This window comes from Sulfitobacter sp. OXR-159, from assembly GCF_034377145.1.
GTDB lineage: Bacteria > Pseudomonadota > Alphaproteobacteria > Rhodobacterales > Rhodobacteraceae > Sulfitobacter.
The window spans coordinates 1,506,094-1,620,016 of the sequence record NZ_CP139707.1 but is presented as its reverse complement, the minus strand read 5'-3'; the positions used below and the strand labels follow the sequence as shown (position 1 = coordinate 1,620,016).

107 protein-coding genes and 1 tRNA gene (2 of these 108 running past the window's edge) are annotated in these 113,923 nt (G+C 61.5%); 49 read left to right on the top strand and 59 right to left on the bottom strand.

The window, feature by feature from the left end:
- Together alaS and recA are read right to left on the bottom strand one after the other, a co-directional pair.
- Window positions 1-1,532: the 5' portion of an alanine--tRNA ligase gene (gene alaS, locus T8A63_RS08305; protein WP_322345497.1), read on the bottom strand. It extends 1,126 nt beyond the left edge of the window; only the first 1,532 of its 2,658 coding nucleotides appear in the window; the start codon lies at window positions 1,530-1,532; its stop codon lies beyond the left edge, outside the window.
- Between the two features lie 138 nt (window positions 1,533-1,670).
- Complete coding sequence (gene recA / locus T8A63_RS08300) at window positions 1,671-2,741, bottom strand: recombinase RecA (RefSeq protein WP_067627237.1); 1,071 nt, start codon at window positions 2,739-2,741, stop codon at window positions 1,671-1,673.
- Window positions 2,742-2,944: 203 nt separating this feature from the next.
- Between recA and T8A63_RS08295 the strand changes: the two genes are divergently transcribed.
- Window positions 2,945-3,538, top strand: a complete 594-nt coding sequence (locus T8A63_RS08295; protein WP_067942263.1) for a gamma-glutamyl kinase — start codon at window positions 2,945-2,947, stop codon at window positions 3,536-3,538.
- Window positions 3,539-3,551: 13 nt separating this feature from the next.
- Here the strand turns inward: T8A63_RS08295 and T8A63_RS08290 are convergent, their stop codons facing one another.
- From T8A63_RS08290 to guaB, 3 genes are all read right to left on the bottom strand, one after another.
- Window positions 3,552-5,786, bottom strand: a complete 2,235-nt coding sequence (locus T8A63_RS08290; protein ID WP_416153248.1) for an ATP-binding protein — start codon at window positions 5,784-5,786, stop codon at window positions 3,552-3,554.
- 175 nt (window positions 5,787-5,961) lie between these two features.
- The gene (locus T8A63_RS08285; RefSeq protein WP_322345496.1) at window positions 5,962-7,122 is read right to left on the bottom strand and encodes an RsmB/NOP family class I SAM-dependent RNA methyltransferase; all 1,161 of its coding nucleotides are present in this window, start codon (window positions 7,120-7,122) and stop codon (window positions 5,962-5,964) included.
- A gap of 49 nt (window positions 7,123-7,171) precedes the next feature.
- Window positions 7,172-8,620: an IMP dehydrogenase gene (guaB, locus tag T8A63_RS08280; protein WP_322345495.1), complete on the bottom strand. Its 1,449-nt coding sequence runs from the start codon at window positions 8,618-8,620 to the stop codon at window positions 7,172-7,174.
- 191 nt (window positions 8,621-8,811) lie between these two features.
- Between guaB and T8A63_RS08275 the strand changes: the two genes are divergently transcribed.
- From T8A63_RS08275 to T8A63_RS08260, 4 genes are all read left to right on the top strand, one after another.
- Complete coding sequence (locus T8A63_RS08275) at window positions 8,812-10,872, top strand: ASKHA domain-containing protein (protein WP_322345494.1); 2,061 nt, start codon at window positions 8,812-8,814, stop codon at window positions 10,870-10,872.
- Window positions 10,872-11,717 (top strand): class I SAM-dependent methyltransferase, encoded by an 846-nt coding sequence (locus T8A63_RS08270; RefSeq protein WP_322345493.1) that lies wholly within the window; start codon window positions 10,872-10,874, stop codon window positions 11,715-11,717. The genes T8A63_RS08275 and T8A63_RS08270 overlap by 1 nt, the downstream gene beginning before the upstream one ends.
- A gap of 41 nt (window positions 11,718-11,758) precedes the next feature.
- Window positions 11,759-11,832, top strand: a tRNA-Gly gene (locus T8A63_RS08265).
- A 196-nt stretch (window positions 11,833-12,028) separates the two neighbouring features.
- Complete coding sequence (locus T8A63_RS08260) at window positions 12,029-14,080, top strand: ATP-binding protein (protein WP_322345492.1); 2,052 nt, start codon at window positions 12,029-12,031, stop codon at window positions 14,078-14,080.
- Between the two features lie 53 nt (window positions 14,081-14,133).
- Here the strand turns inward: T8A63_RS08260 and T8A63_RS08255 are convergent, their stop codons facing one another.
- The 4 genes from T8A63_RS08255 to zwf form a co-directional block, all read right to left on the bottom strand.
- Window positions 14,134-15,762 carry a long-chain fatty acid--CoA ligase gene (locus tag T8A63_RS08255; RefSeq protein ID WP_322345491.1) on the bottom strand — a complete coding sequence of 543 codons (1,629 nt, stop codon included), beginning with the start codon at window positions 15,760-15,762 and terminating at the stop codon, window positions 14,134-14,136.
- A gap of 160 nt (window positions 15,763-15,922) precedes the next feature.
- Window positions 15,923-17,515, bottom strand: a complete 1,593-nt coding sequence (pgi, locus tag T8A63_RS08250; protein WP_322345490.1) for a glucose-6-phosphate isomerase — start codon at window positions 17,513-17,515, stop codon at window positions 15,923-15,925.
- Window positions 17,512-18,183: a 6-phosphogluconolactonase gene (gene pgl / locus T8A63_RS08245; protein ID WP_067623829.1), complete on the bottom strand. Its 672-nt coding sequence runs from the start codon at window positions 18,181-18,183 to the stop codon at window positions 17,512-17,514. The genes pgi and pgl overlap by 4 nt, the downstream gene beginning before the upstream one ends.
- Window positions 18,180-19,643, bottom strand: a complete 1,464-nt coding sequence (gene zwf / locus T8A63_RS08240; protein WP_067623827.1) for a glucose-6-phosphate dehydrogenase — start codon at window positions 19,641-19,643, stop codon at window positions 18,180-18,182. The genes pgl and zwf overlap by 4 nt, the downstream gene beginning before the upstream one ends.
- 160 nt (window positions 19,644-19,803) lie before the next feature.
- Between zwf and T8A63_RS08235 the strand changes: the two genes are divergently transcribed.
- A complete protein-coding gene (locus T8A63_RS08235; RefSeq protein WP_322345489.1) occupies window positions 19,804-20,751 on the top strand; it encodes a radical SAM protein in 948 nt (315 codons plus the stop codon).
- A gap of 33 nt (window positions 20,752-20,784) precedes the next feature.
- Here T8A63_RS08235 and T8A63_RS08230 read toward each other — a convergent pair whose 3' ends face one another.
- Window positions 20,785-21,054, bottom strand: a complete 270-nt coding sequence (locus T8A63_RS08230) for an usg protein (RefSeq protein ID WP_067623819.1) — start codon at window positions 21,052-21,054, stop codon at window positions 20,785-20,787.
- Window positions 21,055-21,244: 190 nt separating this feature from the next.
- On the opposite strand from T8A63_RS08230, the gene gyrA reads away from it, so the two are divergent.
- Window positions 21,245-24,001: a DNA gyrase subunit A gene (gyrA, locus tag T8A63_RS08225; protein WP_322345488.1), complete on the top strand. Its 2,757-nt coding sequence runs from the start codon at window positions 21,245-21,247 to the stop codon at window positions 23,999-24,001.
- Between the two features lie 125 nt (window positions 24,002-24,126).
- Here the strand turns inward: gyrA and T8A63_RS08220 are convergent, their stop codons facing one another.
- The 4 genes from T8A63_RS08220 to T8A63_RS08205 all read right to left on the bottom strand — a co-directional run bounded on the left by T8A63_RS08220 (window position 24,127) and on the right by T8A63_RS08205 (window position 28,285).
- Window positions 24,127-24,459: a hypothetical protein gene (locus T8A63_RS08220; RefSeq protein ID WP_132443330.1), complete on the bottom strand. Its 333-nt coding sequence runs from the start codon at window positions 24,457-24,459 to the stop codon at window positions 24,127-24,129.
- 162 nt (window positions 24,460-24,621) lie between these two features.
- Window positions 24,622-26,103 (bottom strand): carboxypeptidase M32, encoded by a 1,482-nt coding sequence (locus T8A63_RS08215; protein WP_322345487.1) that lies wholly within the window; start codon window positions 26,101-26,103, stop codon window positions 24,622-24,624.
- A gap of 3 nt (window positions 26,104-26,106) precedes the next feature.
- Window positions 26,107-27,252 carry a heme A synthase gene (ctaA, locus tag T8A63_RS08210; protein ID WP_322345486.1) on the bottom strand — a complete coding sequence of 382 codons (1,146 nt, stop codon included), beginning with the start codon at window positions 27,250-27,252 and terminating at the stop codon, window positions 26,107-26,109.
- A gap of 268 nt (window positions 27,253-27,520) precedes the next feature.
- Window positions 27,521-28,285 carry an RNA methyltransferase gene (locus T8A63_RS08205; RefSeq protein ID WP_322345485.1) on the bottom strand — a complete coding sequence of 255 codons (765 nt, stop codon included), beginning with the start codon at window positions 28,283-28,285 and terminating at the stop codon, window positions 27,521-27,523.
- A 157-nt stretch (window positions 28,286-28,442) separates the two neighbouring features.
- On the opposite strand from T8A63_RS08205, the gene T8A63_RS08200 reads away from it, so the two are divergent.
- A complete protein-coding gene (locus T8A63_RS08200) occupies window positions 28,443-29,066 on the top strand; it encodes a thiamine phosphate synthase (RefSeq protein ID WP_067623812.1) in 624 nt (207 codons plus the stop codon).
- A 40-nt stretch (window positions 29,067-29,106) separates the two neighbouring features.
- Here the strand turns inward: T8A63_RS08200 and T8A63_RS08195 are convergent, their stop codons facing one another.
- Window positions 29,107-30,252 (bottom strand): HupE/UreJ family protein, encoded by a 1,146-nt coding sequence (locus tag T8A63_RS08195; protein WP_322345484.1) that lies wholly within the window; start codon window positions 30,250-30,252, stop codon window positions 29,107-29,109.
- On the opposite strand from T8A63_RS08195, the gene T8A63_RS08190 reads away from it, so the two are divergent.
- The 4 genes from T8A63_RS08190 (at window position 30,176) to T8A63_RS08175 (ending at window position 33,771) form a co-directional block, all read left to right on the top strand.
- Window positions 30,176-31,078 (top strand): DUF4198 domain-containing protein, encoded by a 903-nt coding sequence (locus T8A63_RS08190; protein ID WP_322345483.1) that lies wholly within the window; start codon window positions 30,176-30,178, stop codon window positions 31,076-31,078. The genes T8A63_RS08195 and T8A63_RS08190 overlap by 77 nt on opposite strands.
- Before the next feature lie 42 nt (window positions 31,079-31,120).
- On the top strand, window positions 31,121-32,005 hold the full coding sequence (locus T8A63_RS08185; RefSeq protein ID WP_067623801.1) for a PfkB family carbohydrate kinase: 885 nt from the start codon (window positions 31,121-31,123) through the stop codon (window positions 32,003-32,005).
- Window positions 32,002-32,934, top strand: coding sequence for a pseudouridine-5'-phosphate glycosidase (locus tag T8A63_RS08180; RefSeq protein WP_322345482.1), 933 nt, complete (start codon window positions 32,002-32,004; stop codon window positions 32,932-32,934). The genes T8A63_RS08185 and T8A63_RS08180 overlap by 4 nt, the downstream gene beginning before the upstream one ends.
- Before the next feature lie 84 nt (window positions 32,935-33,018).
- Window positions 33,019-33,771, top strand: coding sequence for a DUF502 domain-containing protein (locus T8A63_RS08175; RefSeq protein WP_067262054.1), 753 nt, complete (start codon window positions 33,019-33,021; stop codon window positions 33,769-33,771).
- Here T8A63_RS08175 and T8A63_RS08170 read toward each other — a convergent pair.
- Both T8A63_RS08170 and T8A63_RS08165 read right to left on the bottom strand, forming a co-directional pair.
- The gene (locus T8A63_RS08170; RefSeq protein ID WP_322345481.1) at window positions 33,751-34,785 is read right to left on the bottom strand and encodes a patatin-like phospholipase family protein; all 1,035 of its coding nucleotides are present in this window, start codon (window positions 34,783-34,785) and stop codon (window positions 33,751-33,753) included. The two genes, T8A63_RS08175 and T8A63_RS08170, sit on opposite strands and share 21 nt — an antisense overlap.
- Window positions 34,786-34,790: 5 nt before the next feature.
- Window positions 34,791-35,576, bottom strand: coding sequence for a 3-hydroxybutyrate dehydrogenase (locus tag T8A63_RS08165; RefSeq protein WP_322345480.1), 786 nt, complete (start codon window positions 35,574-35,576; stop codon window positions 34,791-34,793).
- A gap of 401 nt (window positions 35,577-35,977) precedes the next feature.
- Here T8A63_RS08165 and T8A63_RS08160 point away from each other — a divergent pair, with 401 nt between their 5' ends.
- Window positions 35,978-37,708 (top strand): extracellular solute-binding protein, encoded by a 1,731-nt coding sequence (locus T8A63_RS08160; RefSeq protein ID WP_322345479.1) that lies wholly within the window; start codon window positions 35,978-35,980, stop codon window positions 37,706-37,708.
- Here T8A63_RS08160 and T8A63_RS08155 read toward each other — a convergent pair.
- On the bottom strand, window positions 37,697-38,320 hold the full coding sequence (locus T8A63_RS08155) for a helix-turn-helix domain-containing protein (protein WP_067628140.1): 624 nt from the start codon (window positions 38,318-38,320) through the stop codon (window positions 37,697-37,699). The two genes, T8A63_RS08160 and T8A63_RS08155, sit on opposite strands and share 12 nt — an antisense overlap.
- A gap of 102 nt (window positions 38,321-38,422) precedes the next feature.
- Here T8A63_RS08155 and T8A63_RS08150 point away from each other — a divergent pair, with 102 nt between their 5' ends.
- Together T8A63_RS08150 and T8A63_RS08145 are read left to right on the top strand one after the other, a co-directional pair.
- Window positions 38,423-39,067, top strand: coding sequence for a DsbA family oxidoreductase (locus T8A63_RS08150; protein ID WP_067628143.1), 645 nt, complete (start codon window positions 38,423-38,425; stop codon window positions 39,065-39,067).
- A 148-nt stretch (window positions 39,068-39,215) separates the two neighbouring features.
- Window positions 39,216-40,421 (top strand): multidrug effflux MFS transporter, encoded by a 1,206-nt coding sequence (locus tag T8A63_RS08145; protein WP_322345685.1) that lies wholly within the window; start codon window positions 39,216-39,218, stop codon window positions 40,419-40,421.
- Window positions 40,422-40,439: 18 nt separating this feature from the next.
- On the opposite strand, the gene mfd is transcribed toward T8A63_RS08145, so the two are convergent.
- Window positions 40,440-43,910, bottom strand: coding sequence for a transcription-repair coupling factor (mfd, locus tag T8A63_RS08140; RefSeq protein ID WP_322345478.1), 3,471 nt, complete (start codon window positions 43,908-43,910; stop codon window positions 40,440-40,442).
- Window positions 43,911-43,941: 31 nt separating this feature from the next.
- Window positions 43,942-44,469 carry a component of SufBCD complex gene (locus tag T8A63_RS08135; RefSeq protein ID WP_150120204.1) on the bottom strand — a complete coding sequence of 176 codons (528 nt, stop codon included), beginning with the start codon at window positions 44,467-44,469 and terminating at the stop codon, window positions 43,942-43,944.
- Between the two features lie 119 nt (window positions 44,470-44,588).
- On the opposite strand from T8A63_RS08135, the gene hemB reads away from it, so the two are divergent.
- Complete coding sequence (gene hemB / locus T8A63_RS08130; protein WP_067628183.1) at window positions 44,589-45,593, top strand: porphobilinogen synthase; 1,005 nt, start codon at window positions 44,589-44,591, stop codon at window positions 45,591-45,593.
- A gap of 126 nt (window positions 45,594-45,719) precedes the next feature.
- Complete coding sequence (locus tag T8A63_RS08125) at window positions 45,720-46,286, top strand: YSC84-related protein (protein WP_067628155.1); 567 nt, start codon at window positions 45,720-45,722, stop codon at window positions 46,284-46,286.
- A 76-nt stretch (window positions 46,287-46,362) separates the two neighbouring features.
- Here the strand turns inward: T8A63_RS08125 and T8A63_RS08120 are convergent, their stop codons facing one another.
- Window positions 46,363-47,235: an NAD(P)-dependent oxidoreductase gene (locus tag T8A63_RS08120; protein WP_322345477.1), complete on the bottom strand. Its 873-nt coding sequence runs from the start codon at window positions 47,233-47,235 to the stop codon at window positions 46,363-46,365.
- A gap of 96 nt (window positions 47,236-47,331) precedes the next feature.
- On the opposite strand from T8A63_RS08120, the gene T8A63_RS08115 reads away from it, so the two are divergent.
- Both T8A63_RS08115 and T8A63_RS08110 read left to right on the top strand, forming a co-directional pair.
- Window positions 47,332-49,800: a penicillin acylase family protein gene (locus T8A63_RS08115; RefSeq protein WP_067942555.1), complete on the top strand. Its 2,469-nt coding sequence runs from the start codon at window positions 47,332-47,334 to the stop codon at window positions 49,798-49,800.
- Window positions 49,797-50,363, top strand: coding sequence for a pseudouridine synthase (locus T8A63_RS08110; protein WP_322345476.1), 567 nt, complete (start codon window positions 49,797-49,799; stop codon window positions 50,361-50,363). Before T8A63_RS08115 ends, T8A63_RS08110 begins: the two co-directional genes overlap by 4 nt.
- Here the strand turns inward: T8A63_RS08110 and T8A63_RS08105 are convergent.
- The 6 genes from T8A63_RS08105 to trkA all read right to left on the bottom strand — a co-directional run bounded on the left by T8A63_RS08105 (window position 50,360) and on the right by trkA (window position 56,005).
- A complete protein-coding gene (locus tag T8A63_RS08105) occupies window positions 50,360-50,761 on the bottom strand; it encodes a DUF2177 family protein (RefSeq protein ID WP_067628167.1) in 402 nt (133 codons plus the stop codon). The two genes, T8A63_RS08110 and T8A63_RS08105, sit on opposite strands and share 4 nt — an antisense overlap.
- 110 nt (window positions 50,762-50,871) lie before the next feature.
- A complete protein-coding gene (locus T8A63_RS08100) occupies window positions 50,872-51,363 on the bottom strand; it encodes a GNAT family N-acetyltransferase (protein ID WP_067628171.1) in 492 nt (163 codons plus the stop codon).
- Between the two features lie 33 nt (window positions 51,364-51,396).
- Window positions 51,397-52,695: a GTPase HflX gene (hflX, locus tag T8A63_RS08095; protein ID WP_067628174.1), complete on the bottom strand. Its 1,299-nt coding sequence runs from the start codon at window positions 52,693-52,695 to the stop codon at window positions 51,397-51,399.
- Window positions 52,692-52,931, bottom strand: coding sequence for an RNA chaperone Hfq (gene hfq, locus T8A63_RS08090; protein WP_007119530.1), 240 nt, complete (start codon window positions 52,929-52,931; stop codon window positions 52,692-52,694). Before hfq ends, hflX begins: the two co-directional genes overlap by 4 nt.
- Window positions 52,932-53,061: 130 nt before the next feature.
- The gene (locus T8A63_RS08085; RefSeq protein WP_416153237.1) at window positions 53,062-54,612 is read right to left on the bottom strand and encodes a TrkH family potassium uptake protein; all 1,551 of its coding nucleotides are present in this window, start codon (window positions 54,610-54,612) and stop codon (window positions 53,062-53,064) included.
- 16 nt (window positions 54,613-54,628) lie between these two features.
- The gene (gene trkA / locus T8A63_RS08080) at window positions 54,629-56,005 is read right to left on the bottom strand and encodes a Trk system potassium transporter TrkA (protein ID WP_067942561.1); all 1,377 of its coding nucleotides are present in this window, start codon (window positions 56,003-56,005) and stop codon (window positions 54,629-54,631) included.
- 126 nt (window positions 56,006-56,131) lie between these two features.
- On the opposite strand from trkA, the gene T8A63_RS08075 reads away from it, so the two are divergent.
- Complete coding sequence (locus T8A63_RS08075; protein WP_322345475.1) at window positions 56,132-56,626, top strand: hypothetical protein; 495 nt, start codon at window positions 56,132-56,134, stop codon at window positions 56,624-56,626.
- 45 nt (window positions 56,627-56,671) lie between these two features.
- Here T8A63_RS08075 and T8A63_RS08070 read toward each other — a convergent pair whose 3' ends face one another.
- From T8A63_RS08070 to dusB, 5 genes are all read right to left on the bottom strand, one after another.
- The gene (locus T8A63_RS08070; protein WP_067630616.1) at window positions 56,672-58,084 is read right to left on the bottom strand and encodes a sigma-54-dependent transcriptional regulator; all 1,413 of its coding nucleotides are present in this window, start codon (window positions 58,082-58,084) and stop codon (window positions 56,672-56,674) included.
- The gene (locus tag T8A63_RS08065; RefSeq protein ID WP_322345474.1) at window positions 58,077-60,332 is read right to left on the bottom strand and encodes a PAS domain-containing sensor histidine kinase; all 2,256 of its coding nucleotides are present in this window, start codon (window positions 60,330-60,332) and stop codon (window positions 58,077-58,079) included. Before T8A63_RS08065 ends, T8A63_RS08070 begins: the two co-directional genes overlap by 8 nt.
- A 95-nt stretch (window positions 60,333-60,427) precedes the next feature.
- On the bottom strand, window positions 60,428-61,807 hold the full coding sequence (locus T8A63_RS08060) for a response regulator (protein ID WP_322345473.1): 1,380 nt from the start codon (window positions 61,805-61,807) through the stop codon (window positions 60,428-60,430).
- A 1-nt stretch (window position 61,808) separates the two neighbouring features.
- Window positions 61,809-62,894, bottom strand: a complete 1,086-nt coding sequence (locus T8A63_RS08055) for a two-component system sensor histidine kinase NtrB (protein WP_067630608.1) — start codon at window positions 62,892-62,894, stop codon at window positions 61,809-61,811.
- On the bottom strand, window positions 62,891-63,835 hold the full coding sequence (gene dusB, locus T8A63_RS08050; RefSeq protein WP_416153247.1) for a tRNA dihydrouridine synthase DusB: 945 nt from the start codon (window positions 63,833-63,835) through the stop codon (window positions 62,891-62,893). Before dusB ends, T8A63_RS08055 begins: the two co-directional genes overlap by 4 nt.
- A 232-nt stretch (window positions 63,836-64,067) precedes the next feature.
- Between dusB and T8A63_RS08045 the strand changes: the two genes are divergently transcribed.
- The 3 genes from T8A63_RS08045 to T8A63_RS08035 are packed head-to-tail and all read left to right on the top strand — an operon-like array spanning window position 64,068 to window position 66,160.
- Window positions 64,068-65,198 (top strand): bifunctional 2-C-methyl-D-erythritol 4-phosphate cytidylyltransferase/2-C-methyl-D-erythritol 2,4-cyclodiphosphate synthase, encoded by a 1,131-nt coding sequence (locus tag T8A63_RS08045; RefSeq protein ID WP_322345471.1) that lies wholly within the window; start codon window positions 64,068-64,070, stop codon window positions 65,196-65,198.
- Window positions 65,195-65,686, top strand: a complete 492-nt coding sequence (locus T8A63_RS08040; protein ID WP_322345470.1) for a phosphatidylglycerophosphatase A — start codon at window positions 65,195-65,197, stop codon at window positions 65,684-65,686. Before T8A63_RS08045 ends, T8A63_RS08040 begins: the two co-directional genes overlap by 4 nt.
- Window positions 65,687-66,160: a CinA family protein gene (locus tag T8A63_RS08035; protein ID WP_322345469.1), complete on the top strand. Its 474-nt coding sequence runs from the start codon at window positions 65,687-65,689 to the stop codon at window positions 66,158-66,160.
- Here T8A63_RS08035 and T8A63_RS08030 read toward each other — a convergent pair.
- Window positions 66,157-66,609, bottom strand: coding sequence for a type II toxin-antitoxin system RatA family toxin (locus T8A63_RS08030; RefSeq protein WP_067630597.1), 453 nt, complete (start codon window positions 66,607-66,609; stop codon window positions 66,157-66,159). The two genes, T8A63_RS08035 and T8A63_RS08030, sit on opposite strands and share 4 nt — an antisense overlap.
- Before the next feature lie 68 nt (window positions 66,610-66,677).
- On the opposite strand from T8A63_RS08030, the gene hpt reads away from it, so the two are divergent.
- From hpt to T8A63_RS08010, 4 genes are all read left to right on the top strand, one after another.
- Window positions 66,678-67,214, top strand: a complete 537-nt coding sequence (gene hpt / locus T8A63_RS08025) for a hypoxanthine phosphoribosyltransferase (RefSeq protein WP_067630594.1) — start codon at window positions 66,678-66,680, stop codon at window positions 67,212-67,214.
- Window positions 67,215-67,237: 23 nt separating this feature from the next.
- Complete coding sequence (locus T8A63_RS08020) at window positions 67,238-67,387, top strand: hypothetical protein (RefSeq protein ID WP_162931770.1); 150 nt, start codon at window positions 67,238-67,240, stop codon at window positions 67,385-67,387.
- A gap of 93 nt (window positions 67,388-67,480) precedes the next feature.
- A complete protein-coding gene (locus tag T8A63_RS08015; RefSeq protein ID WP_322345468.1) occupies window positions 67,481-67,960 on the top strand; it encodes a cytochrome c in 480 nt (159 codons plus the stop codon).
- 3 nt (window positions 67,961-67,963) lie between these two features.
- Entirely contained in the window at window positions 67,964-68,851 is an 888-nt protein-coding gene (locus T8A63_RS08010) for a cytochrome c (RefSeq protein ID WP_322345467.1), read from the top strand.
- 21 nt (window positions 68,852-68,872) lie between these two features.
- On the opposite strand, the gene lipA is transcribed toward T8A63_RS08010, so the two are convergent.
- Complete coding sequence (lipA, locus tag T8A63_RS08005; protein ID WP_067630585.1) at window positions 68,873-69,826, bottom strand: lipoyl synthase; 954 nt, start codon at window positions 69,824-69,826, stop codon at window positions 68,873-68,875.
- A gap of 242 nt (window positions 69,827-70,068) precedes the next feature.
- Here lipA and T8A63_RS08000 point away from each other — a divergent pair, with 242 nt between their 5' ends.
- The gene (locus tag T8A63_RS08000; protein ID WP_322345466.1) at window positions 70,069-70,617 is read left to right on the top strand and encodes a peroxiredoxin; all 549 of its coding nucleotides are present in this window, start codon (window positions 70,069-70,071) and stop codon (window positions 70,615-70,617) included.
- Between the two features lie 66 nt (window positions 70,618-70,683).
- Here T8A63_RS08000 and T8A63_RS07995 read toward each other — a convergent pair whose 3' ends face one another.
- Window positions 70,684-71,601, bottom strand: coding sequence for a hydrogen peroxide-inducible genes activator (locus tag T8A63_RS07995; RefSeq protein WP_300053507.1), 918 nt, complete (start codon window positions 71,599-71,601; stop codon window positions 70,684-70,686).
- A gap of 95 nt (window positions 71,602-71,696) precedes the next feature.
- Between T8A63_RS07995 and T8A63_RS07990 the strand changes: the two genes are divergently transcribed.
- Window positions 71,697-73,193 (top strand): catalase, encoded by a 1,497-nt coding sequence (locus tag T8A63_RS07990; protein WP_067942670.1) that lies wholly within the window; start codon window positions 71,697-71,699, stop codon window positions 73,191-73,193.
- 41 nt (window positions 73,194-73,234) lie between these two features.
- On the opposite strand, the gene T8A63_RS07985 is transcribed toward T8A63_RS07990, so the two are convergent.
- Entirely contained in the window at window positions 73,235-74,323 is a 1,089-nt protein-coding gene (locus T8A63_RS07985) for a DUF6456 domain-containing protein (protein ID WP_322345683.1), read from the bottom strand.
- Between the two features lie 280 nt (window positions 74,324-74,603).
- Here T8A63_RS07985 and T8A63_RS07980 point away from each other — a divergent pair, with 280 nt between their 5' ends.
- Window positions 74,604-74,900 carry a DUF6477 family protein gene (locus T8A63_RS07980; protein ID WP_067628677.1) on the top strand — a complete coding sequence of 99 codons (297 nt, stop codon included), beginning with the start codon at window positions 74,604-74,606 and terminating at the stop codon, window positions 74,898-74,900.
- A gap of 36 nt (window positions 74,901-74,936) precedes the next feature.
- Here the strand turns inward: T8A63_RS07980 and T8A63_RS07975 are convergent, their stop codons facing one another.
- Window positions 74,937-76,475: a trimethylamine methyltransferase family protein gene (locus tag T8A63_RS07975; protein ID WP_322345465.1), complete on the bottom strand. Its 1,539-nt coding sequence runs from the start codon at window positions 76,473-76,475 to the stop codon at window positions 74,937-74,939.
- A gap of 199 nt (window positions 76,476-76,674) precedes the next feature.
- On the opposite strand from T8A63_RS07975, the gene guaA reads away from it, so the two are divergent.
- The 10 genes from guaA to T8A63_RS07925 all read left to right on the top strand — a co-directional run bounded on the left by guaA (window position 76,675) and on the right by T8A63_RS07925 (window position 86,041).
- Complete coding sequence (guaA, locus tag T8A63_RS07970) at window positions 76,675-78,237, top strand: glutamine-hydrolyzing GMP synthase (protein WP_322345464.1); 1,563 nt, start codon at window positions 76,675-76,677, stop codon at window positions 78,235-78,237.
- Window positions 78,238-78,239: 2 nt separating this feature from the next.
- Window positions 78,240-78,581, top strand: a complete 342-nt coding sequence (locus tag T8A63_RS07965) for a putative quinol monooxygenase (protein ID WP_322345463.1) — start codon at window positions 78,240-78,242, stop codon at window positions 78,579-78,581.
- Window positions 78,578-79,447, top strand: coding sequence for a DMT family transporter (locus T8A63_RS07960; RefSeq protein ID WP_322345462.1), 870 nt, complete (start codon window positions 78,578-78,580; stop codon window positions 79,445-79,447). Before T8A63_RS07965 ends, T8A63_RS07960 begins: the two co-directional genes overlap by 4 nt.
- A 121-nt stretch (window positions 79,448-79,568) precedes the next feature.
- Window positions 79,569-80,657 (top strand): OmpP1/FadL family transporter, encoded by a 1,089-nt coding sequence (locus T8A63_RS07955; RefSeq protein ID WP_322345461.1) that lies wholly within the window; start codon window positions 79,569-79,571, stop codon window positions 80,655-80,657.
- Between the two features lie 110 nt (window positions 80,658-80,767).
- The gene (locus T8A63_RS07950) at window positions 80,768-81,700 is read left to right on the top strand and encodes a DMT family transporter (protein ID WP_322345460.1); all 933 of its coding nucleotides are present in this window, start codon (window positions 80,768-80,770) and stop codon (window positions 81,698-81,700) included.
- 12 nt (window positions 81,701-81,712) lie between these two features.
- Window positions 81,713-82,573, top strand: a complete 861-nt coding sequence (locus tag T8A63_RS07945; protein WP_322345459.1) for an ATPase — start codon at window positions 81,713-81,715, stop codon at window positions 82,571-82,573.
- Window positions 82,574-82,630: 57 nt separating this feature from the next.
- Window positions 82,631-83,548, top strand: coding sequence for a homoserine O-acetyltransferase MetA (gene metA, locus T8A63_RS07940; RefSeq protein WP_322345458.1), 918 nt, complete (start codon window positions 82,631-82,633; stop codon window positions 83,546-83,548).
- Complete coding sequence (locus T8A63_RS07935) at window positions 83,532-84,512, top strand: alpha/beta hydrolase (protein WP_322345457.1); 981 nt, start codon at window positions 83,532-83,534, stop codon at window positions 84,510-84,512. The genes metA and T8A63_RS07935 overlap by 17 nt, the downstream gene beginning before the upstream one ends.
- A 49-nt stretch (window positions 84,513-84,561) precedes the next feature.
- Window positions 84,562-85,431, top strand: a complete 870-nt coding sequence (ppk2, locus tag T8A63_RS07930; RefSeq protein WP_322345456.1) for a polyphosphate kinase 2 — start codon at window positions 84,562-84,564, stop codon at window positions 85,429-85,431.
- On the top strand, window positions 85,424-86,041 hold the full coding sequence (locus T8A63_RS07925; RefSeq protein WP_067629863.1) for a TetR/AcrR family transcriptional regulator: 618 nt from the start codon (window positions 85,424-85,426) through the stop codon (window positions 86,039-86,041). Before ppk2 ends, T8A63_RS07925 begins: the two co-directional genes overlap by 8 nt.
- Before the next feature lie 302 nt (window positions 86,042-86,343).
- On the opposite strand, the gene T8A63_RS07920 is transcribed toward T8A63_RS07925, so the two are convergent.
- Window positions 86,344-87,339, bottom strand: coding sequence for an LLM class flavin-dependent oxidoreductase (locus T8A63_RS07920; protein ID WP_322345455.1), 996 nt, complete (start codon window positions 87,337-87,339; stop codon window positions 86,344-86,346).
- 237 nt (window positions 87,340-87,576) lie between these two features.
- Between T8A63_RS07920 and T8A63_RS07915 the strand changes: the two genes are divergently transcribed.
- Together T8A63_RS07915 and T8A63_RS07910 are read left to right on the top strand one after the other, a co-directional pair.
- Window positions 87,577-87,924, top strand: coding sequence for a hypothetical protein (locus tag T8A63_RS07915; RefSeq protein ID WP_322345454.1), 348 nt, complete (start codon window positions 87,577-87,579; stop codon window positions 87,922-87,924).
- Window positions 87,925-87,962: 38 nt separating this feature from the next.
- Window positions 87,963-88,223, top strand: coding sequence for a hypothetical protein (locus tag T8A63_RS07910; RefSeq protein ID WP_322345453.1), 261 nt, complete (start codon window positions 87,963-87,965; stop codon window positions 88,221-88,223).
- 177 nt (window positions 88,224-88,400) lie between these two features.
- Here the strand turns inward: T8A63_RS07910 and rpsI are convergent, their stop codons facing one another.
- From rpsI to T8A63_RS07895, 3 genes are all read right to left on the bottom strand, one after another.
- Window positions 88,401-88,901 carry a 30S ribosomal protein S9 gene (gene rpsI, locus T8A63_RS07905; RefSeq protein ID WP_067629875.1) on the bottom strand — a complete coding sequence of 167 codons (501 nt, stop codon included), beginning with the start codon at window positions 88,899-88,901 and terminating at the stop codon, window positions 88,401-88,403.
- A gap of 2 nt (window positions 88,902-88,903) precedes the next feature.
- On the bottom strand, window positions 88,904-89,365 hold the full coding sequence (gene rplM, locus T8A63_RS07900) for a 50S ribosomal protein L13 (RefSeq protein ID WP_067629878.1): 462 nt from the start codon (window positions 89,363-89,365) through the stop codon (window positions 88,904-88,906).
- A gap of 160 nt (window positions 89,366-89,525) precedes the next feature.
- Window positions 89,526-90,941 carry a PLP-dependent aminotransferase family protein gene (locus T8A63_RS07895; protein ID WP_322345452.1) on the bottom strand — a complete coding sequence of 472 codons (1,416 nt, stop codon included), beginning with the start codon at window positions 90,939-90,941 and terminating at the stop codon, window positions 89,526-89,528.
- A gap of 144 nt (window positions 90,942-91,085) precedes the next feature.
- Between T8A63_RS07895 and T8A63_RS07890 the strand changes: the two genes are divergently transcribed.
- Window positions 91,086-91,283, top strand: a complete 198-nt coding sequence (locus T8A63_RS07890; RefSeq protein ID WP_322345451.1) for a DUF1127 domain-containing protein — start codon at window positions 91,086-91,088, stop codon at window positions 91,281-91,283.
- A gap of 146 nt (window positions 91,284-91,429) precedes the next feature.
- Here T8A63_RS07890 and T8A63_RS07885 read toward each other — a convergent pair whose 3' ends face one another.
- Window positions 91,430-91,858, bottom strand: a complete 429-nt coding sequence (locus T8A63_RS07885) for a PaaI family thioesterase (protein ID WP_067629887.1) — start codon at window positions 91,856-91,858, stop codon at window positions 91,430-91,432.
- 58 nt (window positions 91,859-91,916) lie between these two features.
- Between T8A63_RS07885 and T8A63_RS07880 the strand changes: the two genes are divergently transcribed.
- The 4 genes from T8A63_RS07880 (at window position 91,917) to gluQRS (ending at window position 95,842) form a co-directional block, all read left to right on the top strand.
- Window positions 91,917-92,702 carry an enoyl-CoA hydratase gene (locus T8A63_RS07880; protein WP_322345450.1) on the top strand — a complete coding sequence of 262 codons (786 nt, stop codon included), beginning with the start codon at window positions 91,917-91,919 and terminating at the stop codon, window positions 92,700-92,702.
- Between the two features lie 277 nt (window positions 92,703-92,979).
- Complete coding sequence (trmFO, locus tag T8A63_RS07875; protein ID WP_322345449.1) at window positions 92,980-94,320, top strand: methylenetetrahydrofolate--tRNA-(uracil(54)-C(5))-methyltransferase (FADH(2)-oxidizing) TrmFO; 1,341 nt, start codon at window positions 92,980-92,982, stop codon at window positions 94,318-94,320.
- Between the two features lie 53 nt (window positions 94,321-94,373).
- Window positions 94,374-94,988, top strand: coding sequence for a class I SAM-dependent DNA methyltransferase (locus T8A63_RS07870; protein WP_067623898.1), 615 nt, complete (start codon window positions 94,374-94,376; stop codon window positions 94,986-94,988).
- A complete protein-coding gene (gene gluQRS, locus T8A63_RS07865; RefSeq protein WP_322345448.1) occupies window positions 94,985-95,842 on the top strand; it encodes a tRNA glutamyl-Q(34) synthetase GluQRS in 858 nt (285 codons plus the stop codon). The genes T8A63_RS07870 and gluQRS overlap by 4 nt, the downstream gene beginning before the upstream one ends.
- A 9-nt stretch (window positions 95,843-95,851) precedes the next feature.
- Here gluQRS and hisI read toward each other — a convergent pair whose 3' ends face one another.
- The gene (gene hisI / locus T8A63_RS07860) at window positions 95,852-96,211 is read right to left on the bottom strand and encodes a phosphoribosyl-AMP cyclohydrolase (RefSeq protein ID WP_322345447.1); all 360 of its coding nucleotides are present in this window, start codon (window positions 96,209-96,211) and stop codon (window positions 95,852-95,854) included.
- A gap of 75 nt (window positions 96,212-96,286) precedes the next feature.
- Between hisI and T8A63_RS07855 the strand changes: the two genes are divergently transcribed.
- Window positions 96,287-96,748 carry an iron-sulfur cluster assembly scaffold protein gene (locus T8A63_RS07855; protein ID WP_132443293.1) on the top strand — a complete coding sequence of 154 codons (462 nt, stop codon included), beginning with the start codon at window positions 96,287-96,289 and terminating at the stop codon, window positions 96,746-96,748.
- Between the two features lie 195 nt (window positions 96,749-96,943).
- On the opposite strand, the gene T8A63_RS07850 is transcribed toward T8A63_RS07855, so the two are convergent.
- The 5 genes from T8A63_RS07850 to T8A63_RS07830 form a co-directional block, all read right to left on the bottom strand.
- Entirely contained in the window at window positions 96,944-97,072 is a 129-nt protein-coding gene (locus T8A63_RS07850) for a hypothetical protein (protein WP_259944545.1), read from the bottom strand.
- A 99-nt stretch (window positions 97,073-97,171) separates the two neighbouring features.
- Window positions 97,172-99,262 carry an ATP-dependent DNA helicase RecG gene (recG, locus tag T8A63_RS07845; protein ID WP_322345446.1) on the bottom strand — a complete coding sequence of 697 codons (2,091 nt, stop codon included), beginning with the start codon at window positions 99,260-99,262 and terminating at the stop codon, window positions 97,172-97,174.
- Window positions 99,259-101,379, bottom strand: coding sequence for an NAD-dependent DNA ligase LigA (gene ligA / locus T8A63_RS07840; RefSeq protein WP_322345445.1), 2,121 nt, complete (start codon window positions 101,377-101,379; stop codon window positions 99,259-99,261). The genes recG and ligA overlap by 4 nt, the downstream gene beginning before the upstream one ends.
- An 86-nt stretch (window positions 101,380-101,465) precedes the next feature.
- Window positions 101,466-102,173 carry a response regulator transcription factor CtrA gene (gene ctrA / locus T8A63_RS07835; RefSeq protein ID WP_067626480.1) on the bottom strand — a complete coding sequence of 236 codons (708 nt, stop codon included), beginning with the start codon at window positions 102,171-102,173 and terminating at the stop codon, window positions 101,466-101,468.
- A gap of 93 nt (window positions 102,174-102,266) precedes the next feature.
- Entirely contained in the window at window positions 102,267-102,545 is a 279-nt protein-coding gene (locus tag T8A63_RS07830; protein ID WP_067939991.1) for a DUF1153 domain-containing protein, read from the bottom strand.
- Window positions 102,546-102,665: 120 nt separating this feature from the next.
- Between T8A63_RS07830 and mnmA the strand changes: the two genes are divergently transcribed.
- Window positions 102,666-103,808: a tRNA 2-thiouridine(34) synthase MnmA gene (mnmA, locus tag T8A63_RS07825; RefSeq protein WP_322345444.1), complete on the top strand. Its 1,143-nt coding sequence runs from the start codon at window positions 102,666-102,668 to the stop codon at window positions 103,806-103,808.
- A gap of 6 nt (window positions 103,809-103,814) precedes the next feature.
- Here the strand turns inward: mnmA and lpxB are convergent, their stop codons facing one another.
- The 11 genes from lpxB to uppS all read right to left on the bottom strand — a co-directional run.
- On the bottom strand, window positions 103,815-104,966 hold the full coding sequence (lpxB, locus tag T8A63_RS07820; protein WP_322345443.1) for a lipid-A-disaccharide synthase: 1,152 nt from the start codon (window positions 104,964-104,966) through the stop codon (window positions 103,815-103,817).
- The gene (locus T8A63_RS07815) at window positions 104,963-105,763 is read right to left on the bottom strand and encodes an LpxI family protein (RefSeq protein ID WP_322345442.1); all 801 of its coding nucleotides are present in this window, start codon (window positions 105,761-105,763) and stop codon (window positions 104,963-104,965) included. Before T8A63_RS07815 ends, lpxB begins: the two co-directional genes overlap by 4 nt.
- On the bottom strand, window positions 105,760-106,542 hold the full coding sequence (lpxA, locus tag T8A63_RS07810) for an acyl-ACP--UDP-N-acetylglucosamine O-acyltransferase (RefSeq protein ID WP_067939984.1): 783 nt from the start codon (window positions 106,540-106,542) through the stop codon (window positions 105,760-105,762). The genes T8A63_RS07815 and lpxA overlap by 4 nt, the downstream gene beginning before the upstream one ends.
- Entirely contained in the window at window positions 106,539-107,009 is a 471-nt protein-coding gene (fabZ, locus tag T8A63_RS07805) for a 3-hydroxyacyl-ACP dehydratase FabZ (RefSeq protein ID WP_067628883.1), read from the bottom strand. Before fabZ ends, lpxA begins: the two co-directional genes overlap by 4 nt.
- An 82-nt stretch (window positions 107,010-107,091) precedes the next feature.
- Window positions 107,092-107,676 carry an OmpH family outer membrane protein gene (locus tag T8A63_RS07800; RefSeq protein ID WP_322345441.1) on the bottom strand — a complete coding sequence of 195 codons (585 nt, stop codon included), beginning with the start codon at window positions 107,674-107,676 and terminating at the stop codon, window positions 107,092-107,094.
- 4 nt (window positions 107,677-107,680) lie between these two features.
- Window positions 107,681-110,014: an outer membrane protein assembly factor BamA gene (bamA, locus tag T8A63_RS07795; protein WP_322345440.1), complete on the bottom strand. Its 2,334-nt coding sequence runs from the start codon at window positions 110,012-110,014 to the stop codon at window positions 107,681-107,683.
- Window positions 110,015-110,220: 206 nt separating this feature from the next.
- A complete protein-coding gene (locus T8A63_RS07790; protein ID WP_260009468.1) occupies window positions 110,221-110,346 on the bottom strand; it encodes a hypothetical protein in 126 nt (41 codons plus the stop codon).
- A gap of 143 nt (window positions 110,347-110,489) precedes the next feature.
- Window positions 110,490-111,833, bottom strand: a complete 1,344-nt coding sequence (gene rseP / locus T8A63_RS07785) for an RIP metalloprotease RseP (RefSeq protein WP_416153246.1) — start codon at window positions 111,831-111,833, stop codon at window positions 110,490-110,492.
- A 13-nt stretch (window positions 111,834-111,846) separates the two neighbouring features.
- Window positions 111,847-113,028, bottom strand: a complete 1,182-nt coding sequence (dxr, locus tag T8A63_RS07780) for a 1-deoxy-D-xylulose-5-phosphate reductoisomerase (protein WP_322345438.1) — start codon at window positions 113,026-113,028, stop codon at window positions 111,847-111,849.
- A gap of 6 nt (window positions 113,029-113,034) precedes the next feature.
- A complete protein-coding gene (locus T8A63_RS07775) occupies window positions 113,035-113,826 on the bottom strand; it encodes a phosphatidate cytidylyltransferase (RefSeq protein ID WP_322345437.1) in 792 nt (263 codons plus the stop codon).
- Between the two features lie 11 nt (window positions 113,827-113,837).
- Window positions 113,838-113,923: the 3' portion of a polyprenyl diphosphate synthase gene (gene uppS, locus T8A63_RS07770; protein ID WP_300053616.1), read on the bottom strand. 652 nt of this gene lie beyond the right edge of the window; only the last 86 of its 738 coding nucleotides appear in the window; its start codon lies off the right edge, out of view — the gene reads right to left on this strand; its stop codon occupies window positions 113,838-113,840.

Here is a 113,923-nt window from a genome sequence, read left to right as displayed (position 1 = left end):
ATCACCCCGGTGTCGCCGACCTGCCCGCCGCTTTCCGCATAATACGGCGTCTGATTCAGCGCGACCTGCACATCACTGCCCACAGCGGCAGCATCCACCTGATCACTGCCTTGCACCAAGGCCACGATCTGCCCTTCGGCGCTTTCGGTGTCATAGCCCAAAAACTCGGTCACGCCGCTTTTGTCGGCCACGTCAAACCAGACGGTGGCATCCGCAGCCTCACCCGACCCAGCCCAAGCCGCGCGAGCTTTCGCTTTCTGCGCCGCCATTGCGGTGTCGAACCCGTCGGTATCCACCGCGCGCCCTTTTTCGCGCAGCGCATCCTGCGTTAGATCAAGCGGGAAACCGTAGGTATCATAAAGCTTAAACGCCGCCTCCCCCGGCAGTGTGGCCCCCTCGGGCAAACCGCTCAATTCATCATCCAGCAGCTTTAAACCGCGATCAAGCGTCTGGCGGAAACGGGTTTCCTCCAGCAACAACGTCTCACGGATGAGCGATTGTGCCTGACCCAATTCGGGGTAAGCCGCGCCCATCTGCTGCACCAATGATGGTACCAGTTGATGCATTAAAGGGTCCTTAACGCCGAGCAAATGCGCGTGGCGCATCGCCCGTCGCATAATCCGACGTAGCACATAGCCCCGGCCCTCGTTCGAAGGCATCACCCCATCCGCAATCAGGAAAGAGGTCGACCGCAAATGGTCGGCAATCACCCGGTGATGGGTCTTGCCCGGCCCGTCGGGATCGGTCGAAGACGCATGTGCGCTGGCCTCAATCAGGTTGCGCATCAAGTCCGTGGCATAGTTGTCATTCGTGCCTTGCAACAGCGCCGCCACCCGCTCGATCCCCATGCCGGTATCGATCGACTGGTTGGGCAGCGGCTGGCGCGTACCATCCTCGAACTGCTCGTATTGCATGAAAACGAGGTTCCAGATCTCAACGAAACGGTCCCCGTCTTCTTCGGGCGATCCCGGAGGGCCACCCCAGATGTGGTCACCGTGATCGTAGAAAATCTCGGTACAGGGCCCGCAGGGGCCCGTTGGACCAGCGGACCAGAAGTTATCATCCGTCGCGATGCGTATGATGCGTTCATCCGGCAGGCCAGTGTGCGCCTTCCAAATTTTAACCGCTTCTTCATCCGTGTGGTACACCGTGACCAAAAGCCGGTTCGGATCAATGCCGAACTCTTTGGTCAGCAGGTCCCAAGCAAAGGGGATCGCCTCGGCCTTAAAGTAGTCGCCAAAGCTGAAGTTGCCCAGCATCTCGAAAAACGTGTGGTGCCGCACGGTATAGCCCACGTTGTCGAGGTCATTGTGCTTGCCGCCCGCCCGCACACATTTCTGTGCCGACGTGGCGCGGCTGTAATCGCGTGTTTCCACCCCGGTAAAAAGGTTCTTGAACTGCACCATACCGGCAGCGGTGAACATCAGTGTCGGGTCGTTGCGCGGCACCAGGGGGCTAGAGGGCACGATCTGATGCCCCTGCGCATCGAAATAATTCAGAAAAGTTGAGCGAATTTCATTCAGCGTCTTCATGGGCGAGGCCTTCCGGGGCAGATTTGATCGATCCCAAATACCCCTCAGCCCCGGCGCTGTCCACCGTTCCTGCCCACGAAAAAGGGGCGCAGCCCATGGCCACGCCCCCGTTGCAGCATCTTAATACCCAAAGCGCATTTACGCTTCGAGAATATCCGCGTCATCGCCGCCGGACCCTTCGAAGTCCAATCCATGGGCTGCGCGGATCTTATCCTCAATCTCCGACGCCATGGCGGTGTTTTGCTTTAGGAAGGTTTTCGCGTTCTCGCGCCCTTGCCCGATCCGCTCATCCCCATAGCTGAACCATGATCCTGATTTATCGACCACGCCAGCTTTTACGCCAAGATCAAGCAACTCGCCCATCTTGGAGATGCCTTCGCCATACATGATGTCGAACTCGACTTGCTTGAACGGCGGCGCGACTTTGTTTTTGACGATCTTGACCTTTGTCGCGTTGCCGACAACCTCATCACGGTCTTTCAGCGCGCCGATGCGGCGGATGTCGAGCCGGACAGAGGAGTAGAATTTCAGCGCGTTACCGCCCGTTGTCGTCTCGGGTGACCCGAACATGACGCCGATCTTCATCCGAATTTGGTTAATGAAAATGACCATACAGTTCGACCGGCTGATCGAGCCCGTCAGCTTACGCATGGCTTGAGACATCAAACGGGCCTGAACCCCTACGCTGCTGTCGCCCATCTCACCTTCAAGCTCGGACTTCGGCGTCAGAGCCGCGACTGAGTCGACGATAACCATGTTGACGGCGCCAGATCGCACAAGAGTGTCAGTGATTTCCAAGGCTTGTTCGCCCGTGTCGGGCTGCGAAATAAGCAGCTCGTCAATGTCCACGCCAAGCTTTTTCGCATACTGCGGATCAAGCGCGTGTTCCGCATCGACAAAGGCGCAGACGCCGCCAGCTTTCTGCTGTTCCGCGACGCAGTGCAGGGTCAAAGTTGTCTTACCCGAGGATTCCGGGCCATAAATTTCAATGATACGCCCCATCGGCAGACCGCCAATGCCAAGCGCGATATCAAGGCCCAGCGAGCCTGTGGAACTGGCTTTGATGTCCTGGATCGCCCCTTCGGCGCCCAGCTTCATGATCGACCCTTTGCCGAACTGACGTTCGATCTGGGCCAGCGCGCTGTCGAGCGCCTTTTGCTTTTCTGCGGTTTTCTTGCTGTCCATTGTCAAAAGATCTGCCGTTGCCATTAGGTTCATCCCTTAGTGTCACAGTGGCGCACCGGCGGCAATCGCCTGCACGCTGTGTCGCTTATGTTCGTCTAATGTTCTATATGGGGGTAAATGAAGAACATTTCAATGATTTTGTTTGTCCTTTAAGTTTTCTCGGGAATGGTAAAGAAATGGTTTACCCGACATAGATGTGACCATGTGCAGATTGGGATAAGACGCGAGTGATTGTTTTTTTCAAAGAACGGCTGGCCTTTCTGTCAGTGCCCAAAACCGGAACCACCGCCTATGAAAAGGCGCTCGCGCCCCGCGCGGACATGGTGATCTCCGATCCCCCTATGCTGAAACACGCGCCCGTCTATCGGTATAATCGGTTTATTCGGCCCATGTTCCTTAAGATCTGCGACGCCGAGCTTGAACTTATGGCCGTCATGCGCGAGCCGATTTCTTGGCTTGGCAGTTGGTACCGCTATCGGCAGCGCCCTTTCATGGAGGGTAAGCCCAACAACACCTTTGGGGTTACTTTTGACGAATTTGTGCTCGCCTATATGAAAGGCGACAAGCCGGGTTTTGCCGATGTTGGAAGCCAGTTGAAGTTTATGGAGACCCAACCGAATGGCACCGGCATCACCCACCACTTCCGCTATGAAGATCAGGCCCGGCTGCGTAGTTTTTTGGAAGAGCGGCTCGACGTGACTCTGTCCTTGGGGCAAGAAAATGTATCGCCCAAGATGGAATTGGCGCTTTCCCCAAACGTCGAAAAACGCTTTCGCCGAAAATTCGCGGCGGAATTTGAGCTTTACGAGTCGATCCCTTAGTCCTCGCCTCAGCTTAGTGTAACTGGTTATGTACCGTATTGGTCAGATCGGTCAGGGAGAAGGGTTTGGGCAAGAAAACCGAATTGGGGATTTTTGACTGTTCCTGCCCGAAATTACCCTCCGCATAGCCAGAAACGAAAACGACCCGCACGTCCGGTCGTTGTTTCAAAGCTTGGCGCACCCAGCTGGGCCCGTCCATGCCGGGCATGACAACATCCGTTACAAAGACGTCGATATCCAGTTCTTGATCTTCGAGCATCTTCAGTGCGGCTTCGGCGGATTCCGCTTCAAGCACCGTGTAGCCGCGCAGGCGTAGGGCACGGGAGGCAAATGCCCGCACCGGCGCTTCATCTTCGACCAACAGGATTACCCCATCGGATCGTTGCACCGGGCCCTGATCGGACTGCGAGGCGGTCTTTCGAGAAACCGTATGCGGCTGCCCCTCAAGGACCGGAAAGTACAGAGTAAAACAGGTTCCCCGCCCCAACTCACTGTCGATAAAGATAAATCCGCCCGTCTGTTTGACGATCCCATAGGCGGTCGAGAGGCCAAGGCCGGTCCCCTCGCCGGTGCGTTTGGTAGTGAAAAACGGCTCGAACACTTTTTGCAGCTTATCTTTCGGGATGCCGGTGCCATCGTCGTGGACCTGCACTGTGACATAGCGCCCGGCGGGAACGCTGACCCGGTCCCGCTCGAGTGGTTGGTCGAGTGTTGTCACCTCCGTCAGGATGCGAATTTCACCCCCGGCGGGCATCGCATCGCGGGCATTGACAACGAGGTTCATTAACACCTGCTCCAACTGGCGTTTATCCGCACGGATCGGCGCAAGGACCGGGTCATGGTTTAAGGTTAGCGTTACCTTCTCGCCCACCAGACGGTTCAGCAAATGGGTAAGGTCGGCCAAGGTATCGCGCATGTCCAGCGTTTCGGGCCGGAGGGTTTGTTTGCGGGAGAAGGCGAGGAGCTGCCCCACCAGCGCCGCTGCGCGATTGGCGTTCTGATTAATCTGGACCAGATCGCTGAAATCCGGATCGCCTTGGTCATGGCGCAGCAAGAGGAGGTCGCAATGGCCCGAAATTGCGGTCAGAAGGTTGTTGAAATCATGCGCCACACCGCCGGCTAGCTGACCAATGGCCTGCATTTTTTGGCTCTGCACGAATTGCGCCTCTAGCGATTTCAGTTCGGTCGCGTCTTGTAGCACCGCGATCAGGGCGGCCTCTCCGCCTTCGGATATCCGGTTCAGCGAGACCTGTACGAAAATCTCCTGATCCGTGCGGGTCAGCCTGAGAAATTCGGATTTCTGCACCAATCGCCCTGCGAGACTGTCATTCAACCAGTCTGAGATAGAACGGCCCAGTCCCTCCATTAGCTGTGAAAGATGCGCGCCGCGTCGCAGGGAGACGCCGAGCAGTTTGGCCGCCATTCGGTTGAACGCCAATACGGTCCCATCCGGCCCCAGCTTGATCATCGGCACGGGGAGGTCTTGAAAAGTTTCCCATCCCAATTCACTGGCTGAGACACCCCCATCGGGCGGAGGCAAGAGGTAGAGTGCACGGCGGTTGGCACCGGCGTCGACTTCGGCCACCAATACCTGACGGTTGCCCTGTGCGGTGGATATTTCCGCCACGGTTCCCGATGTCAGTGGCATGGCGTTGAACAATCGGTCCATGGACTTCACTCGGTCCCCCACGAAGATTCGAGCCGCCTCGTTCATGAAAAGGATCGTCCCGCCCCGACCGACCATGACCATCGGCAAGGCCATGCTATCTTGGGTGGCACGGGGTCCCGCGCGGGCTGGTGCCGGTTCGATCCGCCAAAGCAAGCGGTCAGCCGACACATGGTGTACGGATATGCGCACCGGGCCGACGCGGGTGATCACTTCTTCCCGTGCGTTGCCGCTTGCCGTGGCACGGGACTGCAGTCGGTAGAGAAGACCCACGGGGTTGGAGAAATGCGTTCGCAGGGCCTGCGCGAGGGTCTCTTCGCTGCCGTCGCCAAACTGCTTCTGAGCCGCTTCATTGCAGTAAATAACTTGCCGGTCGATCGACGCGATAAAGCTGGGCGTGCCGTCTTTTGCGATGAAATCGGCGACCCCGTCGGTGCTGGCTTGGTTCAACGTCCGCGCCCGCAGGCGGAGGGCCATGTAACCGATTGAAATCAAGCCGAGCGTGACCGCCGCTGCGGTAAGGCCAAGCTTCAACGACGCCTCGGCGCTGCGCTGCGCGAGCGCACCGGTGGCCACGGCCATCGCCCCAAGCAGCCATAGCCGCGTGAGCCCGGCCTGCCCGCCAACCCCTGAATCCCCGACGCCCTGCTGCACGCAATTCCCCTAACAACCGAATCATAGGACTATTACGTGCGAGAGAAGTTAAGCAGGCTTTAACCCTAGAGCACTTGCACGCATTGGTTGATTATGGGGAAAACTACTCGCGCGTCAACTGTGCTGAGAAAAAGCCGTCGCCCTCGGCAGTCACGTCATAACGGTCCATCCGGGCGATTTTCCAGCCCGGGTGACGGGCCAAAAATGCCTCAACCCGCGCCTCATTTTCCTCTCGGAAAAGCGAGCATGTGGCATAGGCCAAAACGCCGTTAGGTTGCGTAAGTGCCACTGCGGTATCGAGAATTTGGTCTTGAATGGCAGTCAGTTCAGCCAGCCGGTCGGGGGTCAGGGTCCACTTCCCCTCTGCCGCGCGGCGCCATGCGCCAGACCCCGAACAGGGCGCGTCGCAGAGAACGAGGTCATAGGGCGCGCCAGCTTCGGCTTTTTCGGTATCGGCCAGGGAAATCTCAACACCCGCGCGCGCGGCGCGGGGGGAAAGGTCGCTCATCCGACGCGGGTCGATGTCATGGGCCGTGATCTCGCGCGTGGGGTCCATGGCCAGAGCCAAGGCCTTGCCACCGCCCCCGGCGCAGTAGTCCAGCACACGCCCCCCCAGCGGCAGGACGGTGACAACTGCTTGGCTCGCCGCGTCCTGCAATTCCACGTAGCCATCTGCAAAGGCGGAGGAATTTCGGATCCGGCGTTGCCCCTCAATTACGGTTAGCGCGGCATCGGCAAGCGGGTTGGCTCGGGTTTGAACGCCCTCCTCCGCCAGCAATTCCTGCGCGGCAGGCACCGCGATCCGCGCCGTGTTGACCCGCAGACAGATCGGCCCGCGTTCCTGAAGCGCCATGGCTGCGGCATCCGCCTTTTCCCCGAGTGCCGCGTCGAACAAGGGCAGCAGCCAATCGGGCAGGTTCAACCTTGTGGCGCGGTCTTCGGGCGCTTGTGGGAAAGCACGTTCCGCGTCGCTCAACGGCGTGGGCGCGTGCCCCTCGCCCGTGAACAGCGCCTCAAGATCAGCCCCTTGCCCGTGCAGCACACCGATCATCAGGGCACGGCCCGTATCCCCGCCGCCGTAATGGGCCGCCGTCCGTTTCTGGCGCAGCACGTCAAAGACATGATCCCGCACGGCGGCGCGGTCTTTGGAGCCTGCAAAACGGCTTTGCCGCGCCCAACGGGTCAGCGCCTGTTCGGCGGCCAGCCCCTCGGCGATCGCATCCAAAACTTCTATCGCAGCCGATACGCGCGCGCCCGGGGTCATGGCATCTTCCTTAGGTAAAGAACGGCTTTTAAGCCGTTGCTTTTATGGGTTAACCGATACGGTAGTTCGGGCTTTCCCGCGTGATCTGCACGTCATGCACATGGCTTTCCTTCAGCCCCGCGCCGGTGATCTTCACAAAGCTACAGTTGCGGCGCATCTCATCGACCGTAGCGCATCCGGTATAGCCCATCGCCGCGCGCAAACCGCCCACAAGCTGGTGGAGGACATTGCCCGCGCTGCCCTTGTAAGGCACCTGACCTTCGATGCCCTCGGGCACCAGTTTGTCAGAGGCGGCATCTTTTTGGAAATACCGGTCCGCCGAGCCGCGCGCCATGGCGCCCATGCTGCCCATCCCACGGTAGCTTTTGAAGCTACGCCCTTGATACAGAACGACTTCACCGGGGCTTTCGTCGGTGCCCGCGATCATGCTTCCGACCATGGCGCAAGAGGCACCAGCGGCAATCGCCTTGGCGAAATCGCCGGAGAATTTGATGCCACCGTCGGCGATGATCGGGACATCACCGGCGGCGGCCACGCAATCCATAATGGCGGTCAATTGCGGCACGCCCACGCCCGCGACCATCCGCGTGGTGCAGATGGAGCCGGGGCCGATGCCCACTTTCACAGCATCCGCGCCCGCGTCGATCAATGCGCGGGTGGCGGCACCGGTGGCGACGTTGCCCGCGACGACCTGCACATCGCCGAACTGCTTTTTGGCACGGGTCACCGCATGGGCCACGCCTTCGGAATGGCCGTGTGCCGTGTCGATCACGATCATATCGACGCCCGCATCGACCAGCGCCTCAGAACGCTCGAAACCCGCGTCGCCCACGGTGGTCGCCGCAGCCACGCGTAGCCGGCCCAGATCGTCTTTGCAGGCGGTCGGGTTCAGCACGGCCTGTTCGGTGTCGCGCAGGGTCAAAAGCCCGGTGAGCACGCCGCTGGCATCGGTGACCAGCAGTTTTTCGATCCGGCGGGATTTCATCAGGCTGATCGCCTCGTCCCGGTCGGCAGGTTCTTGTAGGATCGCCAGCCGCTCGGAGGTCATCATCACCGACACCGGAGTCCGGTCGTCAGAGGCGAAGCGCATGTCACGGTTGGTCACGATGCCCAGCACGCGGCCATTTTCATCCACCACCGGGAAACCCGTCACGCGGTAGCGTTCTTGCAGCGCCTTGGCATCCGCCAGCGTCTGGTCGGGGCGCAGGGTGATCGGGTTGTAGACGATGCCGGATTCAAAGCGTTTGACCCGGCGCACTTCGCGGGCCTGCTCTTCGATCGAGAGGTTGCGGTGCACCACCCCCATGCCCCCGGCCTGCGCCAGCGCAATCGCCATGCGGCTTTCGGTCACCGTATCCATGGCCGAGCTGAGCAGCGGGATATTGAGCGCGATGCTCTGCGTGACGCGGGTTCTTGTATCTGCGGTAGATGGCAACACAGAAGACGCCGCGGGAACCAGCAGTACGTCATCAAAGGTCAGGGCCTCACGAATCTCCATTTAACACCTCGGGTCTGGATGGGTTCATTTGGCGGTTTCCTATTTCACGGATGGCAGGGATTGGAAAGGCCTATTCCCCCGCGTAAGGCATGAACATGGAATGACGTAGGCGCGGCACGAATTGCCGCCCCGCATCTTTCCCCCGCCGCGCGGAACGCTATGGTGGCGCAAAGAAACAAAGGACGGCCCCGATGAGCAGTGATCCCCTCGTGATTTTCACGCCCTCTGGCAAGAGAGGGCGCTTTCCCAAAGGCACACCGGTGCTGACCGCTGCACGGCAGTTGGGCGTTGACTTGGACTCGGTCTGTGGTGGGCGCGGCATCTGTTCGAAATGTCAGGTCTCGCCCGGCTACGGGCAGTTTTCCAAACATGGCGTTACCGTCGCACCTGACGCGCTGAGCGACTGGAACGCGGTCGAGGAACGCTATGACGAAAAGCGCGGCCTGAAAGAGGGCCGCCGTCTGGGCTGTCAGGCCACGGTGCAGGGCGACGTGGTGATTGACGTGCCGCCAGAGAGCCAAGTGCACAAACAGGTCGTGCGCAAACGCGCCGAGGCGCGGGAGATCGTGCTGAACCCATCGGTAAAACTGTTCTACGTCGAGGTGACAGAGCCCGACATGCACGAACCCTCGGGCGATCTGGAGCGCCTGCGCACCGCGCTGGCCGAACAGTGGGAACTGGAGAAAGTCACCGCCGATTTGCACATACTGCAAATGATGCAGCCGGTCCTGCGCAAGGGCGCGTGGAAGGTGACCGTCGCTGTGCATCTGGGCGATCAAGAGAACGCGGCCCGGATCATGAACATCTGGCCGGGATACTACGAAGGAACGGTCTACGGGCTGGCGGTCGATCTTGGCTCCACCACCATCGCGGCGCATCTGTGTGATTTGCAAACCGGAGAGGTCATGGCCTCATCGGGGGTCATGAACCCGCAGATCCGGTTTGGCGAAGACCTGATGAGCCGCGTCAGCTATTCGATGATGAACCCCGACGGCGCGCAGGAGATGACCCGCGCGGTGCGCGAGGGGATGAGCACGCTATTTACCCAGATCGCGACCGAAGGGAATGTCGCGCCGGACCTGATCGTCGATGCGGTCTTTGTCTGCAACCCGGTGATGCACCACCTGCTGCTCGGCATTGACCCCTTTGAGTTGGGCCAAGCGCCCTTTGCGCTGGCGACGTCCGGCGCGCTGCGCCTGCGGGCCGAAGACTTGGATTTGAACATCCACCCCTCCGCCCGCGTCTATCTGCTGCCTTGTATTGCGGGCCATGTGGGCGCAGATGCCGCCGCCGTTGCCCTGTCAGAGGCGCCGGAAAAATCGGATGATTTGATGCTGGTGGTCGATGTGGGCACCAATGCGGAAATCCTGCTGGGCAACAAGGAAAAGGTGTTGGCCTGTTCCTCTCCCACCGGGCCCGCTTTCGAGGGTGCGCAGATCAGCTCGGGCCAACGCGCGGCACCGGGGGCGATTGAGCGGGTCGAGATCGACCCCGAGACAAAAGTGGCGCGGTTCAAGGTGATCGGCTGCGACCTCTGGTCCGATGAGGAAGGCTTTGAAGAGGCCGTCGCGAGCACTGGGATCACCGGCATCTGCGGCTCGGGCATCATCGAGATGGTCGCTGAGATGCGTATTCATGGCATCGTCGACGCGCCGGGGCTGATCGGCAGCGCAGAGCAGACCGGCTCGGCGTCGGTTTTCGCCGATGGGCGCACCAACAGCTATCTGGTCTACGACGGCACCGAAAAAGGCGGCCCAAAGATCACGGTGACCAACCGCGACATCCGCGAAATCCAAATGGCCAAGGCGGCGCTCTACTCCGGAGCACGTCTGTTGATGGACAAATTCGGCGTCGACAAGGTCGACCGGGTGGTGCTGGCCGGGGCCTTTGGCGCCCATATCAGCCCCAAACACGCGATGGTGCTGGGCATGATCCCCGACGCCCCGCTCGAAAAGGTCACCAGCGCGGGCAATGCCGCAGGCACCGGTGCGCGGATTGCCCTGCTCAACACAGATGCGCGGGCCGAGATTGAGGCGACTGTGCGCGCCATCCACAAGATCGAGACCGCCGTCGAACCACGCTTTCAAGAGCATTTCGTCAATGCTTCTGCCATTCCCAATGCAGTGGAACCCTTCCCCATTCTCAACAGCCTCGTTGCCCTGCCGGACGTGACCTTTAATACCGGCGGCGGCGGCACAGGCGGTGCCGCAGGCGAGCGCGGCGGACGCCGTCGCAGAAGAAAGGCCACGTGATGAGCACGCCCGACAACAACGATCAGGTCGAATTCTGGAGCGCGGCGGCGGGCCGAAAATGGGCCGCGCGGCAGGCGGAGCTGGATATCCTCATGCAGCCGGTGCTTGACGGCGTGCTGGCCCGCGCCGAGCTGACGCCGAACCTGCGCGTGCTGGATATCGGCTGTGGGGCGGGTGCTGGCTGTCTTGCGGCGGCCAATGCGGTGGGCGATGAGGGCGCGGTGCTGGGCGTCGATGTCTCTGCCCCGCTTCTGGACCTCGCGCGGCAGCGTGCCGCCGCCCTGCCCCAAGTGGCCTTTCACCATGGCGACGCGACCGAGCTTGAACTTGAGCCCGCCTACGACCGGCTGATCTCGCGCTTTGGGGTGATGTTCTTTGCGGATCCGGTGCTGAGTTTTACGCGAATGGCCGCGCAACTCATCCCCGGTGCAAGGCTTAGCTTTGCCGCTTGGGGGCAGATCCCCGAAAATCCTTTCTTTACCCTGCCCGCCCGCGCGGCCCGTGCCACCATCGGTGCCATGCCCAAAAGCGACCCCGACGCGCCCGGCCCTTTTGCGTTTCGTGACCCCGAACGTGTTGTCTCGATCCTCACGGCAGCGGGCTTTGCCGATATCGCATGCAAGGTGACCCAGCTTGACCTCACCCCCGCGGGCACGGTCGATGACCTTGCCCGGCAGATGTGTGACATTGGCCCGGCCGGCGGCGCGATCACCCATTTTGACGCCAACCCCGACCAAGTCGCCGAGTTGCGGCAGACCATTGCCGATGCCCTGCGGCCCTACGCGCAAAATGGCCCCCTGCGCCTGCCCGCCGAAATCAATTTCGTCACCGCGACGAAACCCTGACTTGACCTTCCCCGGCGCGCCGATTATCTCAACCGCAGCGCGCGGGTATGGTGAAAAGGTATCACGGCAGCTTCCCAAGCTTTAGTTACGAGTTCGATTCTCGTTACCCGCTCCACGCTAACCTCCCCTCCCAAGCCGACCATGGATGATCGCGGCCAAGGCACGCGAACTTACCTAGGGTCACCCACGAAAAGCCCATTCTGGTCCGAATTTCGCCATGATTGCCCGCAAAAGTAGCAATCAGCAGGGAAGTAACTTACGCGCAAATGGCCCAACGAAGTCAGATGCGCTGGCAGGCAAAGGAAAAAAGCGTGGCAAACGCGTTCAGGGACTACGCAACATCCAACGCGTATATCATCGTCAATTTCATCGTGCTGTGCTGCGTCGCTGGCATCAGCTATTCGATCGTCAAATTGGATTACGAACAACATATCGCCAGCATCCGTCAGGATGCGCGGCAGACGCTGCATGAAGTCAGCAATCAGGTGCAGCACCAGTTCCAAGAAACCATTCTGGTGACAAAGAACATCGAGAATATTCTGCTGTCCGGCGAAGCCTTCAAAGACAAGAAAATCGAACTTCTGGTCAAAGAGCTGCGGGATCGGAACCCCGGCATTCAGGCCTTCGCCCTCGCCCCTGATCTCAAGATCACCCATAGCTATCCCAAAACCCCGAACGCCGGGGTTATCGGGCTGGAATATAAGAACATTCCGACGCAGCTTTCAGGTGTGGCCAACGCCTACCGCCGCCAGAGCCCAACCATCGAAGGGCCGCTGAACCTCGTTCAAGGCGGCAAGGGCTATATCATGCACTACCCGGTGTTCGAGCGCCCCATCGGCCTTGGCGCGCCGCGCTTTTGGGGGGTGATGTCCATCGTGTTCCAGCCTGACCGGCTGTTTGAACTGCATCAAAACCCGCATCAAGCCGCTGACTATATCTATAGCCTGCGCGCCTTCCCGACAGGTGTCATGCCGGACGAGATTGAGCACGCGACCATCGACCCCGCAGCGCCCGTCCGCACCCGGTTCGAGCTTTTGGGCAAGACATGGGAGGCCACGGCAAGCCTTGCCAACGGCCTGCCTCCTTATGCTCCGCAAAGCCCCTACCTCGTGGCTTTCGCTCTGATCGCGACCATCGCACTGATGGCGGGGCTCTGGGCCTTCCGCCGGGTCACGCTGAAAAAGCAAGAGGCACATGCGCTTTTGGCCGAGGGCATCGGTTCGATCCAAGAGGGGTTCATCGCCTTCGATGAGAAAGAACGCCTGGTCACCGTTAACAGCAAGTTTCTTGAGTATCACCCTGAAATCGCTGACCTTCTGATCCCCGGTAAAACCATCGAAGAGCTTTTGCGCCATTGGGTCGCCCGCCATCAGCACCCCGAGAAGGTCGAAGAGCGTGAGGCATGGATCGCCAAACGTCTTGCCCGGTTCCGCAATCCGACTGGCGCCTTTATCCTTGAGGTGTCCGACAACTTCTGGCTCAAAGTCACGGAATCGCGCACGCCGCATGGCTATACCGTGGGCATCTGGACCGATGTGACGGCTGAGAAACGCGCATTGGACGCGGCCAAGGCGGCGGACCGTGAAAAGACCGAATTCCTTAACAACGTCAGCCATGAGTTGCGCACCCCGCTGACCGTGATCTCAGGCCGGGCGACCTTCTTGCAACATGCCGAGAAACTGCCTCAGGCCCGTCGCTTGCAGACCGCGCTGAACAACAGCGCGAACGCCACACCCGATATCCGCCACAGCGTAGATGAATTTCAGAACTTCGTCTCGGACCAAGCCGGCGGGATCGCGGGATCGTCCAAACATATGCTGCGTCTCGTCGAAGACCTGCTGGATTGGACCAAAGTCGCGCGCGGCAAGATGGAGCTTGATCTGCAAGAGATTGAGACCAGCGAGATCGCCCGCTCAGTCGCCGATGACCTGCGCCCGGATGCCGAAGCCAAGGGGCTGACGCTCACCTATGAGGACAACGGCACGGCCAGTGCCAACGCCGATCCGGTCCGCCTGCGGCAGATCCTCTACAACCTTATTTCCAACGCGATCAAATTCACCCGCAGCGGCAATATCCACCTTAAGATGCATCAGGACGCCGAAGAGATCACCTTTTCCGTGACCGACACGGGCTGTGGCATCTATGAGGAAAACCTTGAGCGAGTTTTCCTGCGATTTCAGCAGGTTGACGGATCGATGTCACGGGAAAATGGCGGCTTGGGTCTGGGACTGGCGATTGCCGAGCAGTTGGCGACCCTGCATGGTGGCGGGCTGTCGTTGGAAAGCCAAGTTGGCGTCGGCAGCACCTTCCGGCTGACCCTGCCCCGGCCCTTGGTCGACAGCGAGATGCGTCGCTCGGCTTGACGCCAAACGCGGGTAAAAACGCCCCAGCCCAAAGCGGACCGGGGCAGCCTACCTCAGCTTTGGCCCTGCATCAGCACATCGCCAAAGCGGTCCCGCAGATCGCGCTTCAGCACTTTGCCCGTCGCGTTGCGCGGCAGCGCTTCGGTGAAAACCACCCTGTCGGGCACCTGCCATTTGGCGATCTGATCCTCAAAAACCTTGAGGATATCCGCCTCTGACGGATCGGCCCCATCGGCCTTCACGGCAATTAAGACCGGGCGCTCGTCCCATTTGGGATGCGTCGCGCCGATCACCGCGGCGTCGGCGAGATCAGGATGGGCGATGGCGATATTCTCCAACTCGACCGAGCTGATCCATTCACCGCCAGACTTGATGATGTCCTTTGCCCGGTCTCGGATAGTGATATATCCGTCCTTGTCCATCGTCGCGATATCGCCGGTGTCGAACCAGCCATTGCGCAGGGTGCTGTCGCGGTCGGATTGATAATAGGCGTCCAAAATCCAATGCCCGCGCGTGACCAGCGCCCCTTGGGTTTCGCCGTCATGGGGCAGCGGCTTGCCTTCGTCGTCCCAAATCTCAAGCTCAACACCAAAGACCGGGCGGCCTTGGTTCTCGCGTAGCTTGTGCTGGGCGTCTTCGGGCAATTCACCATGTTTTGCCAAGGGTTTGTTGACGCTGCCCACGGGCGACATCTCGGTCATGCCCCACGCGTGGATCGTCTCGACGCCATAGTCTTCGCGGAAGGTCTTGATCATCGACGGAGGACAGGCCGAGCCGCCGACCACGGTGCGCTCAAGGCTTGTAAGTTCGCTGCCCGACTTCTTGGCCGCCGCCAAGAGCCCCTGCCAGATCGTCGGCACGCCGAGCGCCAAGGAAACGCGGTAATTGTCGATCAAGCCCACCAGCGACGCCCCATCAAGGTTCGGCCCCGGCAGTACCATCCGCGCGCCGGTCATGGCGCTGGCATAGGGGCAGCCCCAAGCGTTGACGTGGAACATCGGCACCACGGCCATCACTATGTCCCGCGCAGAGATCGCAATGCTGTCGGCCATGTTGATGCCAAAGGAATGCAGCACCGTCGAGCGGTGAGAATAGAGCACGCCCTTGGGATTGCCCGTGGTGCCGGAGGTGTAGCACAGGCTCGACGCGGTGTTCTCATCCAGATTGGGCCAGTCGAAACCGGCATTTCCTGAGGCCACCAACTCGTCGTAGAAAATCAGCCCCGGCAGCGCCTCGGCGGCCTCGGCATCAGGGCCGGACATCAACACGAGATACTTGAGATGCTCCAGCTTGTCGCGGATTGCGGCGACCAGAGGCACGAAGGTCTTGTCGATGAACAGCACCTCATCCGCCGCGTGATTGAGGATATAAATCAGTTGATCGGCAAAGAGACGGGGGTTGATCGTATGGCAGACAAAGCCCGCGCCGGAGGTGCCAAAGTAGATCTCCAAATGCCGGCGGTTGTTCCACGCGATGGTCCCGCAGCGCGCCTGCGGTGACAGCCCCAAATCGGTCAGGGCCGAGCCCAAGCGCCGCGCGTTCTCGGCCACCTTGCCCCAGTTGGTTTCCTCAACCCCGCCCGTGGTCGAAACCGAGATAATCTCCCCCTCGGGGTGGTAGCGTTCGGCATGGGCAATCAGGCTTGAGATCAGCAGCGGCTGCGACATCATTTGGCCAAGCATAATGGGGATCCTCCAATCATTTGCTTTGAGACTGTCCAAAGGTCGGGGCAGTTGCAAGCCTTCCCCTCCGGCAAGTCGAAATCGGCAACGATAGACAGCAAAATAGAGCGCGCAGGCGGGGTTTGCCTGCGCGGTTTTTCAATCAACTTGGGATGCAGCGCTAGCCGCGATGTTGGTGGATATAGCCGATCAACCCGGCGGTGGAGCCATCCTTACCCTCGGCGGAGACCTCTCCTTCGACCAGCGGCTGGAGCGACTTGGCCAATTCCTTGCCCAGTTCCACGCCCCATTGATCGAACGAGTTAATGCCGAGGATCACCCCCTCGACAAAGACGCGATGCTCATAAAGCGCGATGATCTGGCCCAGCGTGAAGGGATCGAGCGTTTCATAGGCCAGCGTGGTTGAGGGCCGGTTGCCGGGGAAAACACGGTGGCGCGCTTGCCGCTCAAGCTCATCGCCCGCAAGCCCCGCGTCGCGCATGATGGCCCGCGCTTCTTCCAATGACCGCCCGCGCATCAGCGCTTCGGATTGGGCGAGGCAATTGGCGATCAGCAGGTCGTGGTGATGCTGCAAGTCAGGCTCATGCCCTTTGGCCGCGACCAGAAACTCGCAAGGAATCACACGGGTGCCTTGGTGGATCAACTGATAGAAAGCATGCTGCCCATTGGTACCTGCCGCCCCCCAGACCACTGGGCCGGTGTGACGCGGGCTGTCAGACCCATCCATCTGCACGCCCTTGCCATTCGATTCCATCTCAAGCTGTTGCAGGTAGTCGGGCAGCATCTCAAGCCGTTGATCATAGGGCAGCACCGCGCGGGTGGCATGGCCGCAGATTTGGTTGTGCCAGATGCCCACCAGCGCCAGAAGGATCGGCATATTCTCAGCCGGTTCGGCACCGCAGAAATGGCGGTCCATATCCTGCGCGCCGCGCAGAAAGCTGTCAAAGGCCTTGGGGCCAATGGCGATCATCAGCGAAAGGCCAATGGGCCCCCAGACGGAATAACGCCCCCCGACCCAATCCTCAAAGCCGAAGACCTGCGCGGGGTCGATCCCAAACTCGGCGGTCTTGTCATCAGCGGTGCTGAGGGCTGCGAATTGCGCAGCCGGGTCACCGCCATGGTCCTGCATCCACGCCCGCGCGGTGCGCGCGTTGGTCATGGTCTCAATGGTGGTAAAGGTCTTGGAGGCGACGATCACCAAAGTCGTCTTGGCATCCAGCCCCCGCAGCGTATCGGCAATATGCGCGCCATCGACGTTGGAGACGAAATGGCAGCGCGGCCCATCGTGATAGGGCGTCAGTGCGAGGGTTGCCATGGCGGGGCCAAGGTCCGAGCCGCCGATCCCGATATTGACCACATCCGTGATGTCGCCGCCGCGCACCTGATCGGCAAAGCTGCGCATCCGCGCCAGCGTGTCGCGGACCTGCGGCATGACATCTTCGCCCGCCACCTCGACCGGCCCGCCATCAAGGTTGCGCAGAGCCGTGTGCAATACTGCGCGGCCTTCGGTTTCATTGATCGGCGCGCCCGCGAACATCGCATCGCGACGCTCAGTGACCTTGGCGTTTTCTACCAGCTGCAACAGCGCCGCGCGGGCATCGGCGTCAATATTGGTCTTTGCGTAGTCAAACAGCATGTGCTGCGTGCGGAGCGAGAAATCCTCGGCGCGGTTCGGGTCATCGAACAGCGCGGTTATCTTGCGGTCCGCCACGGCGTTTTGCCGCTCTTGAAGGTCTTGCCAAATGCTCATCATGCCGCCCAGTAAACTTCAGTTTCATCCAGCACCGCTGCGATCGGCGCCTCATCGGGGGAAAGCCCCTGCGCGCGCTCAAGGGCGGCGCGTTTCTCTTCCCCGAAAATCACGAGATGTTTGTTCAGCGCCCCATCCAAGACATGCGCAGGAAGCGTGACCCGCGCGGTGGGCTGCCCCTCGGGGTAGACCGGGCACAGCAGTGGCGCATCAGCGGCCAAGGCGTCAGGCAGACCGGGGTCGCCGGGGAAAAGCGATGCAGTATGCATGTCATCGCCCATGCCAAGCAGCAGCACAGAGATCGGCATATGGCTGGCCAGACTGGGGGCCACGGCCTCTGCCCCTTCGCCCGGCGACAGACCAGCACGGAAAAAGGGGATGAACCGTGCCGCGGCGGCGCGGTCGTTCAACAGATGCTCGCGCACCAAACGCGCGTTCGACAGCGGATCATGCTCATCGACCCAGCGTTCATCGGTCAGCATCACATCGACCCGGTCCCAATCCAGATCGGTGGCACTGAGCATTTCAAAGATCGGCCCGGGGGTAGAGCCGCCCGGCACCGCGAAAGACACGCGGTCATTGCCCGAAAGCGCCGATTTCAGCTTGCCCGCCAGTTTGTTGGCGACATTCATCACCAGCATTTCGCGGTCCGCATATTCGATGATGTTCATGGGGATACCTTTCGCCATTCACGGCCATCGCGCCGCATCATTTCTGTCGCATCCGTCGGCCCGGCAGAGCCGCTGTCGTAGGGTTTGGGCACGTCGTGACGGGCCTCCCAGCCTTGGATGATCGGATCGGTCCAGGCCCAGGCGGCCTCGACCTCGTCGTCGCGCATGAACAATGTCTGGTTGCCCCGGATCACGTCCATGATAAGCCGCTCATAGGCATCAACTTGATCGCCCCCATCGGGGCCGAGCGCCTCGGCAAAGGTCATGTCGAGCGGCACATCGACCAGACGCATGCCCCCCGGGCCCGGTTCCTTGATCGTCACGCCAAGGGTGATGCCTTCGTTCGGTTGCAGGCGGATCGACAGCACATTGCGGTGGCGGCCTGCGTCTTCGGCAAAGATCGAATGGGGCGTGTCCTTGAAAACCACAGTGATTTCGCTGGATCGCGCCACCATGCGTTTGCCGGTGCGCAGATAAAACGGCGTGCCATGCCAGCGCCAATTGCTGATATGGGCCTTGAGCGCCACAAAACTCTCGGTCCGCGAGCGCGGGTTGTCGACGGCGTCACGGTAGCTTGGCGCCTCTTCTTCATTGCCCTCTTCGGCCTCGTACTGACCGCGGACCAGATGATGCGGCAACACCGGGTCGATCGCGCGGATCACTTTCAGCTTTTCGTCGCGCACCGCATCCGGATCAAACCGCGCGGGCGGCTCCATCGCGATCAGGCACAAAAGCTGCATCAGGTGGTTCTGAACCATGTCCCGCATGGCACCGGATTTGTCGTAGTATTCCCCACGCCCGCCGACGCCAACAGTCTCGGCCACGGTGATTTGGATGTGATCGACATATTGGCGGTTCCACAAAGGCTCGAACAGCATATTGCCGAAACGCACGGCCATGAGGTTTTGCACCGTCTCTTTGCCGAGATAGTGATCGATGCGGTAGATCTGCTGCTCTTTAAAATAGGTGGCCAATGTCGCGTTCAGCGCGCGCGCACTCTCCAGATCGCGGCCAAAGGGTTTTTCGACGACGATCCGGCATTCCGCGCCCGCCATGCCCCATTGCTGCAAGCGTTCAGCCAAATCGCCAAAGAGCCCGGGCGCGACGGAGAAGTAATAGACCTCGATCCGGTCCTTGCCGGACATCAGGTCTTGCAGCTCGGCCCAGCCGGTCTCTCCGCGTGCGTCAATGGCGACATAGTCGAGCTTGGCCAGAAAGGCATCGAGGTTGTCGCAGGCGTCCTTGCCGCCGAACTCTTCGATCGCTTCGGCCACCATCTCGCGGTAGCCTGCGGCGTCCATCTCGGTCCGCGCGGCACCGATGATCCGCGCTTCTTCGGGCATTTGGCCCGCGCAATAGCGGCGGTAGAGGCCGGGCAAAATCTTGCGCCGGGCCAGATCTCCGGTGCCGCCAAAGATGACCAGATCGAAAGGGTCGACAGGGATAACACGCGAAACCATTGATCAATCCTTGTCTGTGCGAGATAGCAGAGTTAGCGCAAACATACTTATTTTTACCCAGTTCACAAGACTGTGCGCCCCGCAGCTTGGACTTTTAGGCAGGGTCGCAATAGCTTACCACAACTGGATAGGAACACACGGGATCACGCAAGGACCAATCATGAAAGATATCGCGCAAGCAAACGAGGGCAAGTTCCAGAACCCGGCGGTGACCGCCAAGGGGGAACCACGCGCCACCGTCGCTCTGCGCGGCGCGGAGACGCTGTGGTTCAACACTGGCACCCTGTGCAATATCGAATGTGTGAACTGCTACATCGCCTCCAGCCCCAAGAATGACGCGCTGGTCTATATCACCGCCGATGAAGTGCGCGACTACCTCGACCAGATTGTCGAGCGCGACTGGCCGGTGCGCGAAATCGCCTTTACCGGGGGCGAGCCCTTCATGAACCCGCAGATGATCGAGATCACCGAAGCCTCGCTGGCGCGCGGCTATGAGGTGTTGATCCTTACTAACGCCATGCGCCCGATGATGCGCAAGTCGGTGCAAAACGGCCTGTTGCGGCTGCGCGATGCCTATCCCGGCAAGATGACCTTTCGTATCTCCGTCGACCATTACCGCCGCGATCTGCATGACGCGGAGCGCGGTGGAGGCGCTTTTGACAAGACGCTGCTGGGCATGGAATGGCTGCGCGACAATGGGTTCCGCATGGCCGTGGCGGGGCGCTCGATCTTTGCCGATAGCGATGCCGATAGCCGCGCGGGCTATGCCGCCTTTTACGCAGAGCACGGCTTTGACATCGACGCCCAAGACCCCGGCATGACCGTACTTTTCCCTGAGATGGACGAAGCCGTTGAAGTTCCAGAGATTACCACCGCCTGCTGGGGCATCTTGGATATTTCGCCAAATGCGGTGATGTGCTCCTCCTCTCGTATGGTGGTAAAACGCAAAGGCGCTGAGAAGCCTGCCGTGCTGGCCTGCACCCTGCTGCCCTACGACCCGGAGTTCGAGCTTGGCACGACCTTGGCCGAGGCGGAGCGTGATGTGGCATTGAACCACCCGCACTGTGCAAAGTTCTGTGTCTTGGGCGGGGCGAGTTGTTCGGCTTGATGCCCCTGCCCTTTGGATGGCTGCCCTTTTGGCTTAATGCAACGTGAACTCGCCCACTTGGTTCTGCCACTCACCGGGACCGATCAGCTTGCGATGGGTGAAACGGACCGAATGCAGCGGCCCATCCAGTTCCGCGCGCCAGAATTCGACGAATTCGAACAAACGCGGATGGTCTGGCGCGATATCGTAGTCCTGCCAGATATAGCTGTTCAGCACATGACTATAGTCGGGCATATGATAAAAGAACTCTGCCGTGGTCAGCCCGTAACCTTTCAGCATCATTTCGGTTTCACTGCGGGGCATGTTGCGCCTCCTTTGCTGCCTCTGTATGACAAGTTTGCGCGGTGAGAATTACTTTTCAATGAAAACAGCATGTTGGCACTTGAGCCAGAGTGCTGCCAGTGCGTTTCGGCCACAGCCATTGCACCTGATATGCCCCGTCTGCTATAGAAAACCCCAAGATATAGAACCATAAAAATGGTGGGCAAGATACGTGACCGATACGCCGGATACCCCTGAAAACGCAGACGAAAAGCCCATCTTTCACGGGCCGTCGGTGACCATCGAACACGAGATGCGCACGTCCTATCTGGACTACGCGATGAGCGTGATCGTCAGCCGCGCGATTCCCGATCTCCGCGATGGCCTGAAACCGGTGCACCGCCGCATCCTTTATGCGATGCATGAGACCGGCAACACGCATGAGAAAGCCTACCGCAAATCTGCCCGTCCGGTGGGCGATGTCATGGGCCAGTACCACCCGCATGGCGATAGTGCGATTTACGACGCGCTGGTGCGGATGGCGCAGGATTTCTCCATGTCGCTGCCGCTCTTGGACGGTCAGGGCAACTTCGGCTCGATGGACGGGGATAACCCGGCAGCGATGCGCTACACCGAGGTGCGCATGGACAAGCCTGCCGCCTATCTTTTGGCGGACATCGACAAGGAAACCGTTGATTTCCAAGACAACTATGATGGCAAGCAGCAGGAACCGACTGTCCTGCCCGCGCGCTTTCCCAACATGCTGGTCAATGGCGCGGGCGGTATCGCCGTCGGCATGGCAACCAACATCCCGCCGCACAACCTTGGTGAGGTGATCGACGCTTGCCTCGCGCTGATTGACGACCCGGACCTCACCTCTGAGCAGTTGATCGACTACGTCCCCGGCCCCGATTTCCCGACAGGCGGCATTATGCTGGGGCGTTCCGGCGCGCGCAAAGCCTACCTTGAGGGGCGTGGCAGCGTGGTGATCCGCGCCAAAACGCGGGTCGAAGAAATCCGCAAAGACCGCTGGGCCATCGTCATCGACGAGATCCCCTATCAGGTTAACAAGGCCTCGATGATCGAAAAGATCGCCGAGCAGGTCCGTGACAAGAAAATCGAGGGCATTTCCCACGTTCAAGACGAAAGCGACCGCAACGGCGTGCGCGTGGTGGTCGAATTGAAACGCGACGCGACTGCCGAAGTGGTAATGAACCAGCTTTACCGTTTCACGCCGATGCAGACCTATTTCGGCTGCAACATGCTGGCCCTGAACGGGGGCCGCCCCGAGCAACTGACGCTGCGCAAGTTCCTCAGCTACTTCATTGACTTCCGCGAAGAAGTTGTCGCCCGCCGCACCGCCTATCTGCTGCGCAAGGCACGTGAACGCAGCCACATCCTTTGTGGTTTGGCCGTGGCCGTCACCAACATCGACGAGGTTGTCGCCACCATCCGCGCCTCTGCCGACGCGGCCGAGGCACGCGAAAAGCTGATGACCCGCCGCTGGCCCGCCGAAGACATCTTGCCCTATATCGCGTTGATCGACGATCCGACCCATACCGCGAATGACGATGGCACCTATAACCTTTCCGAGGCGCAGGCCCGCGCGATCCTTGAACTGCGTTTGCAGCGCCTGACCCAGATCGGCGTCAAGGAAGTCACCGACGAGCTGGAAGAGTTGGCCGGTAAGATTAAGGAATATCTCGAAATTCTCGGCTCCCGTGAGCGCATCCTCGGCATCATCTCGGACGAGCTGCGCGAGGTGCGCGAGCAATTCGCCGTGCCGCGCCGGACAGAGATCGTCGACTGGTCGGGCGACATGGACGACGAAGACCTCATTGCGCGCGAGGACATGGTCGTGACCGTGACTTCCGGCGGCTACATCAAACGCACGCCGCTGGCCGACTTCCGCGCGCAGCGCCGGGGCGGCAAGGGTGTTTCGGGCATGCAGACCAAGGAAGAGGATGTTGTCACCAACCTCTTCGTTGCCAATACCCATACGCAGCTTTTGTTCTTCACCACCGATGGCATGGTTTACAAGCTGAAGACATGGCGCCTTCCACAGGGGGCCCGCACCGCCAAGGGCAAGGCCATCGTGAACATTCTGCCCATACCCACCGGGGTCTCCATCGCCGCGATTATGCCCGTGGACCGGGATGAGAAGGATTGGGACGACCTACAGGTGATCTTTGCCACCTCCGCCGGGACCGTGCGGCGCAACAAGCTGTCGGATTTCACCAATGTGAAGTCCAACGGCAAGATCGCGATGAAGTTCGAAGGCGAACACGAGGGCACCACGCTGATCAACGCGCGCATCGCCTCGAACGACGATGACGTGATGCTGGTCACCGACGCAGGCCGGGCAATCCGCTTCCCGGCGACCGACGTGCGGGTCTTCAACTCGCGCAACTCCGTCGGTGTGCGCGGCATCCGTTTGGGTGAAGGAGATAACCTCGTCTCCATGTCCGTGATCCGGCATTTCGAGGCAAGCTCGGAAGAACGTGTCGCCTATCTTAAACAGCGCCGCTTGATGGCCGGGCTGACCGATGACGAAAGCAGCGACGACGAGGAAGAGCAGGTACAAGCCGGGCAGCTCAGCACCGAACGCTATGCGGAAATGTCGGCAGCCGAAGATCTGATCCTGACGATCACCGCAAAGGGCGCGGGCAAGGTTTCCTCGGCTCATGATTACCCGGTCCGAGGCCGCGGCGGCATGGGTGTGACCGCTTGGACCAAGGCCATGGCCCATGGCCCTATCGTCGCCTGTTTCCCGGTGGAAATGTCCGATCAGGTGATGCTTGCAACCTCCAAAGGCCAGTCGATCCGCGTCCCGGTTGAGGGGATTTCTTTCCGCTCGCGCAGTGCAGGCGGCGTGAAGGTGTTCAGCACCGGCAAGAACGAGGAAGTCGTCAGCGTCGCTTGGATCGCCGATCAGGGCAACGAAGAGGAAGAAGGCGAAGCCGATGAAGGAAGCAGCGCCGCCGAATAATCGGCAGCCGCTCCGCCCCCTGCGCGAAAACGTGGGGGGCGTTTTTTTCGACAGACTATCCAGCAATAAAAAAACCCCCGCGCTATCAGCGCGGGGGTTTTTCCAACTTAAGCTTTCGTTAAGGCTTAGTTGGTAGTCGTTGTTGTAGTCGAAGAAGACGAGCCCGACGCAATGGCAATCAGGACCAGAGCCGCACCGGCTGCAGCAGCGCCACCACCCAGGCCAGCGCCCGCTTCGAAGAGACCAGCGCCATCGGCACGAACGCAAACACGTGCGGTGTTGCCGTCAACTGTTACTGGGTTCGGCTTACAGTTGTAGATGATGCCGTTAGCGCCCTGAACCTGAAGCGAATAGACGCTATCGTCCGATGCGCCAAGAACAGCTGCCTGTGTTGTCGTTTGGGCGAATGCAGCACCCGAAAGAGCGATAGTCGCCGCCACCGTTGCAAGAATTTTCACGTCTAGGTACTCCTGTATCTCGTCAAATTTTAAACTCACTGCACCATCGCATATAAACGAGAGCAGCGCAAAGGCGAAATGTTAAGGCATAGTTAAGAACCAAAGCAGTGCCCGCTGTTTAAGCAACCCCGTCAACGCTCGATTGTTCCCGGTCTTGCATGCTTAAATATTGTACAAATCTTTGAACTTATTCTCCAGATAAGTCAGCAAAGGCGCCTCCGTCGGCGGCTTTCCGCAAGCCCGCGCGATCACCTCTCGCGGCTCGTAGAGCCCGCCGTGCTGCTGCACGTTCTCGCGAAGCCATGCGGTGGCCGTGCTTGTATCTCCTCTTGCCAAGGCGTCATCAAGATCAGGTACCGCTTTCCGCAGTGCCTCATGAAGGCATCCCGCATAGACATTGCCGAGGCTGTAGGTTGGGAAATACCCCAATAGCCCGACCGACCAATGGACATCCTGCAAGACCCCGTTTGAGGGACGGTCAACCGCGTAGCCGAAATCGGCCTCGAACCGATCGTTCCATGCGGCCTCCAACCCGTCGACCTGCAGATCGCCCGACATCAGCGCACGTTCAAGGTCGAACCGCAGCAGGACGTGAATGTTATATTGCAGCTCGTCAGCCTCGGTCCGAATGAAGCCATCCGACACGCGGTTGACGATGCTGTAAAATGTCTCGGCATCCGGCACGCCAAAGTCGCCGTAGACAGCCGTCATCTCGCCGTAGAGCCATCCGGTGAAGGCGCGGCTGCGGCCAATTTGATTCTCATAGATTCGGCTCTGGCTTTCATGCACCCCCATCGACACCCCGCGCCCCAGCGGGGTCAGCAGGTAGGCGCTGTCGATTCCCTGTTCATAGGCGGCGTGGCCAACCTCATGCACTGTCGAATAAAAGCAGTTGAACGGGTCAAGCGCATTAGTCCTTGTGGTGATCCGGACGTCCAAACCCGAGCCCGATGAGAAAGGATGCACCGCCTTGTCGATCCGCCCGGTGGCCAGATCATAGCCAAAGCGCCGCGCCAGTTTGGCGGTCAGGGTCATCTGCGCCGCTTCGTCGAAAACCCCTTCCAGCACCGGTGGCGCTTCGGCCTCCCGCACGGCGGCGCGCAGTTCGGCCAACTTTGGGCGCAGCGCGCCGAACATGGCTTCGAGGTCCGCCGCTGTGGTGCCGGGCTCATAGTCTTCTAGCATCGCGTCGTAGATACCGATATCGCGCCCCTCGGCCAGCGCAGCCCCCTCTTCCCGTTTGAGGGCGATCACTTCTTTCAAGGTAGGAGCGAAGGCCGCGAAATCGTCGGCGGCACGGGCCTCGGCCCATGTGCCTTGGGCGGCGGAGGTGACACGGGCGATCCGCGCCGCCAAATCGGCGGGAACACGGGTCGCTCGGTCAACATCGCGTTTGATGTGGCGCAGATTGGCCTGCCCCACCGCGTCCAGACCCGCCGTTTCGATACGGCCCAACCAATCGGCGATACGCGGGTCGATGCGGCGGGCGTGCAGCACGCTTTCCATCGCCGCCATCTCCTCGCCCCGCTGGGGCGCGGCGCCGCGGGGCATGACCGTTTCTTGGTCCCAGCCGAGCCGCCCCGCGACCTGCGCCAACGCTTCTGTTTCGCGCTGAAAGGCCATCAATTCGTCATATGCAGTCATGTCTCAGCCTCTCAGCGATGTGGCGACGGGATAGGCCGCATGAAAACGCGCCCGCAGGATCAACACCCAGAGCAGAACGGCCAACGCCTGATGCGCCAGCGCCAGATGCACCGGAGCGGCATAAAGCACCGTGGTGATGCCCAGAACCACCTGCAAGGCCAGCGCCGCCATCACCGCATTAAACGCAAATCGCGTCCGCGCATGGGCCGAGCGGCGACCGCGCAGCCAGACGACCACGCCGAATGCAAAGAGCAGATAGCCCGCCATTCGGTGCATGAATTGCACCAGCCCGGGGTTTTCAAAGAAGTTGCGCCATGTGGGCGTGATATCGAAAGCCTCTGGCGGGAAGAACTGCCCCTGCATCAGCGGCCAATCGACGAAATAGCGCCCTGCATCAATGCCCGCGACCAAGGCACCCAGTAGGATCTGCAACGCTGCGAAATGCAACAACCCCGTGGCCATGCCGAACTGCTTGGCCTCCTTGGCGCGGCGGGCCTGAATCAGGTCGCGTTCGCTGCGGCCCAACAAGAGCACATACCATGTGATAAATCCGAGGATGACAAAGGCGAGGCCGAGATGGGTCGCCAAACGGTAAGAGGCCACATCCGTCACCCCCTGCCCGCTGGTCACCCCCGAGGCGACCATCCACCAGCCAATCGCCCCCTGCGCGCCGCCCAATGCGCCGATAAAAAGCAGGCGCTTGTTCCAGCCCACCGGAATTTGACGCCGAAGCAGGAAGTAGAGAAAGCCCAAAACCCAGACGAGGCCAATCACCCGGCCAAGTTGCCGATGCCCCCATTCCCACCAATAGATGCTTTTAAAATCAGAGAGTTCCATCCAAGAGTTCTGGACCTGAAACTCGTCGATCTGCTTGTATTTATCGAACTCAGACTGCCAGTCGGCCTCAGTCATCGGGGGCAGAGCGCCAGTGACGGGGCGCCATTCGGTGATGCTGAGCCCAGAGTCGGTCAGCCGCGTCAGCCCGCCCACGGCGATCATGACAAAGACCAGCGCGAAGAGGATCATCAGCCAAATCCGGATCGGGCCGCGTGCGCCGCCACGGCCCTTGTCGATGCCGCCGGTTTGCACCGGGGCACGGCTGGGTTGGTCGGTGCCGACCTCTTCGAAAAGTTTGCGTTTTTCCGCCATGGCGCGCCTCATTTTCCGTTTGGATGCAGTGGTATGCCATGGGCGGGGAAAGGTCTAGCGGGGGGCGTTATGTTCGAAACGGTGCAGAGGCAGCCCAGCCCGGAGCCAAGCCGCAGGCGCCGGGCCATCGCCTGTCCGCCCCACGGGGAGGCGATTTGGTGAGGCTGGGTGCGCCTTTGCGACAAAGCGTTGACGCTGCACGATAAAGTGGCATGAACCACCCAATGCATCGCCATCCCACGGGCAGCCGCTGGCCCTCAGTCTTCCCTCAGTCCTTGTTCTTCCACCGGACCATTTGCCGCAGGATGCCATGCAACATCTGAACATCCGCTCGGGTCAGCGGCATTCGCGACCACATGTTGCGCAGGTTCAGCTTCATCGATGCGGTTTTATGTTCGGGATAGAAGAACCCCGCCTCTTCCAACCGTTCCTCGTAATGCCGCGCCAGATGGTCAACCTCGGCTCCTTTGGCCCAGTCGGTGCCTGCCATCTCGGTCACCTCATGCGTCACTTCACCCTGTGCGCGCATCCATTCATAGGACATCAAGAGCACGCATTGCGCGAGGTTGAGCGAGGCGAATTTAGGATTCACCGGGACCGAGACGATGGCGTTTGCCTGCGCGATATCCTCGTTCTCCAGCCCGGCCCGCTCTGGGCCGAAAAGCACCGCAACCCGTTGGCCCGCCGCGATCTTTTCCGCGGCCAGCCGCATCGCCGCTTCGGGGCTGTAGACCGGCTTGGTCAGGTCGCGGCCGCGCGCGGTGGTGGCAAAGGTGAAATCGCAATCGCTGAGCGCGCCCGGCAGATCGTCGCAATGCTGCGCCTCATCCAACAGCCGCCCCGCGCCCGAGGCCATGGCCACGGCAGATTGGCTGGGCCAACCGTCGCGCGGGGCCACGACGCGCATGTGATCTAGGCCAAAGTTCCACATCGCGCGCGCCGCGGCGCCGATGTTCTCGCCCATCTGTGGGCGGACAAGCACGATGGCCGGGATCGGCGCAGGCTGGACGGAGGAGGATGTTGTCTGGGTCATGCGCGCCTCATAGCCCCTGCGCCGCACCACCGCAAGAAAGCCCGCGCCACAGACGCATATCCGTTTTCTTTTGCAGCGCCTTGCGCTAGTCAGACCTCCAGACCCGAGCAGGGCCCCAGACCCGATTAAGGCCCCGGACCCGATTAAGGATAGGACCATGGACGCGCCAGAACAGCCGCAGATTTACCTTATCACCCCACCCGAAGTTGAGCTGAGCCAATTCCCCGCGCAACTGGCCGCCGTGCTGGACGCGCATCCGGTCGCCTGTGTGCGGATGGCGCTATCAACCCGCGACGAAGACCGTCTGTCGCGCGCCGGTGACGCGCTGCGCGAGGTGACCCATGCGCGCGATGTGGCCTTGGTGATCTCGGATCACCTGCTGATGGTCGAAAAGCTCGGCCTTGACGGGGTACACCTCAGCGATGCCGCGCGCACCGTGCGCCATGCCCGCAAAGAACTGGGCGAAGATGCGATCGTCGGTTCCTTCTGCGGCACATCGCGGCACGAGGGGATGGCCGCTGGCGAAGCCGGGGCCGATTACGTCAGCTTTGGCCCCACCCAAGCCAGCACGCTTGGCGACGGAAGCTTTGCCGAAGCCGAATTGTTTCAATGGTGGTCCGAAGTGATCGAAGTGCCCGTCGTCGCCGAGGGCGCGCTGGACATCAATATGATCCGCGCCCTTGCCCCCCGGACCGACTTTTTCGGCATCGGGACCGAGATTTGGGACAAGGACGATCCGGTGGCCGAACTCGCCACCCTGATCGCCGCCATGCAGGGCTAAGCGGCCCTTGGGGCAGCCCGGTTAAGGGCTGCCCGCGCGCTTACAGAAATACCCGTTCGATGAACCAATAGGCCCCGACCGCCGCGATGACGCAGGAGGCGGGCACCGCGATGGCCCGGCGATACCAATCGCGCTTCATCGCCCAGCCGACCAGCACGAAGGCGATGGCGATCACCGCAAGCTGGCCCAGTTCCACCCCGATATTAAAGCCAATAAGCGCCGGGACGAATTGCCCTGCTGGCAGGCCAAAGTCCCCCAGCACCGAGGCAAAGCCGAGCCCGTGCAGCAGGCCGAAACCAAAGATCACCAAGGGCCGCCAACGGTTCAGCGCCGAATGAAAGATATTCTCGACCGCGACATAGGTGATCGACGCGGCGATCAGCGGCTCGACGATGGCACCGGGCACGTTGACCCAGCCCAGAGCACCAAGTGCAAGCGTGACCGTGTGGGCCAGCGTGAAGGCGGTAACCTGCCAGATCAAAGGGCGCAGACGGGTCGACAGGAAGAACAGGCCCAAAACGAAAAGGATATGATCTAATCCTTTGGGCAGGATGTGGTCGAAACCGACCGGGATATAGCTGACGAAGGCTTGCCAACCACTTTGCGCATCGCCGCCCGAGAGCGCGATCTCGGGGCTTGTTTCGCCACCCGCCAGATAGCCGGTATAGGGGTCTTCCACCCCCTGCTGGCGCAGCACCAATGCGCCCGCGCCATCAGGCCAGGTCACCTGCACCTGCTCGGCTCCTGCAGGCACTGCCGCCTCCAGCCGCCAAAGACTGTCGCGCGGCAGTTCGGCGTCGATCCCCTCGGGCACCTCGATCATCACACTTTCCAAAGGCACGGCCGCGCCATTCACGCTGAGCAATGGCAGGCTGTTCCAGTTCGGCAAAAGCTCGGGCGCACGGGCCGCGATACGCGCGGCGGGCAGGCTTCGCAGCGCATCGTAATCGCCTGCATTCTCGGAATTGTCGGTGTCTTCGACAGTGTCGAGGTCGATCCCCGCCAGCAGAGCCTCGAGGTTAATCTCAAGCGCCAGCACCGCGCGCCCTTCGGCGACGGTCAGGTCCGCGATTGTCGGTTTGACCTCATGCGCCTGTACCGCAGCGCCTATGGAAATCACCAACGCGCTTGACATTAGCCCAAGCAATGCCAGCTTGGTTCTTAACAAAATGAAAGTTCGCTTCATGAAACTGTCCCAGTTGTCCGCTATTATTTTCAGTATCTTACCGGCATTACCTGCTGTTGCCCATGAATACTGGCTGTCGCCACTGAACTATCAAGTGGAAAGCGGTGAAAAGATCGCAGCGCATTTCCGCAATGGCGAAGAGTTTGTCGGATCGACCTTTCCCTATCTTCCCAACCGGCTCAATCGTTTTGAAATTGTGGTAGAGGGACAGGCCTATAATCTCTCTCCCCGTGCGGGCGACAACCCGGCGCTTCAGATCCCCGCGCCGGGCCGGGATGCGCTGGTGGTTGTACTGGCCGAAACCACCCCCTCAAAGGTGATCTATGAGGAATGGGAGAAGTTCCTCTCCTTCGCCGAGCACAAGGATTTCCCGAAGGCTGAAGCCGATCACAGCGCCAACGGCTGGTCGCAGGAAAAAGTCGTGGAGAGCTATACACGCCACGTCAAAACCCTGATCGCCACAGGTACAGGCGTTGGAGACGACGCCCCCACCGGCATGACCACCGAATTTGTCGCCCTGACGAATCCCTATGACGCGGATTTCGAGGGTCAGATGAAGGTCGCTCTTTTCTATCAGGATGAACCTCGCGCCGATGCCCAGGTTGAGGTATTCGACCGCGCGCCGGATGACAGCGTGACCATCTCGCTCCACCGCACCGACGCGGCGGGCGAAGCGGTTATTCCAGTCACCGAAGGCCACGAATACCTCTTTGACGCCGTGGTGCTGCGCCCGGCAGCAGCGGCACAGACAGGTGCCGGATACGATCCCGACCAGCCGGTCTGGGAAACGCTTTGGGCGGCGCTAACATTTGCGGTGCCACAATAACGCCGCTTGCACGTGGGCAGATTTGGCGGCTAGAAGCGCCGCATGACAAAGACAGCTGACATCCTGTGCATTGGCTCCGTCCTTTGGGACGTGATCGGCCGCTCTGAAAACGCGATGCGCCAAGGCTCTGACATGCCGGGGCGCATCACCCGCTTGCCGGGCGGCGTGGCGCTGAACATCGGCATGGCGCTGGCGCGCTTTGGGTTGACGCCCGCGCTGCTTTCCGCCGTGGGCCGCGACGCGGAGGGGGACGAGTTGATCGCCGCCTGCGCTCTGCGCGGTCTGATCACCGATCACGTTTACCGCTCAGACGATCTGCCGACTGACCGCTATATGGCCGTCGAAGGGTCTAACGGGCTTATCGCCGCGATTGCCGATGCCCATTCGCTGGAAGCTGCGGGGGATAAAATTCTGCGCCCGCTGGAGGATGGCAGCCTGCCCGCCCCTTACGAAGGCGCCGTGGCGCTGGATGGCAACCTTACCGTCGAATTGCTCGCCCGGATGGCGCAAAGCCCGCTGTTGGCAAAGGCCGATCTGCGCGTGGCCCCCGCCTCTCCTGGCAAGGCACTGCGGCTGACGCCTTTCCTTAAAGCGGGGCGCGGCACGCTTTATGTGAACCTCGAAGAAGCCGGGCTGCTGTGTCAGGCCAGCTTTGACGATTCCCCCTCCGCCGCCCGCGCCCTGCTGGCCCGCGGCGCGCGCCGTGCCGTGGTGACAGATGGCGGCAACCCCGCCACCGTGGGTCAAGGCGATGATATCATCACCCTCACCCCACCCTCGGTCCATGTGGCCCGGGTGACGGGCGCAGGCGACACATTCATGGCCGCCCATGTGGCGGCCGAACTTGGCGGTGCCGTCGCGCAACCCGCCCTCAAGGCCGCACTTGACGCTGCCGCCCTTTACGTTTCCGGAGAGACCAAGATATGACCACCGCCCCTTACGCCCTGCCCCTGACCTTCAGCGCCGAAGTGGCCAAGGCCCGCGAAAGCGGCGCACCGATCGTGGCGTTGGAAAGCACAATCATCACCCATGGCATGCCCTATCCGCAGAACCTCGAAGTGGCGCGGCAGGTTGAGCAGGACATCCGCGATGCCGGGGCCGTGCCCGCCACCATCGCCGTGATCCGTGGCGCGTTGCATATCGGTTTGGACGACGACCAGCTTAGCGATCTGGCGCAGGCCAAAAATGTGGCGAAACTTTCGCGTGCCGATATGGCCGTCTGCATCGCATCGGGCGGCACAGGCGCCACCACAGTCGCCGCCACCATGATCGCCGCCAACCTCGCGGGCATCGAAGTCTTTGCCACGGGCGGCATCGGCGGCGTGCACAAAGGCGCGGAAGACAGCTTTGACATCTCCGCCGACCTGATGGAATTGGCGCAGACACCCGTCACCGTGATCGCCGCGGGTGCCAAAGCAATCTTGGACGTGCCGAAAACGCTGGAAGTACTTGAGACCCAAGGCGTGCCGGTCATCACCGTGGGGCAAGACAGCTTCCCCGCCTTCTGGAGCGCAGGCTCCGATCTGCAATCGCCGCTGCGTCTTGACGATGCCGCAGCCCTTGCCAAGGCCCACCGCACCCGCGCCGCCATGGGGCTGCCCGGCGGGCAGCTTGTGGCCAATCCGATCCCCGCGGATGAGGAAATTCCCGCCGCCGAACTGGCCCCAATCATCGCGCAGGCCCAATCTGAGGCCGATGCGCAGGGTGTCAGCGGCAAGCACGTGACCCCCTTCCTGCTCCAGCGCATCTTTGAACTGACCGAGGGCCGCTCGCTGGTCGCCAATATCGCATTGGTGCGCAACAATGCCCGGCTGGGGGCCCAGATCGCCGCAAACCTCGTCAACCTGCCGCGTTAAAGGCGAAAAACACCGTCGAGCCATTGCCGGGCCGGGGCATACGCCTTAGCTATATTGCGATTAACTCTTCGGAAAACGGCGCAGATGAACACACCTTTTGATCCCGACCCAACACAGGTCCGGCGCAGCCTTGTCGCAAGGCTGCGCGCGTCTTTCCTGACCGGGTTGGTTGTGATTGCGCCCGTTGGGCTGACCATCTGGCTGATCTGGAGCGTGGTCGGCTGGATCGACGGTTTCGTGCTGCCATTGGTGCCCAAAGCCTACCATCCTGACCGCCTGCTCCAAGATTTCCTTGGCCTCGACCCCTCGATGCAATTCAACGTGCGCGGCCTTGGGGTGGTGATCTTTTTGATCTTCACCGTCATGGTGGGCTGGGCTGCGAAAGGGCTGATCGGGCGTTCGATGATCCGTTTTGCCGAAAGTCTGGTGGAACGCACCCCCGTGGTGCGGACGATCTACTCCGGCATCAAACAGATCTCCGAGACGATCTTTGCCCAGTCCGAGCGGAGCTTTGAGACCGCCTGCCTGATCGAATACCCCCGGCGCGGCATCTGGGCGCTTGGCTTTATCTCGACCGAAGCCAAGGGAGAGGTCTTGGCCCGGACAAACGCGGGGGGCGAGATGCTTTCGGTCTTTCTGCCGACGACGCCAAACCCGACCTCAGGCTTTTTGCTCTTCCTGCCGCGCGAGGATGTGATCGAGCTCGACATGAGTGTCGAAGACGCGGCGAAGCTGGTGATCTCTGCCGGGCTGGTCTACCCGCCGCGCCCCGGTGCCGATCTGCCCGAGGCGCTGGCGCTGTCAGACCCCGAAAACTCAGCCGAACATCGCGGGTAGATCGACGCTGCTGCGTTGGTTCAGATCATCAAAGTGGTCCGTCAAAAACTGATCCGCCGCCGCCACACCCGCCTCATGCAGCGCCCTGATCACGGCTGGGTTCGGCATCAGCTTGGTGGCCACCGAAAGCTGCGCCATTAGCGCGTCATCGGCGATCATATGCATGTGGACCCGCTTCATCCGTCCCTCTGGCAGGGTGCCATCCGCGATCAGGCGCTGGACGAAATCAATCGCACGCATCTCTCGCAAGAGGCTGGAATTAAAGCTGATTTCATTGATCCGGTTCTGGATTTGCTGGGGCGTTGTCGGCAGGTCTTCACGCTCTAGCGGGTTGATGTTCACCACCACGATGTCTTCGGGCAGGTCATCGCGGAACAGCGGAAACAGCGCCGGGTTGCCAGTGTAACCGCCATCCCAAAACGCTTCGCGTTGGCCGGTCTGGGCATCGTCAATCTCAACCGCCTTAAAGATCGTCGGCAGACAAGCCGAGGCCAGCAGCGCGGCAGGGCCGATCTCATCTCCCTCGAACACTCTGATCTTGCCGTTGCGCACCCGCGTGGCGCAGACAAAGAAGAACGGCGGTTTCTGCGCCCCCACTTTGCCATAGTCGAACCGCGCCACGACATCTTCGAGTGGATTGCGATAGAACGGCCCATAGGCATAGGGCGACACGACCCGCGTCAGCGAGTCTGAGATCGCCATGGGCAGGGAATATTCCATCGCCTGACTGAGCTTATCCAGCCCAAAAGGCGCCAGCCAATGTGACAGCCGCAGGTCGGAAATGCCCGACACCTGCGTCCAGAGCCAATCAAGGTTTTCCCGCGCGCCCTCGCGCCCGCCCGAGATCATGCCCGATTTCAGCGCCGCGCCATTCAGCGCCCCGGCAGACGTGCCGGAGATGCCGCAGATCTCAAGATCGTCCTGTTGCAACAGCCGATCCAACACCCCCCAAGTGAAAGCGCCATGCGCGCCGCCCCCTTGGAGGGCGAGGTTAATGCGTTTTTTGACCGCCACGGCGCTTACAACGCTGTCCAGCCGCCATCGACGCTGATGGTCGTGCCGGTGATCTGGGCCGCCGCGTCAGAGCAGAGAAACGTCGCCGTGCCGCCCATCTGCTCGACCGTGGCAAATTCACGCGAAGGCTGGCGCGTGAGCATGACCTGCTCGATTACCTCTTCGCGGCTCATGTCGTATTCTTTCATCGTGTCGGGGATCTGCTTCTGGACGATGGGGGTCAGCACATAGCCCGGGCAGATCGCGTTGCAGGTGATTGGCTCTTTTGCTGTTTCTAGCGCGGTCGTCTTGCTGAGGCCGACAATCCCATGTTTTGCGGCGATATAGGCCGATTTATAGGGCGAGGCCGTCAAGCCATGCGCCGAGGCGATGTTGATCACCCGGCCCCACCCCGCCTTGCGCATCATCGGCAGTGCTTCGGCGGTGGTGTGAAAGGCCGACGACAGGTTAATCGCGATGATCGCATCCCATTTCTCGGCCGGAAACTCAGGGATCGGAGCCACGTGCTGGATGCCCGCATTGTTCACCAGGATGTCACAGGTCCCGGCTTCGGCGATCAAACGCCGACACTCCGCCCCCTTGGACATATCCGCCTTGATGTACCGGGCCGTTACGTTGCATTCCTCGGCCATCTTCTGCGCCAAAGCATGATCCGCTTCGTCATCGGTAAAAGAGTTCAACACGATATCGGCCCCGGCACGCGCCAATTCCCAGGCGATGCCCAGTCCGATTCCAGAATTCGATCCGGTGATGACGGCTGTCTTGCCGGACAGGTCGATGGTGAAAGCCATGGCGCGTCTCCTTGTTCATGCTGCGACTGCATCATGTACTGCGACGGCGGCAAAGGGAAAGGGTTTGCGCGCGAAACCGCCAAGGAAGGGAGGCGGCAAGCAATAGGCCAAAAAAAACGCCCGCACGAGGCGGGCGTAAGTTATTGAGGCAGGTTTCATACAGGCAAGAAACCTATCGAGCAGTGACCTCTGTATACGCCTACTACGGTCACAATCCAAGCTAAAAGTTTGATAAGGCGGGAATCCGCGGGTATGGATTAACTCCAACAAAATAAGGGCAGATCGTGATTGTTTCAAAAATGAGCTGGGATTTTTTCTCGACAGGCCGGGGCGTTGCGGCCCTTTCTTCACTGATTCTGCTCTCTGGCGGGGCCTTGGCGGCCCCTCAGCATGGAATCGCCATGTACGGCGACCCAGCCCTGCCCGCCGATTTTGCCGCCCTGCCTTATGTAAATCCCGATGCCCCCAAGGGGGGCGAGATCGTTTTGGGCAATACCGGGGGATTCGACAGCCTTAACCCCTTCGTCCGTAAAGGCACCGCGCCTTGGCAGCTGCCGCATTTCACCCATGAGACTTTGATGGGGCGATCATGGGACGAACCCTTTGCGCTTTATGGGCTGCTGGCCGAGACGATCGAAGTGCCCGATGACCGTTCGTGGGTTGAGTTCACCCTGCGCGAAGAGGCGCAGTTTTCCGATGGCAGCCCGGTCACGGTCGAGGATGTGATCTTTTCTTTCGATCTGCTGGGCACTGAGGGCCACCCCCGCTACCACGGACTGCGCCAACAGATTGAAAGCATCGAACAGACCGGTCCGCGCAGCCTGCGGATGACCTTTGACAGCGACAACCGTGAGCTTGCCCTGCTCGCCGGGATGCGCCCCATTCTCAGCAAAGCGCAATGGGAAGGTCAGGACTTCGCCAATGCCCCCTTGACCGAAATACCACTAGGAACGGGGCCTTACGTCATCAGCGACTATCAGGCGGGGCGCCATGTCACGCTGACGCGCAACCCTGATTACTGGGGCGCCGATGTACCCTTTCGGCAAGGCACGCATAACTATGATGAGGTCAAAATCGACTTCTACGGCGATGCCAATGTGTTGTTCGAGGCATTTAAAGCCGGCCAAATCTCAGCCGTGCGTGAATTCAACGCCGAGACTTGGGCCACGCAATACGACTTCCCGGCGATCAGTCGGGGCGAGGTGGTGAAATCCAGTTTTCCGCACAGCAAACCCTCGGGCATGACGGGCTTTGTGATGAATTCCCGCCGCGCGCCCTTTGACGATTGGCGGGTGCGCGACGCGCTGATCTCGGCCTTTAACTTTGAGTATATCAACGAGACGCTGACCGGCGGTGCCCTGCCCCGGATCACCTCCTATTTCTCAAACTCCGACCTTGCCATGCGCGATGGCCCGGCGACGGGCCGGGTCTTTGACCTGCTGGCCGATTACGCCGACACGCTGCCGCCGGGCACGGTGGATGGCTATCGGCTGCCGGTGGCCGATGGCTCTGTCCGCAACCGCTCGGGCATTCGTGCCGCGATGCAGCAGCTTAATGCCGCAGGCTATCAGGCCGAAGGCGGCGTCATGCGCCGGGCGGATGGCACGCCGCTTACATTCTCCATTCTTCTGTCGAAGGGCAGCCGTGAAAACCTAGCGATTGCAGAGCTTTACACGCAGGCGCTAAAGCGGCTCGGGATCACAGCGCAGATTGAAACGGTTGATGACGCGCAATTCGTGGCGCGTCAGAACGAATATGACTTCGACATGACCTTCTTCCGCCGCGCCCTATCGCTCAGCCCCGGCACAGAGCAGCGTTTCTATTGGGGGTCAGAGGCCGCCGACCTGCCCGGCACACGCAACCTGATGGGCGTGCGCTCTCCGGCGGTGGACGCGATGATTAACCAGATGCTGCAGGCCCGCGAAACGGCGGATTTCGTCGCCGCCACCCGCGCGCTGGACCGTATCCTGACCGCCGGGCGCTATGTCATTCCGTTCTGGCAGTTCGACGAGGGGCTGATCGCCCATGACGCCCGCATGGCTTACCCAGACACGATCCCGCTATATGGCGACGGGCCGAACTTCATGCCCGAAGTCTGGTGGTGGAAACCGGCAGAGAATTCAGACCAGTGAGGTCACCCAGAGGATCGTCGCATCCTCATCGCTGAGCGAGACGACATTGTGCCCCATGGTGGCGTCGTAATAGGCGCTATCGCCCCGGCGCATGTCGACGGGCTCGTAAAACTCGGTAAAAAGCCGCACCATGCCGGTCAGCACATAGAGGAATTCCTCCCCGTCATGGCGCACCCAGCCGTCGAATTCCTCCATCCGGCGCGCGCGGATGCGGGCGCGGTAGGGCAGCATCTGTTTCTTGCGCAGGGCGTCGGCCAGCAGAACATGCTCATAGGTGCCGGTGGCCTTGGCCGCGCCCTCTTCGGCGCGGGTCACGGCCATGCGGCCAGTGATCTTTTCCCCCGCAGGCGGGGTGAACAACTGCGGCACCGTGATCTCCAACCCCACGGCGAGCTTTTTCAGCGCGTCATAGGTGGGCGACATCAGCCCGTTTTCGATCTTGCTAAGGGTTGAGCGCGCCAGCCCGGCCTGCCGCGCGGCCTGCTCCAACGTCCAGTTGCGCGCCTTGCGCAGCTCGCGCACCCGCGCACCAAGGTCGACCGGCGGGGCGGTCTCGTTCGCGCCGCTTTCGCGGGCGATCTGGATCATGGAACGGGGCGGCGTGTCTGTCATGGACCTGCTATAGCCGCGCCCAAAGGCGCTTGCAACGCTGCCCGCTTGCGATACCCGCCCCGGCCCGCTATGCCCATTGCGCAGCAATAGATGGGGTTTACCATGGCCGAAGCGATCAAACTCGATATCATGTCAGACCCGATCTGCCCATGGTGCTATATCGGCAAGGCGCATCTGGACCGCGCATTGCAGGATCACCCCAACCATCCCTTCGCCATCGAATGGCACCCTTTCCAACTGAACCCCGAGATGCCGCGCGAGGGCATGGACCGTCGCGCCTATCTAGAAGGCAAGTTCGGCGGCAAAGAGGGCGCCGTACGCGCCTATGCACCGGTCGTGGAACATGCCGAAAAGGCCGGTCTGAACATCAACTTCGAGGCCATGCAGCGCACGCCCAACACGCTGGACGCGCACCGTCTGATCCATTGGGCCGGGATCGAAGGCCGCCAAACCGCCGCCGTCTCCGCGCTTTTCAAAGCCTATTTCGTCGAGGCCCGCGACATAGGCGATGCCGAAGTGCTGGCCGATATCGCCGATAGCATTGAGATGGACGCCGCCGTGGTCACCCGCTTGCTGAAATCCGATGTCGACGCGCAGGACATTCGCGACCGCGATGCCCATAGCCGCAAGATGGGGGTGAACTCCGTGCCGACGTTCATCATCGCGAATGCCCATGCGGTGCCGGGTGCACAGCCGCCCGAGCTATGGGCGCAGGTCATTGCCGATCTGACCAAACAGCAGAGCTAAACAGGGCGGCAATCATTGCCAAGTTAAGCGTTCTCAATTATCGAGAGCGCAACCACAAGTTATTCCCTGAAGCCTGCCCAGACGGATCCGCCGTTCGGGACAATCGCCGGAGCGCGCGTTCGTGACCACCGAAAATCCAAAATTCTCCATGGGGCGGATCGAATTCGTCGCCCTCATCGCGATGATGACCGCCACCATCGCCTTTTCCATTGATGCGATGCTGCCCGCCCTGCCCGAGATCGCGGCGGAACTCTCGCCCGAGATCGCCCACCGCGCCCCGCTGATCCTCACGTCCTTCGTGCTGGGCATGGGGTTGGGCACGTTCTTTAGCGGGCCGTTGTCGGATGCATTCGGGCGGCGCAACGTGGTCTTTGGCGGCGCAGCACTTTATTCGGTGTCGGCCTTCGTGGCATGGATGAGCAACTCACTGGAAGTCATGCTCGTGGCCCGTATCTTTCAGGGGCTCGGCGCTTCTGGTCCCCGCGTGGTGGCCGTGGCGATCATTCGTGACCTCTATGCCGGGCGCGAGATGGCGCGGATCATGTCGGTGGTGATGATGGTCTTCGCATTGGTGCCCGCCATGGCACCCATGTTGGGCGCGGGGATCATTCACACGGCGGGCTGGCGCGCGATCTTCATCGCTTTCATGGCGTTTTCAATCATCTCAGTAGTTTGGATGGGCCTGCGCCTGCCCGAAACATTGCCGCCGGAAAACCGTCGCCCCCTGCGCGCGCGGCTGATCATCGACGCAGTGCGCGAGTTGGTCGGCCACCGCACGGTGCGCCTGTCGATCCTCGTGCAATCGCTGGCCTTGGCGATGCTATTTTCGATGATCATGCTGGTGCAGCCGATTTATGACACCGTCTATGGCCGGGGCGAAAGCTTCCCGCTCTGGTTTGGCGGTATCGCCGTCGTGGCGGCCAGCGCCAGCCTGATCAATGCGCTGCTGGTCGTGCGCTATGGCATGCGCCGATTGGTGAGCATCGCCTTTGGCTTTCAAATTCTGCTGTCAGGGGCCATGTATTTCCTGAACCTCGGCGCCCTGCCCGACCCTTACGGCTTTGCCGCCTTTGTGTTCTTCCAGACCTGCCTGTTCTTCCAAGCGGGGCTGACGCTGGGCAACCTTAATGCCATCGCGATGGAGCCGATGGGCCATATCGCGGGCATGGCCGCCTCGGTCGTGGGGGCGATTTCAACTGTGCTGGCCGCGCTCATCGCCTCGCCCGTGGGGTTGATGTTCGACGGCACGACCAAGCCACTGGCGCTGGCGATGCTGCTCATGGCCTGCGGAGCTTACGCTCTGATGCTCTATATGGGGCGGATGGAAAACCGACAGCCGGCGGCGGCGGAATAACCGCCGCCCTTTCGGGGCTTAGCCCTTTGCCTTGGCCTTTTTCGCAGTCTTTTCTTTGGCGATCACATGTTCGGCCAAGTCGCGTGCAATGGCAAAGGCGCCTTTGATCTTGTCGGCATCCGTCTTCCAATCCCGGCGCACGACGATCTTGTTGTCCTTGACCTTGGCCAGCCCACGCTGGTCTTGAATGAACTGCACCAGCCCCTCGGGCGAGGCGAATTTGTCGTTGTGGAACTGGATCGTCGCGCCCTTCGGCCCACCATCGAGCTTGGCGATCCCGGCGCGTTTGCACATCGCCTTGATCCGCACCACCAGCATCAGGGTGTTCACCTCTTTTGGCAGCTTGCCAAAACGGTCGATCAATTCGGCGGCAAAGCCTTCGAGTTCCACCTTAGTTGAGAGCTCGCTGAGGCGGCGGTAGAGGCCAAGACGCACATCGAGGTCAGGCACGTAATCCTCAGGAATGAGCACCGGCACGCCAAGATTGATCTGCGGCGCCCATTGTTCGTCGGCCTCGCTAAGGCCCTCCATCTCGCCCGCCTTGATCTTAGCAATCGCCTCTTCCAGCATGGACTGGTAAAGCTCAAAGCCCACATCGCGCATCTGGCCGGATTGCTCTTCGCCGAGCAGGTTGCCCGCCCCGCGAATATCGAGGTCTTGGCTGGCCAAGGTGAAGCCCGCGCCAAGCGTATCAAGGCTGCCCAAGACCCGCAGACGTTTCTGCGCCGTATCCGTCAGCTTCGCGCGCGGCTTGGTGGTCAGATAGGCATAGGCACGCGTTTTCGAGCGGCCCACGCGGCCCCTGATCTGATACAGTTGCGCAAGGCCGAACATATCGGCGCGGTGCACGACCATGGTGTTGGCCGTAGGAATATCGAGGCCGGATTCAACGATCGTCGTTGCCAGAAGAATGTCGAATTTGCCATCGTAAAAGGCGTTCATCCGATCATCCAACTCGCCCGGTGCCATCTGACCATGGGCGACGACGTAGGAGAGTTCCGGCAGCTGCGCCTGAAGGAAATCTTCGATCTCACGTAGATCACTCAAACGCGGAACGACATAGAAACTCTGCCCGCCCCGATAATGCTCACGCAGCAGCGCCTCGCGGATGGTAACCGCGTCGAACTCGCTCACATAGGTGCGGATCGAGAGGCGGTCGACGGGCGGTGTGCCAATGATCGACAGATCGCGCACGCCCGTCAGCGACAGTTGCAACGTGCGGGGGATCGGTGTGGCGGTCAGGGTCAGTACGTGGATATCGGTGCGCAGGGACTTCAGCCGTTCCTTGTGGGTCACGCCGAAATGCTGCTCTTCGTCGATCACCAGCAGGCCGAGGTCTTTGAACCGGATGCCTTTGGCCAGCAGCGCATGAGTGCCGATGACGATATCGACCGTGCCCTTCGCCATCCCATCGCGCGTCGCTGCTGCCTCTTTGGCCGAGACAAAGCGGCTGAGTTGGCGCACTTCGATCGGGAAGCCGCGAAAGCGTTCGGCAAAGCTTTTGTAGTGCTGCCGGGCGAGCAGTGTCGTAGGCGCGATCACCGCCACCTGAACACCCGACATCGCCGCGACAAAGGCCGCCCGCATCGCAACTTCGGTTTTACCAAAGCCCACATCGCCGCAAACCAGACGGTCCATCGGATTGCCGCTGGTCAGATCATCCACCACATCGGCAATGGCGCGCAGCTGGTCGTCGGTCTCCGTATACGGAAAACGGGCTGAGAAGGCATCCCACATGCCCGGTGGCGGGTCGAGGACCGGCGCTTTGCGCAGCGCGCGTTCGGCCGCTATGCGGATGAGCTTGTCCGCCATCTCGCGGATACGCTCTTTGAGCTTGGCTTTCTTGGACTGCCACGCCCCGCCGCCGAGCTTGTCCAGCAGCCCTTCGTCATGGCCGTAGCGCGACAGCAATTCGATATTCTCTACCGGCAGGTAAAGCTTTGATTGTTCGGCATATTCCAAAACGAGACATTCATGGGCAGCACCTGCGGCGGTGACCACCTCCATTCCGTGATAGCGCCCAATGCCGTGGTCGACATGAACCACCAAATCGCCGGGGCTGAGGCTTTGGGCTTCGGTCAGGAAATTCTCGGCCCGACGTTTGCGTTTCGGGGCGCGGATCAACCGGTCCCCCAGCACGTCCTGCTCTGAGATCACCGTCATGCCCGGCGCCTCGAACCCGTGTTCCAGCGCCCAGACCGCCAGATGCAGCCCGCGTTTTCCGATGCGGGTGGCGTCCATCACCGGGATCGCCTCGGCCAGACCTTCGTCTTCGATGAGCCCAGTCAGGCGTTCGCGCGCGCCTTCGGAGTAGCTGGCGATCAACACCGGACCAACTTCAAGCTTTGCTTTAATATGCGCAGCCAATGCCCCGAAAAGACTGACAGATTCCTGCTGTCGTTCGGGCGAGAAGTTGCGCCCGATCCGCGCACCTGCGTCCAACACGCCCGGCCCAGTGGGCTGCGGCAATGGGTTGAACTGGATAACCCGTTTCCCAATCAACGCCTCGTTCCAAGCGTCGTCGGTCAGATATAGCCCTTCGGGCGGGGCGGGTTTATAGACGCTGTCCATTTTAGAGCGCGTCTTCATCGCCAGCTGCCGCGTCTCATATTGGTCGGCAATCGTGTCCCACCGCGCGAGGCGCATGGGCGTCAGTTGATCGTCCAGCGTGATCGTGGCCTTCGGCAGATAGTCAAAGAGCGTTTCGAGATTGTCGTGGAAAAACGACAACCAATGTTCCGCGCCTTGATGTTTGCGGCCCGCGCTGATCGCCTCATAAAGTGGATCATCAGTGCCCGCTGCGCCGAATTCGATGCGGTAGTTCTGCCGGAAACGGGTGATTGCCGCGTCGTCAAGAATGACCTCACTGACCGGAGCAAGCTCTACCAGATCAAGTTTTTCCGTGGTGCGCTGCGTGGCCGGATCAAACCGCCGCGCCCCGTCCAGCACGTCCCCGAAAAGATCAAGCCGCACCGGGCCAAGGTCGCCGGGCGGGTAGATGTCGATGATCCCACCGCGCACGGCGTAGTCGCCCGGCTCCATCACCGTGGGGCTTTGCACAAAGCCCATGCGCACCAGAAAGGCGCGCAGGGCTTTTTCGTCGATCCGGCTGCCCACGCGCGCCGCAAAGGCCGCGTCGCGCAGGGTTTCGCGTGCGGGGATACGTTGGCTGGCCGCGTTCAGCGTCGTCAGCAGAACGAACTGCTGGGGCATCCCATGCACCAGCGCGGCAAGTGTCGCCATCCGCTGAGCCGAGATATCGGCGTTGGGCGATACGCGGTCATAGGGCAGGCAATCCCAGCTTGGGAAGGTGACGACCGGCATGTCGGGCGCGTAAAACCGCAAAGCGGCCTGCATCGCCGCCATGCGTTTGTCATCGCGCGCCACATGGACCACCGGCTGGCCGCCCTTGGCGATTTCATCAAGAATGGCGCGGGCATCATAGCCTTCGGGAACGCCGGAGAGGGTGATATTACGCGGATCGTTCATCGGGTCTCAATTGGGCCTCACGGGGGGCCTGTCAACCCGCCAGCGGGCCAATGCTTAGATTTTGATACATTCCCCAAAGGGCGGTCACGAAGATCGAGAACATGCCGATGATCTGGGTATAAAGTCGGTGCCGCATCAAGCGCCGCTGCAACACGTCGCCGGTGGAGCCTTCGATGCGGATCAGCCGCGCGGTCGAGAGGCTCAGCAGCCCGACCAGCGACATGGGGAACCCCAGCAGCAGCAGGGCCTGGGCGAATTCGATGGCATAGACGAACCCCAAAAGCACCAGAGAGGTCAGCACGAAAAAACCCAGCCCCAAGAGCCAAAGCCCCGAGACCTGCGAGATATAGAGCAGCCGGTTCACGTTGATCCGCACGATGTCTTCGAGATCGGCCTGCGCCTCGCCCCCATAACGTCGGGCACGCAGCACCATGTCAAAGGGCACGCCCAGCACCCAATGGCTTGCGGTCGACCACATCACAGCCAGCGCGATCCAGAACCAAAGGTTCGAGAAAGAGCGCATGTCAATCATTTCGAAAAGGGTCTGGTACCAGTCCAAGGCGTGCTCGTCCGAAATTTAAGTTCGCATCTCTTAGCGGTCCGGCGCGACAATTCATAGGGTTGAGGCGTTCAAAAATACATGGCAAGCCCATGCCAAGCCATTCTGAGGTAATTTTGATGCAACCCGTCCACGCCCCCTTCCCCGCCACGCGCCTGCGCCGCACCCGTGCCAACGCCGGTATTCGCGCGCTGGTCCGCGAGAATGACCTGCATCTGGGCGATCTGATCTGGCCGGTTTTCGTGCGCGAAGGCGAAGGCGTGGAAGAACCGATCCCCTCCATGCCCGGGGTCATGCGCCGCTCGGTCGACACGCTGGTCGCGGCGGTGCGCGAGGCGGCGGATCTCGGCATCGGTACGGTCTGTGTCTTTCCCTATACCGGCCCCGAGGACCGGACCGAGGATTGCGCCCGCGCATGGGATCCGCAAAACGCCACCAACCGCGCCATCGCGGCGATCAAAGAGGCCATGCCGCAGATGGTGGTGATGACCGATGTGGCGCTGGACACCTATAACATCAACGGCCACGATGGTTTTGTCGAAGATGGCATCATCGTGAATGACCGCACGGTTGAGGCGCTGGTCAAGATGGCGCTGGCCCAAGCCGAAGCGGGTGCCGATATCATCGGACCGTCAGACATGATGGACGGGCGCATCGGCGCGATCCGCGACGCTCTTGAGCAGGCCGGGCATCATGACGTGATGATCCTGAGCTATGCCGCCAAATACGCCAGCGCCTTTTACGGCCCGTTCCGCGATGCGGTGGGTGCCTCTTCAGCCCTGACCGGCGACAAAAAGACCTATCAGATGGATCCCGCCAACAGCGACGAAGCCCTGCGGCTGGTGGCGCGCGACCTGTCGGAAGGCGCGGATATGGTCATGGTCAAACCCGGCATGCCTTACCTTGATATCTGCCGCCGTGTGAAAGACGCCTTTGGCGCGCCGACCTTTGCCTATCAGGTCTCGGGAGAATACAGCATGATCCGGGGCGCGGCGGACCAAGGGTGGATCGACGGCGAACGCGCAATGATGGAGAGCCTTTTGGCCTTTAAGCGCGCAGGTTGTGATGGGGTGCTCACCTACTTTGCCCCCGATGTTGCCCGGCTTTTGGCCAAAAGCGCGTGACCTGAGGGCGTAAATCTGCGCAAAGGGTCTAACCGACATGACAAAGCGCGTGATTATGCGTAATCTCGCGCATAAGTCGGGAAAACCGGCAGCAGGCAACCGATCTTGAACATACAGGCAGAAAAGATGAGCAATCAGACATATAACCGGCGCTTTGTGACTTTGGGTGCCCTTACGGCGCTTGGCGCAACCGCGGCTTGCGGCAACGGCGTTGGCGGACGGGGCGGCGCCATGATCGACGCGCGCGTCGATGCGACCCTGGCCGAAATGTACCGCGGCTATCCCAACACCCGGCAGTTGGCCGAAAAAGCCAATGGCATGCTGGTCATGCCGCTGGTGACCGAAGCGGGCCTTGGCTTTGGCGGCGCTTACGGGCGCGGCGCGTTGCGCGTCAACGACGTGACGGTGGACTACTATTCGGTGACCAAAGCATCGGGCGGTTTGCAGATTGGCGCGCAGCAATATGCGCATGTGCTGTTCTTCATGACCGAGCCCGCGCTGCGCGAATTCCGCAGCTCGCCGGGTTGGGCGGCTGGCGCCGGTCTGGAGTATGTGATCTCCGACAAGGGCGACAGCGTGAGCGCCGACACGACCACTGTCATGGCTCCGGTTCTGGCAGCGGTCTTTGGCCGCGCGGGCCTGCGCATCGGCGCGACGCTGGAAGGCACGAAATACACGCGGATCATCCCCTAACGCAGGGTCGACCGATGGTCTTTGAAGGGCAGCGCCAGTTTCATCCGGCGCTGCCCTTTTTCTTTTGCAAACAGCCTTAGCCCATGGCGCGCAGGCGTTTGATCAGGCTCGATGTATCCCAACGCCCGCCGCCCTGCTTTTGCACGTCTTTATAAAACTGATCGACCAGCGCCGTGACCGGAAGGCTCGCCCCTGTCTCATCCGCTGTGTCCAGACAGATACCCAGATCCTTGCGCATCCAATCCACCGCGAAACCGTGGTTAAACTCATCGTCCAGCATGGTCTCATAGCGGTTCGCCATCTGCCATGACCCAGCGGCACCTTGACTGATCACCTCAACCACAGCCCGGCCATCAAGGCCCGCCTTCTCGGCGAAATGCAGCGCCTCAGAGAGGCCCTGCACCAGCCCGGCGATGGCGATCTGGTTGCACATCTTGGCCATCTGGCCTGCGCCACTGTCGCCGATGCGGCGGCAAATCTTGGAGTAGACCTCCATGATCGGCAGCGCCCGGTCAAAGGCGCCCTCATCTCCGCCGCACATGATCGACAATTGGCCGTTTTCCGCTCCTGCCTGACCGCCCGAAATCGGCGCGTCGACAAAGCTCACCTGTGCGTTATCGGCAGCGGCGTAAAGTTCGCGCGTGACGGCCGCTGAAACGGTCGTGTGATCGACAAAGATCGCCCCCGCCGTCATGCCGCCAAAGGCCCCGTCCTCTCCCAGACAGACCGAGCGCAGGTCATCGTCATTGCCCACGCAGGCGATCACGAAATCCGCATCCTTTGCCGCCGCGCGCGGGGTCTTGGCCATGGCGCCGCCATAGGTTTTAACCCAGTCTTCGGCCTTGGCTTCGGTGCGGTTGTAGACGGTTACCTCGTGGCCGGCCTTTTGCAGATGCCCCGCCATCGGAGCCCCCATGACCCCCAGTCCCAAAAACGCGAGCTTTGCCATGTGCTTTTCCTTATCATTCAGTTGCGTTATTCCCTGTCACAACACCTACCACCCTGCGCGCTCCGGTCAATCTGCGCGCCAGCTGAGGATCTCCCGATGGCATTGATGTTTCGCTGGCTTATCCGATTGGCGGTGTTTCTCGTCACGTTGAGCGTCGTGGTTTTGTTGCTGGTCTACTGGTTCGCCGCGCGGTCGCTGCCCGATTATGACGATACGGTTCAGGTTCAAGGCGTCACCGCCCCGGTCGAGATCGTGCGCGACAACGCCAATGTGCCGCATATCTTTGGCGAAACCGACGAAGACGTATTTTATGGCCTTGGCTTCGCCCATGCCCAAGACCGGCTGTGGCAGTTGATCACCCTACGGCGCACTGCACAGGGGCGTCTGTCTGAGGTTTTCGGCACCGCCACCGTCACCACCGACAAGCTGATGCGGCGCTATGACATTTACCGTCTTGCCGTGGCAGCGGCTGGTGAGCTTGACCCCGAAACCGACGCGGCACTTGAGGCCTATTCCGCCGGGATCAACGCCCGCCTAGATCAGATCAACACCGAAGCCCTGGGCCGTGGCGCGCCCGAGATGTGGCTGTTCAATGCGCCCATGGCCCCGTGGCGGCCCGCCGACTCATTGGCCGTGACCAAGCTGATGGGCCTGCAGATGTCGGGCCACCTAGAGGCCGAAGTGCTGCGCGCGCGGGTATCATTGGAGTTGAGCGACCAAGATCGCCTGCGCGACATCCTGCCGGATGCGCCGGGCAGCGGGGTCGCCGCCCTGCCTGAATATGCCGCCCTCTTTCCTGACGTGACGACGCGCCACGCCGCCGCAGCGCCCATGGACAGTCATCCGCTGTCGCCTTTCAAACGGCAGGCCTTCGCCGGTGCGTCCAACGCTTGGGCCGCAGCGCCGTCGCGCTCTGCCGCGGGCGGCACGCTTTTGGCCAATGATCCGCACTTGGGGTTCACCGCCCCGGCGATCTGGTATCTGGCCCGGCTGGAGCTTGAGACCGGCGGCGTGATCGGCGGCACGATACCCGGCATGCCCGTGGTCCTGACAGGCCGCAGCGCCGATCTGGGCTGGGGGCTGACCACCGCCTATGTCGACGACCAAGACGTCTATATCGAAGAGCTGAACCCCGACAATACCGAGGAATACCGCACTCCCGACGGGTTCAAGAAATTCCGCAAACGCTCATCCATCATCAATATCGCTGACGCCGATCCGATCACCGTCACCCTGCGGTGGACCGACAACGGACCGGTGCTGCCGGGCAGCCATTACAACCTTGGCAGTATCACGCCGCCGGGGCATGTGGCCTCTGTCGCCTCGACCCTCTTTACCGAAAAAGACACCTCGCTTGCTGCCGCGATGAAGGTGATGCGCGCGAAATCGGTGCAGCAGGCGATCAATGCCGCGACCGATTATGTGGCACCCGCGCAGAACCTCACGCTGGTTGATCGAGACACCATCGCCATGAAAACCATCGGCGCCATGCCGCGCCGCGATGCCAATCACCAAAGCGAAGGGCGCATGCCCAGCCCCGGCTGGATCGCCGCCAATCGCTGGGATGGAATGCTGCCCTATACCGCCAACCCTGAGTTCATCGCCCCCGCGGGCGGCATCCTCGGCAACACCAACAACAAAACGGTCGACCGCCCCTTCCCCAACCACGTCTCCTTTGTCTGGGGCGACACGCAGCGGGTGCAACGCTGGCAGCGGCTGATGCAGAACCGCGAGGTTCATACCCGCGACAGTTTCATCGAAGCGCAGCTTGATACGGTCAGCCCCACGGCCCGCGCGCTCCTGCCGCTCATCGGAGCTGAGCTTTGGTTCACCGGAGAGGCTGCCCCCGATGGCACACCCGAACGCCAACGCCAGCGCGCACTGGATCTGCTGGCAGGCTGGTCGGGTGAAATGAACGAACACCTGCCCGAGCCGCTGATCTATGCCGCATGGATCCGCGCCCTGCAGGACCGTCTTATCCGGGATGAACTGGGGCCACTGGCCGAAGAATTCACTCACGTTCAGCCGCTCTTTATCGAACGCGCTTTCCGCGATGTGCAAGGCGCTGCGAAATGGTGCGACGTGCGCCAATCCGCGCCAGTCGAGACGTGCCATGACATGGCGCGACTGGCATTGGACGACGCCCTGCTCTGGATCAAAGAGACTTGGGGCACGCAGTTGGAATCCCTCCGCTGGGGCGACGCGCATCAGGCGACCCATGATCACCCCGTTTTGGGCGACGTGCCGCTGCTGCGCTACTTCGTGAACATCCGCCAGTCGACCTCGGGCGGGGACAATACCCTGCAACGGGGGCTGACCCGCGGCACCGGCAAAGACCCGTTCTATAATGTGCATGGTGCAGGCTACCGCGGGGTTTACGATTTCGCTGATCCCGACAGTTCGGTTTTTGTCACCTCCACCGGGCAATCGGGGCATTTCCTGTCGCGCCATTACGACGACATGGCGCAACTCTGGCGGCGGGGGGAATATATCCCGATGTCACTCGACGCCGAACTGGCCCGCGCCGCCGCCGTGGGCGTGACCCGTCTGGAGCCTGCCCAATGACCGCCCGTGTGATCCTGCTGAACAAACCCTACGGCGTGCTGTCGCAATTCACCGATAAAGGCACTGAGGGCAGCACGCGGCCCACACTCTCGGCCTATGTCGATGAAAAGGGGTTTTATCCCGCCGGGCGGCTTGATCGCGACAGCGAAGGGCTTTTGGTGCTGACGGACCACGGCCCCCTGCAAGCCCGCATCGCGCATCCCAAGTACAAGCGGCCCAAAAGCTATCTGGTACAGGTCGAAGGCACGCCCGATGCCGCGGCCCTTGAGGCACTGCGCAAGGGGGTGGAACTGAAAGACGGCGTTACGAAACCGGCCCAAGTGAACCAGATCGACGCGCCCGAGACCCTCTGGCCGCGCGACCCGCCGGTACGTTTTCGCAAGACGGTACCGGACGCTTGGCTGCGCATCACCATCCGCGAGGGGCGCAACCGGCAAGTGCGGCGCATGACGGCCCATGTCGGTCTGCCCACGTTGAGGCTGATCCGCGCCAGCGTGGGCGATTGGGAACTGGCCGGTCTGCAACCCGGCGCTTGGCGCTGGTCGACCGAGAATGGCCGCTAGGTCAGCGCGCGGGTGATCGCCACGCCTGCGGTTGCCGCCGTGCCGGTCAGGACCGACCCCCAGGCGAAGTCTCGCGCCACCATGGCCCATGTCCAATCCTTGAGCGTCGCCAGATTGGTGAACTCATAGGTGCCATAGCCCATCGCGCCGATCAGCAGCGCATTGCCAAAGACCCAAAGCAGCGAATGATCCCCTGTCATCGCAGGCCAAGACACGAACCACAGCACCACCGCCACGAAGAAGGCGTAGAAAATCAGCGCCGGGGCCACGCGAAACTCGTCAAGCAGCCAACCGCCAATGTCCCGCTCAAACACAGGTTTGATGAGATAGGTCAACCCAAGGTAGTCCAACCCGAGGAAGACAACGACCGTTGAAATATAAAGGATGACGAGTGTCATTCGGCGCGCTCCGTTACTGATCGTATGACCATATGCGGCAGGACGTACAAAATTCGAGGGGTTGGCCGTGAATAATGGGATTCCGGCACCTCGACCCGGCCAATTGCCGCCTAGGACCGCGACCGCCGCATCAAAACCTCATCATGGTAAACACCGTTTACATAAAGCGCCTCGGTATCCACCGCCCATGTCGTAAACCCCATCCGCTCATAAAGGCGCAGCGCGGCCTGGTTTCTGGAAACGACCGATAGACGGATTGAAGTGCAATCGGCAAAGGCTTCCGCTATGGCTGCCTCCATCAGCGCCACCGCCAGCCCGGCCCCTCGTGCCCTTGGTCGCACGAACATGCCCCAGATCGTCGCGATATGACGAATTTTTGGCGATTGTGACTGGGCAAGCCCAACGATGCCCTCAAGGTGACCGGCATCACTGAAGCCACCAAATACGCAGCCCGATCCCAACCGCTTTGCCACATCGGCAAGTGTCAGGTTGGCTTCTTCCTCAAAGGATGCACCAAAGGCCTCTGGGTGGATTCGCAATCCTTCGAGCCTGAGCGCATGAAAGGCAGCGGCATCACGGGCCTCAAGTTTCCGAATTTGCATCCTTTCCGATCCACCCAGCTTACGCCCAAACGATCAAATCTGCTGGAATTCAGCCTCTTGGCGCGCGGACCAGCGCACGGTGATCTCAAACCCGTCTTCGGTCTGACGCTCACCTTCGACCACGTCCTGCGCAAACAGCCACGCGCGCTTCTTGCCTTCGGCAAAGCCGAGGGTCAATTCGGCCTCGCGCACCGCGCCTTGCAGCGCTTCGGCAATGGTTTCCTGAAACGCCTCAAGCCCCTCTCCGGTGATGGCCGAGATTGCCAGCACATCGTCGTTGCGGGCCGCCCGTGCACGCATGGCGTCGGCGCGGTCTTCTGGGAGCAGGTCCAGCTTGTTCCAAACCTCGAAACTGCGGGTCTCTTTTGGGACGCCGAGTGAGGCGAGAATATCGCGCACGTTCTGCGCCTGCTCTTCGGTCTCGGTATGGGACACATCGCGCACGTGACAGATGATATCGGCGGCAAGCACCTCTTCGAGCGTGGCGCGGAAGGCGGCGACGAGTTCGGTCGGCAGATCGCTGATGAACCCCACCGTGTCGCTGAGAATGATCTCTGGCCCGTCGGGCAGAACAAGGCTGCGCATGGTCGGGTCGAGCGTGGCAAAGAGCATGTCTTTGGCCATGACCTCGGCCCCGGTCAGGCGGTTGAAAAGCGTGGATTTTCCGGCGTTGGTATAGCCCACAAGCGCGACGATCGGGAACGGCACTTTGGCACGGGCGGCGCGGTGCAAGGCGCGGGTTTTCACGACCTTTTCCAACTGGCGGCGCAGGCGCACCAACTGGTCGTCGATGGCGCGGCGGTCCGCCTCGATCTGTGTCTCACCCGGACCACCAACAAAGCCCAAACCGCCGCGCTGCCGCTCAAGGTGGGTCCACGCGCGCACAAGCCGCGTGCGCTGATAGTTCAGCGCGGCCATCTCGACCTGCAGCACCCCTTCGCGGGTCGCCGCACGGTCGCTGAAAATCTCAAGAATCAGCCCGGTGCGGTCGAGCAGTTTCACGCCCCAAGCCTTCTCAAGGTTGCGCTGCTGCACGGGCGTCACGGGGCCATCGACCAGCACAAGGTCAACCTCCGCCGCCTTCATGCGCTGCTCAAGCTCGTCGATCTTGCCCTTGCCGAAAAGCATACCGGCATGGACGGTGCGCAACGGCACCACTTCGGAGCCCACGACCTGCAACTCTGGCAGCGCTTCGGCCAAGGCGACAGCTTCGGCCAGCGCGGGCTCAGGCGCGCGCCGGTCGTTGTCGGTCTTGATATCAGGATGCAGCACCCAAGCGCGCGTTACGCGGGGCCCATCGCTGTTGTCGATCTGAAATGCTGGACGGCTCAAGAAGCGTCTTCGCCCTCATAAAGGCTGATCGGCTGGCTTGGCATGATGGTCGAAATCGCGTGCTTGTAGACAAGTTGCGATTGACCGTCGCGGCGCAGCAGAACGCAGAAGTTGTCAAACCAGGTAATCACGCCTTGCAATTTGACGCCATTGATCAGGAAAATTGTCACCGGTACTTTGGTCTTGCGAACGTGGTTTAGGAACGCATCCTGAAGGTTCTGTCTGTCTGACGCCATGGTAGTCTCGCCTTTTGTTCTTGCTGGCGTCCGCGTACCGGACCCCCCCATTGCCTCAAGTATGGAGTGCGAAAGCGTGAGTTTCCAGCCCCAATATCAGCGGACTAGGGCGGTTCTAGCGCTAAACGTGTCAAGCGCGCCACAAATTCGGGGTCATCAGCGCAATAATCGCCAAGGTTTCCAGCCGACCCAGCACCATTGCTCCGCTGAGGATGATTTTCGCGGCCACGCCCAGTTCGATCAAATGGATCGGTTTGTCCGCGGCATGTTCGATCAGCGGCCCGGTGGTGGAGAGCGTGGCCACCGACATGACCACCGCCGCATCAAAGGACGCGCCAGTCAGGGTCAGCAGCAGGGTCACCCCGGCGAGTGACATCGCGAAGAGCATAAAGAAGATCCACGCGATGAAGGCCCCGTTGCTTTGCAAGCGACGCCCGGCGGCCCCCGCGCCGCTGACCGAATTGGGATAGACCAGTCTGTCCATCTCCCGCACCCCGTTTTGATAGAGCGCGAAGACCCGCAAAAGCTTGACCCCGCCCGCCGTGGTGGCCACCCCGCCGCCGATCAGTGCAAGTCCCATCAGCACCAGCCCCGGCGTGCGCAGCCCCGACCAATTCTGCGCCTCGGCCCAATGTTCAGAGACGAAACCGGTCGTCGACAGGAAGGACAGCACGGTAAACAGTCCGCCCCAAAGCGCGTGCAAAGCGCGGGTGCCGTCAACCTCGACCTCAACCTCAAAGGCGCCGATCCAGTGGCGTGCGAAGAGCAGCAAAGGCACGCCGATCACCACCAAAAGACCGATGCGGAACTCTGGGTCGGTCATCAGCCCGCCTTGGGTCGCGGTCACGGTATCTTTGGAAAAGGTCAGCCGCGACAGGGCGAAGAGCATAAACAGCATCATCACCGCCTCGCCGGTGACGCCGACCTGCGCTTCGGCCACGCCACCGATGGGCGAAATGCCCGAGGTCGCCATCACCGACATGGCATGACAGAGCGCCACCAAGCCCGTCTCTCCACCGATGACCAGCAAGAGCCAAAGCAGCAGCGTCAGCCCGAAATAGATCGGCAGCAAAGCCTGCGTGGTGCGCAGCAGCCGTTGGCGCGGGGTGATCCGGCCCATGCGGGCGCCGATACGGTCATCGGGCCGCCCCGGTTCGGCCTGCGCCGTCACCTCAAAGCCGCCCAAATGCAGCGGGGCCAGAATGGCCGAGGCCGTGACCCACATGAGCAGCCCGCCCATCCAACCGACCTGCGCGCGCCACAGATGCAGGGTGTCGCTCAACCGTTCGGGGTTGAACATCGTGGCCCCGGTGGTGGTCAGGGCGCTCACCATCTCGAAATAGACGTTCATAAACCGCGTGGTCGGCAGCGCCTCAAGGAAGGGCACTGCGAAAAAGACCGGCAGGAACACAAAGGCCGACAGCAGCGACAAGAGCGGCCCAAGCGCGCCGTCCAAGGGTTTGCGCCCGGCATGGGCGATGGCGATAAGCGTGAAGGCCACAAGCCCCAGCAGGCCAGCATAGAGAAAGGCACGGCTGGCCAGATGGTCATTCATCACCAGCCCGTGGATCGACGGCAGGATCATCGACAGGGCAGAGACGCCGAACAATTGCAAGAACAGCGGCAGCTGCACGATCTCCCGGCGGATGCCGGTCGGCCCTATGCTGGTCGTTTGCGTCACAAAGGCGCTCCTGCGCTTAGAAAAAGTCGATCGAGACCTGCAAAAGCTGCTCAACCCGCGGCACATCCTCGGCCAGAGCGAAGAGGGCGACAACATCGCCTTCGTCGATCCTTGTGCTGCCCATGGGGCGGATCACCTTGCCTTCTTTGCGCAGCATGCCGATCAACACGCCTTCGGGGAAGTCAATTTCCGACACTTTTTTGCCCGCGAGGGGCGATGTCGATAGCACTTCGGCCTCGATCACCTCGGCCTCGGCATCGCCGATGGAATAGACCGCCCGCACCCGGCCATGCCGGATGTGGCGCAGGATCGAACTCACGGTCGTGGCACGCGGATTGATATAGGCGTCGATGCCGAGGTGTGTCATCAGCGGCACCAGCGTCGGGTCGTTGATCAGCGCAATGACATAGGGGCAGCCCTCGGCCTTGGCACGCACGCATGACAGCATGTTGGTTTTGTCGTCATCCGTCACCGCCAGCATCGCATCGGCGCGGCTGATGCCCGCCTCGGCCAGCAGCGCGGCATCAAGCCCGTCGCCATTCAACACGATCGTCCGCTCTAGCCCTTCGGCGGCACGTTCGGCGCATTTGCGGTTTTTCTCGATCATCTTAGTGCGCACGCGCAGCGGTCCGGCCTCAAGGTGCTGCGCCACGGTCAAGCCGACATTGCCGCCCCCCACAAGAACAACACGCTCTTGCTTGGTGGTCTGCTTGCCGAAAATCTCCATCGTGCGGGCGATGTCGTCGTGATGCGAAAAGACATAGCAGTCATCGCCGACGAAAAGCTGATCCTTCGCCTCGGGCGCGAACAGCGTGCCATCGCGGCGCACGCCCACGACGACCGCACGCAGGGTCGAGAAGAGATCAGTCAACTGCCGCAGCGGCGTGTTCACCACAGGGCAATCGCTATCGATGGAAATCCCGAGAAGCTGCGCCTGCCCGTCCATGAAAATCTCGGTGTCGAAAGCCGCTGGCGCACTGAGGCGCTGGAGCGCTGCGGTAGCGACTTCTTTTTCAGGCGAGATCACCACGTCGATCGGCATGTGATCGCGGCGGTAGAGGTCAGAATAAATCGCGTCAAGATAGGACTGGCTGCGCAGACGGGCGATCTTGCGGTTGATGCCGAAGACCGAATGCGCCACCTGACAGGTCACCATATTGACCTCGTCCGAGTGGGTCGCGGCGATGATCATCTCGGCGTCCCGCGCGCCCGCACGGTCCAGCACATCGGGGTAGCTGGCGAATCCGGCGATGCCTTGCACATCCAGCGTATCGGTGGCGCGGCGGATCAATTCGGCATTGCTATCGACCACGGTCACATCGTTGCGCTCTCCGCTGAGGTGACGGGCAATCTGCCAACCCACCTGCCCTGCGCCGCAAATGATGATTTTCATGAAGGCTTCCTTACCCTGAGCAAAGATCGTGTGAGGGTTGTCTTGGGTCGGTTAGAGGGCATGACAGATGGGTTGGCAAGGGTCAAATCAATTGTCTTTCCCCCGCAACAGCGGCATGATGGCGCTATGAAACCGATATCGCTTCGCCCCTCTCGCGCCGCCTTTGCCCTAACGCTTATCGCCTTGGGGGCTGCCGCCTGCGCGCCGCTGAATACCTATTACAAACCGGGCGCGAGTGTCGCGCAAGTCAATCGCGCGACCACCGCCTGCGAAGTTAAGGCACTGCGCGATGTGCCGATCTCTACTCAAGTCCGCCGCGAACCACCGCGCTATGTGCCCGAGCGGCGCCACTGTGATGCCGACAATAAATGCAGGGTCACAGGCGGCTTTTATGTCCCCGGTGAACTGGTGACATTTGATCCTAACGAGGATCTGCGCAACCGGGTTGAGGGGCAATGTATGGCCGATCAAGGCTTTGCCCCTGTGTCGATCCCCGCTTGCCCGAACAATATCGCCCGCGCCGCACCACCGCGCGCGACCACGACGCTGCCGGCCCTGAACTCCAATTCCTGCGTGATCCGCAACAAGAACGGGTCTTTCCAGATCGTTACGCGCGGCTAACTGGGATCGCGAGGGGTGCCACCCCTCGCGCCTGAGCCTTGCGGCTTAGCCCGTCGCCTCCACTTCCTCGTCCACATGGGCCACGCGCACACCTGCCTTGGCCGAGGTCACAACGCCAAGCGATTTCAACTTGCGGTGCAAGGCGCTGCGTTCCATGCCGACGAAATTCGCGGTGCGGCTGATGTTGCCGCCAAAACGGTTGATCTGTGTCAGCAGGTATTCCCGCTCAAAGGCCTCGCGCGCTTCGCGCAGCGGCAGCGTTGCCAGTGCACCGGACAGCACCACGCGCCCCTCATCGCCGCCGTTTTCCTCTTCGCCGGGCAGTTCACGGGCCTCAATCGGGCCGGTGCCATCGCCGAGGATCAGCACCCGTTCAACAAGGTTCTTGAGCTGACGCACATTGCCGGGCCAAACCATCGTCTGCATCAGAGCAACGGCATCTTCGGTCAACGCACGCTGCGGCAGACCTTGGGAGGTGTTGAACTCGGCGATGAAATGTTCGGCCAGCAGCGGAATATCCTCGCGCCGCTCTTCCAAGGATGGCACGGCAATCGGCACGACGTTCAGACGGTGATAGAGTTCCTGCCGGAAGGTATCTGCCTTGATCGCCTGATCCAGATCGCGGTTCGTTGAGGAAATCACCCGCAGATCGACGCGCACCTTGTCGGTCCCGCCGACGCGGGTGAACTGTTGGTCCACCAGCACCCGCAGGATTTTGGACTGGGTGCCAAGCGGCATGTCTGCGACCTCATCAAAGTAGATCACCCCGCCGTGGGCCTGCTCCAGCAGCCCCGGCTCGACCCCGCGGTCCGGCGTCTCCCGGCCAAAGAGCACCTCTTCCATCCGATCAGGCGCCACCCCGGCGCAGTTGACGGTGACAAAGGGCGCCGAGGCGCGGGCGGAATGGGCGTGGATATAGCGCGCCGCCACTTCCTTGCCCGACCCCGCGGGGCCGGTCAGCATCACGCGGCCATTGGATTTGGTCACCTTGTCAAGCTGGCCCAGCAAGGCGCGATAGGGTGCGGAGGTGCCAATCATCTCCGAAGTCGCCACATCGCGGCGCTTGAGGTTCTGGTTCTCCCGGCGCAGGCGCGAGGTTTCCATTGCGCGGCGGATCACCACCAGCAATTGATCGATGTTAAAGGGCTTTTCAATGAAATCGTAAGCCCCTTGCTTGATCGCCGCCACGGCAATCTCGATATTGCCGTGGCCCGAGATAATCACCACCGGCACATCGGGATTGTCCCGTTTGACGGTCTTTAGAATATCGATCCCGTCCATCCGGCTGTCTTTCAACCAGATGTCGAGGATGATCAGCGCGGGCGCCTCGGTGTTGATCTCGGCCATCGTCTCATCAGAATTGCTGGCCAAGCGCGTGGCAAAGCCTTCATCCTCAAGGATGTCCGAGATCAACTCACGGATGTCGCGTTCGTCGTCTACAATCAGAATGTCACTCATCTGCCTTATCCCCTTGGTCTGTCGTTGCGTCGATGGCCAAAGGCAGCGAAATGACTGCCATGGCACCGTGATGGTCTTGCCCGTCGAATGCGGGCGCGGTTTCGAGCGTCAGGCTGCCGCCGTGTTCCTCGATAATCTTTTTGACGATAGGCAGGCCCAGCCCGGTGCCCTCGCTGCGCGTGGTCACATAGGGCTCGAACAGCCGCGCGCGGTCTTCGGGCAGGCCGATGCCATTGTCGGCGATGGTCAGCCGCATGAGCCGGTTTTCCGGTGTAAGCGCCACGCGAATTTGCGGCACATGCCCCTCGGGCGCGCCGTCTTTCTTTAAGCTATCAATGGCTTCGCCCGCGTTCTTGATCAGGTTGGTCAGCGCCTGCGAAATCATCGTGCCGTCGATATTGGCCATGACCGGCTCTGCGGGAAGGTCAAGCTTGATCGCCACCTCTTCCTGCCTGCTTTGCTGAAGCAACACGGCATCGCGCAGCAACTGCCGGATGTCCTGACGGCTGGTTTCCGGCTCTGGCATCCGCGCGAATTTCGAGAATTCGTCGACGATGCGCCGCAGGTCGCCGGTTTGGCGGATGATCACCCCGGTCATCTGCTCCAGCGCGTCATCATCGCCCTCGGCCATCTTGGGGCCGAACTTGCGACGAATGCGCTCAGCACTCAACTGGATGGGCGTCAGCGGGTTCTTAATCTCATGGGCAATCCGCCGCGCCACGTCGCCCCAAGCAGCCATGCGCTGCGCCGAGACTAGATCGGTCACATCGTCAAAGGCCACCACATAGCCCTCAAGATCGCCATCCTTGGACCGCCGGGTCGCCATGCGCACCAAGAGGTTCTCCATCGCCCCTTGGCGCGAGACTTTGATCTCCGCCTGCGCCACTTCGTCAGACGCGGCCTTCACCGTCTCGAACAGCGGGCCGAACTCCGGCACGGCAAGGGTCAGCGGCAGGCTTTGTTGATCTTCCGACCAGTCCAGCAGCCGCATGGCAGAGCGGTTCACGAAGGTCACGCGCCCCTCGGGGTCCAGCCCCACAACGCCCGAGGTCACCGAGCTTAGCACGGAATCGAACAACCGGCGACGGCGCTCGATCTGATCGGTATTTTCCAACAGCGTCTCGCGCTGGCCCTTCAGCTGCCGGGTCATCTGGTTGAAGTAACGCCCCAGCATGGCGATTTCGTCATCGCCCTCTTCTTCGCGGACCTGCACGTTCAGATCACCCGCACCCACCTGTTGCGCGGCGCCGGTTAAGCGCCCAACCGGGCCGGAAAGCCGTTCGGCAAACCACAGGCCCAGCCAAACGGCGGCCAGAATGAGGATCACCGCAAAGCCCAGATAGACAAGGGCAAATTCGAACAGCAGCCGCCCGCGTTCGGATTCAAGCTGTTGGTACAGGCGCACCGTTTCTTTGGTCTCATCCAGCAGGGCCAGAATCTCACCATCCACCGCGCGGGAGACATAGAGGAAACGATCGACATAGGCATCCATCGGCACCAGCGCGCGGAATTCATTGTTGGGCCAGTCCTCGATGACCAAAAGGCCCTCGTCACTGGCGGTCTCAAGCTGCGCCTCGGTGGGTGCTTCGAAATCAAAGAGATAGGACCGATCCCCCCGCGCCCTGATCTGCGCGGTGCTGTCGATCAGAAACGCCTCGCGCAGGCCGCGCTGAATTTGCCGCTGGCCCTCGCCCAAAAGCTCACTGTCGCTTAGGTTGATGCCCTGCGCGCGGGCGCTGTCGATGCTGCGGGCAAGGGTCTGCGCGTCCGATATCAGGGCCTCGCGCTGCTCGGCCTCATAGGCCTCGGCCGCCGCGAGCGATGAGCCGACCACGCCGCTGACCCGGTCAGAGAACCAGCCTTCGAGCCCCACGTTCACCGTGAGCCCTGCAAAAATCGCTACTGTGACAGTTGGGATCAGCGCCATCAGGGCAAAGACGCCCGTCAACCGCAGGTGCAACCGAGAGCCCGCCGATTTGGCACGGCGCGCCGAGATTAGCCGCCCGACTTGGATAAGAACCAGCGCCGCCACCAGCAGCACATAGACCAGATCGGACAACAGAATGAGCCGCAGGTTGAGCGTATCCGCCCCCTGCCCCAAAGGCCCGAGTGCCAGATAGGTCGCAAGCGCCAAAACCGGCCCCAGCACCACCAGCCCAAAGGTGGACCAATTGCGCAGCCGCTTGACTCGCCTGAGACGCCCCAACCGCTCGAGCTTGAACCTGCGTGACCGGGTTGCCACCCGCATACCTCACCGATGTTGTGATGCATTGCTGCATCAACCGCCATATTATGTGGTCCTGAACGGGAGAGTACCCCGATGGCCACTGTTATGTGGCTCTTTTACATCATCTTGCGGCCCCGTGTCACCTCAATATCGAGGTCGGTGATCTTCTTACGCAAAGTATTTCGGTTAATTCCCAGCAAAGCGGCACATTTAGCTTGGTTCCCTGCCGTCGCGGCAAGCGCGATTTCGATCATCGGCAGTTCAACTTCGCGCAGGATCCGCGCGTAAAGACCCGGAGGCGGCAGCATGGAGCCGTGCAGATCGAAATACCGTTGCAAGTGCCGCTCGACCGAGGCACCCAGCCGTTCGGTATCGGCCTCGGTCTGCATCGGCGCCGGACCACTTTGTGCGCCCAGCAACTGCTCGGCCTCGCTCGCCGTGATCTCGGCCGCTTGGCTGGCCAGTGCAAGTTGCCGCATGGCATGTTCCAATTGGCGCACATTGCCGGGCCAAGGGAACTTCAGCAGGATTTGCGCAGCCTTGTCCGAGAGTTTGCGCGCTGACGCAGGCCCGGGGTTGGCACGGGCCAAGAAGTGATCGGCCAAAAGCGGGATGTCCTCCACCCGGTCCCGCAGCGCAGGCACTTCGAGGGTTGCCCCCGACAGGCGGTAATAGAGATCGCGGCGCAGCTTGCCTTCTTGCATCGCCGCATCCAAGTCACTTTGGCTGGTGGCCATGAATCGCGGCGCGTCTTCGCCCGGCGCATCCATCATCCGCACCAGACGGGCTTGAATATCTTGGGGGAAATCCGCGATTTCGTCGATCATCAAGGTGCCACCGCCAACCCGCGCCAACACCCGCGAAGGGCCTTCGATATCGGCAAGATCGGCATCCGTCACGGTCACGAACGGCAGGCTGCGCCGGTCTGAAAAGTCGTGAATCGCCCGCGCGATCAGCGATTTGCCCGAGCCGCTTTCGCCCCAGATAAGCACCGGCAGATCGGTGTTCATCACCCGTGCCACGGTGCGGTAGAGCGCCTGCATCACCGGGGTCCGGCCAATCATCGGCAGATCGTCACGTTCGGCGTCGATCTCGGCACCGTCGTCGGCAGCGGCCTTACGGCTGAGCGTCGTGCGCTGCTCCAACGCACGGGCGGTACGTTTCATCAGGTCCGGCAGGTCAAAGGGTTTGGGCAAATAGTCAAAGGCTTCGGCCTCTGCCGCCTTGATCGCCGTCATGATGGTGTTCTGCGCCGAGATCACGATCACCGGCAAGCCGGGTCGGTCCTGCGCGATTTTCGGGAGCATCTCCAACCCGTTGCCATCGGGCATGACCACGTCAGAGATCACCGCGTCACCCTTGCCCTCGCTGACCCATCGCATCAGGGTGGTCAGGCTTGAAGTGGCATGAACCTTGCAGCCCGCGCGGGTCAGCGCTTGGGTCAGAACGGTGCGGATTGTACGGTCGTCATCGGCGACGAGGATGGTGCCATCCATGTCAATTCTCCTTGAGGGCAGCGGCGCCTGCGCGCGGCAGCGAAATGCGGAATGCGGTTCGACCGGGGGCGGAACTGACTGAAATCCAGCCTCCATGGTCTGAAATAATTTTACTCACCAAGGCGAGGCCCAGCCCGGTGCCATTCTCCCGGCCCGAGACGAAGGGATCGAAAACATCGGCGCGGATATGGTCGGGCAAGCCGGGGCCATCGTCAATCACCTCGATCTGTAGGGGCAGCGGCTGGCCATCCCCATCGGCGCGGCGCAACTGGAACCCGTGTTCATAGAAACTGCGCAGCCGGATGGTGCCCCCCGCCGCGCCCGCTGCCTCAGCCGCGTTGCGGATGAGGTTCAGCAAGACCTGCAAAAGCTGGTCCTTATCCCCAAGCGCGGGCGGCAGAGAGGGGTCGTAATCCTCGGTGATTTTCATCTTTGAGCCGAAGCCCAACAGCGCCGACCGCCGCGCGCGGTCCAGCACATCATGCAGGTTCACCGGTTTGCGCTCGGGCGCCATGAGGTTGCCAAATTGCTCGACCTGTTCCAGCAGTTTCACAATGCGCCGGCTTTCGGCAACGATGAGATCGGTCAGTTCCAGATCACTTCTGGACAGGTTCATCGATAAAAGCTGCGCCGCGCCGGTGATCCCGGCCAAAGGGTTCTTGATCTCATGGGCCAGCATCTCGGCCATGCCGATGGCGGATTTGGCGGCGGATTTTACGCTGTGATCTTGGGTGATGCGCCCGGCCAATTCGCGCGGGGTGATCATCAGAACCATCTCCCCCGCCCCGCCCACCAGCGGCGCAATCTGCAGGCCGCATTGCAAAGGCGCGCGCTGCATCGCGCCCACATCCACGTCATTCACGAACAGCGGCGTGCCCTGCAGCCGCGCACGGGCAAAAGCGGCCTCAAGCGGGTGGTCCACCGCGATCAACTTCCAGATTGACTGGCCAATCGTGGCGCGGGCCGAGGCATTGAGGAAACCTTCGGCGGAAGGGTTCAAATCCGCGACCCGGTCGTCGGCGCTGACGATAAAGGCAGGCACCGGCAAAGAGGTCCAAACCTGCCGCTCAGGTATCTCGGCCCTCATGCCGCAACCGGGGGTTGAGCCGCTGCGGCGTCGTACTGCATGGCCTCTGCGATCAGATCAAAGGTGGTTTTCACCTCCCCCGCCGTCAGCAGGGCGCGGCGCAGATCTGCGGGGGTGGCGCAATGGTCCATATACCAGCCCAAATGCTTGCGGGCGACTTTGGCCCCCAGATCGACCCCGTAAAAACGCAGCATCTCGTCGTAATGTTCGGTCACCATCTGGGCCATTGCGGCCCCTTTGGGGATCATCGGTTTGGCGCGTCCGTGCAGGTCATGCGCGATTTGCGCCAGCAGCCAAGGCCTGCCTTGCGCGCCGCGCCCGACCATCACACCATCTGCGCCCGACAGCCGCAGGGCTTGGCGTGCCTCATCGCTGCCAGTGATATCGCCATTGGCGATGACGGGGACATTCACTGTCTCTTTCACCGCGCGGATCGCAGCCCAATCGGCGCGGCCCTTGTAGAACTGACAGCGCGTGCGCCCGTGGATGGTGATCATCTGCACGCCCGCGTCCTCGGCCCGTTTGGCGATCGGCGCGGCGTTGAGCATATTGTCGTCCCAGCCCAGCCGGGTTTTCAACGTCACAGGCACGTTGACCGCGCCGACCACCGCCTCGATCAGCCGCAGCGCGTGATCGGGCGTTTTCATCAATGCCGAGCCGGAGGCCCCTTGCGTCACCTTCTTGGCCGGGCAGCCCATGTTGATGTCGATGATCCGCGCACCCATCGCCTCGACCATCCGTGCGGCTTCGGCCATCGGTTCGGCCTCGCGCCCCGCGAGCTGGACGGAGGTGCCGATGACATCCAGCCCCAACTCCGCTTTCTCCCGCGTGCCGGGGCGGCGGCTGAGCAATTCTTGGCTGGCGACCATCTCCGACACGACCAATCCGGCCCCGAATCGCGCCACAAGGCTGCGATAGGGCAGATCGGTGATCCCCGCCATCGGGGCGAGGAATACCGGCGGGTCGAATGTCAGGGGGTCGGCGGTCACGTGCTTAATCCTTGTGCGGTCCCTTGCTGTGTAGCTCTGCCACGGGGTGACCTCAATGAAACTAGCCTGAAAAGCAGCTATGCGCCAAGCAACTGCTTATTTTTTAGGCAGCCACCCCAGATTGCACCCCGCCGCCGCATTGCCTAGACAGGGCCATGTTCACCACGTTTTCCAGATTGCCCGCATGAGTATCGCAGCTTTGATCGTTGCCGCAGGGCGCGGCAGCCGCGCGGGCGGTCCGCAGCCAAAACAATGGCAGGCGCTGGCGGGGGCGCGTGTGATCGATCACACCCTCGCCGTGTTTCGCACCCTACCCCAGATCACCGAAATCGTGCTGGTGCTGCACCAAGACGACATGGATCAAGCCGAGGCATTTGCGGCCCAAGGCGTTACCGTCACCACCGGCGGGGCGGAGCGTGCGGCCTCGGTCCAACGCGGCCTTGGGGCCATTCGGCAGGCGGAGAAGGTGCTGATCCATGATGCCGCGCGGCCCTGCGTTTCGGCCCAGATCATTGCTGGCGTGATTCATGCGCTCGACCAGTATCAAGCCGCCGCACCGGGGCTGCCGGTCACCGATGCGCTTTGGCAGGGCGCGGATGGCCGCGTCACCGGCACGCAAGACCGCAGCGCCCTTTTCGCCGCGCAGACGCCACAGGGCTTTGACCTTGCCGCGATCCGCGCGGCCCACGCCACCTACGCCGGCCAAGCGGCAGATGATGTCGAAGTCGCCCGCGCCGCGGGCCTGACCGTTGCCATCACCCAAGGCAGCGCCGATAACCTGAAAATCACCCGGCCCGAGGATTTCGCCCGTGCCGCCCGCATATTGGAGACCCGCATGGACATTCGCACCGGCAACGGATTTGACGTGCACGCCTTCGGCCCCGGAGACCACGTGACCCTCTGCGGCCTCGACATTCCGCACACCCACGGGCTGGTCGGCCATTCCGATGCCGATGTGGCGCTGCACACGGTGACCGATGCCATCTATGGCGCGCTGGCGCGCGGCGACATCGGCCAGCATTTCCCACCAAGCGATCCGCAGTGGAAGGGCGCGCGGAGCGATATCTTCCTGCGTCACGCGGCAGAGCTCGCCCGCGATATGGGGTTCACCCTGACCCATGTCGACTGCACCCTCATCTGCGAGACCCCCAAGATCGGCCCCCATGTGCAACCGATGCGCGCTTCGATGGCTGAAATGCTGGGGATCGAGATCGACCGCGTATCCGTCAAAGCGACCACAAGCGAGCGCCTCGGCTTTACCGGGCGCGGCGAAGGCATAGCCTGTATGGCCACAGCAACATTGGTGAAAACATGACCCCAGCTCATCTGATCGCGACGCTTCTGGGCGTCGGCCACATCCGCCCCGCGCCGGGCACTTGGGGCTCGCTCATCGCCCTGCCCTATGCGTGGCTGTTGCATGTGTTGGGGGGGTTTCCGCTCCTGGTGATCGGGATCCTCGTGGCGATCCCTTTGGGCTGGTGGGCCACTGCGCGCTACACGGCGGGCGGGCCGGATCATGACCCCGGAGAGGTCGTGGTCGACGAGTTGGTTGGCCAGTGGATCGCGCTCTTGCCGCTCTCTTACGCTGCGTGGTCGATGCAAATCCCGATCTTTGCCATGTGGCCCGGTTGGATCGCTGCCTTTGCGCTGTTCCGGCTTTTTGACATCACCAAGCCGCTGATCATCGGCTGGGCCGACCGTCAGGGCGGGCCATGGGGCGTGATGCTCGACGATATCTTTGCCGGGATTTTCGCAGCCCTCGGCGTCATGGCGCTGGCCGCGCTTTACCACGGGGTGCTGTAAATGAGCCTTGCCGCGCAACTGCTGGAAAAGGCGCGCGAAACCGGGGCGATGGTCGCCTGTGCAGAGAGCTGCACAGGCGGGATGCTCGCCGTGGCACTGACCGATCTGCCGGGCTCTTCGGCCCTGCTGGATCGCGGCTTTGTCACCTATACCAATGCGGCGAAAATGGCGATGTTGGGCGTGTCAGAGGAGACATTGGCGCAGTGGGGCGCGGTGTCCGAGGAGGTGGCCAAAGAGATGGCCGCGGGTGCATTAAAGCGGTCAGAGGCGCAGATCGCCGTGTCGATCACCGGCATCGCGGGCCCGGGCGGGTCGGAACATAAGCCCGAAGGCCGCGTCTGTTTTGGCCTTGCCACGTCAGCCGGGGTTCAGACCGAAACGGTGGAGTTCGGCGCGCAGGGCCGCGATGCTGTGCGCTTGGCCGCCCGCGACCATGCGCTCGGTCTCTTACTGCAAGGCTTCGCGGCGCTTTAGCCTTTGGGGCCGTAAAGCTCTTTCGCTCGGTTCTCGAAGGCGCGCACGATACGCTGCATCGCTTCGTTGAAAACCACGCCGATGACCTTTTGCAGGATCATGTTCTTGAATTCGAAATCGACAAAGAAATGCACCTGACAGCCTTCGAGATTATCTTCGAAATGCCAGTTTGATTTCATATACTTGAACGGCCCATCCAGATATTCGGTGTCGATCTTCTTGGCCTCGGGCCAGAGCACGACGCGGCTGGTGAACCGCTCGCGGAACACTTTGAAAGAGATCACAAGATCGGCTTCCATCACCCGGTGATCGCCCCGGTCTTCGTCACTGCGAATGCGCGCAGCAGCGGTCCAAGGCAGGAATTCGGGATAGCGGGCCACATCGGCGACAAGATCATACATCTGTTGCGCGCTATAGGGCAGTTGGCGGGTCTCTGAATGGGTAGGCATTGCGTTCCGTTGCGTTGCAGGTTACCCCCTATTTCACGTCTCAACCCCGCAGATTCAAGGGCAAAACCATGGCACACGGGCCTTATGTCATCGACGAAATGATCTCGGCCAAGGCCATCGCGGCGCGGATCGAGGATCTCTGCCGTGAGATCCATGACGAATTCAACGGCACCGATAAATTGGTCGTGGTCGGCCTGCTGCGCGGGTCTTTTGTGTTCATCGCCGATCTGGTGCGCGAATTGGACCTGCCGATCGAGGTCGACTTCCTCGAAGCATCCAGCTATGGTGACGGCATGGAGAGCAGCCGGGAAGTGCGCATTCTCAAGGACTTGCGCGGGGCAATCGAAGGGCGCGACGTGCTGGTCGTCGAAGATATCGTCGACACCGGCCACACCCTGCACCATGTCACCAACCTGCTGCGCTCGCGCGAACCAGCGCGGCTGAAATCCATTGCCCTGCTCGACAAACCCACCCGGCGCGAAGTGGACCTGAAAGCAGACTGGACTGGCTTTGAAATCCCGGACGAATTCGTCGTGGGCTATGGCATCGACTTTGCCCAACGCAACCGCAACCTGCCTTTCATCGGGAAAGTTCGCTTTACGTGATGGACCCGCGGTGGCTACTGCGCATGTCCCAATGGGCGCGCAATCCACCCTCGGGCAAACGGGTGATCGTGGTCTTTGCAATCATCGCGGCGGCCTTGGCCATCGGGTTGATCGAATGGCTGGGCTATTGGCCCGATTGGGCCACGGCAGAGCGCATCCCCCGCCGGTTCTAAGCCGAAGCGCGCAGGTTATCCCGCTGATCACATTTTTGTTTTTTGTTGCAAGCCGCGCTCATGTTACGCTGCGACAAGAAAAGGGAGATGACCATGCATTTGACCAAAAGCATTACCGCCATCGGCATCGGCGCCGCCTTGATTGCCACCGCCGGTTTCGCCGCCACCCATAGTGAAAAAGCCGCCAGCGACGCCGTCAACGCGCGCCACGCGCAGATGCAACTGATCGCTTATCACACCGGCATTCTGGGCGGGATGGCCAAGGGCGAAACGGAATATAACGCCGAAATGGCAACCGCCGCCGCCACCAACCTTCATGCCGCTGCGGGCTTTGAGCCCGGCACGCTTTGGCTTGAAGGCACTGAGCAAGGCGCCGTTGAAGGGTCCCGCGCCAAGGCCGAAATCTGGAGCGATTCTGAGGGGTTCAACGACGCCTTCATGGCGCTGGAGACCGCCAGCGCGGATATGATCGAGGCCGCAGGCACCGATCTTGACGCCCTGAAAGCGGGCATGGGTGCGGTGGGCAAGGCTTGTGGCGCCTGCCACGACGACTACCGCGGCCCCAAGAACTGATCCTTGCGCCCTATTGTCCCTGTACTGCTGGGCTGTGCCGTTCTCGGCGCGGCCCTTGGCTGGGTCGCAACCCGGCCCGATCCGCTTGAGCCGTCTTATGGCGCAGGTCTGACGCCTGACCCGGAAGCGGGGGCGCGGGTCTTTGCTGCCGGGGGCTGCGTTTCGTGCCATGCCGCCCCCGAGAGTGAGGGGGAGGAGATGCTGGTTCTGGCCGGTGGCCTGCCCTTCCCCAGCGATTTCGGCACCTTCCACGCGCCCAATATCTCGCCCGATGCAGAACAGGGCATCGGCGATTGGACCCTGCCAGAGTTTGCCCGCGCCGTGACGCGCGGCGTCTCGCCCCAAGGCCAGCACTACTATCCCGCCTTTCCCTATACGGCCTACCAACACCTCGCCCCGCAGGACGTGGTGAACCTGTTTGCCTATATGCAGACCCTACCTGCCGCAGCTATCCCGAGCCTGCCGCATGAGGTGGGTTTTCCCTTCAACATCCGCCGGGGGCTTGGCGCGTGGAAGATGATGTTCTTCAACGAAGATTTCGTGCTGGCCGATGCCTCAGACGCACAGGTCGAACGCGGGCGCTACCTTGTCGAAGGGCTGGCCCATTGCGGCGAATGCCACACGCCACGCAATGCCTTGGGCGGGTTGGAGCAGGATGCTTGGCTGACCGGCGCGCCGAACCCTTCTGGCGAGGGGCGCATCCCCGGCATCACGCCCGCACATCTTGATTGGTCCAAGGCCGATCTGGTGGAATATTTCACCTCCGGATTCACGCCGGAATACGACAGCGCAGGCGGAGAGATGGCCGAGGTGGTCAGCAACCTTGCCCAACTTCCCGAGAGCGATCGCGAAGCGATTGCGGCCTACCTCAAGGCCCTGCCCGGCGGTTAACGCCGGGCGCGTCTTTTTCGTTCAGGCAATACCCAGCTTGCGGTTCCGCGCCTCGCGTAGTCGCGCGAAATCGTCACCCGCGTGATAGCTCGACCGGGTCAGCGGCGTGGCGGAAACCATGAGGAAGCCCTTGCCGTAGGCCGCTTTTTCGTAAGAGGTGAATTCCTCCGGCGTGACAAAACGGTCCAGCGCGTGGTGTTTCGGCGTCGGCTGCAGGTATTGGCCGATCGTCAGGAAATCAATGTCGGCGGCGCGCATGTCTTCCATCACCTGAATGACCGCTTGGCGGTCTTCGCCCAAGCCCACCATGATGCCCGATTTGGTGAACATCGACGGGTCCAACTCCTTCACCCGCTGAAGCAGGCGCAAAGAATGGAAGTAACGCGCGCCGGGGCGCACTTCGGGGTAGAGGCCCGGTACGGTTTCGAGGTTGTGGTTAAACACATCCGGTCGCGCTTCGACAACCTTTTCAAGGGCTTCGGGACCGCAACGGATGAAATCCGGCGTCAGGATTTCGATCGTCGTGTCGGGGCTCCGGTGGCGCACGGCGCGGATGGTTTGGGCAAAATGCTCGGCTCCGCCATCTTTGATATCGTCGCGGTCGACCGAAGTGATGACGACGTGGTTCAACCCCAGTTTGGCAACCGCATCGGCCACGCGGCCCGGCTCAAACACATCCAAGTCCTCAGGCGGCTTGCCGGTCGCGATGTTGCAGAAGGTACAGGCGCGTGTACAAACCTCGCCCATGATCATCATCGTGGCATGACCCTGAGACCAGCATTCGCCGACATTGGGGCAGCCCGCCTCTTCGCAGACCGTGGTCAGCTTGTTGTCACGCATGATGCGCGCCGTCTCGGCATAGCCCTTGCCGCCGGGCGCTTTGACCCTGATCCAGCTCGGTTTTTTTGGCTGGGCGTTGTCGGGCTTGCGCGCCTTTTCGGGGTGGCGCTGTTCGGGTATCTTCAGATCGCGCATCGGGGGCCTCTGATCATTGTGTCGCACCCTGTTTATCACAGTCCTTGACCCGATGACCACCTACAGCATGCGCACCCAAGACAAGGCTGCCATGCACCAGCGGCATCACCCCTTGCCAATGATTTAGTGCTTTGTTTTATAACCGGAAAATTACAATGCAGTTGCAGCATTGCGAGAGTTGCTCAGGCTGCCTATATGGGCTACCAACCGACAAAGATTCCAATCCGAGAAAGAGAGACGCGATGAAACCCGGTATTCAAGTTCCCAACGTCACCTTCAAAACGCGCGTGCGCGACGAAAGCATCGAAGGCAACAACCCCTTCCGTTGGGAAGACAAAACCAGCGAATACTTCTTCAAAGGCAAGCGCGTTGTCCTGTTCTCCCTCCCCGGTGCCTTCACGCCGACATGCAGCACCTACCAGCTGCCCGGTTTTGAGAACAACTTTGCCGCGTTCCAAGAGCATGACATCGACGCGATCTATTGCCTGTCGGTCAACGACAGCTTTGTCATGAACAAGTGGAAAGAGATGCAGGGCGTCCAGAACATCGACGTGATCCCTGATGGGTCCGGCGAATTCACCCGCCGCATGGGCATGTTGGTCGCCAAAGACAACCTCGGCTTCGGTGCACGTAGCTGGCGCTATGCCGCGATCGTCAACGACGGTCAGATCGAAGCATGGTTCGAAGAGCCCGGCATCAGCGACAACCACGGTGATGACCCTTACGGTGTGTCCAGCCCCGAAACCGTGCTGGAATACCTTGAAAACCAGAAGAAAACCGAGGCGGCCTAAGCCCCTTCGTGTGATTGGATCGGGCCGTTTGGCCCGGTCCCTTAGACCCCGCTGCCCCGCCCGCGCCTAGTATTTCGCGCGCAGCTGCCCGGTCAGCCCTTCCCCCACATCCTTTAGCGTCTCAGCTAATTGCGCCGCCCAACCGCTGCCCGGCGTGCCTGCCCGGCGCACGAGCCCTATTTGCCGCGCAGGCTCCGGCGCGCCGAAACGGTGCAGGCGTAGGCCCGGCGCGGCATCAAGCTCAGTCTTGGCGGCGATCTCGGGCATCAAGGTCATGCCAAACCCCGCCTCCACCAGCCGCGATAGGGTCGCGAGGGACGAAGCGCCCGTGTGGATGCCCGCCTGCGTCCTGTCCCGCTGACAAACCTCTAGCGCTTGATCGGTCAGGCAGTGACCGTCTTCCAGCAGCATCAACGGCGTGCGGGCCAGATCGGTCGGACGGAGAACCGCCGCCCCCGCCATCCGCTCGGCGGAGCCCGCCAGCAAAAAGCGATCTTCGAACAGGGGCATTTCGGCCAGACCAGTTTCGCCTGTCGGCACCGCCATCACCGCCGCATCCAGCGCCCCGGCCCGCAGATCCGCCAACAACTGATCGGTCTGCGCCTCGCGCACCTCGACCCTAAGCGAGATATCCTGCGCCCGCAGCGCGGCCAGCACGCCCGGCAGCAGATAGGGCGCCACCGTCGGGATCAGCCCAAGGTTCAACGTGCCCGCCAGCCCCACCTGTTCGCGCGCCGTGGCTTCCAACAGTTTGGCGCGGCGCAGGATATCCTCGGCGCGGGTCAGCACCTCGCGGCCCAAGGGCGTCAGGACCGAGGCGCGGCTTTGCCGTTCGATCAACCGCCCCCCCAGCGACTCCTCCAAGGTGCGGATCTGCACGGAAAGCGCAGGCTGAGAGATATTGCTGGCCTCCGCCGCCCGGCCGAAGTTGCCCAAAGTCGCCAGTGCGCGGAAATATTCAAGTTGCTTTAGGGTGAAGTTCATAACTTTTACCTATCGCAATTTTACAAAACTGCAATTGGAAATTATGGGCGAAATGGATCATCTTCCCCTCAGACAATAACCGAGGGGAACCCAAGATGAGCAAGCGTCTCACCACCACCGCCGGCGCGCCGATGCCGACCAATGAAACCAGCAAAACCGCCGGAAGCCGTGGCCCGGTCTTGCTGGACGATTACCAATTGATCGAAAAACTGGCCCATCAGAACCGCGAGCGCATCCCCGAGCGGGCCGTTCACGCCAAGGGCTGGGGCGCCGAGGGCACCTTTACCGTGACTCATGACATCAGCGAATATAGCTGTGCGGCGATCTTCTCCGAAGTGGGCAAGACCTGCGAAATCCTCTCGCGCTGGTCCACCGTGGCAGGCGAATTGGGTGCCGCCGACAGTGAGCGTGACGTGCGCGGCTTCTCGGTGAAATTCTACACCGAAGAAGGCAACTGGGACGTGGTTGGCAACAACACCCCGATCTTCTTTGTCCGCGACGCCTATAAATTCCCGGACTTCATCCGCACCCAAAAGCGTCATCCGCGCACCAACCTGCGCTCGCCCGAGGCGATGTTCGACTTCTGGGCTGCTCAGCCCGAATGCGTGCATCAGGTCACCATCCTGATGTCCGACCGCGGCATTCCGGTGAACCCGATGCACATGCACGGCTACGGCAGCCACACCTATTCGATGTGGAATGCCAAGGGGGAGCGTCATTGGGTGAAGTTCCACTTCCGCTGCCAGCAGGAAATCCGCAACCGCACCAATGAAGACGCGGAAAAGCTGATCGGCTCGACCCGCGAGAACTTCCAAGAGGATCTCTTCAACGCGATCGAAGGCGGCGAATTCCCGAAATGGGAGCTGAATATCCAAGTCATGCCCGAGGCAGAGGCCGAGACCTGCGGCTTTAACCCCTTTGACCTGACCAAAGTCTGGCCGCATGCGGATTACCCGCTGATCCCGGTCGGCATGCTGGAGTTCAACCGCAACCCCGACAACTACTTCCAAAGCATCGAGAACGCCGCCTATTCGCCCTCGAACAAGGTGCCGGGGATTGGGTTTTCACCCGATAAGATGTTGCAAGCGCGGGTCTTTTCCTATGCGGACGCGCACCGCTACCGTCTTGGCACGCATTACGAGGCCCTGCCCGCCAACGCGCCCAAGGCCGCGCCGATGCACCACTACCACAAGGACGGCTCCATGCGGTTCTTCCCCCAGCAGACCGGCCACCCGGATGCCTACTATGAGCCGAACCAATACGAGGAATCGGCCCGGCCTGACCCGTCGGTTCAGGAACCGCCGCTGCGCATCTCGGGCGATGCGGATCGCTATGTCCAAGAGGAAACGGATGCCGATTACGTCCAGCCGCGCAAGCTTTATACCGAGGTGTTCGATCAGGCGCAGCGCGACCGTCTGCATGAGAACATGGCCGGTGCCATGGCGCCTTGCTCGCAGCAGGTAAAAGAACGCTGGTATGCGGTGCTGGAAAAAGTGCACCCCGACTATGCCGCCGGCGTGCGTGACGCTTGTGAGAAAGACGAAGTGGCGATTTCGGTGACAGATGAGACGCCGACGAAGGTCGCAGACTGAAACAACCGGGGCGGCAGGATCATCACCCTGCCGCCCCTTCTTTATCCGATCATCGGGCCGCCCGGGCCTACGGTTTCGTCGTAATGCCGTTTCAGTCGCATCAGCGCGATCCGCAGCACGATCTTGCCTGATCGCGCCGACCATCCCAGCCGCTTTTCGGTGGTCTCTAGCCCTTCCAGATAGCAGCAACAGCGCAGCACCACGTCCGACAGGCCGGGGCCGAGTTCGGCCATAGCGCCTGCCACCCGCTTGCGCGCCTCTGCCGCGGCCATGCTGCCCGAGCCCTCACGCCGCCCGCTGGGTTTTGCGCCCGGCGTCAGGAAATGATCCCAATTTTGGGTCACCTCACCGCCCATCTGGGCCAGTTCGAAATCCTCACGCAGCCTTTCACCGGCATGGACCAGCCCCTCGTTCAGAAAGGGCGCACCGGATTTGTCGCGCCGCCGAGCAAGCGCAGAGAGCGGGCTTTCCGACAGGCAGTAGCGGCCTCGGCGCGGGGCCACATCGGTATCCGCGCCCTCTTCCGCCTCGGGGCCGCTGGCCATGCCCAGAAACGCGGTCTGATCTTCGGCAAAGCCATGGGCGCCCGCGCCTTGGTCTTCTATCATCCGCCGCAGCGCAGCCCGCCCGGCGCTGGTGATGTGATAGCGCGTTACCCGGCCTGTGCTGCCGGGGGCGATCCAATCTTTCAGGGCCATCGCCTGCGCCACGGCGCTGTCCACCACAGCGGTGCGTGCGCCGGGGCCGGTGTCCGTCTCGCGCAGGACAACGGCCTTCTCCATGCCCTCGGCCACGGCGAGGATCGCGCCCGTCTCATGCAGGCGCCGAAGGACGCGCAGCGCCTCGGCGGCGAAAGTGTCTTCGTCAAGAAGGGGGGTGGCGGGATTGGTCATTGTCGCTGTCTTTCCTGCTGGGGGGCCAGCAGTACAATCCAAAGCGCGCCGCACCGCCCCGAGCCTGCGCAGGGCGGCATCCACCAGCGGATCGTCGCGCCTTGTCTCGATACGGCGGATTTGGCGCATGATGGTCGAGGCATGGCAGCCAGCTTGGCGTGCCAAAGCCCGGATCGGTGCGCCGGTCTCCGTATGTGCGAGGTAATGCAGGGCTCCGTGCGGCACCCATCCCGGCAGGACGGTCTGTTGGATTTGGTGATGCGCCTTCAATTGACTGCCACTTCCATTTTGGCGGGTCCCCAAGCCGGAGAGTTATCCCCAGAGTTATTCACAACCTATGGATGTTTTGGTTACCCGTTGGTTAAAATCGTCGCATTTGGCAATGATTGTTTCCAAAAGGTAAACAGCACCGGTATGCGCCGTGCGCCGCGAAGCCATGACGCGCAACACCCGGAAAGGTTGCGCCATGCTTCGATGATCCGGGGTGATTCACCCCCCCGTTCACCGGAGAGTTGTGATGCAAGATCTACTGACCATGCTGCAAAGACTTCACCGCCCGCGCCTGTTGATGCGCGCCGCCCGTATCGGAGCCGAGGATTACCGGCGCGGCACCCATCTGCCGCGCATATTGGGCTTTGGCATACTGCCGCGCCACGGCACGGCGCTGATCAAACTGACCGAGATCGAGGCCGAGTTGGACACCCAGCGCAAGACGGCAGATGCAAGCTATAGCCTGATCCGGCATGTGGATGTGCTGATCGCCATGGTCGGCGAAGCGCGTTTTTTGAGAGCCGCGCAGACCCCCAGCGCGTAAAGGCCGCAGCGGGGGAACGCCCCCCGCAGTCCTATTTTAGGTAAAGCTATCCGGCTCCGCTGCCTTGCGGGTCGCGACAAAGGCATCAAGCGCCTCGCGAATGGCCGGATCAAGCGCGGGTTGCTGATAATCGGCAAGCATCTTTTCGACCCGCGCGGTGGCAAGGGTCTGCGTATCGCGCGCCCCTTCATCCGACCATGTCTCGAAGGGTTTGTAATCCAGCAGGTCGGATTTCCAAAACGCCTCGCGGAAGTTGTTCTGTGTATGGGCGCAGCCAAGGTAATGCCCCCCCGGCCCGACTTCGCGGATTGCGTCCATGGCCTGCGCGTTCTCGTCCATCTCTACCCCGCGGGCGAGGTGATGCAGGGTGCCCAGTTGGTCGGCATCCATGACGAATTTCTCGAAAGAAGACACAAGCCCCCCTTCCAGCCAGCCACAGGCGTGCAGCATGAAGTTCACCCCGGAAAGAAGCCCCATGTTCAGACTGTTGGAGGTCTCATAGGCCGCCTGCGCATCGGGCAGTTTCGAGCCGTTGAAAGACCCGGCGCTCCGGTAAGGCAGGTTCAGTCTGCGGGCCAGTTGCCCAGCGCCATAGGTGATATGCGCAGCTTCCGGCGTGCCAAAGGTTGGTGCACCACTGTTCATGTCAATGGAGGTCACGAAAGCGCCCATGATGACAGGCGCACCGGGGCGGACAAGCTGGCTATAGGCAATGCCGGCCAGTGTCTCGGCCAAGACCTGCGTCAGTGTCCCGGCCACACTTACCGGCGCCATCGCCCCCCCAACGATAAACGGCGAAATGATGCAGGCCTGATTGTTCTCGGCATAGACTTTGAGCGCCCCCATCATCACATCATCGAACGTCATCGGCGAGTTGATGTTGATGAGCGAGGTCATCACCGTGTTTTCCTGTACGAAGTCCTTACCGAAAAGGATGCCGCACATATCCACACTGTCCTGCGCGCGCGACGGCTCGGTCACCGACCCCATGAAGGGTTTGTCGCTGAGCGTCATATGCGCGTGCAGCATATCAAGGTGGCGCTTGTTCACAGGGATGTCGGTCGGCTCGCATACCGTCCCCCCCGAGTGATGCAGCCATTTGGACATATAGCCCAGCTTCACGAATTTCTCGAAGTCCGCCATCGTAGCATAACGGCGTCCCCCGGCGGCATCGCGCACAAAAGGCGGGCCATAGACCGGAGCTAGGACGAGGCTCTTGCCCCCTATGACAACATCCCGCTCCCGGTTGCGCGCCACTTGGGTGATCGTTGACGGTGCCGTAGAGCACAGCTTGCGCGCCAGCCCCCGTGGGATGCGCACCCGTTCCCCCTGCACATCGGCACCGGCCTCACGCCACAGTGCCAGCGCATCGGGGTTGTCGGGGAAGTTCACGCCGATCTCTTCCAGCACCGTATCGGCGTTATGCTCGATGATCTGCAACGCTTCTTCGGTCAGCACTTCGAAGTTCGGGATATTACGCTCGATATAGCGGGCTGTCTCAAAGGAGACGGCCGTGCGTGCCGCGCGCCGTGCCGCACCTCCGCCGCCGCGTGCCCGTCGTGCTGATTCCGCCATTGCTCATTCCTTCCCGCAACTCTTGACCTGTCACTAGCCCATTCCCAGCGCCCCCTTCGCGCGGATAACGTCCCCTAGCGGCAAAAAGCGACATCGCGTGCCGCCCGCGCGCCTCCTCCGCGGATTAAACGCCGCAGGTGCCTGTCTTCGGCCCGCTAGAGACTTGCCAGAGCGCGCCCACGGGCCTAATCACGGCCCCATGACAGATATCACCCATGACCGCCTTCTCATCATCGACTTCGGCAGCCAGGTCACGCAGCTTATCGCGCGTCGCCTGCGGGAGCTGAACGTCTTTTGCGAAATCCACCCGTTCAACACGGTGGACGAAGCCTTCCTCAAGGAATTCGCGCCTAAGGCGGTGATCCTGTCGGGCGGCCCGTCCTCTGTGTTTGCCGAAGGCGCACCGCGTCCGCCGCAGGCTGTGTTTGAACTGGGCGTGCCGATCTTGGGCATCTGCTATGGCCAACAGGTCATGATGCATTGCCTTGGCGGCCATGTGGAGCGTGGTCACGGCACCGCCGAGTTTGGCCGGGCTTTCGTAACCCCCACCGGCCAACAGCTTGAACTGCTCGAAGGCTGGTTCGCCACCGACCGTGAACAGGTCTGGATGAGCCACGGCGATCACGTCAGCAAGATCGCTCCGGGGTTTGAGGTCTATGGCACCTCCCCCAACGCGCCTTTCGCCATCACCGGCGACGTGTCGCGCAACTTCTACGCCGTGCAGTTCCACCCCGAGGTGCACCACACCCCCAACGGCCCACGCCTCTATGAGAACTTCGTGCGTCTGGCAGGGTTCAAAGGCGACTGGACCATGAGCGCCTACCGTGAGGAAGCCATTGCCGCGATCCGCGAGCAGGTGGGCGACCAGAAGGTGATCTGTGGCCTTTCCGGCGGCGTGGACTCCTCCGTCGCCGCCGTGCTGATTCACGAAGCCATTGGCGATCAGTTGACCTGCGTCTTCGTTGACCACGGTCTGCTGCGCAAGGGTGAGGCCGAAGAGGTCGTCACCATGTTCCGCGACCACTACAACATGCCGCTGATCCACGCTGACGAGCAAGAGTTGTTCTTGGGCGAGCTCGACGGTGTCTCGGACCCCGAGACCAAGCGCAAGATCATCGGCAAGCTCTTTATCGATGTGTTCCAGAAACACGCAAAAGACGTGGGCGATGCGACTTTCTTGGCCCAAGGCACGCTCTATCCCGATGTGATCGAAAGCGTCTCCTTCTCCGGCGGCCCTTCGGTCACCATCAAGAGCCACCACAATGTCGGCGGCCTGCCCGAAAAGATGGGCCTCAAACTGGTCGAGCCGCTGCGCGAGTTGTTCAAAGACGAAGTGCGCGAGCTGGGCCGTGAACTCGGGCTGCCGCCTTCGTTCATTGGCCGCCACCCCTTCCCCGGGCCGGGCCTTGCGATCCGCTGCCCCGGTGAGATCACCCGCGAGAAGCTGGCGATCCTGCGCGAGGCCGATGCGGTCTATATCGATCAGATCCGCCGCCACGGTCTCTATGACGATATCTGGCAAGCCTTTGTGGCGATCCTGCCTGTGCGCACGGTGGGCGTGATGGGCGATGGCCGTACTTACGACTTCGCCTGCGCCCTGCGCGCGGTGACCTCTGTGGATGGCATGACGGCGGACTACTACCCCTTCACCCATGACTTCCTTGGTGAAACCGCCACGCGGATCATCAACGAGGTACCGGGCATCAACCGCGTCACCTATGACATCACCTCGAAACCTCCGGGCACCATCGAGTGGGAATAAACATGAGGGTGGCCCTAACAGGCCACCTTCGCTGCGCCACCCGGGCCGAGGCGGACCGGGTGCGCGCAGGGCTTGACGCGCATCTGCGCCTCACCCGTGCCGAGCCGGGGTGTTTGCGCTTCGACGTGACCCCAACCGACGATCCCCTTTTGTGGCAAGTATCGGAACTTTTCACCGACCGCGCAGCCTTTGAGGCGCATCAGAACCGCACGGCGGCTTCAGACTGGGCAAGGCTCACCGCCGGGATCACACGCGGCTACAAGATCACCGACATTCCGATCACCGACCGCCAAATCATCGGCGACGAGGCCAAGGGTGACGACCACTTGATCGACCCCACATGACCCCAACCGTCCGCGCTGCACTCTGGATGATCGGCTCCATCGGCTCTTTCTCGACCATGGCTGTGGCGGGGCGTGAACTCTCGGCACGGTTCGATACCTTTGAGGTGATGCTCTACCGCAGTGTGATCGGCGTGATCATCGTCCTGTCGCTCGCTTGGGCCACCGGGGCGTGGCGGCAGATCAACACCCGCAACTTTGGCCTACAACTTATCCGCAACCTCGCGCATTTCACCGGGCAGAACCTATGGTTCCTCGCCGTGTCGCTGATTCCGCTGGCGCAGGTCTTCGCGCTGGAGTTCACCTCTCCGCTTTGGGTCATCGTCCTGTCGATCTTTCTGCTGGGCGAACGGTTGACCGCCACGCGAGCGCTGGCTGCGGTCATGGGGTTCATCGGCATTCTCATCGTCGCACGGCCCGATATTGGCAACCTCAACACCGGCATTCTGGCGGCGGCGGGCTGTGCGGTCTTCTTTGCCCTGACCAATGTGCTGACCAAGCGGCTGACGCGCAGCCAAGGGATCACCACGATCCTATTCTACCTCACAACGCTGCAATTGATCTTTGGCCTGATCTCGGCGGGCTACGACGGCGATATCGCCGGACCTACTGTTGAGACGATGCCCTTTCTGCTGCTCGTCGGCGCCTGTGGATTGCTTGCGCATTACTGTCTAACCAACGCGCTGAGCCTCGCCCCCGCGACCGTGGTGGTGCCGATTGATTTCGTCCGCCTTCCGGCGATCGCGGTCGTCGGGATGCTCCTCTATGCCGAAGCGCTCGATGTCTGGGTCTTCGTCGGGGCCGCGATCATTTTTGCGGGCAATTACCTCAACATTTGGTTTGAGACCCGCAAAGCACACCCCAAGTAATGTTTGCCCAGATTTCAACCTGACCCAAGGTCAGTGATTGACGCAAACGGCAGCTATCCGCTTAGACTATTTCTAACCTGTGCCGGGGAGGAACCGCACAGAAGTCTTGGGAGGAAAGCAAATGAAAACCTATTTCTTGGCAATTCCGGCACTGTTGGCATCTACGGCACTTGTTCACGCTGGCGGCATCGATCGGTCCGGCCAATCCATCAACGCCCTGTTTGAAAACGGGCGCTATGCCGAGTTCAGCTTCGGGCATATCTCGCCCGACACCTCGGGCACCTCGGTCGCGGCCCTCGGCAGCCGCAATTCAGGCAATGCCACAGAAAGCTACATGCAGTTTGGCGCCGCCTATAAGGCAGACATCAACGACAAGCTGTCCTATGCGATCATCTATGACCAGCCCTTTGGCGCTGACATCGATTATCCCACAGGGACCGGCTACTACGCCGCAGGGGCGCAGGCTGATCTTGACGCGCACGCTCTGACCGGCCTGCTGCGCTACCGGATGAACGACAACTTCAGCGTTCACGGCGGTCTGCGCGTGCAAACCATCGAAGCCACGGCAGCTGTCCCCTTCGTGGGCGGCTATACGGTTGATGGGGATCGCGACACAGGCGTCGGCTATGTTGCTGGTGTCGCCTATGAGCGCCCCGACATCGCCATGCGCGTGGCGCTGACCTATAATTCCAGCATCGACCATGACGTTGACACCACCGAGTTCGGCGCAGTCATGAGCACAACCGAAATCGAAACGCCGCAATCGGTTAATCTCGACTTCCAGACCGGAATCGCGGCTGACACGCTTCTGTTCGGTGGCATCCGCTGGGTTGATTGGTCGTCCTTCGATATTTCTCCGGCTGCCTATGCAGGCGCCACGGGTGGCGCTTCCCTCGTGAGCTATGAGAACGATGTTTTCACCTACTCGCTGGGTGTGGGCCGCCGTCTGAACGACAACTGGTCGGTCTCTGCTTCCGTTGGCTATGAGAAGTCCGAAGGCGGCTTTGCCTCCAACCTCGGGCCGACCGATGGCAACAAAAGCCTCGCGCTGGCCGCCGTCTATACCCGCGACAATATGAGAATCACCACCGGCGTGCGCTACGTCAACATCGGTGACGCAGAGACGGCCATTCCGGGCTTTGCCCCGGCAGCGGACTTCGAAGACAACGATGCCGTGGCCTTTGGTGTCAAAGTAGGTTTCACTTTCTAATCCACACCGTAGCTGTCGAGATCACGCCGCCCGATCCCCTCGGGCGGCGTTTTTTATGCATGCGCATCTTTCGGGTCGTGCCGATCCGTGGAACGCCCTAAACCCAAGCCATGATCACACAGAAAACCATCCCCCCGCGCGCTTGGATTGAAATGGGCTTTCTCGCTCTGCTCTGGGGCGCGTCCTTTGTCGCCGTGCGGGTGGCGCTGGATGAGATCGGGCCGCTGACCTCAGTCGCGCATCGGGTGTTCTGGGCAATGCTGGTGCTTTGGGGAGCGGTCGCCGTTATGCGCTTGCCGCTGCCGCGCGATCCGCGCATCTGGGCGGCCTTCCTGCTGATGGGGCTGTTGAATAATGTGATCCCCTTCTCGCTGATGGCATGGGGGCAGCTGCATATCCCCTCTGGCCTGACCTCAATCCTCAATGCCGCCACGGCGATCTTTGGCGTGCTGGCCGCCGCGATCTTTCTCGCGGATGAGCGCATCACCCCGCGCAAGGCGATTGGCGTCTGCCTTGGCTTTGCCGGGGTCAGCACCGCCATCGGGTTGGAAAACCTCACGAATTTCGACCTCGGCAGCCTTGGGCAGCTTGCCGTGCTGGGCGGGGCGATGTCCTATGCCATGGCGGGTGTCTGCGCGCGCAAACTGCTGCCGGACCAGCCGCCGCAACTGGCCGCCGCCGGGATGCTGACAGGGGCCACGCTGATCATGCTGCCGCTGGCATGGGTGGTCGAAGGGCCGCTGACGCTCGACCTTGCCCCGGCCACGCTCATGGCCATTGCCTATTACGCGCTGGCTGCCACGGCGCTGGCCTATCTGCTTTATTACCGGGTGCTGGGCATGGCGGGCAGCAGCAACCTGATGCTGGTCACGCTGCTGGTCGCACCCGTCGCGATCCTGCTGGGCGCATGGCTGCGCGATGAAACCCTGCGCCCTGCCGCCTACAGCGGCTTTGCCTTGCTGGCGCTCGGCCTTCTGGTGCTCGATGGCCGCATCTGGCGTCTTGTCAAACACTGGGGTAATCAGGGCAAAGAAAGCACTTAACCTTGGTGACCCATGCTCTACCCCACGGCTGATGACTGGCGCGCGGCCCCGCGCCGCAAAGTTCTGATCTTTGGCATGTCGGGCTTGGGCAAGACCCATCTGTCCAGCCTGCTGCGCGCCAGCGGAGATTGGTTTCACTACTCCATCGACTACCGTATCGGCACCCGCTATCTGGGCGAACTGATCGCCGACAACGCCAAAGCCGAGGCGATGAAGGTGCCCTTCCTGCGCGATCTGCTGCTCAGCGACAGCATCTACATCGGGTCCAATATCACCTTCGACAATCTATCGCCCGTGGCCACGTGGCTAGGCAAGCCGGGCGATCCGTCGCGCGGCGGCCTGCCCATGGCGGAATACGCCAAACGCCAAGAGGCCTTCCGTCGGGCCGAGATCAGCGCCCTGGAAGACACCGCCTATTTCGCCACCCGCGCCGAGGCGCTCTATGGCTATCCGCATTTCATCTGCGACACCGGTGGCTCGATCTGCGAATGGGTCGACCCCGAAGACCCCTACGATCCGCTGTTGCAGCAATTGGCCGAGGAATGCCTGCTGGTCTGGATCAAGGGCGACGAGGCCCATACCGAGGAACTCATCCGCCGTTTCGACAAAGCGCCCAAACCGATGGCCTATCAGCCCGAATTCCTTACCCGGGCATGGGCCGATTATCTGGCCGAAAAGAACATAACCGAAGACGCGGTGAACCCCGACGATTTCATCCGCTGGACCTATGCCGCTGCCCTGTCACACCGCCAACCGCGATATGAGGCGATGTCCAAATGGGGCGTCACCATCACCCCTGCCGACATCGACGCGCTGAACGCTCCCGAAGACTTTACCGATCTCATCGCCCGCCACCTGCCCGCGGGCGGTTGAACCCGCCCCGTCCAAGATTATCTGACTGCACTGGCTACCCCCTGAAAGACCTGTCTCATGCCCATCAAGATCCCCTCCCGCCTGCCCGCCTTCGACGTTCTGCGCAACGAAGGGGTCATGGTGCTGGACGAGGAACTGGCATCGCGGCAGGACATCCGCCCGCTGCGCATCGCGCTGCTGAACCTGATGCCTAAGAAAATCCAGACCGAGAACCAGTTCGCCCGGCTGATCGGGGCCACCCCCTTGCAGATCGAACTGAGCCTCATCCGTATGTCCGATCACCAAGCCCGCAACACCGCCGCCGAACATATGGAAAGCTTCTATCGCCCCTTCGAGGAGATGAAGGCCGAGAAATTCGACGGGCTGATCATCACGGGCGCGCCGATTGAGCATCTTGAGTTTAACGAGGTGACCTATTGGGACGAATTGGGCGAGGTGATGGAATGGACCCAGACCAACATCCACTCCACCTTTGGCGTTTGCTGGGGCGGCATGGCGATGATCAACCATTTTCATGGGGTCAAGAAACACATCCTGCCCGACAAGGCTTTCGGCTGTTTCCGCCATCGCAACCTTGCGCCCGCCTCGCCCTATCTGCGCGGGTTTTCGGACGATTGCACCGTGCCCGTCTCCCGCTGGACCGAGATGCGCCAAGACGAAGTGAACACGCACGCGGGCCTCACCACGCTTTTGGGTAGCGATGAAGTCGGCCCCTGTTTGATCGAAGACCCCGCGCACCGCGCGCTCTATGTCTTTAACCATTTCGAATACGACCGCGACACGCTCAAGCAGGAATATGACCGCGACGTTGAGAATGGCGTGCCGATCAACGTGCCCTGCAACTACTACCCCGAGGATGACCCATCGCGCACCCCGGTGAACCGCTGGCGCAGCCACGCGCATCTGCTTTATGGCAATTGGATCAACGAGATATACCAAACCACCCCCTTCGATATGAATGAGATTGGCCATTAAACTGCTGCTTGCCCTTCTGCTCGGGCTGGCGCTGCTGGTGGCGCTTGTCCAATGGCGCGCCGCGCGGCATGAGGCGCGGGCCGAGGCCAGCCACCCGCCCGAGGGCGAGATCATCACGGTGGATGGCCTGCCGGTCCATGCCAAGGTTATCGGCAGCGGGCCGGATCTGGTGTTGATCCACGGGGCCAGCGGCAACCTGCGTGATTTCACCATGGGTTTCGCGGAACGGCTGAGTGATCGCTACCGCGTCATCATGTTCGACCGCCCCGGCATGGGCTATACCGCCCGCCTGCCCGGTGCGCGCGGCGCGTGGAACCCGCTGGGGGAATCGCCCCAAGAGCAGGCCGCGCTGCTGCAAAAGGCTGCCGACCAGCTTGGCGTCGAAAACCCCATCGTGCTGGGCCACTCTTTTGGCGGGGCCGTGGCGCTGGCTTGGGGGGTGCAGCGGCCCAAAGACACCGCCGCACTGGTGCTTGTCTCTGCCGTGTCAGAGCCTTGGCCGGGCGGGCTGGGCTGGCTTTACAACGTCAGCGCCTCACGGCTTGGTGGTGCGCTCTTTATCCCCGCCGTCACCGCCTTTGTCCCCGAAAGCGTGGTGCAAAGCAGTATTGAGGCGATCTTTGCCCCGCAGACCGCGCCCGAAGGTTATGCCGAACACATCGGCACCGGGTTGACCCTGCGCCGCAGCGCCAGCCGCGCCAACGCCCAGCAGGTGCACCAGCTTCGCCCCCATGTGGTTGAAATGGCCGCACAATATGACCATCTGACCATGCCGGTCGAGATCATCCACGGCGATGCCGATACCATTGTGCCAATGCATATCCACGCCGAGGAATTGATCAAAGACATCCCGAACGGCGCGCTCACCCGACTGCCCGGCATGGGCCATATGCCCCATCATGCCGACCCGCAGGCCGTGGTCGACACAATCGACCGCGCCGCTACCCGTGCGGGTTTGCGTTAAGCGCCTTAACATCCCATATTGAAACAAGAACAACCCGCAAGGAGCGCCCATGGACCTGCCCTTTGACGGCGCAATCAGCGCCTTTTTCGACAATGACGCCCCCGAGGACATCCGCCAAGCGATCCAGCGGGCCGACAAGGATGACATCCTCTCGCCCTCCTACCCGCATGACGAGCGCCTTTCGCGCAAGACCTATGAGCGCGACTACGAACGGCTCCAGATCGAAATGGTCAAACTGCAATCTTGGGTGCGTGAGACCGGCCAACGGGTGGTCATGGTTTTTGAGGGCCGCGACGCCGCCGGAAAAGGCGGCACCATCCGCCGTATGCGTGAGAACCTAAGCCCCCGTTCTGCCCGTGTCGTCGCCCTGTCAAAACCGACTGAGACGGAACAGGGTGAGTGGTATTTCCAACGCTACATCAAACACTTGCCCACGGCGGGCGAGATGGTATTTTATGACCGCTCTTGGTACAATCGCGGCGTGGTGGAAAAGGTTTTCGACTTTTGCACCCCCGAACAGCGCGCGCATTTCTTTGAACAAGTCACCCCGTTTGAGCAGATGCTCGTCGAAGATGGCATTCACTTGATCAAATTCTGGCTCAACGTGGGCCGGGCCGAGCAGTTGCGCCGCATGTTGTCGCGCGAATCCGATCCGTTGAAGCAATGGAAGCTCAGCCCGATCGACGTCAAAGGTCTTGCCAAATGGGAAGAATATTCGAGCGCCATCGCCGAGACCCTGCTGCGCAGCCATACAGATGAGACCCCATGGACGGTGATCCGATCCGACGATAAGCGCCGCGCCCGACTGGCCGCGATGCGCCACCTGCTGAACCGCTTCGACTACCCCCAGAAAGACGCCAAAGCGATTGGCAAGATCGACGACGAGATTTGCGGCGGGCCGGACATCTGGGATGCCTAAGCGCGGCTATCATCACGGCAACCTGCGCCAAGCCTTGATCGACGCAGCACTTGAGTTGATCGAACAGCGCGGCCCCACGGGCTTTACCCTCTCCGAGGCCGCCAAACGCGCGGGCGTCACCCCGGCGGCAGTCTATCGCCACTTCGAAGGCCGCGAAGACCTGATCGCCGAGGCCGCGCATCAAGGCTATGATATCTTTGCCGAATTGATGGAATTTGCTTACGAATCCGGCCAGCCCTCAGCCCTCAAAGCCTTCGAGGCCACGGGCCGCGCCTATCTGGCATTCGCACGCAAATACCCCGGCCATTACATCGCCATGTTCGAATCCGGCATCTCGGTGAACCGCACCCCGGAACTGGCCCATGCCGCCAACCGCGCCAATGGCGTGCTGGAGCGCGCAGCATCCGACCTCAGCCAGCATATCCCGGCAGACAAACGCCCGCCGGCTTCGATGTTTTCGGCCCATATCTGGGCGATGAGCCACGGCGTGGTCGAACTTTTCGCCCGCAACTCCCCCGGCCGCGCCTCGCCCTTCCCAGCAGACGACCTGCTGGAAACCGGGATCGGGATTTACCTGCGCGGGCTGGGATTGGTCAGCCCCGACGAGTGACGGTCGATCTGCCGCACAGGTATCATCGAAGCCTTTAATCTCTGATTCTCACCACAAGGAGATGAGAGATGCCTATCTTAACCAAATTGCAGACACCGTCTGAATTAGCATTCGGACGAAGTCTGAGACCAGGATCCCAAATCATGCTACCGAACTGCATTGAACGGACAACAGTGGTTGACCAAGTCACAGTTCGTTACAATGCATTTCACTACCTAGAAGATCCTAAAATAGTAAGAATAGATGTAATCTGGCGCATCCTGTAGTTCTTTACGGGACAGGACTTATTTCCGGGCCGTCTTTCACTGACCCACCCTCATGTCTTGCATCACATCCGCCGCAATCTCAAACGAGCGCAACCGCGCCGCGTGATCGTGGATTTGCCCGGTCAGGATCAACTCATCCGGGCGGTGCTGCGCGATCATCGCCTCTAGCTGACGTTTCACGGTTTCAGGACTGCCCACGGCGGACACCCGCAGCGCATGATCCACCCCCTGCCGCATCCCTGCGCCAATCTCGGCGTCTATGTCACGCACCGGCCGTGGCAGCTTGCCGGGGCGGCCAGTGCGCAGACGGGCGAATGCCTGCTGCATGGTGGTGCGCAGATAGGCGCCCTCTTCATCCGTATCGGCGCCGAATACGTTAACCGCGAGCATGAAGCGCGGCGCGGGGCAGGCTTCGGAAGGTTTGAAATCACGACGGTAGATGGCCGTGGCCTCCTCCAACGCATCGGGCGCAAAGTGAGAGGCAAAGGCATAAGGCAGCCCAAAATGCGCCGCCAGTTGCGCACCGTATAGCGAGGACCCGAGGATCCAGATCGGCACATGCGTCCCCTCACCCGGATGCGCACGGACGGGCGAGCGCGGATCGGCGTCACCCAGATAAGCCATCAACTCGGCCACATCATCGGGGAAGTGATCGCCGCCACTCATGCCGCGCCGCATGGCACGCATCACCGCCTGATCGCCGCCCGGCGCACGGCCTAGCCCCAAATCGATCCGGTCGCCATGGATCGCCGCCAAGGTCCCAAACTGCTCGGCAATCGCCAAAGGCGCGTGGTTGGGCAGCATCACCCCGCCCGCCCCAACGCGAATATCCTGCGTGTGGTCCGCCACATGCCCCAGCAAAACCGATGTCGCCGCCGAGGCGATGCCCGGCATGTTATGATGCTCAGCCATCCAGAAGCGGTGATAGCCCTTGGCTTCGGCCAATTGGGCCAACGCGACGGAATTGGCGATGGCGGTGGCGGTGTCTGACCCTTCGGGCACCGGGGCAAGGTCTAGAACCGAATATTGCATGTCTGTCTCCTGTGTTCCGCCTGATATAGGCAGCCTCCCCCCCGCCCGGAACCGCAAGGCGCAGAAAAACCAAACCCTTGGGCGAATTTAGCGACATTCCCAATGTTATGTTATAACGCATGCCAGCTATGCGTAGACGGTCCTTGCGGCTCCCCCATGGCGGGCATATCCGAAAGACCTTCACAACCAGACCTCGCCAGTCTCCGACAAGTCACGGTCCAAAACTAGGCAAATGCCATGAATATCAAACACCTTATCGGGTTCGGCATCACCGCTGGACTGCTCTCTTCTGCCGTCTATGCGCAGGACAACATCACCACGGGCTTTGACCCGGTGATCGAAGACCGTCCCGCCGTATCGGCCATTGGCTGGACCGCCGGCGTTTCCGCTGCGACACTTTTCAACACGTCGGACGATTTTGACCACCTCGACAACGAGGTCGAAGGTTTCGTTGAGCTGACCTACGGCGGCTTCCACACTGGTCTCAGCGCGACTTCGCTGTACCAAGACCCCACAGATGATGTCGAAATCGAAGTCGACCTCGGCTATGGCGCGGACTTTGGTCAGGGCACTACGCCTGGCTGATTGGGTCCAAAGACCACGGCGAAGAAATCACCGCGACGTTGGGTTTCCCTGTTGGCCGTGACGTGACGGGCGCATTCGCCGTGATCATCGACCCCGACAATGGCGAAAGCGATCAAGAAGTGGCGTTCGAGGCGCCCCTGTCCGAGCGTTGGACCGCCGTTGGCCTGATCGGCAACAGCGACCGCGATGATAATATCTATGCCGAAGCGGTGCCGTCTATGACTTCGGCGATGGCGTCAGCCTTGAAGCGCTCTACGAAGACACCAACGATGGTGACGGCGTTCTGGGCTTCACCGTGAGCTACGAAATCGGCGGCTAATCCCGCAAGGGATCATCCCTGATCTTGACCAAGGGCCGTTGCGGGAAACCGCAGCGGCCTTTTCTCATGACCCCGTGGCCAGCCATGCCCACTGCCCGCCCCCAACGAAAAAGGGCCACCCCGGAGGGCAGCCCTTTCGCAAAGTTGATCGGTAAGCTTAACGCTTGGAGAACTGGAAGCTCCGGCGCGCTTTGGCCTTACCGTATTTCTTCCGCTCGACGACGCGGCTGTCACGGGTCAGGAAACCTGCCGCTTTCAGCGCACCGCGCAGGGAGGGATCGTAAAGCTGCAGCGCCTTGGAGATGCCGTGCTTAACCGCGCCCGCTTGACCGGACAGACCGCCGCCTTTGACAGTTGCGAACACGTCGAACTGGCCTTCGGTGTTGGTGATGCCGAAAGGCTGCGCGAGGATCAGCTGCTGCACGGGGCGCGCGAAGTATTCGTTCTGCGGCTTGCCGTTCACGATAACCTTGCCGGAGCCGGGCTTGATCCAAACGCGGGCGACCGCGTCTTTACGTTTGCCGGTGGCATAGGCGCGGCCCAGTTCGTCACGAACCGGCTCACGCGGGGTCATTTCGGTTTCGGTGCCCTGCACGCCGCCGATGTTCTCGGTCACGGCTGCTTCGAGACCGTCGAGGGATTTGATTTCGTCAGCCATGCTCATGCACTCCGCGTGTTTTTCTTGTTCAAGGATTTAACATCCAGAACTTCGGGGCTCTGCGCCTCATGGGGGTGATCGCTACCTGCATAGACGCGCAGGTTGGTCATGATCTGGCGGCTCAGGCGGTTGCCGGGCAGCATGCGCTTGACCGCTTGGGTCACAACACGCTCAGGATGCGCGCCCTCAAGGATCTGTGCCTTGGTGCGCGACTTGATGCCACCGGGGTGGCCGGTGTGCCAGTAGAAGTGCTCTTCGCGCTTCTTGCCGGTCATCTGCACCTTGTCGGCGTTGATGACGATCACGTTGTCGCCGCAATCCATATGCGGTGTGAAGGACGGCTTGTGCTTGCCGCGCAGGCGCGTGGCGATGATCGAAGCGAGACGGCCCAGCACGACGCCTTCGGCGTCGATGATGATCCATTTCTTGTCGATATCTGCCGGTGTCGCAGAAAAGGTTTTCATGGATGAATTCCCGTTTAAGGTTGGTCGGAACGAGGAATCCCCGCCCGGTGTCTGATGGAGGGGTTATAACCACCTGCATCGCCGGGTCAAGCGCAGCAATCACGGATTACGTAAGCAAAATCAGTGGCTTATGATTTAGGTATAATAATACCCCATATTTCTACACGCTGATCTGCTCTGGCGGATTGTCCAAGAGACAGCGCAGCCGCTGCATCGCCGCCTCAAATGAGCGCAGAGAGACATGGGCGTTCACCGCGATGCGCACCGCATGGGGCGCGCGGCCATCGCGCAGGGCGAATTCATCGGCGGAACGGATCTGCACGCCCTGCGCCTCTGCCGCGCGGCAGAAGCCCGCTGCGCGCCAACCCGGCGGCAGGTGCAGCCATAAGAAGGGCACGTCACGCGACCATTGCAATTCATGCCCGCCCAGATGGTTGACCGCGACCTCGACATATTCCGCCAGTCTTTCGCGGATGTCGGCACAGATGCCCTTCAGCCGCGGATCGGTGAGCAGAATCCGCGTCGCCTCGGCCAAAGGGCGGGCAAGGCCGAAGTACCCGTATTCCGCCACCCGCCGCAGGTCCGCCGAGCGCCCCGCCGGGGCCAGCGCAAAGCCGACACGCAGCGCGGGGGTCAGTTCCTTTGAAATCGAAGAGACGTGCCAGACATGTTCCGGCCAGAGCGAGCGGTAGCTCGGCGCGCGGGCAGAGCCCATGCGGTAGCAATCATCCTCCAGAATCTCTAACCCGTGCCGCTTGGCGACCTCCAGCAGCGCGCGCCGCCGTTCGAGGCTTGTGTGGCTGCCGGTTGGATTGTGCACCTCCGGCGTGGTGCAAAACACCTGCGCCCCACTGTCGCGCGCGGCCTTGTCCAACGCCTCGGGCAACACGCCGTCTTTGTCCATCGCCACGCCAACCACTTCGGCGCGCAGCACCTCCGCAGCCCGGCGGAACCCGGCGTAGGAGAGGTCTTCGACCAGCATCACCGGCTTTGGCCCCGACAAGATGGCCTGAAGTACCAATACAATCGCGCTTTGCCCGCCGTGTGACAGCACAACGTCGCGCTCGCTCAGCGGCCCGAGGGACAGATGCGACAGCCAGTCGACCACCGCTTGGCGCACCGGGGCATAGGCATCGCGGGTGGGATAGTTCATCAATTCTTCGCCCGGCACATCCGCCACCTGCCGCAGAGCGCTGCGGATCAGGGCCACTTGCCCCATGTCTGGTAAGCGCGGGCTAAAAAGGCTGACCGCATCGGTATCGGAGATCTCTAACTCTTTGATCCAGCTATCTTGTTCGCGATTCCAGACATCTTCGCGAATGGCGGCTTGCGGCGGGGCGACAAAAGTGCCCCGGCCGACCTCGGCCTCCAGCAAACCTTCGTCCGTAAGAATGGTATAGGCCCGCGCCACGGTGCCGGGGGTGATCCCCAATTGCCACGCTAGCTCGCGCACAGGCGGCAGCTTGTCCCCCACGGCCAGTGCACCGGATGTGACCCCCTCGCGGATCGTGAGGGCGACGAGTTTGTACTTCGGTCCCTGCCCTTCGGCGAGGGTTGGCTGCCAAATTGTACCCATTACAATATTCCTGTGGTCAAATTGTATCGCACTTTGTACCCTTGTACCTGTAGGCTTTCTACACTTTGTGTCAATACATTTTCGCCAATACAAATTCAAGGAGTTCTCCCCATGACACAGGCTCGCCCTCTTAGCGCTGATGCAATGACATTGATGACATACCGCGCCCTGCCGGTCCCTGCAGTGATCGCGCTGCGCTTTGCGGCGGTCGTGACCACATGGGCGGCCCGCCGACGCACCCGCCTCGCGCTTGCAGCGCTTGAGCCGTGGGAGCTTGATGATGCGGGACTTACACCGGAACAAGCCTCAGCCGAGGCTTCCCGCGTGTTCTGGCAGGCGTAACTTCCCTGTGGCGTTCGCCAGACCTCTTCCTGGGCCGGGTTTGCCCGGCCCTTTTTTATTGCGTTCGGGTCGATCCACAGCCCGGTATCAAACCGCAGGCGCCGGGCCATCGGCTGCCCGTCCCGGCGGGCTGGCGCTGGCCCTCCTTATCCCATCGACGCAGGCGGAATCGCATAGGTCAGGCTCGCCCGCGCCACCGGCTTATCCGACCCTTCGGAATAGATCAGCACATCCGTCACCGACAACTGCCGCCCCAGTTTAAGCAGCTTGGCATGGGCAACCAGCGGCACATCCGCCAGCGGCTTGCGCATGAAATCGATCGAGCAATTCGTCGTCACCGCCAGCGCCTTGGGCCCGATCATCGCAAGCGTCGCGAGATAGGCCGCCACATCCGCCAGCGCGAACATCGACGGGCCCGACACCGTCCCTCCGGGCCGCAGATGGCGGCGGCTGGTCAACAGACGCATGGTGATCTCATTCTCGGCGACGTGATCCACGGCGAAATCATCCGCCACCTGATCAAACACCTCCCGCATAAAGGCTTCCAACGCCTCTGCATCCATCACCACGGCCATACTTGTCCTCCCTGCTGTCCTCGGCGTAACGTTGGCGCGACCAGCTTGGGAGGGCAAGGTGACAATTCTTGACGTTACGGCACAAGGGCCGGTGACCCACCTGCGCATGAACGCACCCGAGCGGCTGAACGCACTGTCGGACGAAATGCTGGCCGCCCTGCACAGCAAACTCGACGCCTTGGCCGAAGACCGGCAAACACGTGTCATTATCCTGTCGGGCGCAGGAAAAGCCTTTTGCGCGGGCCACGACCTGCGCCAGATGACTGCCATGCGCCAAGCCGAGGACGGCGGAGCCGCCGCCTTCAAAGACCTCTTCGACCGCTGCGCCGCCCTCATGGCCCGCATCCAAAGCCTGCCGCAGCCCGTCATCGCCCAAGTCCACGGCATCGCTACCGCCGCTGGCTGCCAGCTTGTCGCCACCTGCGACATGGCCATCGCCGCCGAGGACACCCGCTTTGGCGTCAACGGCGTGAACATCGGCCTTTTCTGTTCAACCCCCATGGTCGCCCTGACCCGCAGCATCCCGCGCAAACAAGCGTTTGAGATGCTGACCACCGGTGATTTCATCTCAGCCCCCCGCGCTGCAGAACTGGGCCTGATCAACCGCGCCGTGCCGGGCGAGCAGCTGGCTACTGAGACTAACGCTCTAGCCGAAAAGATCGCCGCCAAACTCGGCACCGCCGTCGCCCACGGCAAAGGCGCATTCTATCAACAGATGCATCTGCCCACCGACCAAGCCTACGACTTCACCGGCGACATCATGGTGCGCAATATGCTTGAGGCTGACACCCGCGAGGGCATCGACGCCTTCTTGGAAAAGCGCGCGCCCGACTGGCAGCAGTGATTGTTTCCAAATTTGCGCAACAGTGTTGCCACGCAGGGGCTGGCAAATCTGGCAAAATCGGGGCACTGTTATATTAGGGTACAGAAACCCTAATGATTTTGGGTCGCCGACGGCGGAAGGTCCCTCCGGGTCAGCCTCTCACTGACCGACCATTCCCGCAGCGGCGACCCCAAAACCATGCCCGGCCAAGCGCGCGTGCCGCGATATTTTAGCGCGCATCAGCCCGCCCCCGCTCTTGCCTGTTGCGCGCGAACCCGCCCTGCCCTACATCGCCCCCATGACAGATACATTGCACATCATCGGCGGCGGCATGGCCGGATCAGAGGCTGCTTGGCAAGCGGCGAACGCGGGCGTGGAAGTCGTGATCCACGAGATGCGCCCCAAGGTCGAAACCTTTGCCCACCAAACCGGGCTTCTGGGCGAGATGGTCTGCTCCAACTCCTTCCGCTCGGATGATGACGAGCAAAATGCCGTGGGCCTGCTGCATTGGGAAATGCGCGCCGCCGATGGCCTCATCATGGCCTGCGCCGACAAAAACCGCCTGCCCGCTGGCGGCGCACTGGCGGTAGACCGCGACCCCTTTGCGCAGACCGTCACCGACACGCTGCTCGCACACCCCAATATCACCGTCGAATATGGCGAAATCACCGAACTGCCAAAAGACGGCAAATGGATCATCGCCACCGGCCCGCTGACCTCTGGCGCGCTGGCCGAGGCTATCGCAGCCGAAACCGGGGCCGAAGCGCTTGCCTTTTTCGACGCCATCGCGCCTATCGTCTATTTCGACAGTATCGACATGTCGAAAGCATGGATGCAGTCGCGCTATGACAAGGGCGAAACCGAGGAAGAGCGCACCGCCTACCTCAACTGCCCCATGGACAAGCAGCAATACGACGATTTCATCGACGCGCTGCTAGAGGCTGACAAAACCGAATTCCGCGAAGGCGAGACGGCAGGCTATTTCGATGGCTGCTTGCCCATTGAAGTGATGGCCGAACGGGGCCGCGAGACCCTCCGCCATGGCCCGATGAAGCCGGTTGGCCTGACCAACCCACACCAGCCCGACGTCAAAGCCCATGCCGTTGTGCAACTGCGCCGCGACAACAAGCTTGGCACGCTTTACAACATCGTCGGCTTTCAGAGCAAAATGAAGTACGGCGCGCAAACAGATGTTTTCAAACAAATTCCGGGTCTGGAAAATGCGCGTTTCGCCCGTCTCGGCGGCATTCACCGCAACTCGTTCATCAACTCGCCCACGTTGCTTGACGACCAAATGCGCCTGCGCAGCCGCGACAATATCCGCTTTGCCGGGCAGATCACCGGCGTCGAAGGCTATGTCGAAAGCGCCGCGATGGGCCTGCTCGCGGGTCGCATGGCCGCGGCTGAGATCAAGGGCGGCAGCCTGCCAACCCCGCCCGACAGCACTGCCATGGGCGCGCTGATTACCCACATCACCGGCGGGGCGGATGCGAAAACCTTTCAGCCGATGAACGTGAACTTCGGCCTATTTCCGCCGGTCGAAGGGCTTAAATCGGGCCGTCGCGGGCGCAAAGACCGCTACAAAGCCTATACCGACCGCGCCAAGGCAGATTGGCAGGCATGGCTTGATCAAGGTTAACCCGTCCCGGGTTAACACTGGATCCTCCTGCCCATCCCCCATATCCTAGGGGAATGACAAAACATTATTTCGACAAAGCCTACGCGGCGCGGGACACACAGGTGATCCGCAGCCTTTATGACGAATGGGCCGGCAGCTACGACGAGGATATCAAAGCGCAGGGCTATGCCACGCCCGACCGCGCCGCCGCCACGCTCGCTGAATTTCTGGATGACAAAGACGCCCCGATCTTCGATATCGGCTGCGGCACAGGGCTGTCTGGCGCGGCCCTAAAACAAGCGGGCTTCACCACCATAGACGGCGGCGATGTCTCTGCCGCCATGCTAGCAGAGGCTCGAAAAAAAGATATATACCGCAATCTGTTAGAGCTCGAAGTTGATGCCCCCCTTCCCTTCGCGCCCGGCACCTATGAGGCGATCAGCGCCATTGGCGTGATCGGTCCCGGAGCCGCGCCGATCACATTGTTCGACACGTTGATGCATGGATTACAAAAGGGCGGTAAACTTCTGTTTTCGCTTAACGAAAAGGCGCTCGAAGATCGCGGCGCCTTGGGTATGATTCATGAGTGGACCGACTGCGGTGCGGCGATCCTGCTCTTTGCAGAGGAAGGCCCGCACCTGCCCGGCATCGACCTGAAGTCTACCGTCTATCTGATTGAAAAGAATTGACACTTACCACCAGATTTGCCCCATCCCCGACCGGTCCGCTGCACCTTGGCCACGCCTATTCGGCACTCTTGGCCCATGATCTGGCCAAAGCAGCGGGGGGAGAGTTCCTGCTGCGGATCGAAGATATCGACCAATCCCGCGCGCGACCCAAGTGGGAGGCGCAGATCTACGAAGACCTCGCATGGCTTGGTATTGACTGGCCGCACCCCGTGATGCGCCAATCCGACAGGATGGCGGCCTACCGCGGTGCCCTTGATGACCTCTGGGCGCGCGGCCTCGTCTATGCTTGCACTTGCAACCGCCGCGACATCGCCGCGGCCACCAGCGCCCCGCAGGAGGGCGCAGAGCCCGTCTATGGCCCCGACGGCCTGATCTACCCCGGCACCTGCCGTAACGCGGGCCATCCAAAAGCCTCCGGCGCGCTGCGGCTTGATATGCGTAAAGCTTTGGCTTCTTTGGGCAATCGCGCGCTGAGCTTCACTGAAAACGGCCATGGCCCGAATGCTGAAACCGGCGCGGTCACCTTCTCCCCGGATCAGCTTATTGTCACGGTCGGTGATGTGGTCTTGGCCCGGCGCGACATGGGCACGTCCTACCACCTTTCCGTCGTGCTCGACGATGCCGCGCAGGGGATCACGCTGGTCCCGCGCGGGGCCGACCTTTTTGAGGCGACCTATATCCATGTTGTGCTGCAGGCTTTGCTCGACCTGCCAACGCCGCATTATCACCATCACCGGCTGATCCGGGATGACGGCGGCAAACGGCTCGCCAAACGCGATGACGCCCGCGCCATCGCGCTCTACCGTGAGAATGGAATGACGCCCGAGGATATTCGTTCTATGGTAGGGCTTTAGCGCGCGGACTTAATCCACAGGCCTCATCAGTTCGACTTCTTCACCATTCTGGATCCCGGTGTAAAAGCAACTGCGCCGCCCAGTGTGACAGGCGGGACCAGTCTGGTCCACAAGCACCAACAGGCAATCGCGGTCGCAATCGATCCGCATCTCAACCAGTTTCTGCACATGGCCACTGGTTTCGCCCTTTACCCAGAACGCCTGCCGCGAGCGGCTCCAATAGGTGACCTTGCCCGTCTCAAGGCTGCGCGCGATGCTCTCTGCGCTCATCCAGGCCAGCATCAGCACCTCATGTGTCTCCGCGTCCTGCGCGATGGCGGGGATCAGGCCCGCCTCGTTGAACTGAAGGCTTGCAGGATCGAAAGTCATCGGGCACCTCGTGGAAATATTTGCATCTGTCTCTGCGGCGCTTATGTAGGGTTTCAGCACGAAAAGGAACAGCCCATGTCGGATGAGACGGACCTCATCAAGCTCTACTCCGCGCGTATCTTGGCGCTTACCGCAGAGATCCCGCATCTGGGCCGGATGGAGGCCCCGCAGGCCAGCGTGAAGCGCCGCTCGCCACTGTGCGGTTCGACCGTAACGGTTGATGTGCGCGTTGAGGAAGGCCGTCTGGCCGAGATGAAACAGGACGTGAAAGCCTGCGCCCTGGGGCAAGCGGCTGCGGCCGTTGTGGGCGGTGCAGCACCCGGTGCCTCGCTCACGCAGATCACAACTGCCCGCGATCAACTGCGCGCCATGCTCAAGGGCGAAGGGCCAGTGCCGGACGCTCCCTTTGACGGTTTCGAAGTGCTAACCCCTGCCTCGGCCTATAAAAACCGCCATGCCTCCATCATGCTTAGCATCGAGGCGCTGACAGAGGCGATGCAACAGGCCGAAGCCCCGGCGGAAGCTGGCGAGCGCTAAGCGCAGCCTGCCGCAGCCCACCTCCCCCAATATTCAACAAAAAAAACGCCGCACATCCTGCGAAGGATGGCGGCGTCAGTCGGCGTTCCTCATGTTGGGACCCGCTTTGCCAGAGGCCGACGCGGACAGGCAAGTCGGTGCATCAAATTGGGACGGATGCAGCAGACAAAGCGGCATGAGAGCCTTTGGCAGAACTCAGATAAAGGCGGGCAGATGTAACCCAACGACCAGCATCACGATCAAAGCGGCGGCCCCTGCTGCATCTTGCAGCAATGTGGCCTGCGATCTGAGGGCGATAGATTTCAGGGCAGTGTAAGTCATCATCAGTACCTCCTTATCTTTGTTGCCCATTTGTTCTCATTTTTACCCGCCTGTGTAAAGAACTTTTTGAGAACATACGCGAACATAAAGAGAGTTTAGGCGCTAACCCACTGTTATCAAACGGATCGCCTCGTCCTGCCGCATGAGCCATAGCAGCAGCCTTACCGCCCTGCCGCGCGGCCCTTCGAGGGTGGGATCATCAACCAAAAGCTTTCGGGCATCCGATTGCGCCACCGCCATCAAACCCGCCTGACGCTCCAGATCGGCCACGCGAAAGCGCGGCACGCCCGATTGCGCGGTGCCGATAAGATCGCCCGTGCCGCGCATTTTCAGATCAGTTTCGGCAATGACGAAACCGTCTTCGGATTCGCGCAGCACCTCAAGCCGTTGCCGGCCCGTATCGCTGAGGGGGGCTTGATACATCAAAAGACAGGTCGACGCCCCGGTGCCCCGCCCAACACGGCCGCGCAGCTGGTGCAACTGCGCAAGGCCGAAAATCTCGGCCCGTTCCACCACCATGATCGTCGCATTGGGCACGTCCACGCCAACTTCGATCACCGTGGTGGCCACCAGCACTTTGGTCTCTCCCGCTTGGAAGGCACGCATCGCCGCGTCTTTTTCGGCGGGCGGCATCTGCCCATGGACCAAGCCAACGACCCCTTCGCCCAACGCCGCGCGGAGCCGTTTGAACCGGTCTTCCGCTGCCGTCAGGTCGCTGACCTCGCTTTCTTCCACCAGCGGGCAAACCCAGTAGCATTGCCGCCCTTCGCTGATGGCGTGACGCATCCGGTCGATGACCTCATCCATCCGTGAGGTCGAGACCAGCGCCGTGCGAATGGGCTGCCGACCGGGCGGCTTTTCGTCAAGGATGGAGACATCCATATCACCGTATTGCGCCAGCGCCAGGCTGCGCGGGATCGGTGTGGCGGTCATCACCAGCACATCAGCCAGCCGCCCCTTGCGGCCCAATTCCAGCCGCTGCCGCACGCCAAAACGGTGTTGTTCGTCGACCACCGCAAGGCGCAGATCGGCAAAGCTCACATCCGCCTGAAACACCGCATGGGTGCCGACGAGGATCTGGATGTCGCCGCGATCCAGTGCCGCGAGCTTGGCCCGCCGCTCTGCCCCTTTGTCGCGCCCGGTGAGGAGTTCCAGCACCACGCCCGCCTGTTCCGCCAGCGGTTGCAGCCCCATAAGGTGCTGACGTGCAAGGATTTCCGTCGGCGCCATCAGCACCGCTTGCCCGCCCGCCTCAACGGCGCGCAAAAGCGCCATGAAGGCGACCAGCGTCTTGCCCGCCCCCACATCGCCCTGCAACAGCCGGTTCATGCGTGTCTCGCGGCCCATGTCGGCGGTGATCTCTTCGACGGCGCGCTGCTGTGCGCCGGTGGGCCGATAGGGCAAGGAAGACAACACCCGCTCTTGCAAACGCCCGTCGCCCCGGTTCGCCCGCCCCATCTTGCGCCGCTCATTCTGCCGCGCCAAGGCGAGGGTCACTTGATGGGCAAAAAGCTCATCATAGGCCAACCGCTCCCGCGCCGGGGCCGTGGCGGTGAGGTCTTGGGCGTTCTGCGGGTCATGCGCGGCCTCTGCGGCGGCGGCGAAATCGGGCCAAGGGGCCTGCGCTACCTGCCCGGGATCGGCCCATTCCGCCACCACCGGCAGCCGTTTCAACGCGCCTCGGGTGGCCTTGTACATTACCTTTTGCGTCAGCCCAGAGGTGAGCGGATAGACCGGCTCAAAGTCAGGAATATCGCCCGCTTGATCTTCCGGCACGGCGAAATCCGGGTGGACCATCTGCGCCATCCCGTCAAAAAACTCCACCCGACCCGAAACGATGCGGCAGCTGCCCTCGGGCAATTGCCGCTGCCAGTAGTCGCCGCGCGCGTGGAAATAGACCAGTTGGAAACTGGTCTGCGCGTCCTCGACCGTGATGCGGTAAGCACCGCCTTTGCTGCGTGCCGGACGGTGCGCGCCGATGGTGACGGCCACGGTGAGTGTCGCAGGCAGATGCGCGTCCTTCACACTGTCGCGCAGACGGCGGTCGACACCGGAGTGCGGCAGGGTAAAGATCAGATCGCGCGGCGCTTGGATGCCCAACTGGCCCAGCAACTGCGCTGTCTTTGGCCCCACCCCTTCGAGCGTTTCGAGCCCCGCAAAAAGCGGGAAAAGCTGTTCCGGCCTACCGCTCATTTGCCTTCGATCAAGGCGAGCCAGCCATCTTCATCCATCGTCTCGACCCCCAGATCGGCGGCCTTCGTGGCCTTAGACCCCGCCCCCAGCCCGGCGACCAGAATATCGGTTTTGCCGCTGACCGAGCCTGAGACCTTGGCCCCCAAACGCTCCGCCCGGGCCTTGGCCTCAGCCCGGCTCATCTTCTCCAAAGTGCCGGTAAAGACGACGGTCTTGCCTGCGACAGGGCTGCCTTCGGTGTCGGGGCGTTCCGCCGGAATCACGGTCAGATGCGCCACCAACCGGTCGATTGAGGCGCGCTCTGCCTCTTGCGCAAAGGCCGAGACCAGCGAGCCCGCCATGACGCTGCCGACACCATCGACGCCAATCAGATCATCCCAAGCGGGGCCGTCGAGCCCGCGCGCCTCGGCCATGGCAGCCTCAAAACTGTCCCAATCGCCGTAGTGCAGCGCGATCAGGCTCGACGCCGCCTCGCCAACATGGCGAATACCAAGGGCAAAAATCAGACGCGCCATCGGTATTTCACGGCGATCTTCGATGGCCTGAAACAGGTTATCCGCCGATTTCGGCCCCCAGCCTTCGCGGTTTTTCAACTGCTGCACGCCGGTGCCGTAACGCTCTTTCAAGGTGAAAATATCCGCAGGCTCCGCGATCCAGCCGTCATGGTAAAACTGTTCGACCTGTTTGGCCCCCAGACCGTCGATATCAAATGCCTTGCGGCTGACGAAATGGATAAGCTTTTCAACGGCCTGCGCCGGGCAGATCAACCCACCGGTGCAGCGCCGCACCGCATCGCCCGGCTCCCGGATCGCATCCGACCCGCATTCGGGGCAGGTGGTGGGATAGACAAAGGCCTCGGCATCAGAGGGACGTTTCGACAGGTCCACGTCGGCCACTTTGGGGATCACATCGCCCGCGCGGTATATCTGCACCCAATCGCCCACGCGCACGTCCTTGCCGCCGCGGATTTCGGCGCCCTTGCTGTCGAGCCCTTTGATGTAATCTTCGTTGTGCAGCGTCGCGTTGGAGACGACGACCCCGCCCACCGTGACCGGCTGCAACCGCGCCACGGGCGACAAAGCACCGGTGCGCCCAACTTGAATGTCGATCCCCTCAAGCCGGGTCCACGCCAATTCGGCGGCGAATTTATGGGCGACGGCCCAACGCGGCGTGGTGGAGCGAAAGCCAAGCCGTTCCTGAAGCGCGAGATCGTCGACCTTGTAGACGACGCCATCAATGTCATAGCCCAGCGTGGCGCGCTGCGCTTCGATCTTTTCGTAATGGGCGACCATATCACTTGGCCCGTCACAAAGCGCGGTCAGAGGGTTGGTCGAAAATCCCAGTTCCGTCAATCGGTCAATTGCGCCCTTTTGCGTCTCAGCCAAGGGTTCCGAGAGCGCACCCCAAGCATAGGCGAAAAACTGCAATGGCCGGACGCGGGTAATCTCTGCGTCGAGCTGCCGCAGGGATCCGGCGGCGGCATTGCGCGGGTTGGCAAAGGTTTTGCCGCCCCTTTCTGCCTGCCGCGCGTTCAGTGCCGCGAAATCGGCGTGGCTCATATAGACTTCGCCGCGCACCTCCAGCAGGTCCGGCGCGTTCTTTAACTCTTGCGGGATGTTTTCAATGGTGCGGGCGTTGGCGGTGACATTTTCGCCCACCGCGCCATCGCCCCGCGTGGCGGCCTGCACCAGCACACCCTTTTCGTAGCGCAGGGACAGCGACAGCCCGTCGATCTTGGGCTCGGCCGTATAGGCCAGTGGCGCATCCGACCCCAGCCCAAGGTACTTGCGGATCCGGGCGTCGAACTCAGTGACTTCCTCGGCGTCGAAAGCATTGGCGAGCGAGAGCATCGGCACCGCATGCCGCACTTTGCCGAACCCTTCGGCGACCGGCGCGCCGACTTGCTCTGACGGGCTGTCAGCGCGCTTGATGTCGGGGAAGCGCGCTTCGATCGCGGCATTGCGCCGTTTGAGCGCGTCATAGTCCGCGTCGGAAATTTCTGGTGCATCTTCCGTATGATAGGCGGTGTTCGCCTCGTTCAGCACCTCGGCCAGCCGAACCAGTTCCGTCTCTGCCTGCGCTTTGGTCAGCGCTTCAACCTCGATCTGGGATGTCACGATCTGCCCCCGATATTGTCACCTGTGGCTTAGATAGGTGGCGATCAGGGGCAGGTCTAGCGATTTCAGGCTCGGTTGATGGCAGTTCAGGCGCTGGCGGCCAGATCCATCTGCGCCGGTTCGGGGTCGCGCAGCACATAGCCCCGGCCCCAGACAGTTTCGATATAGCTCTCTCCGCCTGTGGCTTGGCTGAGCTTTTTGCGCAGCTTGCAGATAAAAACATCGATGATCTTCAGTTCAGGCTCATCCATGCCGCCATAGAGGTGGTTGAGAAACATCTCTTTGGTCAGGGTCGTGCCCTTGCGCAGGCTCAGCAGTTCCAGCATCTGATATTCCTTACCGGTCAAATGCACGGGGCTGTCGTTGACGCTGACGGTCTTGGCATCAAGGTTCACGGCGACTTGCCCCGTCTCAATCACCGATTGGGAATGACCCTTGGAACGGCGGATGATGGCGTGGATCCGGGCCACCAATTCTTCGCGGTGAAATGGTTTGGTCAAATAATCGTCGGCACCAAATCCAAATCCCCTGAGTTTGTTTTCCGTATCGTCGGACCCCGACAGGATCAGGATCGGCGTTTCAATCCGCGCCAGCCGCAATTGGCGCAGCACATCATGGCCGTTCATATCCGGCAGATCGAGGTCGAGCAGGATCAAATCATAGTCATAGAGCTTGGCCAGATCGATTCCCTCTTCGCCTAGGTCAGTGGCATAGACGTTAAGATTCGCATGGGTCAGCATGAGTTCAATACTGCGAGAGGTCGTCGGGTCATCTTCAACTAACAATACACGCATTCGGTTTCTCCGGCTCATCTAGGACGATTGGCTAATCTTGAGCAAAAAAGGTTAACTACCCGTTACCGATACTAGATAGGCTAGCTTAACAACTTAAAGTTGTCTATACTTTTTTAAGGCAGTGGCCTTCAGCGCGGCCTCTCCATGCTCTGTAACCGCATGCAACCATTCCATAAATTCGTCATCGCTAATGCCATAACGCTCCAGCGCTTCGGATTGGGTGATCAGCCCATAGACCACCCCCCGCACCACCGCTGCCTTGCGCGAGGCGACCCACCTTCGCGTATCTGCGCCGGGCAAATCGGCGCGTGACATCACGCTCCCGTCAGCGAGGGTAACAGACCGTGGCCCATCGACTTTTTTCAGGTACATCGCATCATCCGCCATTGTTCTGGCGGCCAATAACCCCCATCTGCCTTAACGCGGCGTGAAGCCTGCCCTTGTGACTAGGTAGGATTTTCCTATATTCGCGCACAAACTCCGGAGAGACCCATGGCCCTTGATCAGACACCGCCGCTTAATTCGCTTGGCTTTGCCAAGGCGCCCGCCGATACGCGCGTCGTCGTGGCGATGTCGGGCGGTGTGGACAGTTCCGTCGTGGCGGCCATGCTCAAGGACGAAGGCTATGACGTCGTGGGCGTGACCCTGCAGCTTTACGATCACGGCGCCGCGCTGGCCAAAAAAGGTGCCTGCTGCGCGGGCGTCGACATTCAGGACGCCCGCCGCGTGGCCGAAGAGATGGGCTTCCCGCACTACGTGCTGGACTATGAGAACGTCTTTAAGGACGCCGTGATCGATGATTTCGCCGACAGCTACCTCGGCGGTGCCACGCCCGTGCCCTGCATCCGCTGCAACGAGCGGGTCAAGTTCAAGGACTTGCTGGAAACCGCCAAGGATCTTGAGGCCGACTGTATGGCCACCGGTCATTATATCCAGCGCAAGATGGGCGAAAACGGGCCAGAGCTACACGCCGCCGCCGATGGCAACCGCGACCAAAGCTATTTCCTATTCTCCACCACCGAAGAGCAACTCGACTACCTGCGCTTCCCGCTGGGCCATCTGCCCAGTAAGGACGACACCCGCAAGCTAGCCGCGAAATACGGGCTGGAAGTCGCGGATAAGCCCGACAGTCAGGACATCTGTTTCGTCCCCAATGGCGACTATGCCGCGGTGATCCGCAAACTACGGCCTGAGGCTGCCGATCCCGGCAATATCGTCGATACCGAGGGCAATGTGCTGGCGAAACATGAGGGTGTGATCCACTACACCATCGGCCAGCGCCGGGGCTTGGGCATCGGTGGTCTGGCCGACCCGCTCTATGTGGTGAGGTTGGATGCCGAGCGCAAAGAGGTCGTCGTCGGCCCGAAATCCATGCTCGCCACCCGCAAGATCCCGGTGCGAGAGATCAACTGGCTGGGCGATGAGCCCCTGACCTCGCGCCCGGAGTGGCACATCGCCGTGCGCGTCCGCTCCACCCGTCCGCCGCGCGATGCGATCCTGCGCCCGATCAGCGCGACCGAGGCCGAGGTTGAACTGCTGACCGCCGAGGAAGGCGTGTCGCCGGGTCAGGCCTGTGTGTTCTATGATCCTGAAAGCACACGCATCTTCGGCGGCGGCTGGATTCACCGGGGCTGATCCCGTCTACATCCGGGCCAGCACCGCCCGTGCGGCCCGCAGGCCCGGTGCCTCGCCACCCTGCCCCAAACGTTGCATCGTCAGCGCCATCGCGTCCTTTTGTGCGCCCGGTGCCCGCAACACCTGCAAGACGCCTTCGGCGATGGGTCCGGGGCGGCAGTTCGCCCCGATGAACTCCGGCACCACGCGGGTTTCCGAGACGAGGTTGACCAGCGTTACCGTATCCACCCGCAGCATCCGCCCGATGATCTGGCGGCTGATCCAGTTCATGTCATAGGCGATGACCATTGGCGTGTTCACCGCGGCCAGTTCCAGCGACACGGTGCCCGAGGCCGCCAGCGCCACATCCGCCGCGCGAAAGGCGGCGCGTTTGGTGGCGGTGAACTCTTCGGACGCCATATCACGCGGGTCCAGCACCAGCGGGTTGCCCGCCCAATTGCGCGTCACCTGTTTGACCAATGCCGCCACGGGGGCCGCCGCTGGCACCACGACGCGCAAGGCCGGCTCTGCCTCGACCAGCCGCGCGACAACCTGCTGGAACACTGGTGCCAGCCGGGTGACCTCGCCCCGGCGCGAGCCGGGCAACGCCAGCAACAGCGGTGCATCGGCAAGACGGTGCTCGGCGCGGAAGGCCGCAGCGGCGGCGTCATCGGCTATTGGCTCGGCCACCACCGGGTGCCCGACGAAATCGCAGGCCATGCCCGCCGCTTCCATATAGGGCGGCTCGAAGGGGAACAGCGCCAGCACATGATCAACCGAACGCGCCATCTTTTCGGCCCGGCCGGGGCGCCATGCCCAGACAGTCGGGGCCACGTAATGCACTGTTCTGATGTCGGATTTCTCTTTCACCTTACGCGCCACGCGCAGGGAAAAATCTGGGCTGTCGATGGTAATGAGCACATCCGGTTTCGTCTCGACCACCGCCTGTGCCGTCTCATTGATCCGGGCCATCAGCGCGCGGTACTTGGGCAGGATCTCCGCCAGCCCCATGACGCTGAGCTCGTCCATGTCAAAGCGGCTTTCCAGCCCCTGCGCCATCATCATCGGCCCGCCGATGCCGTCGAAGGTCACCTCGGGGCAAAGCTCTTTCAGCCCCGCCATCAGCGCACCGCCCAACCGGTCACCGGAAGGCTCGCCTGCCAGAATGAACACCCTCATGCAGCATCCCCCTCTCGGACCCAGAGCACCAGACCCAGCTCATCGGCCAGCGCCGCGCAGGCGTCGCGCTCCAGCAGCATCACGCCGCCCGCCATGACCACCACGCCCGCCAGCCCCGCCGCATGGGCGGCACGCAGCGTATCGGGGCCGATGGTCGGAAGGTCAATCTCGCGGATTTGGCCAGTTTTCGGGCCTTTGCAGAGCACTGCGCGCGCGCCCTGTATAGCCTCCGGCAGGGTTGCAAGCAGATGATCCGTACCCCCGATAGTCTCGACCCCGTAGACCTGCTCACGCCCAATCACGCAGGCCTGCCCGATGTCGAGCGTGGCCAAGCCATCGAGCACGGCAGCACCACGCGCGGCATCCCGGCGCATCTGTTCATCTGGTAGTTCGCGCGACAGTACACCGCTGTCGGCGAGCAGGTCGGGCACCAGTTCATCGGCCCCGACCACCCGAAGGCCATGGTCTTCGAAAATCGTCTTGATCACCTCAAGCGCCCCATTATCACCCGCTGCCAGTGCCTGTTTGAACTGCGGCACCAAGGGCGCTGTGCGGATATCGAGCTTTGCGGGGTCCAGCGTGGGCCGGTCGATAGCCCCGCACAGACACACATCTCGAATACCCACGCCCAAAAGATGCGCCAGAAGGCTGCCCAAGGTCTCCAACCGAAAGGTCAGATCGGGCTTCAACCCATCGGGCGCGCAGCCCTCATAGGCGCAGACCAACGGCGGCTCGGCCTGCGCTGCCGCCACCCGTGCGGGCAAGCCGCCGCGCCCGGCGATCAGCGCAAGGCTCATTTCGGCGTCAAGAAATGGCGGCCCGTGTCGGCCATGACGAAATCAACGATCTGGCGGACGTAATCGCTTTGGGTCTCGTCCCCCAAACGCCGCGCCCGGTCCGAGAATGTCCCCTCGCCCTGCGCCAACATCTGGAACGCGGCCCTGAGCGCCGTGATGTCGCTACGTGCCACACCGGCGCGTTTCAGCCCCACAAGGTTCAACCCGTCCAGATCACCCCGCGGCGCTTGCACAAGCCCGTAGGGGATCACATCATTGGTCACCATGGTCACTGCGCCAATGATCGCGCCTTGGCCGATGCGGACCCACTGATGGATGCCCGAAAGCCCGCCAATGATCACGTCATCTTCGAGCACGCAATGCCCCGCCACGGCGGCGTTGTTCACCACGATCACCCGGTTGCCCACGATGGCGTCATGGGCAATGTGACAGCCCGCCATGAACAGCCCGTCGTCGCCCACGCGCGTCACCCCGCCACCGCCTTCGGTGCCGCAGTTCATCGTGACATGTTCGCGGATGCGGTTGCGTTCGCCTATGACCAGACGGCTGGCTTCGCCCTTGAACTTCAAATCCTGCGGAATCTCACCGATCACGGCGAAGGGAAAGATCACCGTGCCTGCGCCCACCTCGGTCTGGCCGGTGACGACGACATGGGATTTTAACTCCACATCCGCCTTCAGCACGACCTCAGGCCCGACGACGCAAAAGGGGCCGACGCGCGCCGAAGGGTCGATCTGCGCGCCCTCTTCGATCACGGCACTGGGGTGGATATTGCTCATGCTGCGTCCTGTGGCAGGTCTAACATCGCCATGAATTCGGCCTCGGCGGCCATTTCGCCCTCGACCGTGGCAACACCGCCGAATTTCCAGATTTTCGCACCCGGCTTGCCGCGCAGGGTCGTGAGATCCATCCGCAGCACATCGCCGGGGCCAACCTTGCGGCGGAACTTACATTTGTCGATCGACATGAAATAGATCAGCATATCGCGGTCCTGCATGCCAAGGGCGGTGCCCACCATCACGCCTGCTGTCTGGGCCATCGCTTCAACAATGGTGACGCCCGGCATGATCGGCGTGCCGGGGAAATGGCCCTGGAAATGCGGCTCGTTCATGGTGACGTTCTTGTAGCCGACAGCACTCTCGGTGCCCTTGATCTCTTCGACCTTGTCGACCAGCAAAAAGGGATAGCGGTGCGGCAGGATGCGCTGGATCAACTGGATATCGGCGCGCAGCAGCTCTTCGGTCATGGACTGTCCTTTGTAACAGAAGGTTGCTGAATGGCTACCAATTCAGGCGGCTGGGGGCAAGCATCCCCGCGGAACGCGCGGATCAGTCGGCGTCGGTCAGCCCGGTTCCGATCGCCTCATCCAGCAGGGCAATCGCCTCATCCGTGACCTCAATCACCGAGGAAGAAACAAAGACCCGCCGCCGCTCAAGAATGACCGCCGCATCGGAATTGCGCATCAACTGCTCAAGCACCGGGGCCGCGGCAGACAGGAACCGCTCCCGCTTAAGATCCAACGCCTCGCTCAGCGCCCGGTTTTTCGCCGCCTGCTCTGCCCGGGTCCGCTGGACCTTCTCGTCAAAGGCATCGGCCAGCAACCGGAACTGAGCGGGCTTCATCTGCGACCGTTTTTCGGTGAGGTCGCGTTCTTCCGCCTCTAGTGCCGCTTCAATCTCGCGGTTTTCGGTGGCCAGCTGCTCACTCTCGACTTCGATCTCGCGGGTGACGCGCTGGCCAAAGGCACTGTCGTGGAACAGGCGCTCAGAATCGATGGTCAGCACGGGGCTGATCACACCGCCCCGCGCGGGGGCTGGCGTGTTTGTTTGCGGCTCTGCCACGGGGGCCTGCTGCGCGAGGCCGGGGGTGACCCCGGCCAGCATCATCACCAAGGGGATGAGAGCGCGGCGCATGGGCTTAGAACGTGGTCCGCAGCGTGACCTCAAAGCTTTGCTCTTTGTCAAAGCTCTCTTTCTTCAGTGCGTCGGAGACGTTGAACTGAAGCGGGCCAAGCGGCGTGTCCCAGAAGACCGAGAAGCCGATCACATGGCGGAAAGAACCGCCTTCGCCGACGATGGTGCCGCCCGTGGTGTCGACATCGCTCAGATCCCACAGGTTGCCCACGTCATAGAAGACACCACCAGAGATGCCATATTCCTCGGGCAGACCCAACGGGAACTCCGCCTCGAAACGGGCCACGGCAAAGAGGTTGCCGCCAAGTGCGTCGTCCACACCGTTGCTCTGATCGCGCGGACCGATGCCGCCCGGCTCAAAGCCGCGCATGATCGACGGGCCAAGGATGAAGCGGTCAACCGCGCGGTTGGTGCCGCCATTCCATGCCAGCGCACCGCCCTCAAGCGTGGCGCGCAGGGTCACTTCCTCGTTAAAGATGCGCTTTTCGCCCGCGATCTTGGCTGTCGTCTTGATAAACTCGTTATCCCCACCAAGCCCGGCAAAGTCCTGCCCGAACTCGAACAGGATGCCCTGTGTCGGGTCCAGCCCGGTGCGGCGGGTGTCATAGGTGTAGGTGTAGCCGAGGGAGGAAGAGAACAACGCGCCCTCCGCGATTTCATTCGCGATGGTGGCGCTGTTATCCTCATCATCACGCTCCAGCATCTCGATCCCTTCGAGGGTATAGCGCGTCGACAGACGGCCATTCTCGCTGACCGGGAAAGTCAGGCTGGGCTGGAACACCAGACGTTCGGTGTCATAGCTGGTGTAAGACGAATTGGTTTCCGCATAATCAAGCTTGAGACCAAGCGCCACGTCACGCCCCAAAAAGCGCGGCTCGACAAAGGTCACGCCATAGCGCGTGGCATCTTCGGCGGTGGAGATCGACAGGTTCAGCCGTTGGCCGCGCCCGAGGAAGTTTTCCTCCTGAAAGCTGACTGCCACTCCGAAACCGTCGTTATTCGAGAAGGAGCCGCCAAAGTTCAGCGAGCCGGTGGGCTTTTCTTCCACATCCACGTCAATCACGACCTGCTCGGGGCTGGAGCCTTGGCGGGCGTTGACCTCTGCCGTCTCAAAATACTGCAGCGCCCGGATACGTTCTGCCGCTTGGCGAATTTCGCGCGGGTTGAACGGGTCACCCTCCACGCTGTCGAACTCGCGGCGGATCACCCGGTCAAGCGTGGTGGTGTTGCCTTCAATGTCGATCCGCTCAACAAAAATACGCTCGCCACGGGACAACTTGTAGGTCACGTTGAGCGACAGGTCACGGTCGTTGCGGTCGATCACCGGCTCGACGCGCAGGAAATCGACACCATCGCGGATCGCTTGGCGCTCGATCCGGGCGATGTCATTCTCGATCAGAGTGGGCGAGTAGATCACGCCGGGGCGGATTTTGAGCAGGTCACGGTACACGGCGGCGTTCAGACCGGGCACTTCGGATTCGACCGACACGTTGCCGAAACGGAACTGCTGCCCCTCGGTGATGTTATAGGCCACGAAGACGCCATCGCGTTCTTCGGTCAGCTCGGCGTTGACCGCCTCGGTACGCATGTCGACATAGCCGCGCGAGAGGTAGAAATCCCGCAGCATCTGCTTATCGGCCTCGACCCGGCCTTCGACATAGGTGTCACGTTTGACAAAACGGCGGAACAGACCCGCCTGTTTGGTGTCCAGCACGCGGCGCAGACGCCGGTCGGAATAGACCCGGTTGCCGACAAAGCTCAGACGCTCGATCTCGACGTTGTCGCCTTCGAAAATTTCGAACACCAGATCGACGCGATTTTGATCGCGGCGGATGATGCGGGGCTGCACGCGGGCCGACAGACGGCCTTCGTTACTATAGGCCTCGGCGATGGCGGCGGCGTCTTGCTCGGCTTGGCTGGGATTGAACACCCGACGCTCGGTCGAGCCGATGAGTTCGGCCAGCATCTCATCCTTGATGCGGCGGTTGCCCTCAAAGCTGACGCGGTTCAGCGTCGGCAGTTCCACCACCGTGATGACCAGCGTGTTGCCCTGCGGCTCAAGAGAGACGGATTCGAACAGGCCCGAGTTTTGCAGGTTCTGATAGGCGTCGTTCAACTGACCGCCCGACACCGCCTGCCCGCGCCCGATACCGGCCCGGCGCAGAATCGCGCTGTCGCCGATCCGCTCGTTGCCGTCGATGACGACCGTGTTGAACTGATATTGCTGCGCCTGCGCTTGGCTGCCCGGCACGAGCCAGGCCACGGACAACATGACACAAAGCGATGCCCCCCGAAGGGTCTTGCCAACATTGCTGCGCTGCGCCCACTCGACGGGCATTCTGCCCTCGTTCCTCAGTCCCATTACACCGACCCGTTTTTTTACGACATTGTTGTCAACCTGACTACGCAGGTTAACGGGGTTTGTCAAAAGCAACGGCCGAGAAAATATACCATATCATGCGGCAAGTTGGGCCAGAATGACATCATGAGCCAAGATCGTGCAGCAGCACCCGATAAGGCTCTCTATCACGCACTCGCAAGCATTCAGAGAGAGGCGACAAAGGCCCCGGCAGAGAGCGCCGCTGCAATGGCCGCGGCAAAGAACGCACGGTCCCAGTTAAGGTCCAAAAGCAGGCTGAGGCCGCGGTATGATCCTTGTAAAACGTGCATCATGGGTTCCTTCTTGATGAAAGATGACCATAGCCAAGGATTGCGGCACGATTTTGTTCAATTATGACCATTTCAAGGCATTACGCCCTGCCCGTTAGGGCAAGGCGCAGGCTGTCTTTCAATCTCAGGGGGTCCGCCCGGCCCTATGGGCAGAACAAGTCGTTCCCAAGTGCAAAGAGCATCAAGGTCAGCACCAAGGCGATGCCCATGGTCATCAAAATCCGCAGCGCGCCATCGCTGGGCGGTTTGCCGGTCACGGCCTCATAGGCGTAAAACACCAGATGCCCGCCGTCCAAGGCCGGGATTGGGAAGAGGTTCAGCAGACCGACCGCCGTGCTCAGCACCGCGATGAAATAGATGAAGGACTGCGCCCCTTGGCTCGCCATCGCGCCCGAAGTCTGGGCGATGCCCACCGGGCCGCTCAGGTTGCAGGTGCTGATATTGCCGACGATCATCTCGCGCAGGCCCGAGATTGACCCGGTGATGATGCGCCAAGTGTTATCTAGGCCCGAGCTAAGCGCCTCCCCCACGCCGGGCGTATCTGTTGCGGGCACGAAGGCCATTCCGCCGACGATGCCGATGCGCAGATTTTGCTTGAAACTGCCATCGGGCTGCGGCTCATCCGTGGCTTTGGGAACGAGGGTGAAAGGCAGGCTCTCGCCGTCGCGCCAGACGGTCAGCTCCTGCGGCGCCCCTTCGGAAGCTTCGACCACCTCTTTCAACTCACCAAAGGCCACGATCTCTTGCCCGTTGACGGCGGTGATCACGTCACCGCTGCGCAGACCCGCCTCTTGCGCTGCCGATTGCGGCGCGACATTGCTGACCAGCGGCGGCATCAGATAGGGGCCGGGCACGGTCAGGTCTGCCCCATCGCGGGTGATGTCATAGCTCAAGACCGCTTCTTGGGGCAAATTCGTCAGGAAATCGCCATAGCCCCCACCGGCAGCGAGCGAGGGCACCGGCGCGCCTTCGACCGCGCGCAGAATGTCGCCCGGCTGCAACTCATAGGCAGCGTTGGGAAGCTCCCGCAGCTCTCCCACGGTGAGCGGATCGCGGGCGGTGCCAGCGGTCATCGCCACGGCGAAAAAGATGAGGATCGACAGGGTAAAGTTGAACACCGGCCCCGCCGCCACGGTCAGCGCGCGGGCATAAAGCGGCGCGCCGTGCATCGTGTGGCGCAGCGCTTCGGGGTCTTCTGCCAGCGCCTCCATCGCGGTTTCGTCCTTGCCGGACGCCGCATTGGAATCGCCCGCGAATTTCACATAGCCGCCAAAGGGCAGCAGCGCGAACTGCCAGCGCGTGCCGCGCTTGTCGATGCGCGAAAACAGCACCGGGCCGAAGCCCAGACTGAAGACATCCGCTTTGATCCCGGTCCAACGGCCAACGATGTAATGGCCGTATTCGTGGATCGCCACGATCACCGACAGCGCCACGACAAAGGCCAATATCGTCCAAATCAGCCCGCCGAACTCCGGCAAATATCCCATGATGTCCAACGTGCTATCCTGCTCTTTTATGAATTGCGGCTGTCGCGGCCTTACGTGCGAGATGGTCGGCTTGGCCCACCAAATCAAGTGTCATATCGTCACTGCCCCGACCCAAAGATGCGTCAGACGCGCGTGCGTCCAGAACCTCTTCGACGATCTCGGCCATTTCTGTAAAGCGCAACTGCCCGGCGATGAAGCCATCCAGCGCCACTTCCTTGGCCGCGTTAAAGACTGCGCCCATCAGCCCCCCCGCCGCCATGACCTCCCGCGCGAGGCGCAGCGCGGGCCAGCGGGCGTCGTCGGGCGCGGTAAAATCGAACCGTCCGATCTTGGTGAGATCCAGCCGCTCCACCGGCAAAGGTGCCCGCTGCGGGTGGTGCAGCGCATAGCCAATCGCGTGACGCATGTCAGGCGGTCCGACATGGGCCATCAGCCCACCATCGCAGAACCCCACCAACGCATGGATCATCGACTGCGGATGCACCAGCACTTCGATAGCCTCAGGCGAGACGCCGAAAAATTCCCGCGTTTCAATGACTTCCATCGCCTTATTAAACATCGAAGCCGAGTCGATGGTGATCCGCTGCCCCATGTCCCAGTTGGGATGGTTCGAGGCTTGGTCAAGCGTCGCATTGGCGAGGTCTTTGAGCGGCCAATCGCGAAACGCGCCGCCGCTGGCAGTAATGATGACGCGCTCAACAGCGGTCATATCCTCGCCCACCAGCGCTTGGAAAACGGCGGAATGTTCGCTGTCGACCGGCAGGATCGTGGCGCCATTGCGCTCGGCTTCGCCCATGATCAGCGCCCCGGCGCAGACCAGCGATTCCTTATTGGCCAATGCCAGTGTGCCGCCTTGGCGCAGGGCAGCCAGCCCCGGTGCCAACCCCGCGGCCCCGATGATCGCCGACATCGTCCAATCCGCCGGACGCGATGCCGCCTCGGCGATCGCGTCAGACCCTGCCGCTGCCTCAACCCCGCTGCCGCTGAGCGCATCGAGCAGATCGTCCAACAGGTCTTCGCGTGCGGTGACGGCCACCTCGGCGTTCAGCGCTTTCGCATCCGCCGCCAGTTGCGCGATATTACCCGCCCCGGTCAGCGCCACGACATCATAGCCGTCAGGCGCGCGGCGGATCAGGTCAATCGTGTTTTGACCGATGGACCCGGTCGCCCCCAGTATCGAAATCTTGCGCGGCATAGCGGATCAGTTCACGCCCGGCGGGAAGCCGATCAGCGGCCCGACGATCAGCAAGAACACCGCAGCGCCCAGCATTCCATCAAAGCGGTCCAGCAGACCGCCATGGCCGGGGATCAGCGCCGAGCTGTCTTTGACGCCCATTTTCCGCTTCATCCCCGATTCCGCCATATCGCCCATCTGCGAAGCCATCGACAGCGCGACCGAGATGCCAACAAGTTGCAGCCCAAAGCCTGTGTTGAAGGAAAAGATCAGCCCAACAACAGCCGCCCCGACCCAGCCCGACGCGGTGCCGGACCATGTTTTCTTGGGGCTGACCTTGGGCCAGAACTTCGGCCCGCCAATGGCGCGACCGGCGAAATAGCCCACCACATCGGTGACCACGACCACCAGCACAAGCCACATCAACCAGCCAAAGCCCATGTCATCGCGCAACTGGATCAAACCAAAGCCCGCCAGCAGGATCATGGCGGTAAAGCTCATGTAAAGCGTGCGGTTGGCGCTCAATAGCGCGAAGCCCAAAAGCGCGGGTGCCAGCAACAACGGCAGCCCAAGGCCGACGGGCAGATAAACCGACGCCAACACCGCCACGCCCGTCACCAGCCCAAGCTGCCAAGATTCCGCCTGCCCCGGCCCGCGCAGCATGCCGACCAATTCCCAGACCATCATGCCGCAAATCAATGCCACCAGCAGATGAAACACCACACCGCCCAGCCAGATGCCCAGCAGGCCAATCAGGATCATGGCGCTGGCAGACAGCATCCGCGCCCGCAGGTCGGACCATTGTTCAGGTGATTTCATCGCAGCTCTCCTCAGGTCTTGACCGCACCGAACCGCCTGTCACGCCCGCCATAGGCGGCGCAGAGCCGGGCGAATTCCTCGCGGGTGAAATCCGGCC

Coding starts and splice junctions, on each gene's coding strand:
- recA (WP_067627237.1), bottom strand. CDS start 2,741: ATGGCAACGGCAGATCTTTTGACAATGGACAGCAAGAAAACCGCAGAA.
- T8A63_RS08290 (WP_416153248.1), bottom strand. CDS start 5,786: ATGGCCGTGGCCACCGGTGCGCTCGCGCAGCGCAGCGCCGAGGCGTCG.
- T8A63_RS08285 (WP_322345496.1), bottom strand. CDS start 7,122: ATGACCCCGGGCGCGCGCGTATCGGCTGCGATAGAAGTTTTGGATGCG.
- guaB (WP_322345495.1), bottom strand. CDS start 8,620: ATGGAGATTCGTGAGGCCCTGACCTTTGATGACGTACTGCTGGTTCCC.
- T8A63_RS08275 (WP_322345494.1), top strand. CDS start 8,812: ATGAGCAGTGATCCCCTCGTGATTTTCACGCCCTCTGGCAAGAGAGGG.
- T8A63_RS08270 (WP_322345493.1), top strand. CDS start 10,872: ATGAGCACGCCCGACAACAACGATCAGGTCGAATTCTGGAGCGCGGCG.
- T8A63_RS08255 (WP_322345491.1), bottom strand. CDS start 15,762: ATGCTTGGCCAAATGATGTCGCAGCCGCTGCTGATCTCAAGCCTGATT.
- pgi (WP_322345490.1), bottom strand. CDS start 17,515: ATGATGAGCATTTGGCAAGACCTTCAAGAGCGGCAAAACGCCGTGGCG.
- pgl (WP_067623829.1), bottom strand. CDS start 18,183: ATGAACATCATCGAATATGCGGACCGCGAAATGCTGGTGATGAATGTC.
- zwf (WP_067623827.1), bottom strand. CDS start 19,643: ATGGTTTCGCGTGTTATCCCTGTCGACCCTTTCGATCTGGTCATCTTT.
- T8A63_RS08235 (WP_322345489.1), top strand. CDS start 19,804: ATGAAAGATATCGCGCAAGCAAACGAGGGCAAGTTCCAGAACCCGGCG.
- T8A63_RS08230 (WP_067623819.1), bottom strand. CDS start 21,054: ATGCCCCGCAGTGAAACCGAAATGATGCTGAAAGGTTACGGGCTGACC.
- T8A63_RS08215 (WP_322345487.1), bottom strand. CDS start 26,103: ATGACTGCATATGACGAATTGATGGCCTTTCAGCGCGAAACAGAAGCG.
- ctaA (WP_322345486.1), bottom strand. CDS start 27,252: ATGGCGGAAAAACGCAAACTTTTCGAAGAGGTCGGCACCGACCAACCC.
- T8A63_RS08205 (WP_322345485.1), bottom strand. CDS start 28,285: ATGACCCAGACAACATCCTCCTCCGTCCAGCCTGCGCCGATCCCGGCC.
- T8A63_RS08200 (WP_067623812.1), top strand. CDS start 28,443: ATGGACGCGCCAGAACAGCCGCAGATTTACCTTATCACCCCACCCGAA.
- T8A63_RS08190 (WP_322345483.1), top strand. CDS start 30,176: ATGGAAATCACCAACGCGCTTGACATTAGCCCAAGCAATGCCAGCTTG.
- T8A63_RS08195 (WP_322345484.1), bottom strand. CDS start 30,252: ATGAAGCGAACTTTCATTTTGTTAAGAACCAAGCTGGCATTGCTTGGG.
- T8A63_RS08185 (WP_067623801.1), top strand. CDS start 31,121: ATGACAAAGACAGCTGACATCCTGTGCATTGGCTCCGTCCTTTGGGAC.
- T8A63_RS08180 (WP_322345482.1), top strand. CDS start 32,002: ATGACCACCGCCCCTTACGCCCTGCCCCTGACCTTCAGCGCCGAAGTG.
- T8A63_RS08175 (WP_067262054.1), top strand. CDS start 33,019: ATGAACACACCTTTTGATCCCGACCCAACACAGGTCCGGCGCAGCCTT.
- T8A63_RS08165 (WP_322345480.1), bottom strand. CDS start 35,576: ATGGCTTTCACCATCGACCTGTCCGGCAAGACAGCCGTCATCACCGGA.
- T8A63_RS08160 (WP_322345479.1), top strand. CDS start 35,978: ATGTACGGCGACCCAGCCCTGCCCGCCGATTTTGCCGCCCTGCCTTAT.
- T8A63_RS08155 (WP_067628140.1), bottom strand. CDS start 38,320: ATGACAGACACGCCGCCCCGTTCCATGATCCAGATCGCCCGCGAAAGC.
- T8A63_RS08150 (WP_067628143.1), top strand. CDS start 38,423: ATGGCCGAAGCGATCAAACTCGATATCATGTCAGACCCGATCTGCCCA.
- T8A63_RS08145 (WP_322345685.1), top strand. CDS start 39,216: ATGGGGCGGATCGAATTCGTCGCCCTCATCGCGATGATGACCGCCACC.
- mfd (WP_322345478.1), bottom strand. CDS start 43,910: ATGAACGATCCGCGTAATATCACCCTCTCCGGCGTTCCCGAAGGCTAT.
- hemB (WP_067628183.1), top strand. CDS start 44,589: ATGCAACCCGTCCACGCCCCCTTCCCCGCCACGCGCCTGCGCCGCACC.
- T8A63_RS08125 (WP_067628155.1), top strand. CDS start 45,720: ATGAGCAATCAGACATATAACCGGCGCTTTGTGACTTTGGGTGCCCTT.
- T8A63_RS08120 (WP_322345477.1), bottom strand. CDS start 47,235: ATGGCAAAGCTCGCGTTTTTGGGACTGGGGGTCATGGGGGCTCCGATG.
- T8A63_RS08115 (WP_067942555.1), top strand. CDS start 47,332: ATGGCATTGATGTTTCGCTGGCTTATCCGATTGGCGGTGTTTCTCGTC.
- T8A63_RS08110 (WP_322345476.1), top strand. CDS start 49,797: ATGACCGCCCGTGTGATCCTGCTGAACAAACCCTACGGCGTGCTGTCG.
- T8A63_RS08105 (WP_067628167.1), bottom strand. CDS start 50,761: ATGACACTCGTCATCCTTTATATTTCAACGGTCGTTGTCTTCCTCGGG.
- T8A63_RS08100 (WP_067628171.1), bottom strand. CDS start 51,363: ATGCAAATTCGGAAACTTGAGGCCCGTGATGCCGCTGCCTTTCATGCG.
- hfq (WP_007119530.1), bottom strand. CDS start 52,931: ATGGCGTCAGACAGACAGAACCTTCAGGATGCGTTCCTAAACCACGTT.
- trkA (WP_067942561.1), bottom strand. CDS start 56,005: ATGAAAATCATCATTTGCGGCGCAGGGCAGGTGGGTTGGCAGATTGCC.
- T8A63_RS08075 (WP_322345475.1), top strand. CDS start 56,132: ATGAAACCGATATCGCTTCGCCCCTCTCGCGCCGCCTTTGCCCTAACG.
- T8A63_RS08070 (WP_067630616.1), bottom strand. CDS start 58,084: ATGAGTGACATTCTGATTGTAGACGACGAACGCGACATCCGTGAGTTG.
- T8A63_RS08065 (WP_322345474.1), bottom strand. CDS start 60,332: ATGCGGGTGGCAACCCGGTCACGCAGGTTCAAGCTCGAGCGGTTGGGG.
- T8A63_RS08060 (WP_322345473.1), bottom strand. CDS start 61,807: ATGGATGGCACCATCCTCGTCGCCGATGACGACCGTACAATCCGCACC.
- T8A63_RS08055 (WP_067630608.1), bottom strand. CDS start 62,894: ATGAGGGCCGAGATACCTGAGCGGCAGGTTTGGACCTCTTTGCCGGTG.
- dusB (WP_416153247.1), bottom strand. CDS start 63,835: ATGGCGGGGATCACCGATCTGCCCTATCGCAGCCTTGTGGCGCGATTC.
- T8A63_RS08045 (WP_322345471.1), top strand. CDS start 64,068: ATGAGTATCGCAGCTTTGATCGTTGCCGCAGGGCGCGGCAGCCGCGCG.
- T8A63_RS08040 (WP_322345470.1), top strand. CDS start 65,195: ATGACCCCAGCTCATCTGATCGCGACGCTTCTGGGCGTCGGCCACATC.
- T8A63_RS08035 (WP_322345469.1), top strand. CDS start 65,687: ATGAGCCTTGCCGCGCAACTGCTGGAAAAGGCGCGCGAAACCGGGGCG.
- T8A63_RS08030 (WP_067630597.1), bottom strand. CDS start 66,609: ATGCCTACCCATTCAGAGACCCGCCAACTGCCCTATAGCGCGCAACAG.
- hpt (WP_067630594.1), top strand. CDS start 66,678: ATGGCACACGGGCCTTATGTCATCGACGAAATGATCTCGGCCAAGGCC.
- T8A63_RS08020 (WP_162931770.1), top strand. CDS start 67,238: ATGTCCCAATGGGCGCGCAATCCACCCTCGGGCAAACGGGTGATCGTG.
- T8A63_RS08015 (WP_322345468.1), top strand. CDS start 67,481: ATGCATTTGACCAAAAGCATTACCGCCATCGGCATCGGCGCCGCCTTG.
- lipA (WP_067630585.1), bottom strand. CDS start 69,826: ATGCGCGATCTGAAGATACCCGAACAGCGCCACCCCGAAAAGGCGCGC.
- T8A63_RS08000 (WP_322345466.1), top strand. CDS start 70,069: ATGAAACCCGGTATTCAAGTTCCCAACGTCACCTTCAAAACGCGCGTG.
- T8A63_RS07995 (WP_300053507.1), bottom strand. CDS start 71,601: ATGAACTTCACCCTAAAGCAACTTGAATATTTCCGCGCACTGGCGACT.
- T8A63_RS07990 (WP_067942670.1), top strand. CDS start 71,697: ATGAGCAAGCGTCTCACCACCACCGCCGGCGCGCCGATGCCGACCAAT.
- T8A63_RS07980 (WP_067628677.1), top strand. CDS start 74,604: ATGCAAGATCTACTGACCATGCTGCAAAGACTTCACCGCCCGCGCCTG.
- T8A63_RS07975 (WP_322345465.1), bottom strand. CDS start 76,475: ATGGCGGAATCAGCACGACGGGCACGCGGCGGCGGAGGTGCGGCACGG.
- guaA (WP_322345464.1), top strand. CDS start 76,675: ATGACAGATATCACCCATGACCGCCTTCTCATCATCGACTTCGGCAGC.
- T8A63_RS07965 (WP_322345463.1), top strand. CDS start 78,240: ATGAGGGTGGCCCTAACAGGCCACCTTCGCTGCGCCACCCGGGCCGAG.
- T8A63_RS07960 (WP_322345462.1), top strand. CDS start 78,578: ATGACCCCAACCGTCCGCGCTGCACTCTGGATGATCGGCTCCATCGGC.
- T8A63_RS07955 (WP_322345461.1), top strand. CDS start 79,569: ATGAAAACCTATTTCTTGGCAATTCCGGCACTGTTGGCATCTACGGCA.
- T8A63_RS07950 (WP_322345460.1), top strand. CDS start 80,768: ATGATCACACAGAAAACCATCCCCCCGCGCGCTTGGATTGAAATGGGC.
- T8A63_RS07945 (WP_322345459.1), top strand. CDS start 81,713: ATGCTCTACCCCACGGCTGATGACTGGCGCGCGGCCCCGCGCCGCAAA.
- metA (WP_322345458.1), top strand. CDS start 82,631: ATGCCCATCAAGATCCCCTCCCGCCTGCCCGCCTTCGACGTTCTGCGC.
- T8A63_RS07935 (WP_322345457.1), top strand. CDS start 83,532: ATGAGATTGGCCATTAAACTGCTGCTTGCCCTTCTGCTCGGGCTGGCG.
- ppk2 (WP_322345456.1), top strand. CDS start 84,562: ATGGACCTGCCCTTTGACGGCGCAATCAGCGCCTTTTTCGACAATGAC.
- T8A63_RS07925 (WP_067629863.1), top strand. CDS start 85,424: ATGCCTAAGCGCGGCTATCATCACGGCAACCTGCGCCAAGCCTTGATC.
- T8A63_RS07920 (WP_322345455.1), bottom strand. CDS start 87,339: ATGCAATATTCGGTTCTAGACCTTGCCCCGGTGCCCGAAGGGTCAGAC.
- T8A63_RS07915 (WP_322345454.1), top strand. CDS start 87,577: ATGAATATCAAACACCTTATCGGGTTCGGCATCACCGCTGGACTGCTC.
- rpsI (WP_067629875.1), bottom strand. CDS start 88,901: ATGGCTGACGAAATCAAATCCCTCGACGGTCTCGAAGCAGCCGTGACC.
- rplM (WP_067629878.1), bottom strand. CDS start 89,365: ATGAAAACCTTTTCTGCGACACCGGCAGATATCGACAAGAAATGGATC.
- T8A63_RS07895 (WP_322345452.1), bottom strand. CDS start 90,941: ATGGGTACAATTTGGCAGCCAACCCTCGCCGAAGGGCAGGGACCGAAG.
- T8A63_RS07890 (WP_322345451.1), top strand. CDS start 91,086: ATGACATTGATGACATACCGCGCCCTGCCGGTCCCTGCAGTGATCGCG.
- T8A63_RS07885 (WP_067629887.1), bottom strand. CDS start 91,858: ATGGCCGTGGTGATGGATGCAGAGGCGTTGGAAGCCTTTATGCGGGAG.
- trmFO (WP_322345449.1), top strand. CDS start 92,980: ATGACAGATACATTGCACATCATCGGCGGCGGCATGGCCGGATCAGAG.
- T8A63_RS07870 (WP_067623898.1), top strand. CDS start 94,374: ATGACAAAACATTATTTCGACAAAGCCTACGCGGCGCGGGACACACAG.
- hisI (WP_322345447.1), bottom strand. CDS start 96,211: ATGACTTTCGATCCTGCAAGCCTTCAGTTCAACGAGGCGGGCCTGATC.
- T8A63_RS07855 (WP_132443293.1), top strand. CDS start 96,287: ATGTCGGATGAGACGGACCTCATCAAGCTCTACTCCGCGCGTATCTTG.
- T8A63_RS07850 (WP_259944545.1), bottom strand. CDS start 97,072: ATGATGACTTACACTGCCCTGAAATCTATCGCCCTCAGATCGCAGGCC.
- recG (WP_322345446.1), bottom strand. CDS start 99,262: ATGAGCGGTAGGCCGGAACAGCTTTTCCCGCTTTTTGCGGGGCTCGAA.
- ctrA (WP_067626480.1), bottom strand. CDS start 102,173: ATGCGTGTATTGTTAGTTGAAGATGACCCGACGACCTCTCGCAGTATT.
- T8A63_RS07830 (WP_067939991.1), bottom strand. CDS start 102,545: ATGTACCTGAAAAAAGTCGATGGGCCACGGTCTGTTACCCTCGCTGAC.
- mnmA (WP_322345444.1), top strand. CDS start 102,666: ATGGCCCTTGATCAGACACCGCCGCTTAATTCGCTTGGCTTTGCCAAG.
- lpxB (WP_322345443.1), bottom strand. CDS start 104,966: ATGAGGGTGTTCATTCTGGCAGGCGAGCCTTCCGGTGACCGGTTGGGC.
- T8A63_RS07815 (WP_322345442.1), bottom strand. CDS start 105,763: ATGAGCCTTGCGCTGATCGCCGGGCGCGGCGGCTTGCCCGCACGGGTG.
- lpxA (WP_067939984.1), bottom strand. CDS start 106,542: ATGAGCAATATCCACCCCAGTGCCGTGATCGAAGAGGGCGCGCAGATC.
- fabZ (WP_067628883.1), bottom strand. CDS start 107,009: ATGACCGAAGAGCTGCTGCGCGCCGATATCCAGTTGATCCAGCGCATC.
- T8A63_RS07800 (WP_322345441.1), bottom strand. CDS start 107,676: ATGCGCCGCGCTCTCATCCCCTTGGTGATGATGCTGGCCGGGGTCACC.
- bamA (WP_322345440.1), bottom strand. CDS start 110,014: ATGCCCGTCGAGTGGGCGCAGCGCAGCAATGTTGGCAAGACCCTTCGG.
- T8A63_RS07790 (WP_260009468.1), bottom strand. CDS start 110,346: ATGCACGTTTTACAAGGATCATACCGCGGCCTCAGCCTGCTTTTGGAC.
- rseP (WP_416153246.1), bottom strand. CDS start 111,833: ATGGGATATTTGCCGGAGTTCGGCGGGCTGATTTGGACGATATTGGCC.
- dxr (WP_322345438.1), bottom strand. CDS start 113,028: ATGCCGCGCAAGATTTCGATACTGGGGGCGACCGGGTCCATCGGTCAA.
- T8A63_RS07775 (WP_322345437.1), bottom strand. CDS start 113,826: ATGAAATCACCTGAACAATGGTCCGACCTGCGGGCGCGGATGCTGTCT.